Consider the following 110,662-nt stretch of genomic DNA (forward strand, 5'->3'; position numbering starts at 1 on the left):
TCCAGCGTGCAGGTGCTCAGCTACGGCGGTGCCCCGATCGCCCCCGAGCTGGTGCACCGGCTGCGGGCGGCGTTCCCCGGTGCCCGGCTGGGCAACGGGTTCGGGCTGAGCGAGACCAGCGCGCTGGCGACCTTCCTGCCCGAGGCCTGGACCGACGCGCACGCCGACTCGGTGGGCTTCCCCGCGCCGGTGGTCGACGTCGCGCTGGACCGCCCGGACCCCGACACCGGGGTGGGTGAGCTGCTGGTCCGCGGACCGAACGTGGCGGTCGGCTACTGGGGTGACGCCGCCCGGACGGCGGAGACGTTCCGGGACGGCTGGCTGCACACCGGGGACCTGGCCACGCTGACCGGCGGCCTGGTCCGCATCGTCGACCGGGCCAAGGACATGATCAACCGGGGCGGGGAGAACGTGTACTCGGTCGAGGTGGAGAACGTGCTGGCCGAGCACCCCGACGTGCTGGAGGTGGCCGTCGTCGGCGTGCCGGACCCGGTGATGGGGGAGAAGGTCGGGGCCGTGGTGCTGCCCCGACCGGGGGCCACCGCCCTGGTGCCCGAGCTGGTCGCGTTCGCCCAGGAGCGGCTGGCGGACTTCAAGGTGCCCCAGTTCATCCGGGTGCTGGACGGTCCGCTGCCCCGCAACGCCGGCGGCAAGGTGCTCAAGGGCCCGCTGCGCACGGCGACCGACTGGGAGCCCGTCCCGCGCTGAGCGCAGAGGCGGGCCCGCCCGGACCGCTGAGCTGCGTGCGGTCCGGGCGGTCGGGCGTCAGCTGGCGGGGCGGCCCTTGGCCCAGCGGAGGAACGCGGCGGTGTCCGCGGTGCTCTCCAGGCCGACCAGCGAGCGGAGCAGGTCGTTGCTCCAGACGGCGACGCGGCCCACGGTGAACGCGGACTTGTCGACCGGCGGCAGGTCGAGGCCGAAGACCTCCTTGGTCAGCTCCTTCTTGCCGTCGGCGGCCGCGGAGTAGCGCAGCAGCGGCAGGAACCGGTCGGGCTGGACCACGGTGAGGACCTTGGCCAGCATCGGCTCCTTGAAGGAGGCGAAGCCGATGCCCTTCTTGCCCTCGACGAGCTGGGTGAAGCGGTCCTCGAGGGTCAGGCTCTCGGTGCCGTAGAGCAGGTGGTTGATCGAGGCGCGCACGCCCTGGGCCGCGGTGTGGTCGCCGGCGGTCTTCCAGGCGCGGGTGAACCCGGAGGTGTTGCCGCAGTTGGCGACGGTCGGCGAGGTGACGAAGTGCAGCAGCACCTCGGGGGAGGCGTCGCGCAGGTTCTCGGCGGCGAACTGCTCCCGGTAGCGGGTGGCGAAGCCCTCGGCGTCGGGGTCGGGCTCGCGCTCGACGGTGAGGAACTCGGCCTCGAGGGCGGCGATGCGCTCCCGGACGTCGGGGCGCACGTCGGCGGCCTGCGGGAACTCCGCGGCCAGCGTCTCGGCGGTGCGGGCGTGCGGGCGGGCCGGGTCGCGACGGGCCTCGCCACGCAGCCACTCGTGACCACAGGCGGCGCAGTGGATGAGGAGGCGGCTGTCTGGCTGCGGGGTGCCGGTGATGTCCTCGGAGGAGCATTCCGGGCAGGTGATCAGGGCCAAGGAGGAGCCTTCACGGTCGTTCGAACACGGGCTGGCTCGATGTACACCCCAGGTTAGTCCGATGACTCTGCGCAGTCGGCAAGGTCTGGTGTGCAGGAACCCGAATGGGAGGTGCAGTCGTGCAGCTGGGTGAGGTGCGGGCGGTCACGGTGTTCGTGGAGGACCTGGGTGCGGCGCGGGAGTTCTACGCCTCGGTGTTCGGTGGCCGGGTGGTCGCCGAGGACGAGGTGTCGACGGCGTTCGAGGCCGGCCCGGGGGTGGTGGTGAACCTGCTGCAGGTCGACCAGGCGGCGGAACTGGTGACGCCGGGGGAGGCGGCGGCACCCGGTGGGAGCCGGGTGCTGCTCACGGTGGCGGTCGCCGACGTCGACGCCGAGTGTGCGCGGCTGGCCGAGCTCGGGGTGCCGTTGCGCAACGGCCCGCAGGACCGCCCGTGGGGCATCCGGACCGCTGCCTTCGCCGACCCGGCCGGTCACGTCTGGGAGCTGGCGGGCCCGCTGCGGACCGGGTGAGGCAGGGCACCCACCAGGTGCGCGCTGGTCGCCGTCGGACGTCACACGGCGGGCGTGACCTCAGACCAGCAGGGGTGCGGTGTGGATCTCGCTGCCGTCGGGGCGGTGGGTGCGCCACCGTCGTCCCGGTGGCGCGCTGTCGTCGCGGGTGACCCGGTAGCCGTGGTGGACCTCGGTGTGGTGCCGTTCGCAGAGCAGGGCGGAGTTCTCCAGTGAGGTGTCGCCTTGGTCGAGGGCCCACTCGAGCAGGTGGTGGACGTCGCACCAGTGGGTGGGGGCGTCGCAGCCGGCGAACACGCAGTGCCCGTCGCGCTGTTCGACGGCGCGGCGGATGTGTGGGGGTGCGACCCGGTGACTGCGGCCGACGTCGAGGGGGACGCCGTCGGGGCCCATCACGATGCGGGTGACGGCGGAGTCGCAGGCGATCCACCGTGCCCGGGCGGCGGACACGGTGGCCCCGAACCCGGTGGTGGCGGTGGCGGGACCGGTGGCCGGGTCGAGGAGGTCCTCGATGTCGACGGTGACCACGACGTGCGGCTCGACGGTGCGCAGGAAGGGCAGGTCGCCCTGGGCCATCTGGTTGTCGCACAGTTGCGCGAGCGCGTCGGCCTGCTGCTGCCCGCGGGTGCGCAGGTCGCCCTGGGGGCGGGAGGCCTGGACGAGGGACTCCAGTGCCGCCTGCACCTTCTCCCCGCCGACCGCGTCGAGGTCGAAGCGGCCGGTGATCGATCCGTCGGTGTGCCGGCTGATCGACAGCCGCCGGGTCTCGGTCGGGTCCGGTTCGGGCCCGTCGGGGTCCAGTGCGGCGGCGAACGCGCCGACGGCGGTGGCCAGCTGCGCGTGCGGCAGCGTCGCGGCGACCTCGGTCCACGCCTGGTCGAAGGGGTCGAGGTCGACGTCCTGCTCCAGCGCGCGGGCGACGTCGGTGGGCCCGAGGGCGTTGGCGACGACCCCGACCTGCGCTGCGGTGACCGCGCCGTCGGCGAACGCCGTCTCCAGGTGGGGGAGGTGTTCCAGTGCGCGTCCGACGCGGACGACGCCGGCGGTTGCTGCGGCGGACCAGTGGGCGTGCCCGCGCAGCCAGGAGGCCATGGTCGTCAGCCCGTCGTGCTCGGCCGACCCGACCACGTCGGCGTGCCGCACGGTGCGGGTCAGCTCGGCCTGCAGCCGGTTGATCGAGACCACCAGCTCACGGCAGCGGTCCAGCACCGCGCCGTCGGTGAGGGCGTGCAGGTCGTCACCGGCGAGGGCGTCGAGCGCCGATCGGATCTCGCTCACCACACCGCCCAGGTCGTTCGATCACGTGTTCGAAGTCCACCGCACCTCGAGCCCTGGTCGGAGGTGAATCCTCAGGTCAGAGACCCCTTCTCGGACGGAAGTGTCACCTCGACCGGGTCGCCGCACGGCCCGGACCGATCCACGGACGGCGGGACCCCCACCCAGGGGAGTCGGTGTGATGACGACGCACTCCCGGCCAGGAATGCGTCCTCAGCACACGTGATCATCACCGTCCCTGACGAGTCAGGGGGACGGGTCACCCTGCGAGGGGGAGGGCGAGGGCCCAACGGCCCGACGCCTCCCGGCTGCCGTGCCTCGACCACCAGCTCCCTCGGCAGGCCGCTCACCGCCCCGGCTCCTACGGTCGACCCGTGACGACGACGATCCTGCTGGCCGGCGCGAGCGGTGACCTGGGGCAGCGCGTGGCCCGGGAGCTGCTGGCGCGCGGCGCCGAGGTCCGGGCGCTGACCCGTACCGACTCCACCTCCACCCCGCCGCCCGGGACGACGGTGGTGCGGGCCGACTACGCCGACGCTGCGGCATTGCAGGAGGCGTGCACGGGCGTCGACGTCGTGGTGTCCACGCTGGCGGGGCTCCGCGACGTGGTCGTGGACGCGCAGACCCAGCTGCTGGACGCGGCCGTCGCTGCCGGCGTCCCCCGGTTCGTGCCGAGCGACTACGCGGCGGACTTCCGTCGGCTGCCGGCCGGCACCAACCGCAACCTGGAGCTGCGGCGGGAGTTCGCGGCGCGGGTGGACGCGGCGCCGGTGCGGGCGACGTCGGTGCTCAACGGCGCGTTCGCCGACATGCTCACCGGTCAGGCGCCGCTGGTGCTCTTCGACCGCGGCCGGGTGCTGTTCTGGGGCAGCGCGGACCAGCCGCTGGACTTCACCACCAAGGACGACGTCGCCGCGTTCACCGCCGACGCCGCCCTGGACGACGACGCCCCGCGCTGGCTGCAGGTCGCCGGGGAGACCGTCACCGCCCGGTCGCTGGCCGAGACGATGACCGGGTTGACCGGCCGCACCTTCAGGCCGACGTTCGCCGGTCCCGTGCCGCTGCTGCGCCTGATGGCCCGGGTCGGGCGCACCCTCGGCGACGAGGACGCGCTGTACCCGGCGTGGCAGGGGATGCAGTACTTCGACTCGATGTTCAGCGGCGACGGCACCCTGCTGGGCGACGACCGGGACCGGTACGGACGCCGGCCGTGGACCGGCGTCCGGGAGGTGCTGGCGGCGCGCTAGACGTCGCCGGGCACCCGGACGGCGTCCTCGGACTGGGGGGCCACGGCGAGCTGGGCGACCGCGGACAGCACCGCGTACCCGGCGCTGACCCCGGCGGCCCGGCGGAAGCGGCCCGACCACAGCAGGCCGGCCGGCGCCATGCTCGCGGCGTGCAGCCCGTCCAGGACGGCGCCGAACTGCACGGCCTGACGGGTGGGCCGGGCCACGATGAGCGCGTGCTGCACGACCGATCGGGCGCCCAGCACCCGCACGATCCAGCTGGCCGGTGCGCTGCGGCCGGGGGAGAAGGTGTCGACCACCCAGGACGGCGCCAGCGCCATGGTCAGCCCACCGGCACCCAGAACGACGGAGACGGCGCGGGTGCGGGCGTGCCGCTGGGAGCGGCTGGGCAGGCCGCTGCGGACCGGGCTGATCGAGGTCATGCCGGTCCCGCTACCCCGCGGTGGGGAGGTGGAACCGGTCTCAGCGGGCCCGGACCAGCAGCGGCTGGGACACCTCACCGAGGACGCCGCGCCGGTCGGAGAGCACCCCGGTGCACAGCCCGAGCCCGTTGTCGCCGATCCGGGTGCGGCAGGACAGGTGCACCCACTCGCCCTGCGCCTCCCGGGTGAGGTGCGCGGTCACCCCGGGCGGGATGGACAGCCAGGAGTCGATGGGCAGCTCGGCGGAGATCCCGTTGGCGGCGTCGGCGGCGATGAGCACCCTGTCGGTGCCGGTGAGCTCGACGCCCTCGACCAGCGGCACCCGCACCCGGGTCCAGACGTCGGCCGCACCGGTCTCGTGCGCGGAGCCCGCGGTGTACCGCCAGTCCAGCGCCTGCCCGTAGCCCCAGTCGCCCAGCTGTGGCAGCACCTGCGACCCCTCCTCCGGCACCGGGGGCGGGGCCACCTCGGGGGTCACGACCGGTGGCGTGGGGCCCGGTGCGAGCGACCACACGCGGGCGACGGCGACCGTCCGGCCGTCCACGGTCATCACCGCCTCGGTGAGGTCGATCCGCCGGCCCGGGCGCACCGGGGACACCTCGACGGTCAGCTCCCGGCGCGGGATGGCGCCGTAGAAGTCGACGCTGACCCGCGCCGTCTGCTGCCCGCCGGCCGCCTCCGCCGCCAGGTGCGCGAGCAGCGCGGAGGGCGGGCCGCCGTGCTGGGCCTCGCCGTCCCACGGGCTCTCGGTGGCCTTGGTGGGGGTGTAGCGGCCCTCGCCCAGCGGCAGGTAGAACGCGTCCATCCCCGGATCATGCACCGGGCCCGCGGGTCACCCCACGGTCAGGCAGCGCAGCCGCGCGTCGTTGCCGTCGGGGTCCACCAGCTGGGCGACGGCGCCCAGGTGCGGCTCCAGGGCGGCGATCTCGTGCTGCGGGGCGACGACGAGCAGCTGCAGGCCCACCCGGTGGCCGAGCTCCAGCGCCGCCCGGGTGACCTCGCGGCTCCACCGGTCCAGCACCAGCAGGCGCAGCCCGTCGTCCCCGCGGGTGGCCAGCTGGGCGGCGACCAGCACGGTCGCGGCCACGGTCTCCTCGCGGCGACGCCGGTCCCCGGGCTTCGTCGAGGCGACCACGCCGGTGCCGTCGGCGCGCCACAGCTCGGCGACGTCGACGACGGACCAGGTGCGGACGTCGGTGACCCGCGCGGCCCACCCGGCGTCCCCGGTCAGCCGGGCCACCAGGGCGGTGACCCGCGCGACGAGGTCGTCGTCGGGGCGGCTGCCCAGGGTGTCGGCGACGGCGCGCAGCTCGGCGCGGAACGCGGCGACCTCGACCGACGTGCTCGCCCGCACGGTGAGGTGCAGGTGCCGGCCGGGCTCGACGTCGAGGCCGTAGAGCACCTCGTCGACGGCGCGGACCCGGGTGTGCACCTGGTCGGCCCGGCGGTCCAGCTCGGCCAGCAGGGAGGCCGCGTCCCGGATGACGCGCTCGGTGAGCTGCTCGTCGGCGGCGGCAGCCAGTGCGGGCAGCTCCTCGCGGCGCAGTCGGTCCCGCAGCGCCCGGACGTCGGCGACCGCGGCCACCGACGCCGTCACGCCGGGCAGGGCGGTGGGCCAGGCGTGCAGGAAGGCGGTCATCCCGGTGACGACCTGCTGCGCGGTCCGGGCGTGCGCGTCGTTGCGGCGGGTGTGCTCACCGGTGAGCTGGGCGCGCAGCTGCCGCTCGCGCTCGTCCATGTCGTCGGTGTCCACGGGCGGGCTGAAGGCGACCCCGGCCCGGCGGTCCAGTCGCTGCGGGGCGGTCTGGGCGGCGCCGAGCAGGGCCGCGGCGTGGTCCAGGACGGCGTCCAGCGCGGACCCGTCGTCGGTGCCCAGCCGGGTGCGGACGACGCCCAGCGTGCGGAAGGCCTCGTCCCGGGCGCCGGCGGCGGTGCCGCGCCGCTGCAGGGCGTCGGCCTGCGCGGCCTCCAGCTTGGCGACGTCCATCCGCAGGTCGGCCAGCGTCTCCTCGATCCGGGCCAGCGCGAGCGGCGCACGGCCGGCGTCGGCGATCCGGGCCTTGGTCTCGGCGATGGCCTCGACCGAGGAGCGCCAGTCGACGTCGCGCCAGTCGGCGAACAGCTCGACCCGGGCCAGGTCCCGGTCGCGGACGACGGCGGCGGTGTGCGCGGCCGCCCACTCGTCCCGCTCGGCGACGGCGGTGTCGTGCCGGGCGCGGACCAGTTCGGCGCGCACCTCGAGCGTGGCGGCGCGGGCCAGGGAGGACCAGCCGAGCACGGCGTCGGGGTCGCGGGGGAGCGCGGGGCGGCGGCCGCCGGCGTCCTTGACGCGGCCGTCGCGGGCGACCGCCTGCGGGCTGCGGAGGAACTCGGTGTCGGTGTGCGCGCGCAGGTGCGGGGCCCGGCGGACGACCTCGCCCTCCAGCCAGGCGCCCGCGGGGCAGTCGGCCACCTGCACGACCGCGGCCAGCGTGCGGGCCGCGGGCAGCGGCGCCGTCGTCGGCAGCGGGTCGGGCAGCACGTGGTGGGGGAGCTCGAGGTCGGCCACCGCGGCGACGGCGGCGGCGTGCTCGGCGGGGACCAGCAGGCTGCCGGGCAGGTCGCCGAGGACGGCGGTGGCGGCCGGCAGCCAGGCCGGGTCGGTCACCGTCAGCAGCTCGCCGGCGAAGGGCAGCTCGACGCCCAGTCGTGCGGTGAGCCGGTCGCGCATCGCGGCCAGCGCCGGCGGCACGGTCTCCGAGCCCGCCCGGACGACGGCGGTCTCGCCCTCCAGGACGGCCAGCTGGCCGGCCAGCCCGGCGATCTCGGCGTCCAGTTCGCGGACCCGCCCGGAGGTGTCGACGGCGCGCCGGCGGACCCGGGTGGACTCCTGGGCCACCTCCTCGCGGCGGGTGCGGAAGGCGTGCTCGTCGGTGACCCGGTCCAGGCCGGCGGTGGTCAGCAGCCGGTCCAGCACGTCGGCCCGGCCGCGGCGCTCGCGGCGCTGGGTGGCCAGGTCCCGCAGTCGGGTCTCCAGCCGGGTGAGCTGGTCCCCGCCCTTGCCGGCCCGCTCGACGGTGGCGTCGGCGACCCGGTCGCGGGCCTCGTCCAGGCGTTCCTGCACGTCGACGAGCTCGCGGTCGGTCGCTGCGACCTCGGCGCGCAGCCGGGTCGCCCGGGTGGCGAGCAGGCGCTCCCGCCACCGGTCGGCCCAGTCGGGGAGCGCCAGCAGCTCGTCGTCGACGGAGGCCAGCTGCTCGGTGAGGGTGACCAGCCGGTCGGCGTCGTCGAGCACGGGGTCCAGCGCGGCGAGCTGGCCGCGGACGGCGGTGAGCGTCGCCGTCGTGCGGGTCAGGTCCTCGACGGAGCCGGCGAGCCGGTCGACCCAGCGGCCGACGTCGGCGGCGCCGAGCACCTGCTCCCGGACGACGGAGGCCAGGTCCCCGGCCGGGGTCGCGGCGGCGAGCAGCCGGGCGCCGTCGGCGTCCAGGCCGAGGCGGGCGCGGGAGACCCGGGCGTACTCGGCCGGGTCGGTGCAGACGACGACGTCCTCCCGGGCCGCCAGCCGGCGGGCGAGGGTCAGCGGGTCCCCGCCGAAGCCGGACAGGTCGCCGGCGATCGACAGGTCGCCGTCGGCGACGAAGGAGAACTGCTGGGGGGCGTCGTCGGCGCCGGCCCGCAGCCACAGCACCCGCCCCACGGTGACGTCGCCGAACACCGCGAGCACCGCGGACCACGTGGTGCCCGGGCGGAGCGCGACGGGCCGGGCGCTGCCGGTGGTCTCGTCCCGCTCGGTGCGCCAGTGCCCGCGGACCAGGGGGCGGAGGTCCGCCGCAGCGCCGTCGGTGGGCAGCAGGGTGCGCAGCGCGTCGACGACGGCGGTGCTGCCCGTGCCCAGGTCACCGGTGAGCAGGGTGTGCGCGCCCCCGGTGGGCAGCTGCCAGACGCGGCGGTCGAAGGGACCCCAGTTGAGCAGCTCGAGGCGGTGCAGCCGGGTGCCGGGTGCGGTCATCGGGCGTTCTCCCTGGTCGGGGTGGTGCGCAGCTGGGGGGTGGTCGGTGCGGTGCCGGCGCGGCGGTAGCGCACCCGGGGCACGGTGGCGGTGCGGTCGCGGCCGGCGGGGTCGGTCCACGTGACGTCGTCGGTGGCGTCGTCGACGACCACCTCGACGGCGTCGTCGGCCAGGGTCAGCCAGCCGACGAGCTCGGCCAGGCCGCCCTCGAGCGGCTGCTCGGCGAGGGCCTCGGCCAGCGGCTGCTCGCGCCGGCGGCGCAGCGCCTGGCGGACGACGGCGGTGAGCGGTCGGGCGGCCGGACCGGGGAGCTCGGGGACGACGCCGACCTCGAGGTCGCTGTCGACCCCGTCGCCGGTGAGCCCCTCGGGGACGATGGGCGCGGTCTCGCCGGCCACCGCGGTGGCCGCCGCCGGGGGGTCGGCGGCGGCGAGCCAGGCGTGGTGCGCGTCGGGCAGGCCCACCCGTGCCAGGACCGCGCCGACGGCATCCCGGCGGGCGGGGGAGAGCAGCGCGTCCGCGACCGCGCGGGACCCGGTGCCCTGCAGGTCGGCCAGCAGCCCCGCCACGGTGGCGACGACGAGCCGGCGCAGGTCCTCGGCGTCCGCGGCGGGCAGCGGGGCGATCCGGCCGGCCCGGACCCGGGCGATCTCGGCGTCCAGCTCGACCCGGCGGGCCAGCAGGTCGGCCAGCAGCACGCTGGGCTCGCTCTCCTGGGCCTGCGCCAGGGAACGGGCCAGCGCGACGGTGGCGTCGAGGCGGGCCACGGTCACCGGGCGGGGGTCGTGCGGGGCGGACACGGCGCGAGGCTAGGTCCGGTTCCGGCCGGATCCGGCTCGGCGCTCCGGGGTGGGACAGCTGAGACGTGAGGGGTGACGTGAGGGCGCCCGGCCACGTCGGCAGCCCGCGGACGGGCTCAGGTCACCGACACCAGGCTGGCGAACACCACGACGTTGTCCAGGTAGTCGCCGCTGTCCTCGTCGAAGGCGCCGCCGCAGGTGATCAGCCGGAGCCCGGCGGTGCCGATGTCGCCGTAGACGTCGTCGGTGGGGAACTCGTCCTTGGGGTGCTCCTCGACCCGGTCGACGAGGAAGGTCAGCTGCGTCCCGTCGTCCCGGTCGACGACGACCTCGTCGCCGGGGACCAGTTCGCGCAGTCCGTAGAACGCGCCGGGCTCACCGGCCCAGTCGACGTGCCCGGCGAGCACCGCCGGGCCCAGCTCGCCCGGCGTGGGGCCGCCGTCGAACCAGCCGACCGGGTAGGCGCCGCGGGGCACCTCCATGGACCCGTCCCGCTCGAGACCGAGCTCGATCACCGACGAGGCGATGCCCAGGGCCGGGATCTGCACCCGGCTGGGGGTGCTGGGCCCGGTCTGCAGGACGACGGGTGCCGTGACCGCCTGCTCGGCGGGAGTCGGGGCCGGCGCTGCCACCGGGAGGGCCGGTGCCGCGGCCGGCGCGGCGACGGCGGCCGGGACCTCGAGCCGGGCGGGTGCCGGGTCCTGCGGGAGGACGACGACCGCGGCCACCCCGGCAGCAGCCAGTGCGACCGAGGTGCCGGCCCAGACCCGGGACGCGACGGTGGCGCGCCGCCGTCGGCCGTACCGGGTGACGTGCGGCCGGTCCGCGGTGGGGAACGCGGTGGGGAGCATGCCGACGGGGGTCGGCAGGGGCGGGGGGTAGGACCCCCGGATGCGCACGGGACCGACCGCCCGGACCTCGATCGGGTCCGGGCGGTCGGTCTCGGGTGCGCGGTGCTGCACGGAGCGGTGCGGCGGTGTGGTGGTGCCGGCCGGTCAGGCGGTGGCGCGGGCGCTGCGCCGGGAGGCGACAGCCGCCCCGCCGGCGCCGACGACCGCGAGGCCGCCGAGGACGTAGGGCAGCACGGACGCCGCGTCGGAGGAGCCGTCGCCGGCAGCGACGCCACCGGTCGGACGGTTGGGGACCTGGGCCACGACAGCCGCCTGCCCCTCGTCCGAGGTGGCCGAACCGGCGGCGTAGGCGAAGTTCTCGCAGGCGATGCCGTCGTCGTCCCGGTCCAGGCCGTTGGGGTCCGTCGGGTTGGCGACCAGGTTGGCCTGGGCCTCGGCCTGGGTCGCGAAGTCGTCGCAGTTCAGGTCGGCGGCCGACGCGGTGCCGGTCACGCCGAGGGACAGAGCGGCCGTGGCCAGGACGCCGAGGGCGAGGGAACGAGTGCGCATGGGGTGTCTCCCGTGGGGTGGTGGGCGTTCCCCTGGAGCTTGACCGGACGGTCTCGGTTCGACTGGCGTGTCGCGCAGGCGAGTTCCGACACCTGTGGGTCCCCGGTTCGTCAGGTGTGGCCCACGTCTCCCTGGCCCCCGCCCGACGCCCGGGGTCAGGCCGTGGTCAGGCCGTGGTCGGGCCGGGTCACCGTGTCGACCCGCACCGGCAGCTGGTCGGCGGGCACCGGGCGGCCGAAGAGCCAGCCCTGTCCGCGGTCGGCGCCCAGTGCGGCGAGCCGGGCGCACTGCTCGGCGCTCTCGATGCCCTCGGCCAGCACGGTGATGCCCAGGGCGTCGGCCAGCCCGACAACGCCGGTGAGCAGCGCGGTGGGGGAGTCGACGCCGGTGACCGAGCGGTCCAGCTTGAGCACGCTGACCGGGTAGCGCTGCAGGTAGGCCAACGAGGTGTAGCCGGTGCCGAAGTCGTCCAGGCTGACCTGCACGCCGCTGTCGGCCAGTGCGCGCAGGGCGGCGACGCCGGCCTCGGTGGGCAGCTGGTCGTGCTCGGTGATCTCCAGGTGCAGCCGGTCCGCGGTGAGCCCGGTCGAGGCGAGGGCGGCGCGCACCCGGGCCTCCAGGTCGGGGTCGACCATGCTGGATCGGCCCAGGTTGACGCTGACCGACCACGGCAGGCCCTGCTGCGCCCAGCCGGCGGCCACCGTGCAGGCCTGCTGCAGCACCCAGGTGTCCACCGCGGAGCCGCGCCCCTGGACCTCGGCCAGTGGCAGGAAGTCGTCGGGCCCGATGAGGCCCCGGGTGGGGTGTGCCCAGCGGACCAGTGCCTCGCAGCCCAGCACCCGGCGGTCGCGCAGGGAGACCAGCGGCTGGAAGAGCAGGGTCAGCTCCCCGGCGCCGCGCTCCCCGCACACCAGGGCGCGCAGGTCCTCGGCCAGCGCCAGCCGGCCCAGGACGGCCTCGCGCTGCTCCGGGGCGAAGCGCGTCGTCGTCCCCCGGGCGGTGGCCTTGCTCGTGTACAGCGCGATGTCGGCGTCGGCCAGTGCGTGCGGCAGGGCGCTGGTGGTGGTGAGGTCCACCCAGCCCGAGCTGGCCCGGACGACGAAGAGCTGCTGGTGGGCACCGGTGTCCAGCACGAAGGACTGCAGGAAGGCCCGCTCGAGGAGGTCGGGCACGTCGGGTGCGCCGGGGTGCAGCAGGACGACGAACTCGTCGCCGCCTGAGCGGGCGACCGTCCCGGTGTCGCCGACGGCCTCGGCCAGCCGGTCGCCGACCCGGACCAGGAGCTGGTCGCCGGTCTCGTGGCCCCAGGTGTCGTTCACGTTCTTGAAGTCGTCGAGGTCCAGGGCGACCAGCCGGCCGATCGGTCCGCCGGTGTGCGCGGCGCCCAGCACCAGCGCGTCGAAGGCCTCCTGCAGGGCGCGCCGGTTGGCCAGCGAGGTGAGCGGGTCGCGGCGGGCGCGCTCCTCGCTGGTGCGCAGCGCCTGGGCGCCGCGGGCGACGGTCAGCGCGGCGACGACGGCGCCGGTGACCAGGTAGACCGACGTGGGCAGCCGCCCGGCCGGGTCGAAGGTGGCCAGCACGCAGGGCACCAGGAGCAGGGGCACCAGGCCCAGCACCCGGCCGGACTCCGAGCGCATCCGGCGCAGCCGGCCGGGGACGAACGCCTGCCGCATGCTCGGGTGCACCGACGCTGCGACGAAGAGCGTGGTGGCCAGCGCCCACAGGCTGTTGAGCGGGTGCGGCAGCGCGACGATGTGCGTGCCGGTGTTGGCCACGACGGCGTCGTACACGCAGGCCAGGACGCCGGCACCGACGAAGAGCTTCATGCTCAGGCCCAGCTCGGCGCGGGAGGCCACGAAGCGCAGCAGCAGGCAGGCCAGCACGACGTCGACCGGGGACCACCAGGCGCTGGGTGGTGCGTCGACGGCGGTGGCGGTCCGGACGGCCTGGGCGACCGCCAGGGCGAGCACGACGAGGACGACGAGCTGGTCGACCCGGCGTCCCCAGGTGGTGCGGGCCCACTCGCGGCGCTGCCTGCCCGGTCCGCGCCGGTGCAGGTCGAACAGCGTCGCCACGACCGCGACGGCGACGAGGGTCCCGACGAACTGGGCGTCGAGGGCCAGCTCGGTCGTGGTGGCCGCGAAGGAGACGGCCCAGGCGACCAGCATGGCCGTGAGCAGGAACCAGGGCAGTCGGCGGGCGGGCCGGTACAGCCACAGCCCCAGCACCGGGGCGAGCGCGGCGAGGACGCACGCGGTCACCATCGCGGGCGGGCGGGTGGCCGGGAGCAGGGTCAGCAGGGTCATCGCCGCGGAGACGAGGACGACCGCGATCGGCAGCACGACCCGGACGCCACGCGGCACGGCCGCGGGGTCGTTCCGGGTCTCGGTCACGGGGGAGACGTCGGCACCGGGGGTGCGGGCCTTGACCCGGGAGGGGCACCGGTCCACCGATGGGGGTGGTCGGTCCGGTCACGTCCGCCGTCCCCCGACCGGGTGGCCCGGCGCTGCTGCGTGGGTGACGCTGCGCCATCGAGGCCGGTCAGCGGCGTGCGGTGACCGTGGACAGGTGCTCCGGGTGTCCTCCCGGCGGACCGGAGGCCCCTGTGAGCACGGTGCTCGACCCGACCCGGGTCGACGGGCCGGTCAGGGGCAGGTCTCCTCGCGCTCGACCACGCCCAGGTCGATGGCGCCCTCGACGTCCCCGGTCACCTGCTGGCCGGCCGGCACGTTCTGGTCGCAGACCACCCAGTCGGAGTCCACGACCTGGTTGCGGGAGCCGAGCAGGTCGTGGGACACGCTGAGGAAGACGCCGTACGTCTGCACCGTGTCCTGGGCCGTCTGGAGGTCCAGACCCACGAGGTCGGGCATGGCGGAGTCGACGACCGGTGCAGCTGCAGCCGTGGTGACCGGCGCCGGCTCGGGCGTGGGGGCGGGGGCGGGCGCGGGTGTCGTGGGCGCCACGGTCGACGTCGGTGCGACGGCCGCGGCCGAGGTGACGGGCGCCGACGGCAGCCCCGTGTGCCCCTCCCGTGTTCCTGGGCACTAGTGGCGGGCCCCGACGCGACCCCGTCACGTGCGTCGGATAGACAGTGACCATGACCGATGCGTTCACCCTCACCGACGCCGGCTGGCTCTCCCGCGAGGAGATGGACTCCGCCCGTGAACGGCTGCCGATCCTGTACGTGGACGCGGTCCCCGTGCGGGTCGACGACCACGGCGTGGTGACGGCGGTCGGGCTGCTGCTGCGGGCCGGTGAGGACGGCCAGATCAAGCGGGCCCTCGTCTCGGGTCGCGTGCTGTACCACGAGCGCGTGCGGACGGCGCTGATCCGGCACCTGGAGAAGGACCTCGGTCCGCTGGCCCTGCCGCGGGTGCCCCCGGCGCCGCAGCCCTTCACGATCGCCGAGTACTTCCCGACCCCGGGGGTCACGCCCTTCCACGACCCGCGCCAGCACGCCGTCTCGCTGGCCTACGTCGTCCCGGTCGAGGGCGACTGCGCGCCGCAGCAGGACGCGCTGGAGCTGACCTGGTTCAGCCCCGAGGAGGTCCGGGAGCCCGGCGTCCTCGCGGAGCTCGCCAACGGGCAGAGCCACCTCGTGCTGCAGGCCCTGGCCCACCTCGGCGTCTGAGGCCTGTCGTTGCTCCGGCAACGACAGAGCCTGTGCGTGGCCGCGCCTGAGGGTCGGCGCCCCCCGGGAGTTGCTACAGCAACGTTAAGCTCCTGTCGATGACCCAGGAAGCGCCGCCGGACCGGTAGCGCTGCTGCAGCAACGACAGGGAGCTCAGATGGCCGCACCGAGACGGCGGGAGAAGACCTCGACCGGGGGGCTGGCCGACGCCGGCGCGCTGGTCCGGGACCGGCGGCTGCAGCTCGGGCTCACCCAGCTCGACCTGGCCGAGCTCGCCGGCGTCGGGGTCTCCTCGGTCCGCGGCCTGGAGGCCGGCCGGGAGTCGGTCACCCTGGTGATCGCGCTCGCCGTCCTCGAGGCGCTGGGGCTGGGGCTGGGCGTCGGCCCGCGCCCCTCGCTGCGGTCGGCCCGCGACGTGCTGCTGCTGGAACCCCGGTGAGCGACCTCCGGGAGGTGCTGGTCGCCGACGTGCACAAGGCCGGGCGGCTGGCCGGCACGCTCACCCGCGACGGGGACGACGTCGTCTTCGCCCACGACGCGGGCTACCTCGCCGACCCCGACGCGCCCCCGGTCGCCAGCACCCTGCCGCTCACCCCGGAGCCCGTGCGGGCCGGCGCCGGCTCGGCGCCGGCCTTCTTCGCCGGCCTGCTCCCCGAGGGCGCCCGGCTGCAGGCGATCACCCGCGGCGCGCACACCTCCGCCGACGACCACCTCACCCTGCTGCTGCTCGTCGGCGCCGACACCATCGGCGACGTCCAGGTGACCGAGCACGGCCGACCGCCGGTCGAGGCGGCCCCGCTGCTGGACACCGGCGCCCCCGACGTCGACTTCACCGACCTCTTCGCCCGGGCCACCTCGACCGACCCGGCCCGGGTCGACCGGGTGGCGCTGCCCGGCGTCCAGGTCAAGGTCTCGGCCGCCGTCGTCTCCACCCCGCTGGGCACCGACGTCGGCCCGGCGATCCTGAAGCTGGACCCCGAGGGCTGGCCGCGGCTGGTGGCCAACGAGCACTTCTTCCTCTCCCTGGCCGGCTCCTGCGGGCTGCCGACCCCGGGGCACCGGCTGCTGACCGACCGGCACGGCCGGCAGGGGCTGCTGGTGGAGCGCTTCGACCGGGTCGTCGTCCCCGGCGGACCGCCCCGGCGGCTGCCGCAGGAGGACGCCTGCCAGGTGCTCGGCCGCTACCCGGCCGCCAAGTACCGGGTGTCGTTGCAGGAGGCGGCCCTCGCCCTGGCCGACGCCGTGGAGCGCGGCGGGGGGTCCCGGCCGCTGGCGCTGAGGCGGGTGCTGGAGACGGCGGCGCTGTCCTACGTGGTCGGCAACGGCGACCTGCACGGCAAGAACCTCTCGGTCCGGCAGGCCCCCGACGGGCTGTGGGAGGTCACCCCGGTCTACGACCTGCTGTGCACCCAGCCCTACGCCGGCTGGGCCGACCCGATGGCGGTCCCGCTGTACGGCCGGGCGAACCGGCTCGGCCGGCGGTGGTGGCTGGACGCGGCGCAGCGCTGGGGGCTCCCCGAGCGGGCCGTCGCCCGGTCGCTTGACCGGATCGCCGCTGCTGTCCTGCCCTGGGCCGACCGGGTCGGGGAGATCGGCTTCGACGACGCCACCTCCGACCGGCTGGCCGCCCTGCTCCGGGAGCGGGCGGGCGAGCTGACCGGCTGAACCACCCCGCTCAGGCGGGGACGGCGACCACGTCGGTGGCGGGGGCGTCGTCGGTGACGGGGACGTCGTCGGTGACGGGACCGTCGTCGGTGAGGACGACGCTCTCGCGCAGCAGCCGGGCCTCGGAGACCGGCCGGCCGAACAGCCAGCCCTGCCCGCAGTCGACGCCGAGCGCGGCCAGGTGGGCGCACTGCTCGTCGGTCTCCACGCCCTCGGCGAGCACGGTGATGCCCAGGGCGTCGGCGAGCGCGACGACACCGGACAGCAGGGCGGGGGAGCGGTCGTCCCCGGTGACGGAGCGGTCCAGCTTGAGGACGCTGACCGGGTAGCGCTGCAGGTAGGCCAGCGAGGTGTAGCCCACGCCGAAGTCGTCCAGGTGCACCCCGACGCCGTCGGCGGCCAGGTCGTGCAGCGCCTGGACCCCGGCCCCGACGGGGAGCGCGTCGTGCTCGGTGATCTCCAGGTGCAGCCGGTCGGCGGGCAGGCCGGTGTCGCGCAGCGTCGTCCGGACCCGGGCGGCGAGGCCGGCGTCGACCATGCTGGAGCGGCCCAGGTTGACGCTGACCGACCAGGGCAGGCCCTGGCCGAACCAGCGGGCGGCGGCGGCGCAGGCGGTGCGCAGCACCCAGGCGTCGACGGCGGCGCCGTCGCCGCGGCGCTCGGCCAGCGGCAGGAACGTGTCGGGGTAGACCAGCCCGCGGGTGGGGTGCGCCCAGCGGACCAGCGCCTCGACGCCGACGAGCTCGCGGCCGGGCAGGGACACCTGCGGCTGGTACTCCAGGACGAGCCGTCCGGCGTCCGGGGAGCCCTGCAGCATCCGGCCCAGGTCGGCGGCCAGGCCCAGCTCGCCGAGGACCTGCTCGCGCAGGGCGGGGGAGAAGCGGGTCGCGGTGCCGCGGGCGTCGGCCTTGCTGGCGTACAGCGCGACGTCGGCGTCGGCGAGGGTGAGCGGCAGCCGGTCGCCGGGGCGCAGGTCGAGCCAGCCGGCGCTGGCCCGCACGGTCTGCAGCTGGTCGGACAACCGGGTGCCCAGCCGGACCGGCTCGGCGAACGCGGTCGCCACGACGTCGTCGACCGCGGGTGCGCCCGGGCCGAGCAGCAGCACGAACTCGTCGCCGCCGGAGCGGGCGACCAGGCCGGCGTCGCCGACGGCGTCGACCAGTCGCTGGCCGACGGCCACCAACAGCCGGTCGCCGACCTCGTGGCCCAGCGTGTCGTTGACGCCCTTGAAGTCGTCGAGGTCCAGCAGGACCAGGCGGCCGACCGCGTCGGCGGGTGCCGGGCGCAGCAGCTGCGCGTCGAAGGCGGCCTGCAGTCCCCGGCGGTTGGCGAGGCCGGTGAGCGGGTCGCGGTCGGCCCGCCGGTCGCTGTCGGCCACCGACTGGGCGCCGCGGGCGATGCCCAGGGCGCCGATGACGGCGCCCACGGCGAGGTACCAGGCGGTCGGCAGCTCGGAGCTGCTGGACAGCAGCCACAGCAGCGGTGGGACCAGCACCAGCGGCAGCAGGCCGGCGAGCCGGGCGGACTCCGAGCGGCGTCGCGGCGGACGGGTGACGTCGAAGGTGGCGACCATGCTGGGGTGCAGGGCGGCACCGACCAGGGCGCACATGCCCAGGACCCACAGCACGCCCAGCGGGTGCCCCGGACCCACCACGCGGACCCCGGTGTCGGCGACCAGGCAGTCGTACACGGCGAGGACACCGCCGCCGGTGATCAGCAGGGCCGGCCCCGGACGCCAGGCCCGGGAGGCGATGAGGCGCAGCACGACGCAGGCCAGCACCACGTCGAAGGGGGCGCCGGCCGCGGCCAGTGGGAGGTCCGCGGAGGTCACCGAGGCGACCACCTGGACGCCGGCCAGCACCATCACGACCAGCACCAGGACCTGGTCGGTGCGTCGTCCCCAGCGCTGGGCGGCGGTGGACCCGCCGTCGGGCTCGGGCTGGCCGTTCGCGACGTCGGAGGGTCGGCGGAAGAGGACGGTGACCAGCGCCAGGCCGACGCCGATGCCGCTGACGGACAGGCCGGTGGCCCAGCCCGCGGAGCCGGCGGTGTGGGCGAACTGGGCGGCGGTCAGGAGGCCGGTCATCGCCGCCACCCCGACCCACGGCCAGCGCTGTTCGGGGCGGTGCCGGGTCAGGCCGACGAGCGGGGCGAGCGAGGCGAGCACGGAGACCACCAGGACGGCCGCCACCCGGGTGTCCGGGACGGCGGCCAGCGGCAGCGCGACGACGGCGAGGGCCACGGGCAGGAGCCAGCGGACGCCGTCGCCGGCGCGGTGCCGGAGGGTGGTCGGGAGGTGCACGGGTGCATCTTCGGCAGCTGGGTCGGTGCAGGTGAAGGGGGCTTACAGCTGTCACCCCAGCACGGGTGAGCAGGCCGGGTCAGTCGGCGACGGCGGACGGGGCCTCGGGGAGCCGGTAGGCGTCGGCGGGCGGTCGCCCGAAGGAGCCCAGTGCTCCGCCGACGAGACCGCCCACGCGTTGCGCGGGCCGGCTGGCGGCCAGCCGGAGGGCGGCCCACAGGAGCGCGCGGCCCCGGTCCGTCCGCGGGTTGGCGAGGCCGGGGGTGCCCGGAGGCAGGGACTGCGCCTTCGCGACGAAGGGCCGCATCCGCTGCTCGAAGTCGGCCAGGCCGGCCCGGTGGTCGGGGGTGGCGGCCAGGGACGCGGCGAGCGTGTAGGCGCCGGACAGGGCCAGCGTGGTGCCGATGCCGCTGACCGGGGTGGCGCACCAGGCGGCGTCCCCGACCAGCGCGATGCGCCCGGCCGACCAGGAGGGCAGGTGCATCTGGGCCAGGTCCTCGAAGTAGAACGGTGCGCCGTCGGCGAGGGCGTCCAGGATGCGCGGGGCGCCCCACGGCACGTCCTGGAAGGCCCGTCGCAGCACGGTGGCCTGGCCGGCGCTGTCCAGTTCGTCCAGCCCGCGGGTGTCGGTCATCAGGTTGACCGCGGCGCGGATGGTGCCGACGTCGTCCGGGCGCAGCGAGACCCCGCGGCCGCGGCCGGCCACGTACCAGCGCCACCAGTCGGTGTCGTCGTCCTGGCGCGGGATGGTCAGGTAGGCGATGACCATGCCCAGGTGCTGCTTGCGGGCCTCGGGGAAGGCGAGTGCACGGGTGCGGGAGTTGACGCCCTCTGCCAGCACGACGAGGTCGAAGCGCTCCTGGGCGCCGGAGGCGAAGGTGACGTCGACCCCGTTGGCGTCCTGGTCCAGGCCGCGGACCTGGTCGCCGAAGCGGTACTCGACGTCGTGCTCGGTGGCGTCGAACAGCAGCTGGCCCAGCCGGCCGCGGAGGATCTCCAGCTCTGCGGTGGGGCCGGACGTGTCGTCGGTGCCGGCCGGGAACGCGGCGATGTCCCGGCCCCGGTCGTCGACGAATGCGGTGCCCTGCTCACCCGTGGTCGCGGCCAGGGCGGCGTCCTCGAGGCCCATCCGGCGCAGCACCTCGCGGGCGGCGCCGCGGACGTCGACGTTCTGGCCCTCCTCGCGGAGGCCGTCGGTGCGCTCGACGACGGTCACGGCGTAGCCGGCGCGGGCCAGCCAGAAGGCGAGGGTGGGGCCGGCGACGCTGGCGCCGGAGACGAGCACGGTCGGGGGCATGCCGACAGTCAACGGGCTCACAGCTCACAGTGCCGGTCGCGGAGCCCGATACGGTCCTGGTGTGGTCGTCGCCCAGGTCCTCGACGTCTCTGGCTGGGGGACGGTGCAGCTGGAGGCGAGAGGCAGCGGGTCCAACCAGTGGCGGCTCGACCCGGACGGAGCCCTCTGGCTGTACAAGGCCACGCGCGTGGCGTCGCACACCGGAGAGCTCCAGGGTGAGGACTGGGCGGAGAAGCTCGTCGAATCACTGGCTCGCGCGCTCGGCCTGCCAACGGCGCAGATCGAGTTGGCCACGAGAGCCGAGGCAGGCGAGGTCGAGCCCGGAGTCGTCTCGCGTGACCTCAAGCTGCCCGACACGGATTTTCAGAACGGTGCCAACCTGCTGGCTGACGTGCCTGACTACCGCTACCGCGACAGCCTGAACCGTCCGCCGAAGAACCACGTGGGCCATTCGGTCGTGAAGGTCGTCGAGCAGCTGGGGCGCCACGGGGTCGGGCCGCCCCCTAGCTCGCTGGTTCGGAGCTGTCTGCGGTGGACGTGTTCGCCGGCTGCCTCGTTCTCGATGCCTGGGTAGGGAACTTGGACCGGCACGAGGAGAACTGGGCTGTGCTCCGAGCCCTCGACGGGACGATGACACTGGCGCCCACCTACGACCACGGTGCTGCGCTGGGCTCGTCCCTCACCGAAGAGCGAAGGTCGAGGCTCGCCGAGGACAGGGCAGGGCTCGAGAGCTTCGCTGAGCGCGGATTCGGCCGGAAGTTCGAGGACGGAGCCAAGGTGCCGCTGACCACTTTCGCTGCTCAGGCGCTTGACCTTGCGGCCCCACGAGCACGCGACCGCTGGCTCGGCCGTCTGGAGACCGTCGGTCGTGACGCAGTCCACGGTCTGATCGCCGACGTCCCGCGAATGTCAGACCCTGCTCGTACGTTCTGCGAGAACCTCGTGGAGATCAACCGAGAGAGGATCCTCCGTGTCTGTCGATGACCTGACTGTCCCGTTGCAGTCGCACGGGCTCGCACAGCGCCGACTCCTCGTGACGGAGCAGGACAGCGAGCACTTCTACCGCCCCGTCGGTTTCCTCAGCGTGACCCCCGGTGCGGAAACCGACCGGTACACCTTCGAGTACCTCCGATCGGCCGTGCGGCGGGAGGGCTTTCGTCCTTTCCTCGGCTTTGCGGACGTCGGCCGGGTGTACCGGTCCGACGGGCTGTTCCCGCTCTTCGCCGAGCGGATCATGGACCCGCGGCGACCCGAGCATCCTGTGTTCCTGGCTGCCCTGGACCTGTCCGGGGAGGTGACCCCTCTCGAGGTGCTCGCCCGTTCCGGAGGTCAGCGGACAGGCGACGGCATCATGTTGCTGCCCGTGCCTGAGGTGCAGCCCGATGGCGCCACCCACTGCTTCTTCCTCGTACACGGGGTGCGCCACGTCGAAGGTGCGGACGAGCGCGTCGGTCGCTTGTCCGCGGGTACGGCGCTGGCTCTCCAGCCCCAACCCGACAACCGGTGGAACCCGCACGCCCAGTTGGTGGTGGAGGGTGAGGGACAGCCGCTGGGCTACGTCCCTGACGCGCTGCTCGAGTACGTGATGTCGGTGGACGGCGCCCGGCTCACTGTCGCCCGGGTCAACGGTCCTGAGGTCGGCAGTCGGCTGCGACTGCTCGTCCGGCTGGACGGGTCGGTGGATCCGCAGCGGCCGCCCTTTTCCGGGCCCCTGTGGGACACCGTCACCGAGTTCGCCTGAGTCAGTCGGTCAGATCGGCGCAGTCCTGCTCGTCGGGCAGCAGCGGCCGGAAGGTGACCGCCCACTGCTGCCCGCCGCTGGTCCAGGGGGTGAGGCCGTCGGCGTCCCGGGCGGCGGTGGTGACGGCGGTGGCCTGCTCCCCGGTGGCGAGGACGCACGCGACGCCGGGGCCGACGGTCTCCCCGGGCAGGTCGGGGCCGGGCCACTCGACGGGGGAGCGGTCGGGCAGGGTCGCGTCTCCGGGTGCGTAGGGCGAGGCGATCGCGGCCACCGCGGTGGGCTCGTAGGCGGCGGTCCCGCCGTCCAGGACGGTGAGCCGCTCGACCAGGTCGGTCAGGGCGTCCCGGGCCGACTGCTGCTCGGCGGTGTAGCCGCCGTCGGTGAAGTCCAGGGCGTACACGTCGCGGACGTGCGTCTCGCCGTCGGTGACCAGGGTGAACCGGGTGGTCGCGGCGTCGGCGAGGGGCGGCTCGCCCAGGTCGCCGGTCTCGGCCACCCCAGCGGCGAGCGCGGCGTCGACCAGCTCCTGCACCCCGCCGTCGGGCAGGTCGGCGACCTGCACGTTGGGCCAGGCCGGGCCCGGGTAGATCGCCGGGACCGGCCCCTCGGTGACCACCCGGCCGTCGCTGTAGACGCTCACCAGGGGCAGCCGGCTGACCGTGGTCTCCGGCGTCACGTAGCCGCCGGTGTAGGCGACCCGCAGGACCAGCGCACCGGGCTCGGCCGGCAGGGCGGTGCCGCCGTCGCCGTCGTCACCGGCAGGGGAGCCGCAGGCGGTGAGGAGCAGGCCGAGGCCGAGGACGGCCGCCAGGGAGCGCATGCGGTGATGACGTGCGGGGCCGGTGCTGGGTTCCGCCGGGTTGGATGGCGGCATGGACTCCGTGGTCGACGCCCTGCGCTCGCTGCCCGTGCTGTTGGACCAGGCCCGGACGGACGTGCCGGCGGTGCCCGGCCTGTACGCCTGGTGGGGCCGGTTCGGGGCGCTGCCCGGCATCTCCGGCCCGCGGCACCCGACGGCTCCGGTGCAGCTGCTCTACGTCGGGATCGCGCCGAACGGTCCGGCGTCCTCGGCGACGGTGCGCACGCGCGTGGTGGACGACCACATCCGCGGGACGACGGGTTCGTCGACGCTGCGCCGGTCGCTCGCGGCGCTGCTCAGCGAGCAGCAGGGCTGGCACAGCCGGTGGACGTCGCGGCCGGTGCTGGTCAACCGGGACGAGCTCGCGCTGTCGGAGTGGATGGCGTCGACGCTGCAGGTGACCTGGGCCGAGCACGCGGAGCCGTGGACGGTGGAGGCCGCCGTCATCGGCGAGCTGGAGCCGCCGCTGAACCTGGCGGACAACTCCGGTCACCCGTTGCACGGGTTCGTCTCCGACGCCCGGCGGCGGTGGCGGGAGGCGGCGCGGTCAGCCGGCCGCTGACCCGCTCACGGCAACACCCAGGGGAGCACCCGGCTGTCCACGACCACCGCGCCCCCCACAGCACAGGCGAACGAGCCCGCCGCCACGGCACCCGCGCACGGTGCCGCAGGGACCGGCTCGCCGTCCTCATGCGGTGAACAGGTAGACGTGCTCCTGGTTGGTCGTGACGTCGCTGCACTCGCCGGACACCAGCAGCGTCGTCCCGTTGCTGTTCAGCCAGGGCGCTCCGCTGGAGCCCTGGTCGCAGAACGGGGTGCGCGGGGTGGTGACGCCGGTGGCGAGGTCGACGGCGACGACGGTCTCGCCGAGGTCGATGTCGGTGAGCCCGGTCAGGTAGGCCCAGGTGCCGGAGGCGTCGACGGCGAGGCCGCGGACGATGCCGGAGTCCTCGCTGAAGGTGGCCACGAACTCGGTCTCGGTGGCCCCGGCGGGCAGCCGCAGCAGCTGGACGCCGTCCGCGGTCTGGGTGAGGTGGAGGGTGCCGGCGTCGTCCAGGGCGAGGAAGGTCGTGTACTCGTTCTCCGGCGCCGGGTAGCCGACGGCGGGACCGAGCGGGACGAGGCCCGCGTCCAGGCGCAGCACGGCGGGGTCCCGGTCGGCGAAGGCGACGGCCACCGCGACGCTGCCGTCGGCGCCGATGTCGGCGGCCTCGACCCGCAGCTGGGCCTCCCCGGGGACGACGCCGACCGGGTCGACCAGCGGGATCTCGACGACCTGCTGGGCGGCGCCGGTGGTGGTGTCGACGACGATGACCTGGAGCTGGCCCTCGTTGACCGGGAAGCCCTGGCTGCTGTCGACCGGGACGTCGGTGAGCAGCAGCTTCGAGGCGTCCGGGGTGAAGGCGACGCCGACCCCGGCGAGCGCGGACCCGGCGGAGAAGACGTCGACGACGTCGGGCAGGTCCAGCGGGAACGCCTGCTCGGTGCCGTCGAGGGCGATCCGGACGACGGCCGGTGCACCCACCTCGCCCGAGCCGGCGAGCAGCACGACGGTGTCGTCGGGCGCCACGGCCATGGCGTCGACCTGGCCGAACTCGCCGAGCGAGGCGATCGGGGTGCTGGTGGCCAGGTGGGTGCCGCGGGTGAGGCCGGCCTGACCGGCGAACTCCGTGGTGCTGACCACGACGGGCCGGCCGGCGCTGTCCAGGGCGGTGAGCTCCACCCGCCCGCCGCCGCCGGTGTCGGCGACGCCCAGGTCGACGTCCTCGGCGAGGGTGACGAGAGCGCCCGCGGGGACGGCGCTGCCGGGGACGGTCGCGCTGCAGCCGGCCAGTGCGAGGACGGCGGCGAGTGCGGCAGCGCACCCTGGCCAGGACGGTGGACGCCGGCGCTCGGACACGCCCCGATCATGCCGTGACCCGGCTGGGGCGGGCCGGAGCGCCCTCGGGCGACTGGTGAGAGCTGGTGCTCGAGTTCCGCCGGGTCAGCCGGCCAGCTGGGTGACCGGGATGCCGGCGAGCGCCTGCAGGGTCAGCAGCACGACCAGCCCCGCGTAGCCGATCGCGGCGACGGCGACGACCCGGAGGCGCAGGCCGGCGTCCCGCAGCGCCGGCACCCGCCGGGACAGCGCCTCCAGCGCCAGGACCAGCAGCGGCAGGGCCTGCAGGGCGTGCATGCCGACGAAGTGCGGGACGCGCAGGTCGCCGCCGGTGGTGGACCAGCCGAGCAGGGGGAGGCCGGCCCCGCCGTCCGGGACGCCGACGGCGTGGGCGCCGGCGATCCCGGCGAAGTCGTCGAGCTGGTCGGGGGTGGGGGAGGTCATCAGGAAGGCGACGGCCATGCCGGCCAGGCCGATGACGAGGCCGGCACGGATGGCCAGCAGCCGGGCGGCGTCGGCGTCGGCGGATCGCCAGAGCAGGGCGGCGAGGGCGAGGGTGACGAGCCAGACGGCGGCGATCGAGAACCCCATGAGCGCCCAGAGGCCACCCGCCAGGGGACTGGACACGTTGAAGTGGCTGGTCGTGCCGGCGGCGACGGCGCCGACGATGACGACCATCTCCAGCACGAGTCCGACGACGACCACCCAGGCGGCGGCCCGGCCCAGGCGCTGCCGGCGCTCGGGGAGCTTGTCGACGAGCCAGGCGATGGTGACGGCGTAGACCGCGATGGAGATCGAGAACTTGAGCGGCTTGAGCCAGCCGTTGGTGCCGGTGATCTCGACCGGGGCGACGACTGCGAGCAGGCCGGTGACCAGGGCGGTGCCGACCATGACGGCCGCCAGGACCATCAGCGGCCGGTTGAGCCTTGTGCGGGTGGGACGGTCGAGGACGGTGGTCACGCGGGGCTCCCGGGGGTGGGTCCGAAACGGCTGACGGACTCGCTCTCCTGGGCCATGCGGCGCAGTCCGGCGAGCAGGGCGTCCCCGAGCACGGTGCCGACGACGACGGTCTGTGCCGCCGTCACCGGGCCCGCGTCGAGGTTCTTCGTGACGCAGTCCAGGTCGGCCTCGGCGACCACCTCGACGGCGCGGGCGTAGCCGGGCAGCGTGGCGGCCAGGTCCTCCCGGCCCAGGGCGCGGTACCGGTCCAGCACCGCGGCGGCCGCGGCGACCCCGGGGTTGCCGGGAGAGACCGACCAGCCGCGCTCTCGGGCGATGTCGGTGACCTGCTGCACCGACTCCTCCGACGGCGGCGAGGCTTGCCGGGGGAGCGAGGCCTGCGCGATGCCCAGGGTGTTCCCGAACGGGTGGCCCGGGTCGTCGGCGGCAGTGAGCACGTCCTTGGCCGCCGCCACGCTGAGCCCGCCCACCTCGATGAGGCTGCGGATCAGGTGCAGCCGGGTGAGGTGGTCCTCGGTGTACTCGGTCTGGTTGTAGCCCGTGCGCTCGCCGGGAGGGAGTAGGCCCTCGCTGACGTACCACTTGACGGACGTCGCGGTGACGCCGCTGCGGGCGGCGAGCTCGGCGATGCGCATGTCGACAGCATCGCTGTCGATAGTGAGGCTGTCAACATGCTCGGGGCGTTTCGGCGAGCCTCGGGCTACCAGCGTGATTGCGACGCTCACGGCGACCGCGGGCAAGACGAGCGCGGCCGCCCGCCGATGCGGGCGCAGAGGGCTACGTCGGTGCGGCAGAGCGGGCGGTCCACGACCGAGCAGTCGCCGCACTCGGTGTTGATGCCGGCGGTCGAGCAAGAGCTGTTGCCGGAGACCCAGGAGCACGGGATGGGCGTGGGGACGGCAGTCAGCACCCCTCGATGATCACGTCGTCAGCACCGGTGGACGGGAGCACGACGGACCGGGGTCGACTGGTGGAGGTCGTCAGTCAGAGGCCTGGCACGTCACTGGTGCCGGGGCTGGTGCCCGGTGGCGGGTGCTGGGTGCCTTGAGGCTTCCCCGTCACGCGGTTCAGGCCACCTTCGCAACGGCGAAGACGTCGGCGGGCAAGGCGTGCCGGAGCTCCCACAGGATGCGCATCGGACGTTCACCGCTGTGCGACCGGTAGTCCATGGGCCCGGCGTAGAGGTAGGGCGCGGTCCCGAGCGCTCCCTCCTTGGACTCGCGGAGGAACAGGTGGACCGAGGACCCCTCGTCACGGTGGTGCCGGTACCGGCGACCGGTGGGGGAGTCGGCCCGGGTGGCGTTCTGCGACTCCCACTGGAACAGCGTCGGGGAGATCGCCGCGTCCGCGTACATCGTGGTGGGGGAGAAGTGCGCCTCGGTCTTCACCAACGTGACGAAGAACAAGTCGGCGCCGGCCTCGCGTGCGAAGTGGACTCCGGACCCGAACGTGCCCCTCAGCGATCGGACACCGAACGCGGTCAGGGCTTCGGTGCGGCTGTACCGGGCGTGGACGTGCAGGGGTTCGACCGTGGACGCGGCCGGCGTCACGCGGTGGATGCGCTCGAAGAGGACATCGGCGACCTCGCGCAGCTCGTCGACCCGCTCGTGCTGGGCGACCAAGCGTGCCAGCGCCCTCTCGAGATCGCTGAACGGTTCGGTCGAGCCCCAGAGCGTGGCGTTGAGCATCGCGCACAGGCGACGGTCCCGGTCGTCCACCAGGGCGGGGGTCCTGTCCATGACCCGTCGAAGGTGATCCAGACGCTCCGGGTCGTCGACGTGCAGGAGCCGGCCGATCGCCCGGCCGAGCGCGCTGTCGTCGTCCTCGGGTTCCGACGGCGGGACCACGTGACCGGCGGCCCGCCGAAGCGCGAGCCACCCGCGGTCCTGACCTCGGTAGAGGTCCTCCAGCTCCACGCCGGTCTCGGCCAGGAAGGCGAGCAGGGTCGAACCCGGCAGTCCGCGGGCCTCGGCCACCAACCCGGGCCAACGGACGTCGAGGGCTTGCCGGACGTTGGCCAGGACGACCTCGGTGGACACCCGGTCGAGCTCGACGTGGCATCCGGCCGGCAGGGTGGGGAAGCCGTCCCCGATCTCGCGGACGAGCCGCCGCCGCGTGACGCCGGTGAGTGCGCGGTAGCGCAGGTCGAAGCGGAAGTCGCGGTGCTGGGCACCGATGAAGTCCAGGACCGTGAGGCACGCCTTGCCCTCGGCCAGGCGGAGCCCGCGGCCCAGCTGCTGGAGGAAGACCGTGGCGCTCTCGGTGGGCGGAGGAACAGCACGGTGTCCACGGTGGGAAGGTCGATGCCCTCGTTGAACAGGTCGACGGTGAACAGCACCTGCACCGTGCCATCGCGAAGTGCCGCCAGGGCAGCGGACCGATCGGTGCTGCTGGTGGTCGCAGTGACGGCACGGCTGGTGATGCCGGCGGCGGTGAAGCGCGCCGCCATGAACTCGGCGTGCTGCTGGCTCACGCAGAAGCCCAGGGCCCGCATGCGCTGCGGGTTCTCGATCTTGTCCTGCACGGCACGCAGCACGAGGGCGACCCGGGCGTCGTTGCCGGTGTAGACGCCGTCCAGCTCGGCGATGTCGTAGCCACGGCCCCGACGGAAGGTGAGCCCGTCGAGGGCGACGCCGTCGTGGGTGCCGAAGTACTGGAACGGTGCGAGCAGGCCGCGGTCCAGTGCTTCCCACAGTCGGAGCTCGACCGCGCGGTGGCCGCCGAACCAGCTGCCGACGTCCGCGCCGTCGGTTCGCTCGGGGGTGGCCGTCAGCCCTACGAGGACCTTGGGCTGCAGGTGGTCGAGCAGTCGTCGGTAGGTCGCAGCTTCGGCGTGGTGGAACTCGTCGACGACCACGACGTCGAAGTGGTGCGCGTCGAGCTCGGCGAGGTCGACCTGGGCGAGGGACTGCACCGAGGCGAAGACGTGCCGCCACTGTTGGGGCCGTGCGCCGTCAACGAGCAGCTCGCCGAACGAGCCGTCGCGCAGGGTGTGCCGGAAGGTGGCCAGGCTCTGGTGCAGCAACTCCTTGCGGTGCGCCACGAACAGCAGGGTGTTGACGCCGTGGTCTCGCCGCAGGTTCCTGTAGTCCAGAGCCGAGACGACGGTCTTGCCCGTGCCGGTCGCCATGACCACGAGGTTGCGCCAGCGGTCGTGCACCACCCTCTCCGCGGCCAGTGCCTCGAGGATCTCCTGCTGGTACCCGTAGGGCCGGACGTCGAGCGAGGTCAGCTCGATGGGGAGGTCGCCGCTGCGCTCGCGGCTCAGTGCGGTACGGAGTCGATCTCCGTCGGCAGCCCGGTCGTAGGGCTCGAAGGACGGGTCGGCCCAGTAGCTGTCGAACGTCGCGGCGAACGTGTCGAGCAGGTGACCCTGCTCGGCAGACGACAGCCGGACGTTCCACTCCAGGCCGTCGGTGAGCGCCGGAGCCGACAGGTTCGAGGATCCGACGTAGCCCGTGGACAGCCCGCTGTCCCGGCGGAACAACCAGGCCTTCGCGTGCAGCCGGGTGCTTCGCGTCTCGTAGGAGACCCGGACGTCGGCGCCCAGCTCGACCAACCGGTCGATGGCTCGAGGGTCGGTGGCGCCCATGTACGTGGTGGTGAGCACCCGCAGCGGCACCCCACGGCCCCGCAGGTCCTCGAGCCCGGTCTCGAGCACGCGCAGGCCGGCCCACTTGATGAAGGCGCAGAGCAGGTCGACCCGGTCGGCCGACAGCAGCTCCCGGTTGACCTCTCTGCCGATCTTGGGCTGACCGTGGCCGTTGACCAGCAGGGCGCTCGTGGCCAGCGGGGTCGCCGGCCGAAGTGGAGGCACCGGGCGGCCAGGGGTCCCGCTGGGGCGTGAGACGGCCAGCAGGAGTCTGGCCGGATCCAGGACGACCTCGTCGTCCTCCAAGGCGACGGCCAGCCGGTTGGCGAGGGCGACCTGGTGCCTCAGCTTCTCGGCGGGGTCCTTGCCGTCGACCGCGCGGAGAGCTCGGCGAGCCAGGTCTCCGAGGTGGCGGGCGAGGATGTCGGCGGCCTCCACCGCGTCCACCTGGCCGAGGTCGAGGAGGTCGTCGTCCAGGTGCCGCAGGCGCTCGTGCAGACCGGTGGTGATCAGGTGCTCGTACAGGCCAGCGACCGGCTCGTCCCCCATCGGCCGAACCTAGCCCGCCCCGGGAGCTGACGTGCAGATCACCGGACCAGGGACTCCAGCAAGCTCTGCGTCTCGTCGTCGGTCGAGTAGAGGTACACACCGCGCAGCCCGCGGGTGAGCAGCACCTTGTAGACGTTGCGGACCAGGAGGTCGAAGTCCCCGTCGCCGACCCTCGTGGTGTTCTTGAAGTCCGGGTCCCGGTTGGCGCTGCGGACGGCGACCCACCGGTCGGTCCGCCACACGAGGTCCGGGCCCATCAGCACGCCGTTCCACTCGTACTCGAAGCCCTGCGCGGTGTAGACGCAGCCGACCTGCCCGAATCCGCGGTCGTCACTCGCCCAGAGGGCAGCGGGCGGGGCGCCGCCGACGGCGCGGTCCCCCTTCAGGTTCCACGGACGCGACCAGTCGCCGATGTGGACGTCGGGCACCAGCTCGCCGTGCTCCGTCGGGTCGCTCCACGGCCAGCAGTACCCAGCCGCCATCCGCGCGTTCTGGTGCTCGGCGAGGCGTTCCGCGAGCAGTGTCTCCATCCGAGACGGGGTCGGAGCGGTGCGCACCTCGAACCGCTCGTCGCCGACCCACGGCACGGGGCCGCCCGGGCTCAGGCCCAGGAGGCGTTCGACCCAGTCGATGTACGCGCTGCTCCCACCACTGCGGTACTGGGTCGACAGGTCGATCCGGTGGACGTCGAGACCCTTGTCGCGGGCGTGCTTCTCGATGTCGTCGACGGTGCCCATCTCACCGGGGCGGACGACCTGGTGCTGGTCCAGGAGGAAGACCGGTACCCGTGCTGCGTCGATCAGTTCGTCGACCTGCGGCCGCGCTCGTTCTCGCACGGCCTTGCTGGTGTATCGGTCGACTGAGGTCTCGCGGATGCGGTGCGCTTCATCGGCGATGAGGACGTCCAACCCGTTCTTGTCTGCCGACATGAACTGGTTGAAGTAGACGAAGAGCTTGGCCACTGCGGGGGCCCGGTGACCTGCGACCTTCCGCAGCGTCTGCGTGAAGGACCGCGAACCGGTCGCATGCACCGCGCGGATGCCCCGGCGCCCCAGCTCGCCGAGCAAGGACAGGGCGATGACGCTCTTCCCGCTGCCGGGCCCGCCCGAGACGATGACGACGCTCTTGTGGTCTCCGCTCCGGGCCTTCTCGACCTCGTGGAGCACCAGGTCGTACGCGACCCGCTGCTCGTCGAGGAGGACGAACTGCTCGCGGGTGCGGATCTCCTCGGCTGCGACGGCCAGCAGCTGCTTGCTGGGGGAGTGCGAGGAGCGGAGCAGGCGGTCGGCGTGGACCGAGGCGTTCGTGGGTGTCAGGCGAGCCTGCAGGAACTCGATGAAGTCGCCCCGGTCGCGGCCGGTGAACAGGCGGCCCAACTCGTCCTGCGGGTAGGCGAGCAACGCGTCCACTCCGTCGTCCATGGCGTTGTGCAGGTAGGCCGCGCCGGCGAGGACGTCTGGGCTGCCGTGCAGGCAGTCCACGAAGTCCTGGAGGTACTCGCAGTAGGCGCGCACCTGGGCGACCGGGTGCAGCACGGGCCGTCGGCCGTAGCTCGACTGCAGCACCAGCTCCGGTTCGTCCTCGAAGAGCTCGGCCCGGGACCACTGCTTGAGCTCGACGACGACGTAGGACGGTCCTCCGCGCCGGGGGTGCTCCCCGACGAGCACGACGTCGATGCGCTTGCTGGACAACGGCAGTTGGTACTCCAGCAGCACCTCGACCCCACCCAGCCCGGCCTGCTGCAGGTCGGCGGACAGCGCCGTGAGGCTCGCCTCCCACGACCGGACCTCGGCGGCCGAGGCGGCCCGGCTCATCGTCACCCGCATCTGGCCGGCCAACGTGGACCCGACGCGGTCCGCAGCCGCCAGGGTCTGCAGACCGTCGCCTGAGGTGCGGAGCAGAACCACGGTCGTCCCCCGAGCAGCACGAAGTCATCGTGCGGATGGGGGGCGTGTCCTGCGTTCGGAAGCCAGTCGTACCGCGTCGAGGAACCATATCCACCCGGGCGTGCGGGTGTTCTGCGGCGGGAGAGGCTGCTGGGACCGCGCCGCTGCCTCGGTGGGCGAGTCGGGAACCACGCGGTACCGATCCGATCGCAGACTGCGGGCATGACGTGGAATGGCCCCGGGGGCGACGGCGGATCGATCGACACAGCGGGTGGGTCGTCCGGCCCTGCCAAGACGGTGGTCGTGTCGGGCGGGCTCGCCGCACTGGTCGTGCTGATCGGATTCGCCAGCGGCGGGGTCAGCGGAGGCCTGAGCGCCGTCGGCCTCGTCGTGCTGGCCGTTGGGGCATGGGCCTTGCTCCGGGGTCGACTGCACGGCTTGGGCATCGCCAGCCGTCGCGCCGCCGCGGGGGTCGCAGCTGCTGGCTTCGTGGTGACCGGCATCGGTGGTTCGCTGGCTCCCGCTGCAGACGCCGAGCCCCTCCCGGAGCAGGTCGCGGCGGTCACGACGACCGCTCCTGCGCCGGCCACTTCGAGTCCTTCGACCACGCGCCCCGTGCAAGCGGTCACGACCACCTCGGCGGCGCCGACCACCCCGGCCCTGCCGCCCGCCCCGGTCATGTCGATGACCTGCCCCGGCGCAGGCTCGGGTGCTTCGCCGGTCTACGGCCAGCAGATCTCGGCGACTGGCCCGTACGAGGTGACGATCGACTACGGCGACGGTGACGTGTACACGAACGACGACCAGAACCTGGCCGCGGTCTTCTCCCACCGGTACCTGAGCGCCGGGACCTTCGTCGTCCAGGCGGTGCTCACGGACGTCGCTGGGCAGACTGCGTCGGCGAGCTGCTCCTACACCTGGGCTGCGCCCGTGCCCGTGCCCGCGCGCGTGCCCGCGGCCGTCCCCGCGCCCGCTCCTGTCCTCGGTTCGAGCGGGGGGTCGGGCAGCGGCGCCAGCTCTGGTGGCGGCGCCGAGCCGTACTACCAGAACTGCGATGCAGTCCGGGCGGCTGGCGCGGCGCCGATTTCCCCGGGCGACCCGGGCTTCCAGCCGAAGTTCGACCGGGACGACGATGGGGTGGGCTGCGAGTAGTCAGCTGCCGGCCAGCGTCGAGGTCAGCTCAGTGAGGGTCCTGTGCGGTCCACCGGTGCTCCCCCAACCCGGACAGTCGGCCGTGCAGGACCACCGCCACCGCTCCGGGGATGCGCTCGTCGGCGAACACGGCACCTGTCAGCGCACCCGCGATGGGGGCCACCGTGTCGGTGTCACCACCCAGGTGGACGACCCGCCGCAGCACCTGCGGGAAGGACGTCCCGCCGCGCAGGCGCCCAGACAGCTCGACTCAGCCTCCACTCCACGTGAGCTTCCGCGCTCGCGCAGAGCTGGAGCCGACCCGCAGGCCCAGTCCGCCGCGGTTCTCGTCTCCGCTGTCTGCTCTCGGATCGGTGTCCGACGCTGACGCTCTCGCGCCTCGATAACCTGCACACCTTGCGAGACGGGGTGATGGTCCCCGGACTCCGGGGCCACGACGACAGGAGCCGCACCGGTGCGACGGCACGGCTTGACGCGCTGGGTGCTCGTCCTCAGCGCCCTGCTGCTCGTGCTGATCGTCGCCGCGTCGACCGCCGTCTTCGCCACCGAGGACCAGGTGCAGGCGACCCAAGCCCGGCAGGACGAGCTGAGCCGTGCCGACCGGATCGAGGCGCGGCTGCTCACCGGCTACGTCGACGAGGAGACCGGGCTGCGGGGCTACCTGCTCACCGGGGCGCCGGACTTCCTCACGCCCTACCGGGAGGCGGCGGACGCCGTCCCCGCGCTGACGGACGACCTGCGGGTGTCCTGGGCGGAGGTCGGCGGACCGGCTGAGCTCGTCGACCGGCTGGACGAGGCGCACGCGGCCTGGGTGGCGTACGCCCAGTCGCAGATCGACGCCGTGGCCGCGGGGCGAGGCGAGGACGCCTCGTCGGTCGTGGGCACCAAGCGCGGCAAGCAGCTCTTCGACACGATCCGGGTCCGCGAGCAGGCGGTCGCCGACTGGCTGACCACTGCCCGGGACGCGACCGCGGACCGGCTCGGGGAGCTGCAGGACCGCCTCACGATGCTGCTCTCCGCCACGCTCACCACGCTGCTGCTCGTCACCGTCGTCGGGTGCGTGGTGCTGTGGCGGGCCCTCGCCCGGCCGCTGTCCCGGCTCGCGGAGGCCACCCGGGCCGTCGCCGCGGGCGACCTGGGCGCCACCCTGCCGGTCACCGGCGCCCAGGAGATGCGCAGCCTGGCCGCCGACGTCACCGCCATGCGTGACCGGCTCGCCGCCGACCTGCACAGCAGCCGCCGCGCCCTGGAGGCCCTGGAGCAGACCGGGCCTGCGGTCTCCGCGCTGCGCGAGGCACTGGAGCCCGCCGAGGACGACGTCCCCGGGATGACGGTCGCCGGGCGCCTGGACCCGGCCGAGGGCGTCCTCGCCGGCGACTGGTTCGACACCGTCGCACTGTCCCCGACCCGGCTGGCCCTCGTGGTCGGCGACGTCGCGGGGCACGGGCCGGCCAGCGCCGTCTTCGCCCTCCGGCTCAAGCACACCCTGCTGGCCGCGCTGCGCGCCGGCCTGAGCCCCGGCGACGCGCTCACCGCTGTCTGCACCGACCTCGCCGAGGTGCCCGTCGGCCGCTTCGCCACCGTGTTCGTCGCCGTCCTCGACGCCGCCGAGCGCACGCTCGCCCACGCCAACGCGGGCCACCCCTCCGGTCTGCTCCTCCGGACCACCGGCGGCGCGCCGACCCACCTCGAGCTGGGGACGACGGGGCCGCTGCTGTCCTCGGCCATGCTCGGCCGCCGCTGGCGCACCGAGACGGTGGGCACCGACCCCGGCGACCTGCTGCTGGTCTTCACCGACGGGGTCACCGAGTCCCGCGGCCCCGCGGGGGAGGAGTTCGGCACCGAGGGCGTCCTGGCGACGGCCGCCGACCACCCCGGCGCCGAGCCGGAGCGACTGGTGGCCGCCCTCGCCGCGGCCAGCATGCGGTTCGGCGGCAGCGCGCCGCGGCGGGACGACCACACCGTCGTCTGCGTCCGCGTCGACGAGCCGGACCGTTAGTGGGCGCCGCCTGCCAGCTCGGCTGCCAACCCGGTGAGGTCGCCGACGTCCCAGCGGTGGTCGCCGAACCCGGGCACCCGGCCGTGCAGCACGGCCACCCACCGCGCCGGGATGCCGTCCACCCCGAACACGGCGCCGGCCATACCGCCGGCGACCGCGGCCACCGTGTCGGTGTCGCCACCCAGGTCGATCACGCGCCGCAGCACCTCGGGGAACGACGACGCCCCGCGCAGCGCCCAGACCGCCTGGCCCAGCGTCGGCCACACCGCGCCGTTCGTCTCGGTGGCGTCCGCCGGCGTCCAGTCCGCGGTCAGCACGGTCGCCCACCGGTCCCGGTGCTCGGGCGCCACCTCGTCGAGCGCACCGTCGACGGCCCCGAGCGGGTCACCGCCGTCGAGTGCGACCCGCACCAGCTCGTGGAAGACCGCGCAGCCCTCGCCGGCGGACGGGTCGCCGTGCGTCAGGGCCGAGATCCGGCGGGCTGCGTCCATCGTCGCGGCTCTGCCCTGGGGCGCGAAGAAGACCGCGGCCGGCGTCGTCCGCATCAGCGAGCCGTTGCCCGCGGCGTGCCCGGACCGGGCGAAGTGCTCGGCGGCGGCGACGTCCCACGGGCGCCCCGAGCCCAGGACCGCGCGGGTCTGGTTGCCGATGTCCGGTGGGTCGCCCGCAGCCCACCGGGCGAACCGGCCGAACAGGTCGGCCTCGTCCAGCCCGCCGGACTCGACCAGCGACTGCCCGACCAGCAGCGCCATCTGGGTGTCGTCGGTGAACTCACCCGGCGCCCACCCCAGCGCGCCGCCACCGCACATCTCGTCCTGCGGCCCGTCGGCGTCCACCGGGAAACGGGCCGAGTAGCGCCCGGGTGGGCCGAACTCGAACGGTGCGCCGAGTGCATCACCCACGGCCGAGCCGAGGACGGCGCCGGCGGCTCGATCAGGACGGTCCAGGGCCGTGTCGCCTCCCGGGCAGGGGGCGGCGCCGATGCACCGCCGGTCGGCCCCATCCAACCGGGCGGGCGGCACTACCGCGCCCCGGCCAGCACCTCCCGCAACCGCACCGCGAACGCCTCCGCCACCCCGGACCTCGGGCACGATCGCTGCCTGGGGCATCTCGCCGGCTCGGGCGTCACCCCATGAGGGCGGGTGCAAGGCCGCCCACTGGGCGTCGCGGTGAGACCACGCTGCAGTCGTGGGTCGACTGGAGTTCGACCAGACCAGGTCTGGAATGCCGACACCCCGGTGTGAGGGAGAACGGACGCCTCGTTCAGTCGCTGGGGCGTGAGAACGTGGCTCTTGTGGCGTCCGGCTGGGGCAAAACCGCGAGATCGGGGACTGGCACGATGGGCTTGGACTTCACCGCAATCGACTTCCAGACCGCGAATTCATTTCGGGGATCACCCTGTTCGGTGGGTCTGGTCAGGGTGCGGGACGGCGTGGCTGTCGACGAGCGCGATTGGCTGATCCACCCACCGGCTGTCGTCGCGCACTTCGATCCCTGGCACGTGGAGATCCACGGCATCACGGCAGCAGCTGTGGCTGGCGCCCCCCACTGGGGGGAGGTACTGCCCAGCATCATGGAGTTCATCGGTGGTGATGTCGTCGTGAGTCACAACGCAGCGTTCGACATCGGCGTGATCCGTTCCGCCTGCGCAGCAGACGGACTCCGTTGGCCGGCGATGCGATATCTGTGCTCACTCGTGTTGGCGCGTCAGGCCCTGCCCTCCCCGTCGTACCGACTCCCTTACGTGATCGAGGCCCTGGGCCTGTCGATGGGCAGGCACCACGACGCCCTGGCTGATGCCGTCGCCGTCGTCGACATCGTCCGGGCCTTGGCTGATCGGTACGACGCTGGGGACGTCGACGCGTTGGCTCGAGCCATTGGTGTCCGGGTCGGGCGGATGAGCGAGGGACGGCACGAGGGCAGCCTGGCGTCGTCAGCCCGTGGACTCGTGCAGGGTCAGCGTGCCGAAGACGCCGATCCGGAGGGCTACCTGTTCGGCCGAGTCGTCGTCATCACCGGCACGTTGTCGTCCATGACCCGACAGATGGCGTGGGACGAGTGCGCGAAAGTCGGTGCCGTGGCCGAGAAGGGCACCACGAAACGGACCAACGTCCTGGTCGTCGGGGACATCGACCCGACGGTGCTGCGGCCCGGGTCTGCGTTGACCGGTAAGGCGAGAAGGGCCTTCGAGCTCCAGGAGGGCGGTCAGAAGATCGAGGTGATGACCGAGGACGACTTCGTCCGTTGCTTGGACGGTCAGTCGATCGACCTTGCGTGACCCGGTGGACCCTTGACGGCTGAGTCCAGGTGCGGCGTCGGCGACGCGTAGAACGGAGGCACTCACCCGGGCGGGCGGCACTACCGCGCCCCGGCCAGCACCTCCCGCAACCGCACCGCGAACGCCTCCGCCACCCCGCCGACCTCGGGGCCGCCGTACCCGCCGTGGTGTCCGGGGAAGACCGCCGGCTCCGTGCCGAGCGCGCGGGCCAGGGCCCGGCCGCAGCGGTGCGCCAGCTCGCCGCCGGACGTCGTCCCCACGCCGACGACGAGGCGGTCGGTGCCGCGGAGGGTGCCCAGGTCGGGCCGGTACAGGCAGATCGGCTCCAGCGCGTTGAGCACCAGCCGCTCGGTGACCCGGACATCGCTGCCGGGGGAGCCGGGCAGCGGGCGCTCCCGCCGCGGGGAGGTGAAGCCGGTGAACGCGGCGAAGGCGTCGAGGCCGGCGTCCAGGCCGTGCGAGCGGTGCGCCTCGACCACGCCGTGCACCTGCCGGGCGGCCTGCGGACCGTCGTCGAGCCACCACACCAGCGGCGGCTCGTAGGCCACCGTCGTGCCGACCAGCTCCGGGTGGGTGAGCGCGAGGGACAGCGCGGTCACCGCGCCGCCGCTGGCGCCGAACACGTCGGCCGGGCCGTCGGTGACCGTGCGCAGGACGCGGGCCAGGTCGTCGGCGAGCAGCTCGGGGTCGGCGCCCTCGTCGGGGTCCTCCAGCGAGCTGCGGCCGGTGCCGCGCGGGTCGTGCAGCACCACCGTGTGGTCGTCGGCCAGCCGCTGCGCCAGCGCGCGGAAGCCGTCGGCGCCGATCGACTGGCCCACCAGCGCGACCACCGGACCCGAGCCCAGCACCTCGTAGGTCACTCGGGCGCCGGGCACGCGCAGGTCGTGGACGGTCGAGCCGCGGGTCTTCTCGTCGTCCATCCCCCCGTCCTACCGGCCCAGGGGGTCGGAGTCCAGGGCCGACGGCGTGTGGCGTCCGTTCGGGTTCCGGGCCCCGCGCATGCGCCAGGATCAGGCGGTGCGCTTCTCCCGCCGCTCCCGCCCGCAGCCCCAGCTCGCGCCGTTGCCGCCCGCGGGGCCGCTGGAGCTGATCGGGCTCGCGGTCCCGCCCGGCCGTCCCGTCGTCGCCGACTTCGGCCGCGGGCCCACCCCGACCGCGTTGTGGGCCACCGACGAGGACGTCCCGCACATCCGGGGGCTCTGGCCGCGGTTCGCCGCCGCGCACGCCACCACCGGGCTCTGGCCGCTGGTGCTCACCGGCAACCCCGGGCAGCCCGAACGGCCCTGGGCGATCGGCGAGCTGGACCCGGTGCCCGTCTCGGCCGTGGACGCCGTCGACCCCGCAGCCCTGCTGGCCCGGGCCTGGCAGGAGCAGTTCACCGCCGGCGACCCGCAGCTGGCGCCCTTCCAGACCGGCTTCCCCGGCCTGCAGCCGGCGCCGCCGGAGGGGCCGCGGGTGCTGTCCACGCCCACCGTCCTCGGCGAGGGCGCCCGGCTCGGGCTGGTCAGCTGCTCCCGCCCGGCCGACGCGGTCGCCCTCGCCGGCTGGGTGGGCGCGATCAACGCCCGCAGCGCCGCCGAGGTCTCCGCGGTGCTGCGCAGCTGGGAGGACCGCTACGGCGCCGTCGTCGCCGGGCTGTCCTCCGACGTCCTCACCGTGCTCGTGCCCACCCCGCCGACCGGCGCGGCCGCCGAGCGGGCCGCCGCCGAGATCGTGGCGCTGTGCCCCGACGCGCTGTGGCAGTCCGGGTTGGACAGCGTCCGCGCGGTCGCCGAGCAGCTCGCCGTCCGGCCGCAGTGGGACCTCTGGTTCGACTGACCGGGTCACACCCTGGGGTGAGCCCGGCTCAACCCGGACCACCCTGGCGCCGACACCGACGCCATGGACCCACGCGCGTACCCCGCCCCGCACCGGGTGGTGCTCTGGGGAATCGTCGCGCCGCTGCTCGTGGGCGCCACCGTGCCCGAGCTCGGCGGCGTCGCGCTGCTGTGGCTCGTCATCGGCATGGCCACCTTCGTGGTGTCCGGCCTCAGCCGGGCGGTGCGCGCCGCTGACCCGGGTGACGACGTCGTCCCGGCTGTGGTCCCCGACCGCGGTCCCCGCCGTCGGACGCACACGCTGGAGGACCCGAACGTCGCTGCGGCCCGCGCCGGCAGCTGGGGCTGAGGCACTGGCGCGCCGTCGGTCCGTGAGTGCGCGCCGAGGCGCCGCTGGGGCTGCGGTACGCGGCCCGGGCGCGCACCGGTGACCGCTGCTCGCGGTCAGGCGGGTGACGGCGCGGATGGGCTCGGCTGCAGGTCGGCGGGCCGGGCGTCTGGCGCTGCGGGCCCCGAGGTCTCAGGGTGTGCCCATGGGCAAGCTCATCGCCGTCGTCGTCCTGGTCGTCGTGCTGGCCATCGTCTTCCGCGCCTGGCAGCAACGGCAGAAGGCCACCCCACCGGCGCGCCGGGGCTCCGGAGCCGCTGACGCCGGCACCGGCGGTGCGGTCGGCTACACGGGGTACAGCGACCCCGTCCCCGACCGGGGCCACGGCGGGCACGGCGGACACCACGGGCACGACGGCGGGTACGACGGCGGTGCCGGCAGCGACGGCGGTACCGGCAGTGACGGCGGCGGAGGAGGCGGCTCCGACGGCGGTGGCGGAGGCGGTGGCGGCGGCTCCGACTGATCAGCCGCCCGGCGCGACCAGCTTCGCCAACCGGGCTCGCAGCGCCGCCGAGCGGTGCGCGTTGCCGTGCAGCTCCACGTACCGCTGGCCGAACCCGGCCAGCAGGGCGTCGTCGAGCCGGCGGACCGCACCCGGCGGGTACTTGTAGCCCATCCGGGCCGCGATCGAGGAGTCGTCCTCCGCGGCGCGCAGCACGTCACCCAGCTCCACCAGCGAGGTGACGCCCAGCTCCAGCAGCAGCCCGGATATCCAGTCGTAGTGGTCCGGGCGTGACCAGTCGGCGTCGGCGTACTGCCCGGCCAGGAAGGCGGCCAGCTCGCGCGGGGCGATCCGCGGGTCGTCGGGGTCGACGTCGTCGTCCTCGGCGGCGGGCACCGGGGCACGCAGCCGCTCGCGGATCGCGGTGAACTCCTGGTCGGCCAGCTCCAGCAGCCCGGCGGCCAGGGTGAACCGACGGTCGAACTCCGAGGCGTGCTCGGCGGGCACCGTGCCCTTGTAGCGGATGTCGTGCTCGAACTCGGCCCACGCGTGCTGCAGCACCGTGCGCACCTGGACCTGCACGCGGCGGTCGCGCAGCGCCGGCCACTCCTCGGCGCGCGCCGGGTCCACCGCGATCTGGAGGTGCCGGCTGGCGTAGCCGAACCGGCCCTCCCGCGCCGTCTGCGAGCCCAGGTCGCGGTCGTCGAGGACCACCACCTGGTCGCCCAGCAGCTCCGCGACCACCACGACGTCGGACTGCACGTAGGTGATCACCCGGACGCCGATGGCGTCGCCGATCTCGGCCAGCGGGTCGGAGTACAGCCGCACCCCGTCGACTTCGCGCACCGCCTTCTCCGCGAACGAGGCGACCGTCTTGGCCCGGCCGGTCACCGACAGGTAGTTGATGCCGGCCTCGTCGAGCAGGCTGCTCACCAGGGCCAGCGCCGCCTCGGCCGCCGTCACGGTCTCGGGCCAGGAGTCCGCGTAGGCCTGGATCGCCTGCTGCACCGGGTCCAGCACGGGTGCCGGGGCCTTCGCCAGCGGCGTGAGGTCCGAGGGGAGCGTGGGGGTCACGATCGCCCCCGTCGTCGCGTCCCCGTAGGTGGTGACGTCGTCCGGACGGCGGACCGCGATCCACCCCACGTAGGCGCAGACGACCGCGTCGACCTGGTCCTCCACCACCCGCAGCTGCGACTTCTTGGTCGCGGCCACCACCTGCGCGCGCAGGTCGGCGAACAGCGGCCCCAGGGTCAGCTCGGCGACCGCGGACAGGTGGTCCATCAGCACCAGCAGCTCGGCCTGCAGCTGCGGGAACTCCCGACCCGGCTTGTTCTTGTACTTCAGGGTCTTGCCCAGCCGGAACAGCGCGACGGTGGCCGCGTGCGGGTAGACCTCGATGCCGCGCCGCTCCCGGCCCGAGCGGGGGTCCAGGTCCAGCCGCAGCCGCTTGCCCAGCCGGCCGCCGCGGGTGTCGCCGTCGGTGAACTCCGGCTTGCCCTGGTTCGTCGGGTGCGCCCCGGCCTGGAACTTCGCGAAGTCCAGGTTCAGCGCCTTCTCCGCGCCCCGGTTGCCGGTCGCGTTGGTCACCAGCAGCGGGGCGTCGATCGCCACGATGCAGGGGCCGGCGGTGAACGGGGCGAGGGCGGCCTCGATCTGCTCGTCGGTGCGGACGGCGGAGACGTGCACCAGCGCCCCGGCGTCGTCGAGCACCGCCAGGCCGGTCGGTGACTTGAGTCCCCAGGCGAGGTCGATCCCGATGTGCTGCACGGGGGACAGCCTGCCTTGCCCGTCCGACAGACCCGTCCCGCCGCACAGCAGCACTCTGCATGTGGCGCTGCTGGATGCAGGCGTGAGCGTGTCGATGACCATCCGCGACGTGCCCGACGAGACCCGCGACGAGCTGGCCGCCCGTGCTGCTCGCGCGGGTCAGTCGCTGCAGGAGTACGTCCGAGCCCAGTCGACGGCCTTGGCCCAGCGCCCGACCCCGGAGGACTTCTGGTCCCGCGTCCAGGACCGGGTCGAGTCGACCGGGTCGCGGTTGTCCGCCAGCGACGTCCTCGATGCCCGGGACGCCGACCGCCGGTGACGGTCGTCGTCGATCCGTCGGTGGTGGTCGCGGCCCTCGTGGACGACGGGAACGACGGGCGGTGGGCCCGTGCGGGACTCCTGGACCAGCAGCTGACGGCCCCGGCGCACCTCGTCGTCGAGGTGTCCGCCGTCCTGCGCCGGGCCGTGCTCTCCCAGCGCATCAGCCCGGAGGTGGGGGCTCTCGCGCACCGCGACCTGGTCCGGTCGCCGCTCACCACGTTCCCGTTCGAGCCGTTGGCCGCGCGGGTCTGGCAGCTGCACCCCTCGGTCACCTCCTACGACGCGGCGTTCGTCGCCCTCGCCGAGGCGCTGGATGCCCCGCTGTGGACCTTGGACCACCGACTGACCCGTGCGAGCGGCCCGCGCTGCGTGTTCCGGGCCCCACCGACGGCGGGCCAGGCACACTGAGTCCTCTGCACCACGAGGACGGGGACACGTGAGCGAGCCGGACGAGACCGCACCGATCCACCGGGTGTCGCCGTCGGGACGCGTGCCGCAGTGGGTGCTCGACGAGGCCGCCGGCCGCGAACCGGTCGGCGTCACCGGGCGGGACTGGTTCGTGGAGGAGCTGCCGCCCCCGCCGCGCAAGCGCCGCCGGGGCCGGGTCGTCCTCGGTCTGGTCACGCTGGCCGCCGTCGTCGCCGGGGTCGTGTACCTGCCCGAGCTGGCCGACCGCAGTCCCGAGATCCCGCAGGCCGCCGCCGAGGTGCCGGCCGTCGTCGCGGCGCCCAGCGGGTTCCCGACCCCCGGCGTCGGCGCCTCCGACCAGCCGCTGGGCTCTCCGCCGCCGGCCCCCGAGGACCCCGGCGCGTTCGGGTTCATCGAGCTGCAGGCCGACAGCAGCAGCCCGGTCGCCTACGACCCGTGCCGCCCGGTCGACGTCGTCCTCAGCCTGGACGGCGCGCCGGAGGGCGCGGAGGCCATGGTCACCGACGCCCTGGCCCGGCTGTCGGAGGTCACCGGCCTGCAGTTCGACTACGAGGGCACCACCGCCGAGGTGCCCGTCGAGGGCCGCGGCGTCTTCCAGCCCGACGTCTACGGCGACCGGTGGGCACCGGTGCTCATCGGCTGGCGCACCCCGGACCAGCAGCCCGCCCTCGCCGGTCAGGTCGCGGGTCTCGGCGGCAGCGCGTGGGCCTCGCCGTCGGTCGACGGGACGAAGGTCTACGTCAGCGGCAACGTCACCCTGGACGGGCCCGAGTTCGCCGACCTGGTGACCTCCGAGCGCGGCTCGGGGGTCGCCCGGTCGATCCTGCTGCACGAGCTGGGCCACGTCGTCGGGCTGCAGCACGTCTGGGACACCGACCAGCTGATGTACGCCACCACCGACGGGTCGGTCCTCGACTTCGCCGACGGCGACCTGGCCGGGCTGGCCCGGCTCGGCGCGGGGGAATGCGTCCCCGACCTCTGAGCCTGGGTCACTGCAGGCAGAACTCGTTGCCCTCCGGGTCGCGCAGCACCACCCAGTAGCCCCCGGGCTCCGCGCCCGGGCCGACGAGCTCCGCGCCCAGCTCGACCAGCTCCGCGGCCCGCGCGTCGACCCGGCGCTGCCGTTCCTCCAGCGGGACGCCGCGGCCACCGCCGACGGTGACGTCCAGGTGCACCCGGTTCTTCGCCGCCTTGCCCTCGGGGACCTTCTGGAACAGCAGGCGTGCGCCGACGCCGTCCGGGTCCACGACCGACCAGGCCGAGTCCCACTGGGACTCCGGCACGCCCACCGAGGTCAGGAACGCCGGCCACGACTCGTGCCCGTCGGGCGGGGGCTGGTCGACGTAGCCCAGCACCGCACCCCAGAAGCGGCCCAGCCGCAACGGGTCCTCGGCGTCGAAGGTCACCTGGAAGGCGTTGGCCATCTCTCGTCCTCTCTGGTCACGGACCGGTCAGCACGACGCGGTTGCCGTCGGGGTCGCTCAGCTGCAGCAGTCGGGACGACGTCGCCCGGGTCGGTCCGCCGTGCTCGACGCCCGCCGCGGTGAGCGCCTCGGCGAGGGCGTCCAGGTCGTCGACGGCCAGCGTCACGCCGGAGCGGCCGGCCCGGTCGGGCTCGGCGAACACCTGCACGCCACCGGAGTCCAGGTGCCACTCGAGCAGGCCCGCCATCGGGCGGGCGTCGGGGGCGCGGCCGAAGAGCGCGGCGTACCAGTCCTCGGCGCGGGCCAGGTCGGTGACGACGAGGCTGGCCAGGGCGTGCGTGACGGTCATCGGGGCCTCCTGCGGGGTGGGCGTTGCGGGTAGGACTGCCGTGTGCGGCCGGACTCATCGGCGGACCCGCGACCCGGCCCAGCCGATCCCGGCCAGCACCACCAGCTGCAGCAGGTAACCCAGTGCCGCGAGCGGCAGCACCTGAGACACCACGATGCCCACGATCCCCGCGACCGGTGCCCAGCGCGGTGTGGTCCGGGACAGCAACACCCCGACCAGCCCGACGAGGCCGCCGACGCCGATGGCGACCTGTGAACCGACGATCGCCGGGGCCAGCAGGTCCAGCCGGCCGTTGAGCGTGCTCACCCACGCCCGTCCCTCGGCCTCGCCGAACAGGGTGGGGTCGACGGCGTGCGCGAAGGGCAGCGCCTCTGCCGTGATCGCCAGGGAGAAGACAGTCCCGCCGAGGCCGACCAGCAGTGCGCCGGCCAGCGTCAGAGCGGACCCGTGGCCACGGCCGAGCAGCACCAGGAAGACCGCCGTCGCCACGAACGACACCAGGTAGCCCGGCCCGCCCAGGTACAGGTTCAGCGGCCAGTAGGCGCCGTCCATCGCGATCAGGTCGTCGTAGCGCAGTGAGCCGTCGAAGGGCGGTTCGGTCAGCGTGAACACCAGTCGCGCCACCAGGGAGAGCACGAGCAGGCCGAAGAGGACCAGCAGCGCGGCCGGGGGACGACGGTGGTCGGTGGTCGGGGGAGTCAGGACGCTCGCGGACACGGGGGCCTCCAGGGGCACGTCGGGACGGGGTGTCCACCGTCGCCAGCGCCGCCTCCCGACGCATCGGCCTCAGCACCTATTCCGCGAACGCCCTGCTCAGCGTCCCGTGGACAACCAGATGCGCGCGGCCTGCACCCGCCGGTTGCCGGCGCCGTCCGGGCGCAGGTCGAGCTTGGTGAACACCGAGCGCAGGTGCGCGTCGACGGTCCGCTCGGAGATCACCAGGGTCGCGGCGATGCCCGCGTTGCTCGCACCCTCGGCGAGCAGCCCGAGCACCTCGCTCTCCCGCGGGGTCAGCCCGGGCACCTGGACCGGCCCCGCATCCGGCTCGTCCGCGGGCTGGGCCGCCGGTTCCGGCAGCCGGGTGAGGGCACCGGCGAGCCGGTCCGCGACGGCCCACGCGACGCCTGCGCACACCAGCGTCACGACGGCGACGACGAGCGCGGTCGCCGTCGGACCCAGGGCGACCGCCGGTGCCGCGAGCAGCGTGCCGACCCCGAGCACCACCAGCACGGCCGACCCCAGCCCGGTCGCCCGGACCACCAGCAGCAGGGTGCGGGCCGGCACGTCGGGACGGCGGGCGAGCACCGCGCACCCGCAGGCGAACGTGCAGCCGCCGGCCAGCGCGACGAGGAAGGCGACCGACCCGAGCTCCGGGTCGATCGCGCCCGGGTCCCGGGCCACGGCGAGCAGCAGGCAGAACACCACGGTCAGCGGCGCCGCCGACGCCCCGGCCGCCGCCACCCCGAACGCAGCCCGGGACGGCCCCGTCGACGACCTGGCGGCCCGGCCCAGCCGCACCGGGAGCAGCAGCAGGGCCGCCAGGCCGGCCACCGTCAGCGCATCCCCGACCGGGGCCAGCGCGCTGCGCCACGCCTCGGGCGCCACCGTCGGCAGCCCGGCGAACGGGTCGCCGGCCGAGGTCAGCAGCACGGCGGCCAGCACCGCCGCGGCCAGCACACCGGTCAGCAGCCGGGCGTCCCACGCAGCACCGGCGCGACGGCGCACCGCAGCGGCCACGGTCAGCTGCGCGGCGCCCAGCGGCGGGATCCATGCGGCGTTCCAGACGGCGACGGCGAACGCACCGCCACCGGAGCGCGCTGCGAGCACCGCCCACACCGAGGCAGCCAGGTAGAGCACCAGCCAGCCGGCCAACCCCGCGGCCGCCCGAGAGCCGACCGAGGCAGCGGCCACCGCGGCAGCGCCCAGCGCGAGCACCCCGACCGGGGCGGTAGCGAACCCACCGTCGCCGGCCGCGTGCAGCGCCGTCGCCGACGCCACCCCGACGACGGCGGCCCCGGCCACCACCGGCCGGACCCCGAGGCGGCGGACCGCGCCCACGGCCGTCGTCACGGCTGGACCCCGGCAGCGAGCACGCCCCGAGCCTGCTCGGCCCGCCGGCCGGCGGCAAGGGCCTGGTGGTGGACGCGGTCCGGTGCGTGTCGTGGCCGCACCCGGTCCGTCCGGCGACGCAGGATCGGACATCCCCGTCCGCCCACCCCGGGAGTCCCATGCCGTCCCGCGGCCTGCTCGCCACCGCCGCCGCCCTCGTCGCGCTGACCACCGGCGGTTGTGCCGTCCTGGACCAGCCCGCCGCCGCGCAGGACACGACGGCGGCGCCCGACGCCTCGGCCGCCGTCCCGTCCGCCGCCGTCCCGCCGGTCACTGTCGACGCCGCGCCCGGCAGCGCGCTCGCCGCGCTGGCGACCATCCCGGTGAAGGGCCGCGCGCCGCAGACCGGCTACGACCGCGACCGGTTCGGGGCCGGCTGGGTCGACACCGACCGCAACGGCTGCGACACCCGCAACGACGTGCTGGCCCGCGACCTGGTGGAGGAGACGTTCAAGCCCGGCACCCGGGACTGCGTCGTGCTCACCGGGACCCTGGCCGACCCCTACTCCGGCACCACGATCACCTTCACCCGCGGGGAGGGCACCAGCGAGCTGGTGCAGATCGACCACGTCGTCGCGCTGTCCAACGGCTGGCAGACCGGCGCGCAGGGCTGGGACGACGACACCCGCGCCGCGTTCGCCAACGACCCGCTCAACCTGCTCGCCGTCGACGGCCCGCTCAACCAGCAGAAGGGCGACGGCGACGCCGCCACCTGGCTGCCCCCGGACCGCGGCTACCGCTGCGACTACGTGGCCCGCCAGGTCGCGGTCAAGGCCGGGTACGGGCTCTGGACCACACAGGCCGAGCACGACGCGATGGCCCGGGTCCTGGGTGAGTGCCCCGACCAGCCGCTGCCCGGCTCGTCGACGGTCCCTGTCGACACCGGTGCTCCGGCTCCGGCTCCGGCTCCGAGTCCGGCTCCGGCGGGGGAGTACGCCGACTGCGCCGCCGTCCGGGCGGCCGGTGCGGCACCCCTGCGGGTCGGTGAGCCGGGCTACCGCACCGACATGGACGGCGACGGCGACGGCCTCGCCTGCGAGTGACCGGGAGGTGTCCGGCAGGTGGCGATGAGACGCCCGTTACTCTCGTCGGCCCACGGGAGACCACCGACTGAGGAGCAGGGATGGCGAAGACCGCGACCAAGAAGTCCGGCAAGAAGGCCGAGTCGAAGCTGAAGTCCAAGGCCAAGGAGGCCAAGGTGAAGCTGAAGGCGAAGAAGGCCAAGGCCAAGGCGAAGTCGAAGGCCAAGAAGAAGTAGTCGCCTCCGGCCCCGCCCGCAGCTGCGGGCGGGGCCGCGCTCGTCTCAGCCGGCCAGTGAGCGGAGCACGGCCTGTGCGGTCGCCGGCGGCAGGTCCATCGGGGCGTCGTCGCTGAGGCTGGGGACGACGTCCGCCGGCCCGGGGACGTGGCAGGCCAGGAACCAGGTCGCCGCGGCCGAGGCCTCGGTGGTCGAGAGGTCGTGCGGGGTCTCCCAGCGGTCCACCGACGGCGGGAAGTGCACCGCCACCTCCGGCGGGACGGTGATGCCGTTGACGCTCACGCCCCAGCCCGAGAACGACTTCCGCGTCGCCCGCATGTGCATGACCCCCACGTGCGGGGCGTTGCGCGCCGGCGGGGTGAGGAACAGCCACGCCTCGGCCCCGTGCGTCTCGCAGACCGTCATCGCGTCGCGCAGTCGGGCCTGGAACGGTGCCCAGGCCGCCGGCACCGGGGGCAGGTCGAGTGCGGCGCGGGGTGTGCGGCTGAAGAGGCCCATGCCCCCACGCTAGGGAGCGGGTTCCACCGGCGGCCGGTCCGGGGGCAGGCCCTGGGCTGCGCGCACCCGGGCCCGCGTGGTCAGCAGCAGCTCGGCCTCGCCGTCGACCACGTCGAAGTCCGTGGACAGCTCCAGGCGGGCCAGCCCGATCGCCGTCCAGCGCGCCGCCTGGTCCAGGTCGCCGGCGGTCTCGAAGACCCCGGCCATCGCCGAGCAGGTCGCGATCGGCGGCTTCGCCCGGCGCAGCTCGTCGGCCACCTCGCGGGCCTCCGCGGTCCGCTCGGAGGCCAGCAGCACCGCCGCCATGGAGCAGCGCGCGTCCGGCACGGTCGGGCCGGCCTCCAGCGCGCGCCGGAAGACGGCGAGTGCGGCGTCGGTGTCCCCGGCCAGGTCCAGGTGCCACCCGGCGTCGACGAGCAGCTCCGCGGGGGTGACCTCGTCGTCCGGGTGCGGGTCGGCGGCCCAGCCCAGCACGGTCTCGGCGAGCGCCCGGTGGCCCTCGGGGGAGTGGTGACCGCCGGCGGCCTCGACGTCGTCCTGGCTCAGTGGTCCACGCACACGCCGACAGTAGGCGGGGTGACCCTCGTCCCCTCCCGGCCAGGGGTCACCCGTTCTGTCACACGCGCGTGGCACGCTCCTCGCCGTGTCAGCCCGCGCACCGCACCCCAAACCCCGCCCGCTGGCCCCGCCGGGACCGCAGGACGCGGTCGAGCCGCGCAGCGCCGAGCACGCCCGGCTCGCCGAGTCCACCGACATGAACGCGCCGTGGCGCATGTGGGGCCCCTACCTGGCCGGCCGCCAGTGGGGCACCGTCCGCGAGGACTACTCCGAGGACGGCGACGCCTGGGCCGGCTTCCCCTTCGACCACGCCGTCGCCCGCGCCTACCGCTGGGGCGAGGACGGGCTGGGCGGGTTCTGCGACCGCTACGGGTTCCTCAACTTCTCCGTCGCGATGTGGAACGGCAAGGACCCGATCCTCAAGGAGCGGCTGTTCGGCCTGACCAACGACGAGGGCAACCACGGCGAGGACGCCAAGGAGCACTGGTGGGCCGTCGACGGCACCCCCACACACTCCTGGGTGCAGTGGCTCTACCGCTACCCGCAGGCCGAGTACCCCTACGCCAAGCTGCGCGAGGAGAACGAGAAGCGGTCCCGGATGGAGCGCGAGTACGAGCTGTCCGACACCGGCGTGCTCGACGAGGACCGCTTCTTCGACGTCCAGGTCACCTACGCCAAGGCAGCCCCGGACGACGTCTGCATCACCGTCACCGCCACCAACCACGGCCCGGACCCGGCGCCGCTGCACCTGCTGCCGCAGGTCTGGTTCCGCAACACCTGGTCCTGGGGCGGGGACAAGCGCCAGGGCCACCTGACCCAGCTGCTCGCGCCCACCCTGACGGCGTCCGGGCTGGAGGCCGTGGAGGCCGAGCACGGCTTCCTGGGCAGGTACGTCCTGGCAGCCGAGGGTTCCCCGAAGGTGCTGTGCTGCGACAACGAGACCGACTCGGTGCGGCTGTTCGGCGACCGGCGCAACGCCAGCAAGTACCCCAAGGACGGCATCAACCGCCGCGTCGTGCACGGCGACAAGTCCGCGATCAACCCCAGCGACTCGGGCACCAAGGCCGCGTTCTGGTACCAGTGGGACGCCGTCGCCCCCGGCGAGACGGTCACCGTCAAGCTGCGGCTGACCACCGAGGAGCCCGTCGACGGAATGTTCGACGGCGGCTTCGACGAGGTGATGACCTCCCGGCGCACCGAGGCCGACGACTTCTACCGCTCGGTCATCCACCCGGGGCTGTCCGCCGACGACACCCACGTCGCGCGCCGCGCCTACGCCGGGCTGCTGTGGACCAAGCAGCTGTACCGCTTCGACGTCTCCCAGTGGCTCGACGGCGACCCCGACGTCCCCGCGCCCGCCGGCCGGGCCGCCAAGGGGCGCCGCAACACGACCTGGCGGCACCTGGCCCTCGCCGACGTCATCTCGATGCCCGACGAGTGGGAGTACCCGTGGTTCGCCGCCTGGGACACCGCCTTCCACACCATCCCGCTGGCGCACGTCGACCCCGACTTCGCCAAGGAACAGCTCGTGCTGATGTGCCGTGAGTGGGCCATGCACCCCAACGGCCAGCTGCCGGCCTACGAGTGGGCCTTCGGCGACGTCAACCCGCCGGTGCACGCCTGGGCCGCCTGGCACGTCTACCGGATCGACGGCTACCGGGACCGCGAGTTCCTGGTCCGGGTGTTCACCAAGCTGCTGCTGAACTTCTCCTGGTGGGTCAACCGCAAGGACGCCGACGGCTCCAACGTCTTCGAGGGCGGCTTCCTCGGGATGGACAACATCGCGCTGTTCGACCGGTCCGCGCCACTGCCGCCGGGGTACCGGCTGGAGCAGTCCGACGCGACCAGCTGGATGGCGTTCTACTGCCAGCAGATGTTCAAGATCGCGCTGGAGCTGTCCCGCTACGACAAGGCGTGGGACGGCACCGCCACCAAGTTCCTCGAGCACTTCCTGTCCATCGCCGAGGCGATGAACGCGTTCGGCTCGCACGAGGTGTCGCTGTGGGACGAGGAGGACGGCTTCTTCTACGACGTCCTGGTCGCCCCCGACGGCACACCGCAGCCGATGCGGGTGCGTTCGATGGTCGGGCTGCTGCCGATCCTCGGGGTGACCGAGGTGCCGCACTGGATCACCCAGGAGGTCCCCGACGTCACCGAGCGGTTGCGCTGGCTGCAGCGCCGCCGTCCCGAGCTGGTGGCGCCGCTGCGCAGCCGGTCGGCGCCCGAGGGCCGCAAGATGATCCTGTCGCTGGTCGACCGGGACCGCCTCGAGCGGATCCTCACCCGGATGTTCGACACCGAGGAGTTCCTCTCGCCCTTCGGCATCCGGTCGCTGTCCAAGTCCACCGGTGAGGTCATCGCCCGGGTCGGTGGCCGGGACGCGCGCATCGAGTACGAGCCGGGGGAGTCCCGCACCGCGCTGTTCGGCGGCAACTCCAACTGGCGCGGCCCGGTCTGGTTCCCGGTGAACGTGCTGCTGGCGGACAAGCTGCGCACCCTGGGCCGGCACTACGGCGACTCGTTCACCATCGAGCTGCCCACCGGGTCGGGGAACCGCTGCACCCTCGTCGACGCCGCCGACCTCATCGACAACGGGCTCACCGCGCTCTTCCGCCCCGTCGACGGCAAGCGCCCCGCCGACGGTGACCGCATCGAGTCCTCGGACTCCCCGCTGTGGTCCCAGCACCCCACGTTCAGCGAGTTCTTCGACGGCGACACCGGCGAGGGCCTGGGCGCCACCCACCAGACCGGCTGGACCGCGCTGGTGGCACACCTGCTCAACCCGCGGCTGCCCCCGGACCCGCGCTGGTCCTGAGGCATCCTCCCGCCGTCCAGGCCGACTGCCGCGCTGCAGCGTGACAACGCGCCTGGACGGCGGGACCCTGCCCTCGTCGTCGCCCGGCGGGAAGCAGCCGGGCACCCCGGGGGTTGCCGGGGACGTGCCCACGTCTGACGCGCCCCTGGCCAAGCTCGGCTTCCTCACCATCGGCACCTTCGACGGTGCCGACCCGGCGCCGGGGATGGAGGCGCTGCTGACCCAGATCCAGCTGGGCGAGGAGCTCGGGTTCGACAGCGCGTGGCTGCGGCACCGGCACCTGCAGTACGGCGTCTCCAGCCCGGTGGCGATCATGGCCGCGGCGTCGCAGCGGACGTCGCGGATCGAGCTGGGCACCGCCGTCACCCCGCTGGCGTGGGAGAACCCGCTGCGGCTGGCCGAGGACCTCGCCACCGTCGACCTGCTGTCCGGTGGCCGGATCAACCCCGGCATCAGCGTGAGCCAGCCGATGCGCTGGGACGACGTCAAGGACGCGCTCTACCCCGACACCGCCGACGTCGAGGACTTCACCCACGGCCGGGTCAGCCGCTTCCTGGACATGGTGGGCGGTGAGTCGGTGACGACGGAGGCCACCCAGGGCATCGAGGTGTTCTCCGGCCAGATCCAGCCGCACTCGCCCGGGCTGCGGGACCGGGTCTGGTACGGCGCGGGCAGCTTCCGGTCGGCGGCATGGGCGGCCGAGCAGAGGCTGAACCTGTTGACCTCCAGCGTCCTCACCGGCGCGACCGACGCCGACTTCGCCGGGGTCCAGGGCGCGCAGATCGCCGCCTACCGGGAGGCCTTCCCCGAGGGTCGGGTGTCCCAGGGGCTCGTCGTCATCCCGACCGACTCGGCCACCCCGGCGCAGCGGGAGAAGTACGAGGCCTACGCCGCTGCCCGGCTGCCCCGCACCCGGGAGCCGCAGGGCCCGGGCAAGCTGCTCTTCGCCCCCGACATCGTGGGCACCAGCGAGCAGATCGCCGAGCAGCTGCACGCCCACGCCGGCTTCCAGCAGGTCACCGAGGTGGCCTTCGCGCTGCCGTTCAGCTTCGAGCACGAGGACTACGTGCAGATCCTCACCGACATGGCCGGCCGGCTGGGCCCGGCGCTGGGCTGGTCGCCCACAGCCTGACTAGAGCAGCGACCGCAGCACCGCGGCGAAGGCCACCGGGTCGCCGCCCTGGTCGGGGTGGAAGCCGCCGTGCCCGCCGGGGAACACCTCCAGCGGCACGCCCAGCTCGGCGGCCACCGCCCGGGAGGTCCGGCCGGTCAGGGCCTCCCCGGACCACGCGCCGACCCCGATCCGCACCCGCTCGGTGGGCAGCGCCGCCGCGTCGACGCGGTGGGTGGGCACCGTCTCGATGCCCAGCACCATCCGGGTCATCGACCGCTGGTCGGCCTCCGACGGCGGGGCGGGCGGGGCGGCGTCGGGGGACGGCGCGGGCGGGGTGAAGCCGGCGACCACCATGAACGCACCCATCGCCGGGATGAGCCCCTGCTCCCGGTAGGTCGCCGCGACCCCGGCCAGCTGCTCGCGGACGGCGGCCGCGTCGGGCAGGTACCCGGTCAGCGGGGGCTCGTGCGCGACCACCGTCCGCACCCGCCCGGGGTGCCGGGAGGCCAGCACCAGCGCGGTGATCCCGCCGCCGCTGGAGCCGAAGACGTCGACCGGCTCGGACGTCACGGCCGCGATCACCCGGGACAGGTCGTCGGCCAGCACCTCGGGGTCCGGTGCCTGGGTGGGGTCGGCCATGGTGCTCTCCCCGGTGCCGCGCGGGTCGTGCAGCACGACCGTCCGGTCGGGGAACTGTGCGGCGAGGGCGTCGAACCCGCCGGAGGGCATCGGGTGGCCGATCATCACCAGCACGGGACCGGTGCCCCGCACCTCGTAGCTCAACGTCGCGCCGGGTGCGTCCAGGGTCTGCGTCATGCCCGGGAGACTGCCCGACCGGCCCGGACTCATCGGGCAGCATGGGCGCGTGCCGCCACGTCTGAGCTCCGGGGTCCTGCTGTACCGCCGCGCACCGGAGCTGCAGGTGCTGCTCGGGCACATGGGCGGCCCGTTCTGGGCGAGGAAGGACGAGCACGCCTGGTCGATCCCCAAGGGCGAGCACACCGCCGACGAGGACGCCGAGACCGCCGCCCGCCGCGAGTTCGCCGAGGAGACCGGCTCACCCGCACCGGCGGACCTGCTGCCGCTGGGTGTGGTGAAGGGGTCCAAGACGCTGACCGTCTTCGCCGCCGAGGGCGACCTGGACGCCGACGCCGTCCTCAGCAACACCTTCTCCCTGGAGTGGCCGCCGCGCTCGGGCCGGGTGCAGGAGTTCCCCGAGATCGACCGGGCCGCCTGGCTGGACCTGGACACCGCCCGCACCAAGCTCGTGAAGGGCCAGCTGGCCTTCCTGGACCGGCTGGTCGACGCCGTCGGGGGCTGACGCCGAGGTCGACCGCGTGCCATGGTGTGTGTGAACCTCGACAACAGACACCCACGACAACGAGGTCCCTGTGTCCCGTCGCCCGCCCGTCCTGCTCGCCGCCGTCGCCGCCGTGGTGCTGTCCACCGCCGGCCCCGCCGCGGCCGAGGAGCCCGCCAACCCGGCCACCGTCGTGCCCGCGCCGCTCGCCGCCGCCGACCCGTTCTACGACCCGCCGGCCGCCACCGGGGCCCCCGGCACCGTGCTGCGCACCCGCCCGGCCGCCGTCCCGCTGGCCGGGGTGCTGCCGTTCCGGGCGACGACGGTGCTCTACACCTCGACGACCGTCGACGGCACGCCGCAGGTCGTCTCCGGCACCGTGTTCACCCCCACACTGGCCCCGTCGTCGACCGCGGGCACCCTGCTCACCCTGGCCCCGGGCACCCAGGGACTGGGTCCGCAGTGCGCGCCCAGCCGGCAGTTCGTCGCCGGCACCGAGTACGAGGCGGCGCCCGTCGCGGCCGCCCTCGCCCGGGGGTTCAGCGTCGCCGTCACCGACTACGACGGGTACCTGACCGGCGGCTCGCCGACGTACACGACCGGTCCGGCCATGGCGCACGCCGTCCTCGACCTGGCCCGCGCCGCGTCCGCCGTCCCCGGCGCCCGGACGACGGACAGCTCCCCGGTGCTGCTGCAGGGCTACTCCCAGGGCGGTGGTGGTGCCGCGTGGGCGGCGTCCCTGGCGGCCGAGTACGCCCCGGACCTCGCGCTGCGCGGGGTCGCCGTCGGCGGGGTGCCGGCCGACCTGCAGTCGGTCTCCGAGGGCCTGGACGGCGGCCCGAACGCCTACTTCGGGCTGCTGGGCATCGTCGGGCTCGACGCCGCGTACCCCGACGCCGTCCGGCTGGACGAGCGGCTCGACCCCCGGGGCCGGCAGGTGGTGGCCGGGCTGCGCAGCGAGTGCGTCGGCGGTCCGACCATGCTCGCCACCGCCGGCACCTCGCTGTCGGACTACACGACCGACGGCAGCGGGGTGGCCGAGCTGCTGCAGGAGCCGGCCATCGCCGCGGTGCTGGCCGAGAACCGGCTCGCCGACCGGCCGGCGCCGACCGTGCCGACCTACCAGTCGCACGCCGCCTTCGACCAGGTCGTCGCGCTCGGGCAGGCCCAGCAGCTGCACGACACCTGGTGCGCCGCCGGGGTGACCACCCGGCTGGACCTGCTGCCCGCCGAGCACGTCACCGGCGGGGTGCAGAGCGTCGTCCCGTTCGGGCTGTGGCTGTCCGCGGTGGCCGCCGGGCGTCCGGTGACCGCTGCCTGCTGAGGCTCAGAGGTAGCCGCCCTGCTCCGGGGGCCCGGTGGAGCCGGAGCGGCGGTCCTCGCGCAGCGCGTACAGCTCGGCCAGGGTGGTCGGTCGGGTCGGGGTGGGCCCCGCACCGCCCAGCCAGGCGTCCGCCTCGGCGGGGGACAGCGGGGCGAAGTCGACCTGGTTCAGGCACCGGCCGGGCCGGGTGATCGCCGGGTGCAGGCTGCCCAGGTCCTCGTTGGTCGTCAGCAGCACCACGACCTTCAGGCCGTGGCCGAGGATCCCGTCGCACAGGTTGAGCAGCCGCCCCAGCGACGCCCCGGACCGCTGCTTCGCGTCGGCCCGCAGGTACTCGTCGCAGTCCTCGGCGACGACCAGTCGCCAGGGGGCCTGCCGGTCGTCGTCGTCGACGTCGTCCACCCCGGCCACCTGCAGCAGGTAGGCCGTCTCGGCGAAGAGCTTCTCCGGGTCGGTCACGTAGTGCGGCTCGCACCACGACGACCACTGCTGCGCCAGCGCGCGGACGGCGGTCGTCTTGCCGGTCCCGGGTGCCCCGTGCCAGAGCACGAGCCGGCCGGCCCGGTCGTCCACGTCCGGGGCGGTCATCAGCGGGGCCAACGCGGTGGCCGTCGGGGCCGCGTAGTTGCCGGCCACCGTGGGCCAGGAGGGCGCCAGCACCTGCCGGGTCGACATGTCGGCGTAGTCACCGCGGTAGGACCACAGCCGCATCCGCACCCACCCGTCGGGCTGGCGGGCCGCCTCCCGGGCGGACCCCAGCACCTGGCGCAGGCAGGCCTCGGTGGTGGCCACGTCCTCCCCGACGACGTCGACGTCGAGCACCTCCCGGTAGGACGAGAGGCGGACCAGCAGCCCGGGCAGCTCCACCACCAGGGCGTGCGACCCCGCGGACCGCTGGTCCAGCACGGTCAGTGCGCCCGAGGGCGCCAGCGCGGCCAGGTCCGGGACCGCGCCGGTGGTCGAGCCGCTGCGCTGGACGGTCAGCAGCCCGTCCGTCAGCGCCCGGGCCACCAGCGCCTCGCCCACGTCCGCCGGCCGGCTGACGACGACGTCCAGGGCACCGGGTCGTGTCCTCCGGCCCGTCTGGATGCCCGTCGTCGTCCCGATCGCTTCCCCGTCCACCCGGTCAGTCTCGGGCAGGGGGCAACCGGGTTCTGCCGGGTCCAGACTGACCGGCATGGGCGACGGGCTGACGGTGCTGGTGTTCGGGGCGAGCGGGATGGTCGGGCAGGGCGTGCTGCGCGAGTGCCTGCGTGACGACCGGGTGGCCGCGGTCCGGGTCGTCGTCCGGACCGCGCTGGACGTCGCGCACCCGAAGCTGACCCAGGTCGTCGTCGGGGACCTGGCGACGCCGGGGGAGCACCTGGCCGGGGTGGACGCCACGTTCGACTCGGTCGGCGTCTCCTCCACCGGGATGCGCGAGGCCGAGTACCGGCGGCTGACCCACGACCTCACCGTGGGCGTCGCCCGGGCGGTCGCCGACGCCTCGCCGGGGTCGGCGTTCGTCTACGTCTCCGGCGCGGGCACCGACCGGCACGGCCGGCTGATGTGGGCCCGGGTCAAGGGCGAGACCGAGGACGCCGTCGCCGCGCTGCCGCTGCGTGCCTGGTCGTTCCGGCCCGGCCTCATCCAGCCGCTGCACGGCATCCGCACCAAGACCCGGCTCTACGGCGCGCTGTACGCGGTCCTGCGGCCGCTGTTCCCGGTGCTCACCCGGGTGGTCCCCGGCCAGGTCACCAGCACCGAGGCGGTCGGGCGGGCGTTCCTCGCCGCGGTCACCGGTGGCGGGGCCCCGGGCGTGGTGACGACCGCGGGCATCAACGACCTCGCCGGTGAGTCCGCGGGCCCGCGCCGGTCCTGACCCCGTGGACCTCACCGCACTGACCCGCCTGTTGGACCGGCACGTGGCGCAGGGCCGCTACCCGGGCGCGGTGGCCGCCGTCCGGCACGCCGGCCGGACCCACGTGCACGCCGTCGGCACGCACGAGGTCGGCGGCGGGCGCCCGATGGCCCCGCGGACGCCGTTCCGGATCGCCTCGCTGACCAAGCCGTTCGGCGGGGTGCTGGCCCTCGGCCTGGTCGCCGACGGCACCGTGGCGCTCCACGACGACGTCACCCGGTGGCTGCCCGAGCTCGCCGACCTGCACGTGCTGGTGGTCCCGGACGCCGACCTGGGCACCCGGGTGCCGGCCCGCGCCCCGGTGACGGTGGCCGACCTGCTGCAGATGACGGCCGGGTCGGGGCTGCGGATGGACGCCTCGCCGCTGGCGCACGCGATGTGGGAGCGGGGCGTCAGCCCGGGTCCGCTGCCACCGGCGCTCGAGCCGGGGGAGTGGCTGGCCCGGCTGGGGGCACTGCCGCTGACCGACCAGCCCGGCGAGGGCTGGCGCTACCACACGGGCAGCGACGTGCTGGGCGTGCTGCTGGCCCGGGCGACCGGCCGCGACCTGGGCGCACTGCTCGCCGAGCGCGTCACCGGACCGCTCGGGCTCACCGACACCGCCTTCTGGACGACGGATCCGCTGCCCACCGCGTACGCCCCCGGCGAGCACGGCCTCGACGTCCTCGACCCCCCGGACGGCGTCTTCACCCGACCGCCGGTGTTCCCCTCCCTGGGTGGCGGGCTGGTGTCCACCGCCGGTGACGTGCTGGGGCTGCTCACCGCGATCGCCGACGACCGGCTGCCCGGTGTCGCCGCCGCCGACGTGCTGGCCGACCGGCTCACCCCCGGTCAGCGGGCCGCAGCCCAGGCCTTCCTGGGTCCCGGCCGCACGTGGGCGGCCGGGAACCTGGAGCTGACCCTGGAGGTCACCGACCCGTGGACGACGCCGGGCCGGTTCGGCTGGACCGGTGGCACCGGCACCACCGGCTACGTGGACCCTTCACTGGACCTGGCCGCGGTGCTGCTGACCCAGCGGCTGATGACCGGCCCGCACGACGGCCCGGAGGAGTTCTGGCTGGCGGTCCGCGAAGCGGTCAGCTGACCCCGGGCAGCCCCGCGCGGCGGCGGCGCAGATCGGCCTGCTCGGCGGCGTTCGCCGTCCGCTCCAGCGCGGCGTCGTAGGCGGCGCAGGCCTCGTCGTCCCGGCCCAGCCGGCGCAGCAGGTCCGCCCGGACGGCGTGCAGCACCGGCGAGCGGTCCAGGTCCAGCCGGTCGACCAGGGCCAGCCCGACCGACGGGCCGTCCAGCTCGGCGATCGCAACCGCCCGGTTGAGCTCGACCACCGCCGACGGCGCCGCCACCCGCAGCTGGTCGTACAGCGCCACCACCTGCGACCAGTCGGTGGCCGCCCAGGTGGGTGCGTCCGCGTGCACCGCCGCGATCGCCGCCTGCAGCTGGTACGGGCCCGGCCGGCCCCACCGCAGGCAGTCCCGCACCAGCGCCTGGCCCTCCTCGACCAGCGGCCGGGACCACGAACGGCGGTCCTGCCGGTCCAGCGGCACCGGCGCGCCGTCAGCCACCCGGGCGGGCCGGCGGGACGCGGTGAGCAGCAGCAGGGCGAGCAGGCCGGTGGCCTCGGGGTCGGCGGGGCGCAGCTCGAGCAGCAACCGGGCCAGCCGGACCGCCTCCTCCAGCAGGTCGTCCCGGCTGACCTCGGCACCCGCGGCGGGGGAGTGCGCCTCCGTGCCCACCGCGTGGACGATGGCCAGCACCGATGCCCAGCGGTCCGGCAGGTCGGCCTCGGCCGGCACCCGCCAGGGGATGCGGGCCGTCCGGATCTTGTGCTTGGCGCGGGTGATGCGGGCCGCCACCGTCGCCTCGGGCACCAGCGCGGCCCGGGCGATCTCGGCGGTGGTCAGCCCGGCGACCAGCCGCAGGGTCAGCGCGACCCGCGCGGCCGGGGCCAGCGCCGGGTGGCAGCAGGTGAAGAGCAGCCGCAGCTGGTCGTCGCGCACCACGCCCTCCTCCACCGGTTCCGGCTCGTGCTGCAGGCGGGCGACCTCCGCCAGCTTCGCCGCGCCGACCGCCTCCCGGCGCAGCCGGTCGACCGCGCGGTTGCGCGCGGTCGTCACCACCCAGCCGCCCGGGTTCGGCGGCACCCCGCGCTGCGGCCAGGTGGCGACGGCGACCGTGAACGCCTCGGCGACCGCGTCCTCGGCCCGGTCCAGGTCGCCCAGCACCCGGGTCAGCCCGGCGACGGCCCGGCCGTGCTCGGCGCGGAACACCCGCTCCACCTCGGCCAGCGGGTCGGGCGTCACCACGCGAAGGGCCGGACCTCGATCGGCAGCCCGATCGCGGCCACCGTGCGGCCGGCCCAGTCCAGGGCGGCGTCCAGGTCGGCGACGTCGATGACGGTGAGGCCGCCCAGGTACTCCTTGCCCTCGGCGAACGGGCCGTCCACGGTCAGCAGCCCGCCGTCGTCGGCGGGGCGGAGCACGGTCGCCGTCGAGGGCGCCTCCAGCCCACCGGAGAACACCCACACCCCGGCCTCCCGCATGTCCGACTGGAGTGCGGCGACCCGGGCCATGATCGGCTCGAGCTGCTCGGGGGTGGGCACCGGGTGCTCCCCGGTGCCGGAGCCGGGGGTGACGACGCTGAGCAGGTACTGGGCCATGACTGTCTCCTGGGTGGGTCGGGCTGGGTGGGCCGGCGCGGTGCCGGTCCCACCCTCTCCACGAACGGCCCCGCCGTCGATCGACAGGTCCGCCCCGCGATCTCCCGGCGTCGTGCGCAACCGGGTGGTTGGCTACCCGCGTGGCGGATGCGTTGTCCCGGGTGCTGTCGGCGCTGGCCGACCCGATCCGGCGGGACCTGGTCGGGCGGCTGCGGCACGGGGACGCGACTGTCACGGAGCTGGCCGGGCACTACGACGTCACGCCGCAGGCGGTCTCCAAGCACCTGCGGGTGCTCGAGGACGCCGGGCTGGTCAGCCGCCGGGCCGAGGCGCAGCGGCGGCCGGTGCACCTGGAGGCCGACGTCCTGGAGCTGGTCGCCGTCTGGCTGGAGCACCACCGCGGCCGCTGACTCAGGGGCGGCCGGCGTGCGGGACGTCGACCGTGGTGGTCAGCAGCACGGCCTCCCGGACCGGCCGGCGGGCGTGCTCCAGGAAGTCCGGGGCGCAGCACAGCAGCAGGGTCCGGCCGTCGTCCCCACCCAGGGCGCAGGCGAAGACGCCGAGCCCCTCGGGTGCCACGACCTGGTCGACGACCTCGCCGCCGGGGGCGATGCGCACGGCGCGCCCGCCCACCGCGTCGGCTGCCCAGACGTGCCCCTCGGCGTCCCCGGTGCAGCCGTCGGGGGCGACCACCAGCTGTCCGAGCACCTCGTCCAGGGTGCCGCCGGTGGGTTCCGGGCCGAACTCCGCCCACACCCGGCGGTCGGACAGCGAGCCGTCGGCGGCCAGGTCGAAGGCGGTGTACCGGTTGCCGAGGGTCTCCCCGACCAGCAGCGTGCCGCCGTCGGCGGTGATCACCATGCCGTTGGGGAACAGCAGGTCCTCGGCGACGACGGTGACCGTGCCGTCGGGGTCGACCCGCTTCAGCGACGCCGGGGCGGGCGCACCGCCGGCCATCAGGTCGAAGCCGAAGTCGCCGACGAAGACGTGCCCGGCGGCGTCGACGACCAGGTCGTTGAGCAGCCCGCCGCAGAACGGCGCGAGCGCTGCGTAGGTGGCCAGCTCGCTGCCGTCCCAGCGCAGCAGCCGCTGGTCGGTCATCGACACCAGCACCAGCGACCCGTCGGGCAGCCGGCCCGAGCCCGAGGGCTGGGTGGGCACCTCCAGCACCACCGTCTCCTCGCCGGCGGGGGAGACCTGCAGGACCTGGCCGCGGTAGAAGTCCGAGACCCACCAGTGGCCCTGGTGCCAGCGCGGGCCCTCGAAGAACGAACCACCGGTCAGCAGCGTCGTCAGCGTCATGGCCGGACCCTAGGGTGACGCCGGTCACGACGGCGGTGGCAGGGTGCCGGGCATGACGTCCCCGCGCGCCTCGCAGACCTGGCAGACCGACGTGCTCGCCGCCGTGGACGCCGGCGCCGCCGGCTCCCGCGGGGCGGTCGACATGACCGACCCGGCGTTCCTGGCCGCCGCCCGGGCCCGCGGACCGGTGCCGGCCGACGACGAGGGCGTCGCGATCACCGAGACGACGGTCCCCGCCCCGGACGGGCACGCGGTCCCGGTCCGGGTCTACCGGCCGACGACGCCGGCCGCGGGTGCCCCGGCCTACGTGCTCTTCCACGGCGGCGGCTGGTCCTTCGGCTCGCTGGACACCGAGCACGCCCGCTGCCTGGAGCTGACCCGGCGCTGCGGCGCGGTCGGGGTGAGCGTGGACTTCCGGCTCGCGCCCGACGTGCCCGCCGAGACGATGCTCGCCGACTGCTGGGCCGCCGTCCGCTGGACCGCCGCCCGGGAGGACGTCGACGCCCGCCGGGTCGTCGTCACCGGCACCAGCGCCGGGGGAGCGTTGGCGCTGTCGATGGCCCAGGTCGCCCGCGACGACGGCGCGGTCGTCCCGGCGCTGCAGCTCGCGCTGTACCCGAACACCGACGACCGCGACCACCCGTCGCGCCTCGCCCCGGACTTCCCCGTCATCACCGGCGGGCAGGTCCGGCAGGTCGTCGCGAACGTCCGGCAGGGCCGCACCGACGACCCGGCGTACGTGTTCCCGAACCGCACCGAGGACCTCGCCGGCCTGTGCCCGGCGTTCCTGGTGGTCGCCGGCAACGACCCGCTGCGGGACGAGGCGCTGGCCTACGCGACGCGGCTGGTCGACGCCGACGTCCCCGTCGAGCTGCACCTGGTGCCCGGGGTCCCGCACGCCTTCGACGTCCTCGCGCCGGGATCGGCGGCCACCCGGGTCGTCTACGACCTGATGTGCGCGGCGTTCGACCGGGCCGTGGGCGCGGTGGCCCCGTGACCCGGGTGCGGCTGGCCTACGGACGGAACGGCCTGCACGTCGAGGTGCCCGACGACGCCGTCGTGGTCACCCCGCGACACCCGCGGGCCGCCGCCGACGCGGTCGCCGAGCTGCGCAGGGCGCTGCGCGACCCGGTCGCCGGCCCGCCGCTGCGCGAGCGGGTCCGGCCGGGGCAGACGGTGGCGATCTCGGTCTGCGACGTCACCCGGCCCCAGCCGCGGCAGCTGATGGTGCCCGCGGTGCTCGACGAGCTGGCCGGTCTCGTCGACGACGCCGACGTCACCGTGCTGGTGGCCACCGGCACCCACCGGGCCTCCACACCGGCCGAGCTGGAGGGGATGTTCGGTCGGGAGCTGCTGGACCGGGTCCGGGTCGTCGACCACGACGCCCGCGCCACCGGCACGCACACCGACGTCGGCACGCACGGCGCCGGTGTCCCGGTCACGCTGATGACCACCTGGGTGCAGGCCGACGTGCGGATCACCACCGGCTTCGTCGAGCCGCACTTCTTCGCCGGGTTCTCCGGCGGGCCCACGATGGTCGCCCCCGGCCTGGCCGGCCTGGACACCGTGCTGGTGCTGCACGACGCCGCCCGGATCGGGGACCCCCGCGCCACCTGGGGTGTGGTCGAGGGCAACCCGGTGCACGACGACGTCCGGGCGATCGCCGCGGCCACCGGCACCACCTTCGCCCTGGACGTCGTCCTCGACGCCGACCAGCAGGTGGTGGCCGCGTTCGGCGGCGACCTGCTCGCCATGCACGCCGCTGCCGTGCAGCGCTGCCGGGAGGTGGCGATGGTGGCCGTCGACGCGCCGTTCGACGTCGTCGTCACCACCGGGTCGGGGTTCCCGCTGGACCAGAACCTGTACCAGTCGGTGAAGGGCATGTCCGCGGCCGCGCAGGTCTGCCGCCCCGGGGGCCTGGTCGTCGTCGCGGCCGAGTGCTCCGACGGGTTCCCCGACCACGGCGGCTACCGCGACGTGCTGACCTCCGCGGCGAGCCCGCAGGCGCTGCTGGACCTCATCGTCGCCCGGCCCGAGACGGTGCCCGACCAGTGGCAGGTCCAGGTGCAGGCCCGGATCCAGGCCGCGCACCGGGTGACCGTGTACACCGACGGGCTCACCGCCCAGGAGCTCGCGGAGGCCCACCTGACCCGGACGACCGACATCGCCGGGACCATCGCCGCCGAGTCGGCCCGGCTGGGTCGTCCGGCCACGGTCTGCGTGCTGCCCGAGGGGCCGCAGACGATCCCGTACGTGCGCTGAGAGTGGTTGGCGTGTGCACCTCGTCCGCACCGGGCATACAGCTCTCTCCGACCCGACACGACCGAGGAGGCCTCCCGTGGGGATGCTCAGTGGACTGCTCAAGGGAGCCGCGGCGCAGAAGGTCATCGCCGCGGCCCGCAAGCCCGAGAACCAGGCCAAGGCAAAGCAGATGATCGCCGACGCCCGGGCCAAGAAGGGCCGCAAGGCCTGACCCACCCCGCTCCGCACGCACGGCCGCCGTCCCCCCGGGGACGGCGGCCGTCGTCGTCCTGCGGGAGGGTGGGGGCATGAGCATCACGCCACGAGAACTCGAGGACGAGGTCACCCTGGTCACCGCGGCCAACCGGATCGACTTCCTGTCGCGCCGGGACGCCGGTGTCGTCGAGGCCACCACCCCGGCCGACGCCGACGACTTCCTGGCCGACCTGCGCAACACCGGCACCACGCTGGACCGGCACGAGGCGCTGGAGCTGCTGGCCCTGGGCGAGGTCGTGTTCCGCAAGGCCCACGACAGCCGGCACCTGGGCATGCACGCCGCGCTGCGCGAGGGGGCCGGCTGGGCCGACGTCGCCACTGCCCTGGACGGCGACGCCGGGCAGGCCTGGGACGCCCACCAGCAGTGGATCGCCGACCAGGTCGCGCTGCACCGCAGCACGGGCACCGACGGCCTGGACGACGGCGCCGCCGAGACCGCCCGCCGGCTCGCCGGCCCCCGGCCGTGACCACCCCGGACACCCTGGACAGCTGGGCCGAGGGCGAGCAGCTGCTGGCCACCGCGCTGGGCCGGCTGACCGACCCGGAGTTCGCCGACCCCTCGCTGCTGCCGGGCTGGTCGCGGCACCAGCTGCTGGCCCACGTCGCCCGCAACGCCGACGCCCTGGTCAACCTGCTGACCTGGGCGCGCACCGGTGACCGGACGCCGATGTACGCCTCGCCCGCGGACCGGGCCGCGGGCATCGAGTCGGCGACGGCGCTGTCCCCGGCCGCGCTGCGGGCGGAGGTGCTGGGTTCGGTGGTCCGGTTCGTGACCGCCGTCCAGGAGCTGCCCGCCGACGCCTGGGAGCACGAGGTGGCCACCTTCTCCGGGCGCACCGTGCCGGCCTCCGAGGTGGTCTGGATGCGCTGCCGCGAGGTGTACGTGCACGCCGTCGACCTGGCTGCCGGGGTGGGCTTCGAGGACCTGCCCGACGACGTCCTCGCGGCGCTGCTGGACGACGTCCTGGCCATGTGGGCGCACCGCGGCGAGCAGCCCGACCTCACGCTGCGGGCCGGCGAGGCGAGCTGGGGGAGCGGCTCGACCGTCGTCACCGGGTCGCTGCCGGACCTGGTGGCCTGGGTGACCGGGCGCTCGGACGGCGCCGGGCTCACCGGTGGGCTGCCGAGGGTCCCCGCCTGGTTGTGAGTCCGGCTTGCCCCGGCCCTGCGCGCACCGCAGGGTCGGGCGCATGCGACACGACTCGGGCCTGGTCGTCGAGACCCGCGACCACCTGCGGCTGCTCACCCTGGACCGGCCGGAGCGGCGCAACGCGCTGTCCTCGGCGTTGCAGGCCGACCTGGTCGAGGAGCTGCTGACCGCAGGCACCGACGGCACCCGGGCCGTGGTGCTGGCCGGCAACGGCCCGGCGTTCTGCGCCGGGTTCGACCTCAAGGAGATCCGCGCCGCCGACGAGCGCGGGGAGCCCTTCCGCCCGCCGATGTCCCGGCCCGGCCGCTCGCTGTTCGAGGTGGTCACCGAGGTGCCGGTGCCGATCGTCGCCGCGGTCACCGGGGCCGCGGTGGCCGGCGGGTTCGAGCTGGCGCTGGCCTGCGACCTGCGGGTGGCCGCCCCCGGCGTCCCGATGGGGCTGCCGGAGGCGAAGATCGGGATGGGCGCCAACTTCGGCTCGGTGGTCCTGCCCAAGCGGATCCCGATGGGGATCGCGCTGGAGATGCTCTACACCGGTGCCCACGTCGACGCCGAGGACCTCGCCCGCTGGGGCCTGGTCAACCGGCTCGTCCCGCGCGAGGAGGTGCTGGACACCGCCATCGCGCTGGCCACCACCATCGCCGGCAACGCGCCACTCTCGGTGCGCCGGATGAAGGAGACCGCGGTCAAGGGCCTGGAACTGCCGCTGTGGCAGGCCCTGCGGCTGGACGTCGGCCCCAACCCCTACCTCTCCGAGGACCGCAAGGAGGGCATCGCGGCGCAGCTGGACAGGCGCCCGCCGACCTGGACCGGCCGCTGAGCGGGAATGCGGATGGTCCCGGGACGTTCGACCTGACAGGAGCCGCGAGGCTCCGTGTTCCGACCAGAGAGGCCCGCCCCGTGTCCTTCCCGCTCTCCGTCCTCGACCTCGCCCCCGTCGCCCCGGGCGAGACCGTCACCGACAGCATCGCCCACAGCGTCGCCCTGGCGCAGGCCGCGGAGGAGCACGGCTACACCCGGGTCTGGTACGCCGAGCACCACAACATGGCCGCCATCGCGAGCTCGGCGACCAGCGTGCTGATCAGCCACGTCGGCGCGCACACGAAGGCGATCCGGCTCGGCGCGGGCGGCGTGATGCTGCCCAACCACTCGCCGCTGGTGATCGCCGAGCAGTTCGGCACCCTCGACGCGATGTACCCCGGCCGGATCGACCTGGGCCTGGGCCGCGCGCCCGGCTCGGACCAGAACACGATGTACGCGATGCGCACCGACCCGCGCTCCAGCGAGCGCTTCCCGCAGGACGTGCTGGAGCTGCAGGCCTACTTCGCCGGCGAGACTCGCGTCCCGGGCGTGGACGCCACCCCCGGCAAGGGCCGCCGCGTCCCGCTCTACATCCTGGGTTCCTCCACCTTCGGCGCCCAGCTCGCCGCCGCCCTGGGCCTGCCCTACGCGCACGCCTCGCACTTCGCCCCGCAGGCGCTGCAGGCCGCCGTGGAGATCTACCGCCGCGACTTCCAGCCCTCGCTGCAGCTGGACGCCCCGCACGTCATCGCCGGCGCGAACGTCATCGCCGCCGACACCGCCGAGGACGCCCGGGAGCAGTTCGAGGTCGTCCGCCGGGCCCGCGCGACCCTGCTGTTCGGCCGCGGCAAGACCTTCACCGACGAGGAGGCCCAGCTGCTGCTGGACTCCGGCGCCGGCGCCCAGATCGACTCGATGATGACCCACTCCGCCGTCGGCACCCCGGCCGAGGTGCGTGAGCAGCTGGTCGACTTCCGCCGGTTCGCCGACGCCGACGAGGTCATCGTCGGCCACGCCTCCGGCACGGTGGAGCAGCGGCTGCGCTCGGTGCAGCTGCTGGCCGAGGCGATGGAGACCGTCGCCGCCTAGTCAGGCGGTCATCTGCTCCCGCGGCCGGCTCGTCACCACTCGGCGAGCTGGCTGCAGGTCGGGCACAGGTGCGCGATCTCCTCGGGCTCCGGTGGCCACGCCACGTCGTCGTCGTGGGTGACGTAGGCGCCGCAGAGGGAGTTCCGGCGGCCGCCGGCGGAGCTGCCGATGGTGGCGTGCGCCGGGCCGATCAGGGTCGGGCGCGAGCCGGCACCGACGAGGGAGCCGACCATCATCTCGGCGCGCGCCGTCCGGTAGCGGAAACCCATGCGCCACAGGGTGACCGCTCATCGTGCCCCGGCCGGGCAGGCGGCGCCGTGTCCCAGACCCGGACGCCCCACCCGCCCCAGCCGTCACACGGTGGCGAGTGGGGCCGGCGCGGTCTGCCGGAACCAGGCCACCGTGCGGGCCAGCCCGTCGGCGAAGGACACCTGCGGCTCCCAGCCCAGCGCGGTGCGGATCGCGGTGATGTCCGGGCAGCGCACGGTGGGGTCGTCGACCGGGCGCCCGATGGACTCGACCGGCACGTCGACCCGGGCCGCGGCGGCCACCGCGCGCGCGATGTCCAGCACCGAGCGCTCCTCCGGGAAGCCCACGTTGAACGGCCCCGGCAGGTCCGAGCCGGCCACGGCGAGGACGCCGCGCACGGTGTCGTCGACGTAGCAGACCGACCGGGTCTGCGAGCCGTCCCCGGCGACCGTCATCGGCTGCCCGCTGAGCGCCTGGGCGATGAAGGTCGGGATCGCCCGGCCGTCCTCGCGGCGCATCCGCGGGCCGTAGGTGTTGAAGATCCGCACGATCGCGGTGTCCACGCCGTGCGCGGCCCGGTAGGCGGTGGTGATCGCCTCGCCGAAGCGCTTGGCCTCGTCGTAGACCCCGCGCGGGCCGACCGGGTTCACGTGCCCCCAGTAGCTCTCGGGTTGCGGGTGCACCTGCGGGTCGCCGTAGGTCTCCGACGTCGAGGCCAGCACCATCCGGGCGCCCGTCCGGCGGGCCGCCTCCAGCGCGTGCCAGGTGCCGACGCTGCCCACCCGCAGGGTCTCCACGGGCAGCCGCAGGTAGTCCGCGGGGGACGCCGGGGAGGCGAAGTGCAGCACCAGGTCGACGTCGTCGGCGGTGGTGAAGGGCTCGCTGACGTCGTGGTGCACGAAGCTGAACCGCGGGTCGTCGCGCAGGTGGTCGACGTTGCTGCCGTCACTAGTGCACAGGTCGTCCATGCAGGTCACGCGGGCGCCGTCGGCGAGCAGCTGCTCGCACAGGTGGGAGCCGAGGAAGCCGGCGCCGCCGGTGACCAGGGCGTGCCGGGTGGGTCGTGCGCGCATCGGGGGGACCTCTCCGCCGACGACGGGGCCCGGATCTGGGGCCGTCGGCGACGGTAACCCCCTGCTGTGGCGCGGGCGACCCGGAGCCGACGTGCGGGGGTGGTGACGCCCGTGTTCTGATCATGGCGCGAGCCGAGCCAGAGCGCGCTGACGACCGGGGCCCACCCAGGTGGGGCCCCGTGACGCCTGCGAGGTGACGCGTGCGCGTGCTCGGCATCAACGCCCTGTTCCACGACCCGGCGGCAGCCCTCGTCGTCGACGGCACGATCGTGGCCGCCGCCGAGGAGGAGCGCTTCAGCCGGCGCAAGCACGGCAAGCGCCCGGTCCCGTTCTCCGCCTGGGAGACCCCCGACCTGGCTGCGGCCTGGTGCCTGCGGCAGGCCGGCGTCCGCGCGGAGGACCTGGACGCGATCGCCTACTCCTACGACCCGGCGCTGCACCTGGGCCCGGAGGAGGCCGGGGTGCACGACCCCTTCGACCACCTGCGGCTGACCTACGCGCAGCAGGCGCCGGGCTTCCTCGCCGAAGGGGTGCCCGGGCTGGACCCGGACAAGGTCCGCTTCGTCCCGCACCACGTCGCGCACGCGGCCTCGGCCGCGCTGGCCGCACCGTGGGGCGGCAGCTGCGCGGTGCTGGTGCTCGACGGCCGCGGCGAGCGGCACAGCCACCTGGCCGGCGTCTACCGGGACGGCGTGCTGGAGGTGCTGGCCTCCCAGCAGCTGCCGCACTCCCTGGGCCTGCTCTACGAGGACGTCACCGCGCACCTGGGCTTCCTGCGCAGCTCCGACGAGTTCAAGGTGATGGCGCTGGCCTCCTACGGGAAGCCCCGGCACGCCGAGGCGCTGCGCTCCCTGGTGCACGCCACCGGGGACGGCGGCTTCGTCACCGCCGGCGTCGACTTCGGCGCGCTGGCCAAGCCCCGGCACCCCGACGAGGAGTGGACCGCCGAGCACGCCGACCTCGCCGCCAGCGTCCAGCTGGTCACCGAGGAGGTGCTGCTGGACCTGGCCCGCTGGCTGCGGGAGACCACGGGGGAGACCCGGCTGGCGATGGCCGGCGGGGTGGCGCTGAACTGCGTGGCCAACAGCCGGCTGGCCGCGGGGTCCGGGTTCGCCGAGCTGTGGGTGCAGCCCGCCGCCGGGGACGCCGGCACCGCGCTGGGCGGTGCGCTGGAGCTGTCCTGGCGGGGCGGGGAGCCGACGGCGCCATTCACGGGGGCGGACCTGGGCAGCGGCTGGTCCGACGCCGAGATCGAGGCCGTCCTGCAGACCGCGCGGGTGGCCTACCGGCGCAGCGACGACGTCGCTGAGGAGGTCGCCCAGTGCCTGGCCGACGACGGCGTGGTGGCCTGGTACCAGGGCCACAGCGAGTTCGGCCCGCGCGCGCTGGGCCACCGGTCGCTGCTCGCGCACCCCGGGCGCGCGGAGAACCTGGAGCGGCTCAACGACGTCAAGGGCCGTGAGCAGTTCCGCCCGGTCGCCCCGATGGTGCGTCTGGACCGGGCCCGCGAGGTGTTCTCCCGCGGCCCGGTGCCCAGCCCGTACATGCTCTTCGTGCACGACGTCGCCGCGCAGTGGCGGGACCGCATCCCGGCCGTCGTGCACGTCGACGGCACCGCGCGCATCCAGTCCGTCGACCCGGCCACCGAGCCGCTGGTCGCGGCGATGCTGACCGGCTTCGAGCGGCGCACCGGGCTGCCGATCGTGGTCAACACCAGCCTGAACACCGCGGGCCGGCCGATGGTCGACAGCCCACGCGACGCCCTGGAGTGCTTCGGCTCCGGGCCGGTGGACCTGCTGGCGATCGGGCCGTTCGTGGTCCACCGGCGGTGGGCGCACGAGGGGCTGGCCCGGGAGTGAACGCGCCCCGGTACGCCGTCGTCGTGCCCTCGCTGGGGCGTCCGTCCCTGCGGGTGCTGCTCGACGCGCTGGCCGCAGCGACAGGCCCGCGCCCGGAGTGGCTGGTCGTCGTCGACGACCGGGCCACGCCGGGGGAGACCCCGGTGGTCGACGTGCGCGACCTGCCCGACGACATCGCCGGGCACGTGCTGGTGCTGCACGGCGGCGGACGCGGGCCGGCCGCGGCCCGGAACACCGGCTGGCGGGCCGTCCCCGCCGACGTCGACTGGATCGCCTTCCTCGACGACGACGTGCTGGTCGGCCCGGACTGGTGCGCCGCGCTCGCCGCCGACCTCGCCGCCGCCGACCGGCACGGGCTGGCCGCCAGCCAGGCCGAGATCGACGTGCCGCTGCCGGCCGACCGCCGCCCCACCGACTGGGAGCGCGGCACCGCGGGCCTGTCCGGCGCCTGGTGGATCACCGCGGACATGGCCTACCGGCGGGACGCGCTGGTCGCCGTCGACGGGTTCGACGAGCGGTTCCCGCGCGCCTTCCGGGAGGACGCCGACCTGGCCCTGCGGGTGCAGGACACCGGCCGCCGGCTGGTCGTGGGCCGCCGGCACACCACCCACCCGGTCCGCCCGACCGGCCGCTGGACCAGCCTGCGCCAGCAGCGCGGCAACGCCGACGACGTGCTGATGGCCCGGGTGCACGGGCGGCTGTGGGCCGACCGGGCCGGTGCGACCACCGGCCGGCGTCCCCGGCACCTGGCGATCACCGCCGCCGGGCTGCTCGCGCTGACCACGCGCAGCCGGGTCGCTGCCGCGGTCTGGGCGGCGGGCACCGCCGAGTTCGCCTGGGCCCGCATCGCACCCGGCCCCCGGGACCGCGCCGAGGTGACCACGATGCTGGCCACCAGCCTCGCCATCCCGCCGGCCGCGACCTGGTGGTGGCTGCGCGCGCTGCTGCGCCGCACCCCGCCCCGGCCGGTCGCGGAGGCCGCCGAGGCCAAGGCGCTGCTGGTGGACCGGGACGGCACCCTGGTCGTCGACGTCCCCTACAACGGCGACCCCGACCGGGTGCAGCCGCTGCCCGGCGCGGTCGAGGCGGTGCACGCCGCACGGGCCGCCGGGCTCCCCGTCGGGGTGGTCACCAACCAGTCCGGGGTGGCCCGCGGCGCGTTCGACGAAGTCCAGCTGGCCGCCGTCCACGCCCGTGTCGACGAGCTGTTCGGGGCCTTCGACGCGTGGTCGGTGTGCCCGCACGGGCCCGAGGACGGCTGTGCCTGCCGCAAGCCCGCGCCCGGGTCGGTCCGGGCCGCTGCGGCGACGCTCGGGGTCGAGCCGCAGGACTGCGTGCTGGTCGGCGACATCGGCGCCGACGTGCAGGCCGCCCGGGCGGCCGGGGCCCGCTCGGTGCTGGTGCCCACCGCGGTCACCCGCACCGCCGAGGTCGCCGCCGCACCGGTCGTCGCCCGGGACCTGCAGACCGCCGTCGCCACGGTGCTCGGCGGCCGGTCGTGACCCGCGCCCTGGTGGTGCGGCTGGACAGCCTGGGCGACGTCGTCGTCTGCGGGCCGGCGGTCCGCGCGGTCGCCGCGTCCGCCGACCACGTCACCGTGCTGGCCGGCCCCCGCGGTGCCGCCGCCGCGGCGCTGCTGCCCGGGGTCGACGAGGTGCGGGTCTTCGACGCGCCCTGGATCGCCGCCGACGCCGGGCCGGTCGACCCGGTGCTGGTGGCCCGGCTGGTCGGGGACCTGCGCGGCCGGTTCGACACCGCGCTGGTGCTCACCTCCTTCCACCAGAGCGCCCTGCCCACGGCGCTGCTGCTGCGCCTGGCCGGGGTGCCGCGGGTCGCCGCGGTGAGCACCGACTACCCGGGCAGCCTGCTCGACGTCCGGCTGCCCGAGCCGGGGGAGGACCCCGAGCCGGTCCGGATGACGGCGATCGCGCGGGGTGCCGGCTTCCACCTCCCCCCGGGGGACGACGGTGCCCTCCGGCTGGTCGAGGACCTCCCGGCCGTCGCCGGCCTGCCCGCCCACCCCGTCGTCGTGGACCCCGGCGCCGACGCCGAGGCCCGCGCCTACCCGCGCTGGGCCGAGGTCGTCGCGCTGCTCACCGACCAGGGCCACGACGTCGTCGTCACCGGCGGGCCGGACGAGCGGGAGCTGACCGCCGCTGCCGCCGGGGGCCGGGCGCTGGACCTCGGGGGCCGGTTGTCGGTCGCCGAGCTGGCCGGCGTGCTGCGCGAGGCCGACGTCCTGGCCGTGGGCAACACCGGGCCCGCCCACCTGGCGGCCGCCGTCGGCACCCCCGTGGTGAGCCTGTTCTCCCCGGTCGTGCCGCTGACCCGATGGGCGCCGCACACCCCGCACCGGGTGATGCTGGGCGACCAGTCCGCGCCCTGCGCCGGCAGCCGGGCGCGGGCCTGCCCGGTGCCGGGCCACCCGTGCCTGGCCGACGTCGCGCCGACCACCGTGGTCGCCGCGGTCGCGCAGCTGGTGGGGGTGGCGGCGTGAACGTCCTGGTCTGGCACGTGCACGGTTCCTGGCTGACCGCCCTCGTCCAGGGCCCGCACCGCTACCTGGTGCCGGTCGTCCCGGACCGCTCCGGCGACGGGCTGGGCCGGGCCCGCACCTGGGACTGGCCGTCCTCCGTCGTCGAGGTGACCCCGGAGGAACTGCGCGACACCCCCGTGGACGTCGTGGTCCTGCAGCGCTCCCGCGACCTGGAGCTGCTGCGGGCCTGGACCGGCTGGGAGCCCGGCATCGACGTCCCCGCCGTCTACGTCGAGCACGACACCCCGCCGGCCCCGGCGGACAGCCGGCACCTGCTGGCCGACCGCACCGACGTCCCGCTGGTGCACGTCACGCACTTCAACCGGGTCGCCTGGGACGCCGGCCGCGCACCGGTGCACGTCGTCGAGCACGGCGTGGTCGACCCCGGTCACCGGTGGACCGGGGAGCTTGCCCGCGCCGCCGTCGTCACCAACGACCCGGTGACCCGCGGGCGGACCGTCGGCACGGACCTGATCGCGCCGTTCGCGCCGCTCGGGGTGGACGTGTTCGGCATGCGGGTCACCGGGCTGTCCGACGCGCTGGGCGTGCCGGTCGGGGAGTTCGAGGACCTCCCGCAGGACGTGATGCACGACGAGCTCGCCCGACGCCGGGTCTACCTGCACCTCACGCGGTGGACCTCGCTCGGGCTGTCCCTGGTGGAGGCGATGACGATGGGGGTCCCCGTGGTGGTGCTGGCCGCGACCGAGGCGCCGACGGTGGTGCCTGCGGGCGCCGGGGTGGTGGCCGCCGACGTGGACGCCCTGGTCGAGGGCGCCCGCCGGCTGCTGGCCGACCCGGACGCCGCCCGGGCCGCCGGCGAGGTGGCCCGCGCCGCGGCCCTGGAGCGGTTCGGGCTCGAGCGCTTCCTCACCGACCTGGACGCCGTGCTCGAGGGGGTGGCCCGGTGAGGATCGCGATGCTGTCGGAGCACGCCAGCCCGCTGGCCACCCTGGGCGGGGTCGACGCGGGCGGGCAGAACGTGCACGTCGCCATGCTGGCCCGTGCGCTGGCCGCCCGCGGCCACACCGTCACCGTCTACACCCGCCGCGACGCCCCCGACCTGCCGGTCAGCGTCGACTTCGCCCCCGGGGTCGTCGTCACCCACCTGGACGCCGGGCCGGCCGCGCCGGTGCCCAAGGACGACCTGTGGCCGCACGTCCGCGAGCTCGGCGCCGCACTGCGGGTGGAGCTGCTGGCCGACCCGCCGGACGTGCTGCACGCGCACTTCTGGATGAGCGGGCGGGCCGCGGTCGACGCCGTCCGCGGGCTGGGCATCCCGGTCGTGCAGACCTTCCACGCCCTCGGCTCGGTCAAGCGCCGCTGGCAGGGCGCCGCCGACACCAGCCCGGCCCCGCGGGTGCGGGTGGAGACCGCGGTCGCCCGCACCGCCGCCGGGGTCGTCGCCACCTGCGCCGACGAGGTGCGCGAGCTCGCCGAGCTGGGCGTGGACCCGGCCGGGGTCGCCGTCGTCCCCAGCGGGGTGGACACCACCGCCTTCACCCCCGAGGGCCCGCGCGCCCCGCGCACGGACGCCCCGCGGCTGCTGGTGATCGGCCGGCTGGTGCCGCGCAAGGGGGTCGGTGACGTGCTGGCCGCGCTGGCCGACGTCCCGGACGCCGAGCTGGTCGTGCTGGGCGGGCCCGACGCCGCCGAGCTGGTGGCCGACCCGGCCGCCGCGGAGCTGCTCGCCGAGGCCTCGGCCCGCGGCGTGCTGGACCGGGTGCGGCTGGCCGGGCGGGCCGACCGGGAGGAGGTCGCCGGCTGGATCCGGTCGGCCGACCTGGTGGTCTGCGCGCCCTGGTACGAGCCGTTCGGGATCGTGCCGTTGGAGGCGATGGCCTGCGGCGTGCCCGTCGTCGGCACCGCGGTCGGCGGGCTCACCGACACCGTCGTCGACGGCGTCACCGGCCTGCTCGTGCCCCCGCGCGAACCCGGGCAGCTGGCCGCCGCGATCCAGGCACTGCTCGCCGACCCCGACCGCCGCGCCGCGATGGGCGCCGCCGGGCGGGAGCGCGTCGTCACCACCTACGACTGGCAGGAGGTCGCCTCGATGACCGAGTCCGCGTACCGCCGCTTCACCCGGGCCGCCCGCCGTCCCGGCATCGCCGCGGCCCGGGCGGTGGCCCGGTGACCCGGCCGCCGACCCCCGTGGGGGCCGAGCACGTCGAGCACCTGACCGCCGCGCTGGCCGCCGTCGGCCCGGCCGTGGACACCGCGACCCGGTGGGGGCGCGAGCTGGCCGGGTTGCTGACCGGCGGCGCCCGGCTCTTCGCCGCCGGCAACGGCGGGAGCGCCGCGCAGGCCGCGCACCTGACCGCCGAGCTGGTCGGCCGCTACCGGGACGACCGGCGGCCCTTCTCCGCGGTCGCGCTGCACGCCGAGGTGTCCGCGCTGACCGCGATCACCAACGACTACGGCCTGGAGGAGGGCTTCGCCCGCCAGCTGGAGGCGCACGCCCGGCCCGGTGACGTCGCGGTGCTGATGTCCACCTCCGGCGGCAGCCCCAACGTGGTGCGCGCCGCCCAGCGCGCCCGGGAGTGCGGCGTCACCTGCTGGGCGATGACCGGGCGCGGCCCCAACCCGCTCACCGAGGTCGCCGACGAGTCGCTGACCGTCGAGTCGCCGTTCACCGCCACCGTGCAGGAGCTGCACCTGGTGCTGCTGCACGTGCTGTGCGCCAGCCTGGACGCCGAGCTCGACGCCCGGCTGATGGCGGGGACGTCGTGAGGACGCTGGTGGTCGTCGGCGACAGCCTGCTCGACGTCGACACCGTCGGCCGGGCGGCGAAGCTGTCGCCCGACGGCCCGGTGCCCGTCGTGCAGACCCAGTCCGAGGAGACTCGGGCCGGGGGAGCGGGCCTCACCGCCGCACTGGCCGCCGCCGACGGCGGCCGGGTCGTGCTGGTCACCCCGCTCGCCGACGACGCCGACGCCGCCACGCTGCGCGCGGTCCTCCCCGACGCCGTCGAGCTGGTGGCCGTGCCGTGGGCCGGGTCCACCCCGGTCAAGCACCGGATCCGGGCCGGCGGGCAGACCGTCGCCCGGGTCGACCGCGGCGGTGCGACCGGCGCCGTCGGTCCGCTGCCGCCCGCGGTGGCCGCGGCCCTCGCCGGGGCGGACGCCGTCGTGGTCGCCGACTACGGCTACGGGACGACCGCCGACCCCGCGCTGCGCGAGCTGCTGACCGCGACCGCCCGCCGCCGTCCGGTCGTGTGGGACCCGCACCCCCGCGGTGCGGCCCCGGTGCCCGGCTGCCGGCTGGTCACCCCCAACGCACCCGAGGCGCTGGGCGCCGACCCGGGCCCCCGCCCGGACGTCGCCGCGGTCGCCGACCGGGCGTTGGAGCTGCGCCGGGAGTGGGCCGCCGGCACCGTCGTCGTCACCCTCGGGCCGGCCGGGGCGCTGGCCACCGTCGGTGAGGACGGCGTGCTCGCGGTGCCCGCGCCACCGGTCGTCGCCGGGGACACCTGCGGCGCCGGGGACCGGTTCGCCTCCGCCGCCGGCTGGGCGCTGGCCGCCGGGTCGCTGCCCACCGAGGCCGTCGCGGTCGCGGTCGCCGCCGCGTCGGCCTACGTCGCCGCCCCGGCCCCGGCCCCGGCGCCCGCCGGGAGCGGGGTGCTGGTGGCCAGCGGCGGCTGCTTCGACCTGCTGCACGCCGGCCACGTCGCGACCCTGGAGGCCGCCCGGGCGCTGGGCGACCGGCTGGTCGTCTGCGTGAACTCCGACGCCTCGGTCGCCCGGCTCAAGGGCCCGGGCCGGCCGCTGCAGCCGCAGGCCGACCGGGTCCGCATCCTGCGGGCACTGGCCTGCGTCGACGACGTCGTGGTGTTCGACGAGGACACCCCCGAGCAGGTGCTGCGCACCCTGCGCCCGCAGCTGTGGGTCAAGGGCGGCGACTACTCCGGGGTCGCCGTCCCGGAGGCCGCGGTGCTCGCCGGGTGGGGCGGGCGGGTCGTCACCGTGCCGTTCCTGGCCGGCCGCTCCACCACCCGGCTGGCCGAGCTGGCGGTCGCCCGCGCATGACCACCGCTGTCGTCCTCCGTGCCATCGGGCTCGGGGACATGCTCACCGGGCTGCCCGCGATGGCCCTGCTCCGCCAGGCCCTGCCCGGCTGGCGGCTGGTCGCCGCCGCGCCCGGGGCGTACGCCGACGTGCTCACCGGCGCCGGGCTGGTGGACGACGTCGTCCCGACCGCCGGGTTGTCCGACGTGTCCGGCCTGCCGTGGCGACCCGACCTCGCCGTCGACCTGCACGGCAACGGCCCGGCGTCCCGGGCGCCGCTGGAGGCCCTGGACCCGCGCCGGCTGATCGGGTTCGTCCGGCCCGGGGAGCCCGCCGCCCCGGACCGCTCCGTCTGGGACGACGACGAGCACGAGGTCGCCCGCTGGGGCCGACTGCTGGCCGAGCAGCTGCCCGGCGTCGGCCCCCCGCCACCGGTCTGGACCCTGCTGCCGCCGCCGGAGCCGGTGCTGCCCGGTGCCACCGTCGTGCACCCCGGTGCGGCCTCCGGCTCGCGCCGTTGGCCGGCGCAGCGGTGGTCGGCCGTGGCCCGGGCGCTGGTCGCCGACGGGCACCGGGTGGTGGTCACCGGGACGCCGGGGGAGCAGGCGCTGGTCGACGCGGTGGCCGCCCCGTCGGGTGCCGAGACCGCCACCGACCTCGGCGTGGACCGGCTGTTCGGGCTGGTCGCAGCCGCCCGCCTGGTGCTGTCCGGGGACACCGGCACCGCGCACGTGGCCTCGGCGTTCGGGACGCCGTCCGTGGTGCTCTCCGGGCCGGTCTCCCCGGCGCGCTGGGGCCCGCCGGCCCGCCGTCGGCACCGGGTGCTCTGGCCGTCCGCCGACCCCGGGTACCGCGGCGACCCGCACGGCGGCGACGTCGACCCGGTGCTGCTGCGCACCACCGTCGACCAGGTGCTGGCCTGCGCGCGGGAGGTGTCGGCGTGACCGCGCTGGCCGACCGGCTCACCGTCGTGCTGCTCACCCACGACTGCGCGGCCTGGCTGCCGCACACCCTGGACCGGCTCGCCGAGCTCGACCTGCCGGTGGTCACGGTGGACAACGCCTCCACCGACGGCACCCGTGAGCTGCTCGCCGAGCGCCCGTTCGTGCAGCTGCGCGCACTGTCGACGAACACCGGCGCGGCCGGCCGCAACGAGGGCGTCCGGGCGGCGCCGACGCCCTACGTGGTGTTCTGCGACGACGACGGCTGGTGTGAGCGGGCCGGCCTCGAGCGCGCCGTCGCCCTGCTGGACGCCCACCCCCGGCTGGCCCTGGTCAACGCCCGGATCGTGGTGGGCGAGGAGTGCGCACCGGACCCGATCTCCGCGGAGATGGCGGACAGCCCGCTCCCGGAGACCGAGGGCGTGCCCGGCACCGTGCTCCACAGCTTCATGGGCGGCGCCTCCGTCGTCCGGGTCGAGGCCTACGAGCAGGTCGGCGGCTACGCCCCGGCGTTCTTCATCGGCGGTGAGGAGGAGACCCTCGCGCACCCGCTGCTGCGGGAGGGCTGGCTGATGCGGTACGTCGACGACGTCGTCATGCACCACCACCCCAGCCAGGCCAACTTCGGCCGGATCCGGCACTTCGGCATCCGCAACACGCTGTGGAACGGCTGGCTGCACCGGCCCTGGCGCAGTGCGCTGCGCTGGACCGGCTTCGTGCTGCGGTCCTCCCCGCGGGACGCCGAGCTGGTCCGCGGGGTCGGGCTCGCACTGCGCGGCGTGCCGTGGGTGCTGGCCCGCCGCCGGCCGCTGCCCGACGACGTCGACGCCGGGCTGCGCACCCTGGAGGAGCGCCGCTTCGCCGCCTGGGACGCCGCCCGGCTCGCCGGCCTGCCGCCGGGGAGCGCGCCCAAGTACCCGGTGGCGACCGCGTGACCCGGGTGCTGGTCGCCGGGTGGTTCAGCTTCACCGAGGTCATCGCCACCGTCGGCGACGAGCGCGCCGCGCAGGTGGTCGGCGGCTGGTTGTCCAGCGCCGGCATCGACCACGACCTGGCCTACGCCGACTACCTGCACCGCGGCGTCGACCTGGCGCAGGTGGACCCGGCCCGGTACAGCCACCTGGTGTGGGTCTGCGGGCCGGTGATGGCCAACGGGCTGCTGGACGGTCTGCTCGACCGGTTCGCCCACGCCTGCCGGTACGCCGTCGGGGTGTCGGTGGTCGAGCCCGCCGCGGCCGCCAGGTTCGACGCCGTCTGGTCGCGGGACGGCCAGGACGCCGCACCCCGCCCGGACCTGGCGATCCACCCGGTCCAGGAGGGCCCGGCCGTGGTGGCGACCGTCTTCGCCCCGGTGCAGCCCGAGTACGGCGACCGCGGCCGGCACCTGGAGGTCCAGCGGACGGTGGAGGAGTGGGTCGCCGACCGCGGACTGGGGTCCTTCGACGTCGCCACCGACCTGCTGACGCCCGCCGGCCTGCCGCGGCGGGTGGACCAGGTGCAGGCCACCCTGGGACGGGCCGACGTGGTGGTCAGCTCCCGGCTGCACGGCCTGGTGCTCGGGCTGGGCCGGGGCCGGCCGGTGATCGCGCTGGACCCGGTGCTGGGCGGGGCGAAGGTCACCGCCCAGGCGCGCGCGCTGGGCTGGTCGGTGCTGCTGGGTGCCGACGAGGTCGACGCCGCCGCCCTGGACGCGGCGCTGGACCGCTGCCTGTGGCCGGGCAGCCCGGTGCTGCCGGACTGGAGCGGGGTGGCCCGGGCGCTGGCCGGCCAGCGGGAGGAGCTGGTGGCCCGGCTCACGTGAGCCATCACACCGCTAGCAGCGTGCTTGCTCTGGCGAGCAGTGGGCACCAGAGGTGCAGGCCCCACTGTCGAGACCCCCGGAGGTCACCATGGCCGACACCACCGTCCTCACCGCCCAGCTCCGCGCCCTGCTGCTCCTGACCCAGACCGAGGAGCAGGTCGCCCGCACCCGCGTCGCCCAGGCCCGCACCGAGGCCGTCCGCCGCGAGCTGACCCAGAACGCCGACAACGCCGCGTCCCGCATCGAGGCGATCACCGCCCAGCTGCGCGAGCTCGGCGGCGTCCCCGACGTCGTCACCCCGGCGCTGGGCCGCCTCGGCGCCATCGTCAAGGCCACCGTCGAGCAGGCCGGCCCGCTCGACGAGGCGCTGCTGGGCGACCTCGCCCTGGAGCACCAGCTGCTCGACCGCGCCACCTACCTCAAGGTGCTGGCCCAGACCGCCGAGCTGCCCCGCGTCGTCCGGCTGGCCGAGCGCCTGGTCACCGCGCACACCGCCACCGTCGAGTGGCTGACCGTCGTGCTGGCCGAGACCGCCCTCGGCGGCCCCGCCGCGCTCAAGGCCACCCCGCTGCAGCGCGTCACCGGCGGTGCCACCCGGCTGGCCTCGATGCCGGCCCGCTACGTCGCCGACTCGGTGAACAAGGTCATCGACTCGACCAGCCAGGCCACCGACGCCGTCCAGGCCAAGGTCGACGCCGCCGCCGCGCGGGCCACCACCTTCGCCGGCGCCGTCCGCGAGTCCCTGGCCGTGGGCCGCGACGCCTCCCTGCAGAAGGGCGAGAAGGTCGCCCGCCGCGAGGGCGAGCGCGAGGTCGCCGAGACCATCCACGAGACCCGCACCGAGCTGGGCGCCCTGGACGCCGCCGAGCTGCCGATCGCCGGCTACGACGCCCTCACCGGCGCCGACGCGGTCAAGGCCGTCAAGGAGCTGACCTCGGCCGGCGACATCGAGGCCGTCATCCGCTTCGAGGAGACCCACAAGGACCGCACCTCGGTCGTCTCCGCCGCGCAGACCCGGCTGGCCGCGCTGGCCAAGGAGGCCGTCGGCATCAGCTGACGCCGCCCGCACACGACGAACGCCCTCCCCGTCATCGACGGGGAGGGCGTCCGGCGTTCAGTCGCCCTTGACGTTCACGACCTGGCGCAGCGTGTGCCGGACCTCCACGAGGTCGGCGGCGTCGGCCATCACCTGGTCGATCGGCTTGTAGGCGTCGGGGTGCTCGTCGAGGAACGCGTCCGAGTGACCCCAGGCGACCCCGGCCATCCGGGTGTCCAGGTCGGCGCGGTCGAAGAGCTTGCGCGCCGCGGACCGCGAGTGGCTGCGGCCCGCGCCGTGCGGCGAGGAGTGCAGCGAGGGCACGTTGCCCTTGCCGACCACCACGTAGGACGCCGCCCCCATCGACCCGGGGATCAACCCGAGCTCACCGGCCCGGGCGGAGATGGCGCCCTTGCGGGACAGCCACACCTCCCGGCCGAAGTGGGTCTCCCGGGCGGTGTAGTTGTGGTGGCAACCCACCTCCTCCTCCCGGACGACGTCGACCGACAGGAAGCGCCCGAGCTGGTCCAGCACCCGGTCCATCATCTCCTCGCGGTTGAGGAAGGCGAAGCGCTGCGCCCAGAACAGCGCCTCCAGGTAGGCGTCGAACTCCGGCTCGCCCTCCACCAGGTAGGCGAGGTCCCGGTCGGGCAGCGGGATGAAGCGCGTGCGGCACTGCTCCTGGGCCACCGCGATGTGCCGGCCGGCGAGCTTGTTGCCGACCCCGCGGGAACCCGAGTGCAGGAACGCCCACACCCGGTCCTGCTCGTCCAGGGACACCTCGATGAAGTGGTTCCCCGAGCCGAGCGAGCCCAGCTGCAGCGGCCAGTGCCGGGCGACCGCGTCGGCCTGCTCGACCCCGGCCATCGCCCGCAGCTCCTCGACCCGCGGCGCGGCGCTCTCCCGCACGGACTTGTTCTGCCGCCCGGCCGACAGCGGCACGGAGCGGCTGATCTGCTCGTGCAGGACCACGAGGTCGCGCCCGGCCAGGTCGGCGGCGGTGAACTGCGTGCGGACGGCGGCCATGCCGCATCCGATGTCCACCCCCACAGCGGCGGGGATGATCGCGCCGTCGGTCGGCAGCACCGAGCCGACGGTCGCGCCCCGGCCCAGGTGGGCGTCGGGCATCAGGGCCACGTGCGGGTACACGAACGGCATGGTCGCGGTGCGCTCGGCCTGCTCCCGGGTGCTGTCCTCCAGGATGGACGCCCAGTTCACCAGGCGTGCGTTGATCTTCTCCATCGTCCTTCCACTCCTCAGGGGCTGTTGCGGGCCGGCGCCGGCCGAGGAGTGAGTGAACGCGAGAAGGGCAGGCAGCGCCTCCCCTTTTCAGGCGGGGCGCTCGCCCCGCAGCTCGTCGTCGTCGAAGGCATCGCGGTGCTGGTCCCAGGCGGTGGCCGGGTCGACACCCAGGGCCAGCCCGATGTCAGCCCAGTCGGCGCCCGCACGGCGGGCGGCGAGGACGGCGGCCGAGTCGTGCTCGTGCGCCTTGCGCGAGATCGCCTCGCCGAGGGCCAGCAGCTCGAGGGCCTCCTCGGAGTCCAGCGAGGTGTCCTGGGCGTGCACGTCGGCCCAGACGGCGGGCGGCGCGGCGTCGTCCTCGTCGGGCAGGACGGCGACGACGTTGCGGGAGGTGGCCTCGGCGTCCTTGCGCGTGAGGTACGACAGCCGGTTGGCGGCGGCGCTCAGGGACAGCTCGTCGTCGAGGACCTCGGGGGTGATGGTCACCGTCCCAGGGTCCGCGTGATCACCACAGGTCGCTCGTGGTGTCCAGCAGTTTCAGGCCATCGGGTGTCGCCACACCGTTCCAGCGTGGCCGCGCGTGGCCACCTGCTCACCCAGGCGGAGGAGTCGAGGAGCGTTCGAGGTGTAGAACGGCCCGCCGGAGCCGATGACCTCACCGTGAGCTGGGTGACGCGACGAGCGCCGGGACAGCTGGCGGCCGCCCTGGCCGACGGCGAGTCCGTCGTCGCCGTGTCCGACTGCGTCCCGCTCAGCGAGTCCCTCGAGGGACCGCCCGACCAGGCCGTGCGCACCGCGGTGCTCACCGACCGCTCGCTGTACTGCAGCGTCGGGGACGCCGACGTCGTCCCGCTGCCCTTCACCCGGATGCGCGAGCTGAGCCGGCGGGGGATCGCCCTGCTGTTCTTCCGCATCGACGACAGCCACGCGACCTGGGAGCTGCGGGACCCCCGCTTCGCCGCCCGCGCCGAGAAGCGCTTCGCCGCCCACGGCCTGGCCGCGCACCGCAGCTGGGTCGGCACCACCCGCGAACCCGGCCGCGAACCCGCCGCGTTCCGCCACCAGGCCCACCTGGACCTGCTGCACCGGCTCTCCGCCGGGGCGGACCTCGCCGACGCGGTGCTCGAGCAGCGCACCGTGGTCGACCAGCTGGTCTTCGACACCACCGGCGACCGGGCCGCCTCCCGCGCGGCGATCAGCCGGCTGGCCAAGGTGCACCGTCAGCTGCACGCCGACCTGCTGGTGCTCGCCGAGGCCGCGCCCAGCCTCGCGCTGGCCCAGCACGCCATGGTGCTGCTGGCCCAGCCCTCCCCGTGGGAAGGCCCCCAGCTCGCCGAGCCCGACGAGGGCCCCAGCGCCGCCGAGCTCGCCGGCCTGCTGCCCGACGCGCCGCCGGTGTGGGTGCCCGCCGAGCGAGCCCCCGCCTGACCCCGCGGCCTGCGGTTCAGCCGACGAGGGTGACGACGTCCTCGGCGCAGCCGTAGGCCAGCGTCACCCCGGCGCCGCCGTGGCCGTAGCAGTGCACGACCGGCCGCGCCGCGGCATCGACCCGTTCCACCCGTACCGCGGGGCGGGCCGGTCGCAGACCCACCTGGTGGGCCAGCACGCGCGCCCCGGCCAGCGCGGGCACCAGTGCGACCGCCCGGGCCCGCACCGCCTCCGCCGTCACCGGGCGGACGTCGCGGTCCTCGTCGCCCTCGTCGGCGCTGCCGCCGAGCACGATCGTCTGCAACCGGGGGACGACGTAGGTCAGCGGGTCGGACTGGTCCAGCAGCCACCGGGTCAGCCCCACCTGCTCGACGACGACGACCTGCCCCCGGACGGCCTGCACGCTGGGGTCACCGGCCAGCTCGCGGGCGCCGAGGCCCGCGCAGTCCACGACGACGTCCCCGGACAACTCGTCCAGCGACCCCACCCGCTGACCGGCCACACGCACCCCGCGGGCGGCCAGGGTCTCCTCCAGCCAGGCCAGGTGCACGCCGGTGTCGACGACGGGGACGGTGAGGGTCCAGCCGTCGGCGTACCCCTCGGGCAGCTCGGCCGCCGGCACCCGGTCCAGGGAGGGGACGGCGTCGCGCCACCACGGGTCGGGGGAGACCTCGCGCAGCAGCTCGGTGCCGGTGCGCATCCGCACCCCGGCCGGGCCCTCGACCAGGCCGGCCAGGGCCGCGTAACCCAGGGCGGCCCACCGGGTCACCGCCCGCTCGGGGTGCGCGCGGTAGGGGTACCAGAGCGCGGCGGCCACGCTGGACGTCGTCGCCGAACCCCGGGCGGCGGCCACGACCGACACCCGGTGCCCGGCCTCGGACAGCCGCAGCGCGCACGCCAGGCCGACGATCCCGGCACCCACCACGGTCACGCGCACGGCGCGATCATGCCGTGCGCGCAGCCTCCGCGGTCAGGAGACGACGACGCCCTTCCAGAACGCGACCCGGTCGGCGATCTCGGCGGCGGCCGCCTTGGGGGAGCGGTAGGTCCAGGCAGCGTCGGCGTTGGTCTGCCCGTCGGCCTGCACCGAGAAGTAGCTGGCCTCGCCCTTCCACGGGCAGCTGCTGGTCGCCGCGGACTCGACGAGCGCCCCGGGGGTCACCGAGGACAGCGGGAAGTAGGCGTTGCCCTCGACGGTGACGATGTCGTCGGACTCGGCGATGAGGGAACCGTTCCAGGTGGCAGTGGTCATGCCACCAGTGTCCGCCGCTACCAGCGCAGCGGCTGCACGGCGCGGGAGTCCGCCGTCCGGCAGGCCCGGCAGTGGCCCCAGGTCAGCAGGTGCACCGGGGAGGCCTGACCGCCGCACTCGGGGCAGGACTCGGCCTCGTCGTTGGCCTCCTGGGCCAGCCGCACCTCGGTGGCCCGCGTCTGGTGGATGGTCTCGTCGCCCGCGCAGGGGCAGCCGAGGTGGTCGTCAACGCAGCGTCCAGGCCGTGCGGCCATGGGGTGCCTCCAGGTGTCCCGGACGACGCTACCGATCCTGCGGCAGCGGGTCGACCCGCCGCAGGAACGAACGCATCGACAGGTGGTGGGACAGCGGCTCCCGGTGCTCGTCGCACGCGGTCCAGGTCTTCTCCCGGTCCGGGGTGTGGATCTTCGGGTTGTTCCAGACCAGCGTGTGCCTCGCCGGTGCCCGGCAGCCCTTCGCGGAGCAGACGACGACGTCGGGTGCGGTCACCGGGCCGACACCTCGGGGACGGGCAGCGGGTGGGAGGCCATGGCCCTGATGGTGCGCCTACCCGCCCCGACCGCCTCGGCATGGGATCCCCCGCACACCGCTGGAGCCCTCGGCCGTATGCGGGGGATCCCCTGCCTCAGCGGGGTGCGGTTGGGTGTCGCGGGGCGCTGACCTGCACGGGAGCGGTGGCGCCGGCCTCCGGGTGGGGCATGATCACCGGGTGGTCGAGGTGGCGCTGTGGGGGACGTGGGCGCTGGGCGTGCTGCTGGTCGTCGCCGCGCACACGGCGGACGTGGCTCGCCCCTCCGCCTGGCAGGGCTCCCGGCTCTTCCTCGGCGTGCTGCTCCTGGCCGGTGCGCCGGGTCAGCTCGATCTCACGGATGACGCCCAGCTCACCGTGATGACCGGAGGCATCGCGCTGGCGGCCGTCGCGATCACGGCGGTCCGGCGACCCCCGCATCGGCCTTCGATGTCGTCGTTCGAGGGTGCCCGCCGGTGAAGCGGGGGGCGGCCTCGGCGGACGACGTCGCAGCGGCTCCTGGTCGGCTGCGCACCGGGCGACGCTGCGGTGTCCTCGCAGTCGGCGTCCACCTGGTCGCCCTGGGCTGGGTGGCGTGGTCGTCCACCGGGCTGGTCGTGTCCGTACTGCTGGCCGCCGGGACGCTGCTGGGACTCGTCTCCCTGGTCTTCCTCCGACGGTCGTGGCAGGCACTCCCGGGGGAGGCCGGGGCGCGCGGCGACCGGTGGGCGCGGGTCACCGGGGTGGCGTGGGGCGCAGCGGTGGCGCTGAACGTCGTCGTCGTGGGGAACGGGGCACCGGCCTGGGTGCCGGTGCTGCAGGCCGGGCTCGTCGCCGTGGCAGCGGTGGCGTTCGTGGGAGTGCTGGTGGCTGCCCGGCCGTCCCGCGGACGCCGCCCGGCAGGGAGCAAGGACGCCGGTCCGGTCAGCTCGACATCACCCACAGAGCCGCCGTCACCACGGCACTGACGACCGCGCCGGCCGCCAGGAGGGCGGCGTCCCGCGGGCGGTCCCAACGAGCGGCGAGGACCACCGCCACGAGGGCAGGCCGACGCTGGCGGCACCCGACAGCAGTACGCGGGTGTGCCCGGGCGACGTCGGTGCTCGTGGCCGCCTGCCCCGAGGGCGCCCAGGGGGAGGTCACCGCCCAACCCCACAGCACCAGTGCCAGGGTCAGCCACGCCACGGTGAGGGCAGCGAGCCACCGGTCCTTCGCCATCGCACGGTTCGGGTGGTCACCGGGGCCCGTCACCGTGCCACCTCCGGCCGCCCGGGCATGGGATCCCTTGCGCATCGCAGGAGCGCCCAGCCGTATGCGGGGGATCCCATGCCACGGCGGGTGCCGGGGTCAGCGGGCGGGGGCGGCCACGGCCTGGCCCGCGCCGAACCAGGACGTCGGCGCCCCGGTCTCGACGACGCGCTTGCCGAGGGGGAAGAGCCCGACGAGGGCGAGCTTGAAGCTGGCGATGCCGAACGGGATGCCGATGACCGTCAGGCAGAACCCGATGCCGGCGAGGACGTGGATGAGGGCCAGCCACCAGCCGGCGACGAGGAACCACACCAGGTTGCCCAGGGCCGAGGCCAGGCCCGCACGGGGGTCGCGGACCGTGGTGCGGCCGAAGGGCCAGACGACGAAGGACGCCAGTCTGAACGAGGCGATGCCGAAGGGGATCGTCACGATGAAGACGCAGGCGATCACCCCCGCCAGCAGGTAGGCCAGGGCCAGCACCCAGCCCTGGAAGACCAGCCACACCAGGTTCAGCACGAGTCGCAGTCCGTCCACACCAGGACCACGAGCGGTGCGGCGGTGGTGTTCCCCGTGTCCGTGCCCCCACGGAGGGTGAGGCTGTGCGTACCCGGTGCGCCGACTGGGCGCGTGGTTGGGCATGATCAAGCGGATCATTCCCGTGTCGCAATGGAGGAACCCCGTGACCACGCCCCAGGACCCGAACTCCTCGCAGGGATGGGGCCAGCAGCAGCCGGGCCCCGGTGGCCAGCCCCCGCAGGGCCAGCAGCCCCAGGGCCAGCCGTGGGGTGCTCCCCAGCAGCCCGGCCAGTTCGGCGCCCCGCAGGGCCAGCCGGGTCAGCCGGGCCAGCCGTGGGACGGCCAGCAGCAGGGCCAGCAGCCGGGGCAGCCGTGGGCCGGAGCCGGCGCGTCGGGTCAGGTCGAGGAGCCGAAGAAGTCGGGTTGGAAGAAGCGTCTGCCCGCCGTCATCGGCGCCGTCGTCGCCGTCACGGTCTTCGCGCTCGTGCGCAACGGCCTCTTCGCCTCCGACCCGGAGGCCGGTGACTGCACCAACGGCAGCCTGACCTCCCTGGAGGTCGTGGACTGCGACGACTCCGAGGCCACCTACCGGATCGCCGGGGTCCTCGAGGACGTCAGCGGTGACGAGCTGCGCGCCGACGACTCGCTCTGCCTGACGGAGTGGCCGAACTCGGTCGCCTACGCGGTCGACGCGGACAGCCAGAGCGAAGAGGGCACCGGATACTGCTTGGAGTCCATCTCCTGACCCCGTCGCACGCCCCGACCTCGGAGGACGCATGACCACCCCCGACCAGCCCGAGGGCACGCCCCCGTCGGGCCAGCCCCAGGGACCCCAGCCCGGTCAGGGCTGGGGGCAGCCCCCGCAGTCGGGTCAGCCCGGCAGCGGCCAGCCAGGCCAGCCCGGTCAGCCCTGGGGGCAGCCCGGGCAGCCACCCCAGCAGCCGTGGGGACAGCCCGGACCGCAGGGGCAGCAGCCGTGGGGTCAGCAGGGCGCACCCCAGCAGCCGTGGGGCCAGCAGGGGCAGCCCGGACCGGGACAGCCGTGGGGACAGCAGGGCCAGCCCTGGGGGCAGCAGGGCCAACCCGGACCCGGTCAGCCCTGGTCGGGGCAGCAGGCCTTCCACCAGCTGGACCCGCAGAAGGCCGGTGCCCGCAAGTGGCTGCCGATCGTCGGGGGTCTGGTCGGGCTGCTGGTGGTGGTCAGCCTGCTCGTCAACGGCGTCGGGGGTGACCCGGAGCCCGGTGACTGCGTGCAGAACACCGCCGCCGACATCGAGGTCGTGGACTGCGACAGCGACGACGCCGACTACCGGGTCGTGGGTGAGGACGAGGAGCGCGACGACCTCACCCAGTCCGAGTTCATGAGCAACGACGACACCTGCTCCCAGTTCGACGGGGTCGTCTACCAGGTCTGGATCGGCGCCCTCGACGACGACGACGCCGCGGGCGACATCTACTGCCTGGGCCCCGTCTGACCCACCGGTCCCGCACCACCACCGACCCGTCCGGCAGCTGCCGGGCGGGTCGGTGGCGTCCCGGGGGAGGGCCGGGTCAGTTCTCCGCGACGGTGATCGCGGCGTTGACCAGCGCCAGGTGCGACAGCGCCTGCGGCAGGTTGCCCAGGAACGCGCCGGTGTCCGGGTCGACCATCTCGGCCAGCAGCCCGACGTCGTTGGGCACGTCCTGCAACCGGTCCATCAGCGCCACCGCCTCGTCCCGCCGTCCGCACAGGGTCAGCGCGGACACCATCCAGTACGAGCAGGCCAGGAAGACGCCCTCCTCGACGTCGACGCCGCTGTAGCGGTAGAGGTGCGGGCCGCAACCCAGCTCGGCGCGCAGCGCGTCCAGGGTGGAGCTCATCCGCTCGCCGCGGTCGAAGCCGCTGATGGCGTGCAGCAGGATCGAGGCGTCGAGCATCCCGCTGCCGGGGTACCAGAGGTAGGCCCCCTTCTCGGCGTCCCAGGCGTTGTCCTGCACCCACGCGCGGATCCGGCCGGCCTCGGCGCGCCAGCGCGACGGGTCGCCGGGGATCTGCCCGGCCTCGGCCAGCTCGACGGCCTTGGTGAGCGCCTGCCAGCAGCCCAGCTTGGACGTCGTGTAGTGCTGCGGGTCGTGCAGCTCCCACATGCCGGCGTCCTTCTGCCGCCACCGGTCGCAGGCGGTGTCGGCGATGGCGGCGAGCATCCGGCCGGTGTCGGCGTCCAGCACGTTCCCGTGCTCGACGTACAGCGCGACGATGGAGAACAGGTCCCCGTACACACCCAGCTGCAGCTGGTGGGACGCACCGTTGCCCTCCTGGACCGGTGCGTTGCCGCGCCAGCCGGGGACGTCGGGTTCGTCCACGCCGTCGGGGACGTCGCCGCCCAGGGTGTAGCAGACGTGCGGCTCGGGGCCGTGCCGGCGGATGGTCGACAGCAGCCAGCCGATGGCGCCGTGCGTCTCCTCGCGCAGCCCGAAGCGGAACAGGGCGGTGAGGGCGTAGGCGGAGTCGCGCACCCAGGCGTACCGGTAGTCCCAGTTCTTGCCGCCGGCCAGGGACTCCGGCAGCGAGGTGGTGGCCGCGGCGACCATCGATCCGCTGGGGGAGTGGATGAGCAGCTTGAGCATCAACGCGCTGCGGCGCACGGCCTCGTCCCAGGGCCCGTCCCAGGAGAACGCGCGGTGCCAGGCCTGCCAGTTCGCCACGGTGCGGTCGATGCCCGCGTCGACGTCCTCGGCAGCGGCCAGGAAGAGCGGCTCGCGTTCGGTGGCGACCAGGCCCAGCAGGTGCCGTGAGCCCGGCGTGGTCGTGTACGCCACGTCGATGCGCTGGTCGGCGACCCGGACCTCGTCGGCGCCGCTGGTGCGCACGGCCATGGTCAGGCCGTCGACCCGCAGCACCGGGCCGTGCGCGGTGTCCTGCACCCAGGGGGAGAAGCGGTTCAGGCCGGTCCCCGGCCGGACGGCGGCCTGCAGGGTGACCGTGCCGGTCAGCCCCTCGATGCGCCGGCCCAGCTCGGCCCAGGGCAGCCGGCCGGCGACGCCGGTGTTGAGGGAGTCGGTGACCCGCACGCTGCCGGTCGCGGTGTGGAACGTCGTCGCCAGCACGTTGGTGTGGTCGACGTAGGCCCGCTGCACGGTGAAGTCGGTGGTGGGCCGCAGTTCGATGCACCCGCCGTTCTCGGCGTCCAGCAGGGCGCCGAAGGCGAGGGTGCGGTCCATCTCGGGCAGCGGCAGCCAGTCGATGGAGCCGTCGCGGGCGATGAGGGCGATGGTGCGGCCGTCGCCGATGGCTGCGTAGGTGCGCAGGTCGGCGTAGCCGGCGTCGTCCCGTTCGGTGACGGCCGTGGTCTCGGCCGTGCCCCAGCGCAGGCGGGACGTGCCTGCGCCGGGGTCCGTCGTCGTCGTCACGGGGTCGGCATGCCGCCGTTCACGTTCAGGGTCTCCCCGATCGTGTAACCCGACTCGGCCGACGCCAGGTAGACGTAGGCGCCGGCGAGCTCGGCGGGCTGCCCGGCGCGACCCAGCGGGGTCTCCTTGCCGAACTCGGGCAGGTTCTCCGGGGGCTGCCCGCCGGAGGCCTGCAGCGGGGTCCAGAACGGGCCGGGGGCCACGGTGTTGACGCGGATGCCCCGGGGCGCGAGCTGCTGGGCCAGCGCCTTGCTGATCGTGTTGATCGCGGCCTTTGTGGTCGCGTAGTCGACCAGCCCGGGGGCGGGGGAGTAGGCCTGGATCGAGCTGGTGGTGATGATCGTGGAGCCGGCGGGCAGGTGCGGCACGGCCTCCTGGACGACCCAGAACACCGAGTAGACGTTGGTCTTGAACGTCGCGTCGAACTGCTCGCTGGTCAGGTCGGCCAGGTCGTCGACCCAGGTCTGCTTGCCGGCGACGAGCACCAGCGCGTCGAGCCCGCCGAGGGCGTCGACGGCGGTGCGCACCAGGGCGCGCGCCTCGGACTCCACGGACAGGTCGGCGGGGGCCAGCACGGCCTTCCGGCCGGCCTCCTCGACGAGCTTCGCGACGTCCTCGGCGTCGGACTGCTCCGCGGGCAGGTAGTTCAGGACGACGTCGGCGCCCTCGCGGGCGTAGGCGATGGCGGCGGCCCGGCCGATGCCGGAGTCGGCGCCGGTGATCAGGGCCTTGCGGCCCTCGAGGCGGCCGGACCCGCGGTAGGTCTTCTCCCCGTGGTCGGCGCGGACGTCGAGCTCGGTCTCCAGGCCGGGGGCGTCGATGCCCTTCTCCGGGTAGCCGTCGGTGCGGTACTGGTCGACGGGGTTGGTGAAGGTGTACTGGTCGGACACGGGTGTCTGCCTCCGGTGCTGAGCGGGTGGGGCGGGCCGCTGGTGGCTGAACGACCAAGCGCTGCTTGCCCAGGTGGGGAGGGGCTCAACCGGTGTCGCCGCACACCCCGGCCTACCGTCGGGGCAGTCGTCGTCACCGATCCAGAGAGGCCCCGATGAGCACCCTGCCCGCAGGACCCCCGGCACCGCGTCCCCCGGCGGCGGGCCCGTCGCGGTTCCTGGTCCCGGTCGCGCTGGCCGTCATCGTGGCGTCGGTGGTCGGGCTGTTCCTGATCAGCGACTCGCCCGCCGCCGGGGTCGACGACTGCATCGCCCAGGCCGGGGACGGCGGGATCGAGGTGGTGGGCTGCGACGAGCCGGCCGCGGCCTACCGGGTGGTCGGGGTCCTGGAGGACACCCGCGGCGCGCAGTCCCAGCCGGCCTGCGCGGCCGCCTACCCGCAGACGACGGCCAGCTACTTCGACGGCGAGGCCACCACGCTGCCGGGCCGGGTGCTCTGCCTGATCGCCGCCTGATCGGACCCGCCTGATCCGACGCGTCTGATCCGAGCCGCCACGGCCCCGGCCGTGGCAGGGTCGCGGGCATGGACTCCGGACCCGACTCGGTCGTCATCTGCTCCCCGCTGCGCACCCCGGTCGGCCGGTTCGGCGGCGTCTTCGCCGGGCTGACCGCGACGTCGCTGGCGGCCACCGTGCTGCGCGAGCTCGTGGCCCGCACCGGGCTGGGGGAGGGCGAGGTCGACGACGTCGTCCTGGGGCAGTGCTACCCCAACGGCGAAGCCCCGGCGATCGGCCGGGTCGCCGCGCTGGACGCGGGCCTGGGGGTCGACGTGCCCGGGCTGCAGGTGGACCGGCGCTGCGGCTCGGGTCTGCAGGCGGTGCTGTACGCCTGCATGCAGGTCGCCTCGGGTGCCGGCCGGGTCGTCGTCGCCGGCGGGGTCGAGTCGATGAGCCAGGTCGAGCACTACGCGCTGGGCCTGCGCACCGGGGTGCGCGGCGACGGCACGATGCTGCACGACCGGCTGGCCCGGGCCCGGGAGACCGCCGGCGGGGTCCACCACCCGGTGCCCGGCGGCATGCTGGAGACGGCGGAGAACGTGCGGCGTGAGCACGACATCGACCGGCTCGCGCAGGACGCCTGGGCGCTGCGCTCGCAGCAGGCCGCCAGCGCGGCGGTGCGGGAGGGCCGGTTCGCCGACGAGATCGTCGGCGTCGAGGTGCCGGGCACCCGGAAGGTCCCGGCCCGCACCGTCACCGAGGACGAGCACCCCCGCCCGGACACCACGATGGCCGACCTCGCGGCGCTCCGGCCGGTCATGGGCCGGGTCGACCCGGGCGCGACCGTCACCGCGGGCAACGCCTCCGGGCAGAACGACGGCGCCGCGATGTGCGTCGTCACCACCCGGGCCGAGGCCGACCGCCGCGGCTGGGAGCCGTTCCTGGCGCTGCGCGGCTGGGCGGTCGCCGGGGTGCCGCCGGAGACGATGGGCATCGGCCCGGTGCCCGCGGTGGCGAAGGTCCTGGAGCGCACCGGCCTGACGCTGGCCGACATGGACCTGATCGAGCTCAACGAGGCCTTCGCCAGCCAGGTGCTGGCCTGTCTGGGCGCCTGGGGCCTGGAGGGCGGCGACCGGGACCGGGTCAACGTCAACGGCTCGGGCATCTCGCTGGGTCACCCGGTCGGTGCCACGGGCGCCCGGATCCTGGCCACGATGGCGCACGAGCTCAAGCGCCGGGAGGCCCGCTTCGGCCTGGAGACGATGTGCATCGGCGGCGGCCAGGGTCTGGCCGCGGTGTTCGAGCGGGTGGTCTGACCGCGGGTCTCAGCGCGACGGCGGGGCGGTGGAGCCGCGCTCGCGGAGCACGGGGGCGATGAGGTCCTCGGTGGCCTCGGGCTCGTCGTCGTCGCCGGCGCCCAGTTGGGTCAGCAGCAGGTCGGCGGCGCGGCCGGCCAGCACGTCGGCGCGGTTGTCGACCACGGTCAGCGGCGGGGACCAGAAACCCCAGAACGGCTCGTCCTCGGTGAGCACCACCGACAACCGGCCCGGGACGTCGACGCCGAGCTCGCCCAGCACCGGCAGCACCCCGAAGGACGCCTCGTGGTTGGTGACGACGAGACCGGTCGGCGGGTCGGCCAGCTGCAGCATGCGCCGGGTGGAGTCCACCCCGAAGGTCGTGTGGAAGGCGCCGCGGCAGACCAGGTCGTCGTCGACCGGCAGGTCGGCGTCGGCCATCGCGCCGGCGAAGCCCTCGTGGTGGAGCCGGCCGGAGGTGACGTCCGGGGGACCCTCGATGGCCGCGATCCGGGTGTGCCCCAGGGCGATGAGGTGCTCGGTCGCCAGCCGCGCGGCCGTGGCGTAGTCGCTCATGACCGAGGGGGCCCGGGCGCCGGGGACCTCGCGGTTCATCGTGACCACGGCGCAGCCGGCGCCGACGAGGGCGTTGACCAGTTCGCCGTTGGCCCCGGACCCGGCGACGACGACGCCGTCGAGCCGGTGGGTGCGGACGGTGTGCAGGAAGGCGGCCTCGCGGACCGGGTCGCCGCCGGTGGTGCAGATGAGCACCTGCTGGCCGTTCTCGGCGGCCCAGGCCTGCAGCGTCTCGGCGATGACGTGGAAGGTCGCGTTGCGCAGGTTGTTGACCACCAGCCCGACGAGGCCCGAGCGGCGGGTGCGTAGGGCGCTGGCCATCCGGTTGGGGTGGTACCCCAGCTCGACCGCCGAGGCGGCGACCCGGCGCCGGGTGTCGGGCAGGACGGAGGGGTGGCCGGACAGCGCGCGGCTGGCGGTGCTGGTGCTGACACCGGCGTGCGCCGCCACGGCGTTGAGGGTGACGGGCACGGGTCCTTCTTACCGGTCCCCGTGATCTCCCAAACCCCCGGTGGATACGGAACGCCCTGGTCATGGTCCGGATCCGAGGGTCGGACCGTCGTACCCCCGGTCCACCATCCCCGGGTCGGAGCACCCGTCGAGGAGGAGGCACCGTGTCCGAACCGGACCCGCAGCGACCCGTCGTGGACCTGTCCCGCGCGCCGGCCGCGTCCTCGGCCGCCGTCCGGGACCGGTTCCGCCGCCAGGGACGCCGGGACACCGCACCCGAGCTCGCCGTGCGCCGCCGGCTGCACGCCCGCGGGGTCCGGTACCGGGTCGACGTCCGACCCGGCCGGGGCACCCGGGCCCGTGGGGACCTGGTGTGGAAGGGCCGCCGGCTGGTGGTCTTCCTCGACGGCTGCTTCTGGCACGCCTGCCCGACGTGCGGCCACCTGCCGCGGGCCAACGCCGGGTGGTGGGCGGCGAAGCTGGCGGCGAACTCCGCGCGGGACGCCCGCACCGACGCGGTGCTCCGCGCCGAGGGCTGGCGCGTGCTCCGGTTCTGGGAGCACGAGGACCCCGAGCAGGTGGCCGATGCGATCTGCGCGGCACTCGGTCGTGGGTGAGGCGACCGGCGGCCGGGGGAGAGACCTCCCGGCCGCCGGGCACCGGACCCCCCACAGAGGCCCACCGTGCTCGCGGTGGAGAACGGCTGCCCGGGGTTCGCCCCCGGGCCGGTGATCGGTTCACCTCCGGCGGGGGGCTGCCCAGGACCAGTTGGTTAGGCTAGCCTCAGTTGGACGCCCCCGTTGTCCGCGAGCCCCCACAGCCCCCAGCCGAGGAGCGGCCATGAGCACCGCCACCGAGACAGCTGTCGCCGAGACCGCCGCCGCAGCCCCGATGAGCTACCGGTTCTTCACCGCCTCCGTGGTGCGCACCGAACGGCTCTCGCCGAGCTTCCTGCGGATCACGCTGACCGGTCCGGACATGGCCGGTTTCGGGTTCGCCGGGGACGACCAGCGGTTCAAGCTGATCCTGGCCAACGGCGGGGCGTCGGTGGCTGACCTCCTCGCCTCGGCCGGCCCGGACTGGTACGCCCGCTACTGCGCGATGCCCGAGGACAGCCGGCCGTACCTGCGCACCTACACCGCGCGGGCCTTCCGTCCCGAGGTTGCCGAGCTCGACGTGGACGTCGTGCTGCACGGCATCGCCGAGGACGGCACCCCCGACCCGCACGCCGGCCCGGCCGCCACCTGGGCCGCGACCGCCGTCCCCGGCTCGGAGGTCGTGCTGCTGGGCCCCGACCGGCCGGGCACCGGCCGGATGTGGGGTGTGGAGTGGGCGCCGCCGGTCGAGGCGGACACCCTCTTCCTGGCCGGTGACGAGACCGCGGTGCCGGCCATCGCCGGGATCATCGAGAACCTGACCGGCGGGCAGCGCGTCGTCGCCGTCCTCGAGGTGCCGGGGGCCGCGGACTTCCTGTCGCTGCGGCTGCCGCCGGGCGTGGACGTGCGCTGGCTGGCCCGCGGCAGCCGCGCCCGCGGGGAGCTGATGGAGCCCGCGGTGCACAAGGCGCTGACCGAGCTGGGCATCGCCCGGCCGGCGTCCGGCGCCGAGGTGGAGGACGTCGAGGACGAGATGGTCTGGGAGGTCCCGGAGGCCGGCGCGCACACCCGCTGCTACGCCTGGCTGGCCGGTGAGGCCGGGGTGGTCAAGGCGCTGCGCCGCCGCCTGGTCCGCGACCTGGGCGTCGACCGGGACTCGGTCGCGTTCATGGGCTACTGGAAGGTCGGTGCGCGCGGCTGACCGTGCTGCTGATCGACACCGCCAACGTGCTGGGCTCCCGGCCCGACGGCTGGTGGCGGGACCGCGCCGGGGCCACCGCGCGGTTGCTGGACCGGGTGGCGGGCGTCGACTGGCCCGCCGTGGCGACGCCGTCCGGGTCACCGGTCGACGCGGTCGTGGCGGTGGTCGAGGGCCGGGCACGGGACGTGCCCGAGCCGGCCGGCGTCCGCCTGGTCCGGGCGCCCGGCAGCGGGGACGACGCGATCGTCGCCACCGCCGCCGGAGAGTCCGACGTCCTGCTGGTCACCGCCGACCGGGGGTTGCGGGCCCGGCTGCCCGGGGCCGAGACGGTCGGCCCCGGGTGGCTGTGGGCGGTGCTGGACTAGACCGCGGTCAGCGTGACCCGCCGCGGCGCCGGGCGGCGTCCGGGCAGGGTGGCGACGAGGGCCAGGGCGAGCGCGACGCCGTCCTCGAGGAGGCCGGCCTGCCAGTCGGGCACCCGGTTGCCCGCCCAGCGGCGGAAGCCCAGCCCGCCCCACGACCCGGCGGCGGCACCGGCCAGTCCGGCGAGCATCGGGACGGCGGCGTTGGCGTCGGCGCGGGCGGACAGCGCCCCGGCACCCGCGGCGGCCGAAGCCAGCCGGACCGGCAGGCCGGAGGCGCTGGTGCGCTCGGGCACGCCGGGCTGCTTGTCGCCGTAGAGCTCGGCGCCGATGGCCGCCAGCGCCCCGACCTTGCGGACGGCGCCCGCGGCCGGGTTGGTCAGCGCGGGTGCCGACAGGCCCAGCGAGCTGCGGCACCCGGTGGCGACGCCTAGCAGCGCGGAGCGCAGCGTCAGCCCGGCGGAGGCCTTGAGCTTCGGCTTGTCCGAGGGGGAGGGGATGGCCTCGACGACGGCGTGCACGGCGGCGCCGTAGGCCAGGTGCGGGAGGGCGTCGGAGACCCAGTCGGTGCCCGACCAGTCGCGCGGGTCGCTGACGCCCAGGGCCGTCGTCGTCCCGTCGGTGAGGGCCATCGCGGCGGCGCCCACGGCGACCGCGCCGACCGGGGCGGGCAGCCGGACGCCGGCGGTGCGGGCCAGGCTGGCGAGCACGCCCACCGCGACGCCGTTGCCGATGCCCGACAGTGCGCCCAGCGCGGTGCGCCGGTTGTCCTTCTCGCCGCGCTTGCCCGGGACCTTGCGCCCGGCCGCGTCGGCGAGGGCGTCGATGGTCTCCTCCGGGGTGCTGCTGGCGTCGCGGCCGCGGAGGGCCATGTCGAGGTAGGTGACGGCGTTGAGGACGGTGGTGCCGGCCGCGCCCGCGGCCAACCCCCGTGTGAAGGACCCGGTCATGGTCCGACCCTGCGGTCGCCGGGGCCGCTCGGCAACCCGGTGGGCGCCGTCACGTGCGGACGATCACGGGCCGGATGAGGGCGTTTCGGGGGCGCCTGCCAGGTCCGGCTGGCACGGTGGAGTCAGCGCCCGAGGTCGTGTGCCGCCCCCGCCACCCGCGCCCCTCCTTCTTCTCTGTCGAGGTACCCCCGTGTCTGCTCCCTCCTTCCTGCGTGCCCGCGAACCGGTCGCCGGGCTCGTCCGCACGGCCGCCGGCCGCGCGCCACTGCCCTCCCTGGGCCGGCTGCGCACCGCCGTCTGCGCGCTGTTCGCCCTGGACGGCTTCGTCTTCGGCTCCTGGGCCGCCCGGGTGCCCGGGGTCAGCGCGCAGGTCGGCGCCGACCACACCGCTCTGGGCATCGCGCTGCTGTGCCTGTCGGTCGGCGCGCTGGCCTGCATGCAGCTCACCGGTGCGCTCGCCGCCCGGCTGGGCGCCGGCCTGGTGGCGTCGCTGGCGGCGATCGCGTTGTGCGTGGGCGCGGTGCTGCCCGGCCTGGCGACGTCGGTCGCCGGGCTCTGCGCCGCGCTGCTGGCGTTCGGTGCGGTGACCGGGATGGTCAACGTCGCGGCCAACAGCGTCGGCGTGCAGGTGGAGGCCCGCGCGGGCCGGCCGCTGCTGTCGGGCATGCACGCCGCGTTCAGCTTCGGCGGGCTGGGCGGTGCCCTCCTCGGCGGGGCGGCCGCCTCCTTCCTCGACGTGCTGCCGCACTTCGTCGTCGTCGCGGGGCTGGGGCTGCTGGTCACCGCCTGGGTGGTCCCGGTCCTGGTGGGTGCGGACGCCGACCCCGCCGTCGCCCGGCAGCCCGTCGTCCGCCGGGCCGCGGCTGCCTCCCGGCCCACCGCGGCACTGGTCGTGCTCGGCGCGATCGCCGGGGCCACCGCCTACGGCGAGGGCGCGCTGACCGACTGGGGTGCCCTGCACCTGCGCGAGGACCTCGCCGCCTCTCCGGTGCTCGGAGCCGCCGGGTACGCCGGGTTCGCGCTGACCATGGCGCTGGGCCGCCTGGCCGGCGGCACGCTGGTCGCGCGGATCGGTGAGCGCCGGCTGCTGGTGGGCGGCTCGCTGCTGGCCGCCGTCGGTGCGTTGGTCGTGGTGACGACGTCCTCGGTGCCGGTCGCGCTGGCCGGCTTCGGCGTCGTCGGGCTGGGTCTGGCCAACGTGTTCCCGCTGGCGATCGCCCGCGCCGGAGCCCTCGGCGGCGCCTCGGGGATCGCGCTGTCCACGACCGTCGGCTACACCGGGCTGCTCGGCGGGCCGCCGGTCATCGGGTTCCTGGCCTCGCACGCCGGGCTGCCGGTCGCGCTGGGCACGGTCGCGCTGCTGGCCCTGGTCGCCGCGGTCCTGGTGCTCTGCCTGGACGGCGCCCGGGTGCGGCTGCCCGCGCTCCCGGCGCTGCCCGCCCTGCCGGTGCTGGACCTGGCCCCGGTGCACCGCGCCGCGGGGGACCTGCGGCTGCTCGCGGTCAGCTGACCCCGTCGAGAGTGCGGTCCGGGGGCAGCCGGCCGCCGCGGACTGCCCCGGGATCAGGTTCTCGCCGCGCGGGAGGCCTCGCAGACGGGCCCGCGCAGGCGGACCGCCGGCCCGATCGGTTGCCACCGGAAGTTCATCGCCGCCGCAGGTCGTCACTGCCGCTGGGTGCCCTCGGCGCTTGACCGCCGGCCCGTGGAGGAGGGCCCTGACGTGCCGCGGACTGGCGTCCGAGGAGGCATGATCCCGGCGTGCGCGAGGACGAGCTGCAGCGGTGGACCGAGGTCCTCGCGGCGGTGGCCGAGCGGATCGTCAGCGGGCGTGGCGTCACCGAACCGTGGCGGGTGGTCGTCGACCACGACGAGCTCTGGGCCGAGTTCGCCGGCGTCCGCCTGCGCACGGCCGACCTGCAGGGCCCCGACGAGCTGTTCGAGGAGCTGGACGGGTGGGTGGCGTTCGAGCGTCCCGGGTGGTCCCGGTCGCGTGCTCGACCGAGACCGTAGGGCGATGGCGGAGTGGCGCGAGCAGCTGCCGGCTCTCCGCCGGTTCTGGGAGCCCGTCGTGCAGCGAGTGGCGGCCGACGTGGCTGCCACCACGGCCCTCCGCTTCGCCTGGACCATCGCGGTGCAGGAGACCGAGATGGTCCCGTCGGCCATGCCGGGCCTGCCTCTCACCTCCGGGGATGCGCCGCGGCCGGTGCGTGCGGCGTCCTTCCCGCAGCTGATGCTGCAGCTGCCCCACCAGTCCTGGGTGCTGCCGGTCATGGACGACGCCGACGACGCTGTCAGCCACCTCGCCGACCAGGTGCAGGAGTACGTCATCGAGGAGGTGCACGGGGCCTGGCCGCGGTGCCCCGGGCACCACCACCCGCGAGCGTTGGGGTTCGACGGTCGTCCGGTGTGGCGTTGTCCGGACGGTGCACCCGGGGTCGCCGACCTGGGACGGCTCAACGCCGACTGACCCGGCGGTTCCTCGTCAACCGGCTCCGGGCCCCGGGTAGAACCCGTTGGAGACGCCGAGCCGCGCCTGGGCGACCTGGTCGGCGGTGGGCAGCCGGTGCACGCTGTTGCGCAGCGCCTCCAGGGTCGCCGCCCGGTTGGCGTGGAAGACGGCGTCCGCGTCGCCGGCGGCGGGGTTGACCCACACGGCGGCGATGACGACGTCGTCGTCGCACTGCTCGGGGGCGAGCACCCCCTCGGCCACGGCGTCCGCGACCCCGGCGGCGACGCCGGCCTGCGCAGCACCCCAGGTCAGCCGCTGGTGGGTCTCGCTCTGCGGCGCGGACTTGGTGACGAAGAGGGTGAACGGCTTGACCGCCGTCCCGGGCCGCAGGCAGACGACGAACGGCGCGTGCCCCTGCGACGGGGTGGCCAGCGCCGTCGCCCAGGCGGTGCCGACCGGGCCCGTCCGCGGGCCGAGCACGGTGTTGACGTGCGCGGCGTCGACGCCCTCGCCCTGGAAGCTCTCACCGATCAGCACGCGCGACCTCCGGGTCCGGTGACCCGGCCGGGTCGGCGGTCAGGATGCCAGCCGGTGGGGCCTCGTCCGCGATGACGCATGCGGCGCCACCGATGATCGGGAGCTCGTCAAGCCGCCACTCCTCAGCGCGCCAGTCGTTCCTGGATGCCGGTGCTGGCCTCGACGTCGTGCGGCAGATGGGTGATCTCCGTCGCCGTCAGGGCCACCCCCAGCTGTTGCGCGGTGCCGGCCACGGCAGCCCAGTGCATCGCAGCCTCGTCCTCGTGGGAGCGGCCCTCGGGCGGTTCGTCAGGTCCCACGACAGTCCGCGCGGTCTCCGCCATCGTCTCCACGGTCTCGTGCGACCAGATCCCGGTGGGACCTGCGCTGCACCACCCCCGGTCGTCGAGCAGGACGATCCGCGACCCGTCCGCGAGCTCCAGGTGCAGCGTCGCGGTGATGGCCATCTGCCGGTCGGTGTCCTGGCCGGCCTCGGCCGAGTCGTCGATCGCGATCGTGGTGACGAGTCGCTGGGCTGCGTCCATGACGACCAGCCTCGCGCACACCAGGTGCTCCGGCTCAGTCCTCGACGACCCAGACGGCGGTGTCCGCGGGCAGCGCGAGAGTCCCGGCGGTCGCCTTCACGTGCGTGGACGACGCCAGCAGGACTGTGCCGGGGTTGGGTGTCAGCACGGTCTCGGTGCCCATGTTGAGCAGGCAGACGACGGTCTCGTCGTCCCCGGTGCTGCGGACGACGAGGACGTCGCCGGCGGTGCTGACGGTGGCCTGCCCGGAGCCGAGGGCGGGGTGCGCGGCGCGCAGGGCCAGGGCCCGGCGGTAGAGGGTGAGGGTGGAGCTGCCGTCGCGGGCCTGCCGGGAGACGGCGTGCTGCGCCCAGTCGGCGGGGATCGGCAGCCACGGCTGGGCGGCGCCCTCGGGGGAGAAGCCGACGCCCTCGGTGTCGTTCCACGGCATCGGCACGCGGCAGCCGTCGCGGCCGGCGCGGGCGCCGCCGCTGCGGTGGAAGATCGGGTCGAGCTTGGCCTCGTCGGGCACGACGGCCTGTGGCAGGGCCAGCTCGTCGCCGGCGTACAGGTAGGGCGAGCCGGGCAGCGACAGCATCAGCAGCGCCGCGGCCCGGGCGCGGGCGGTGCCGAGCGCGCCGCCGCCGAACCGGCTGACCTGACGGTCCTTGTCGTGGTTGCCGAGCACCCAGGAGACCGGGGCGCCGACGGTGGCGAAGGCGTCCAGGGCGGTCTGCACGCCGTCGGCGAAGGCGGCGGTGTCCCAGCCGGACTTGATCAGCCGGAAGGAGAAGGACTGGTGCAGCTCGTCGGGGCGGGAGTACAGCGCGACCTGGTCGAGGTCGGCCAGGCAGACCTCGCCGACCAGCATGCTGCCGGGGTACTCGTCGCAGATCGCGCGCCAGCGGCGCCACACGTCGTGCACCTCGGGCTGGTTCCAGGTCATGGCCTGCTCGGGGCCGTGCCCGAAGAGGGTGGGGGAGTAGGCGCCGGGGTTGTCCCGCAGGCCGGCGTCTTTGATCAGGCCGTAGGCGACGTCGACCCGGAAGCCGGAGACGCCGCGGTCCAGCCAGAACCGCAGGGTGGTGTCGAAGTCGTCGGCGACGGCGGGGTCGCGCCAGTTGAGGTCGGGCTGCTCGGGGGCGAACAGGTGCAGGTACCAGCGGCCGTCGGGGGTGCGTGACCAGGCCGGACCGCCGAAGAGGGACTGCCAGTTGTTCGGCGGCTCCTCCGAGGGCGGCGCGAAGTGGTACCTGGACGCCTCGGGGGCGTCGGGGTCGGCCAGTGCGGCCTGGAACCAGGCGTGCTGGTCGGAGGTGTGGTTGGGGACGACGTCCAGGACCACGCGCAGGCCCAGTTGCCGGGCGTCGGCGATGACCGCCTCGAGGTCGGCGAGGTCGCCGTAGTCGGGGTCGACGGCCCGGTAGTCGCTGATGTCGTAGCCGCCGTCGGCGCCGCCGGAGGGGTAGTGCGGGTTGATCCACAGCGCGTCCACGCCGAGCCAGGACAGGTAGGGCAGCCGGGACCGCAGGCCGGCCAGGTCACCGATGCCGTCGCCGTCGGAGTCGGCGAAGGAGCGCAGGTAGACCTGGTAGACGACGGCGGAGCGCCACCACTCCAGCTCGGACGCGGGCGCTGTGGGGGACGGCAGCGCTGCCAGCCGGGGTGCCATGACTCCGTCATCGGCAGCCCGGGGCGACAACCTGTGGCCCAGCTCACCAGAAGGGTGAGACGGATTCTGGCGGATCTCGCCAGCGCTGGACGGCGCCTACATTCGCGGCATGGCTCTCGGGCGCAGGCCACTGGACGAACTCCGCGAGACCGTCGGCCGCCTGGGCGAGCAGCTCCCGCGGCCCGGCGGACGGGGTGTGGACGAGTTCGTGGGCGACCTCTTCGGCGGCCGGACGCCGCCGGGGCGGCCCCTGGAGGTCGTCCAGGCCGAGCTCGACGGGCTCGTCGGCCTCGCCGCGGTGAAGGAGCAGGTGCAGGCGCTCGTGGCGTTCCTGCAGGTGCAGGCCCGCCGCAAGGAGCACGGTCTGCCGGAGGCGGCGACGTCCCAACACCTGGTGTTCCTCGGGAACCCGGGCACGGGGAAGACGACGGTCGCCCGGCTGCTGGCCGAGATGTACCGGGCGGTCGGGCTGCTGCAGAAGGGCCACCTGGTGGAGGTGGACCGGGCCGCGCTGGTCGGCCAGCACGTCGGCGCGACGGCGATCAAGACCGACCGGGTGGTGCGCAGCGCCCTGGACGGCGTGCTGTTCATCGACGAGGCCTACTCGCTGGCCCCCGAGGGCGACGGGGGGCAGGACTTCGGGCCCGAGGCGATCGAGGTGCTGCTCAAGCGCATGGAGGACCACCGGCACCGGCTGGTGGTCATCGTGGCCGGCTACCCCCGGCTCATGGAGTCGTTCCTGCTGTCCAACCCGGGTCTGCGCTCGCGCTTCGCCCGCGAGGTCCGGTTCCCCGACTACTCCACGGCCGAGCTCGAGGCGATCTTCGTGAGCATCGTGGCCCAGCAGGAGTACGTCCTGGAGGCCGGCGCGCTGGACACCCTCCGCCGCACCCTGGCGGGCGTCCAGGCCGGTGAGGACACCGGCAACGCGCGCTTCGCCCGCACCCTGTTCGAGCAGGCGCTGAACCGCCAGGCGCTGCGGCTGGCCCGCGACGAGAGCCGGGACATGGGGTCGCTGGACCGGTCCGACGTCACCACCCTGACCGCCGAGGACGTCGCCGAGGCCTCCCGCTCGCTGGGCGGTGAGCCGGGGACGGCGCCCGAGCTGTCGCGCTGGCAGCGCTGGCTCTCTTGATCGTCCGATCCGACCTGTGACGCGGTTCGCCCCAGGGTGCGGCACATGGGCGCGGGAGAGGTCGAGCGACTCAAGGGCAGCACGTCGAGGTCGTGGACAGCGCCGTCCGTTGGGCCGCACTGGTCGGGCGAGTCCTGGTTGGCGTCGCCAGAATCGCCGGCAGGCGTGGCGGGTACCTGAGGCGTCCTTCCGCTATGAGAGCCGAGGTGCGGGCCTGTCCGTGATGTCCATCGGGCTGCTAGTCGCAGGCTCAGCGAGTTGGACGTCGGGCTGGGGCGGCTCGCCTCCAGGCGCTGCCGCGGCCGCGCGGCGAACGGTCAAGTCGCGATGTGCGATGTCATCACCGACCGCTTGCACGAGGAACCCGGCAGATGCCACCACTAGCTGCACCAGCAAGAGCATGCCAAGAAGGGTCCTCAGACCATCCGTGTCCCGGAACAGACCCAGGACCTCTCCCAGGACAGCCACAGAGACAACGAGGTTCACGACGCCGGGAAACACCGACAAGACGAGGATCCAGGCGCTCGTCCCCACTGATCCGCCTTCTAGCTTCTTTCGAAAGGCGAAGAGGCCAGCCGCCAGAAGGACTGGCGACAGTGTGGCAATGACAGCGTAGAAGTCGGCATGTTCCATGCGGAGACCATCGACGTCGGGACCGCAGGCTCAACTGCTTTACAACAGCGTGTAGCCATATCGAGCGAGGTGCTGGCTCCCTTCGGCGGAGCGATCGCCGCGGTCCCGGTTGAGACGACCAGCGTCTGGCTCTTGGCCCGCAGGGAGTTGAAGCAACACGACTGTTCAGGCCGCTCAGCTGGGCGCGTACCCCAGGCGCGAGCCCTTCATCGTGTTGCGGCAGCCTGGGTCGGTGACCGACGACCGTGACCCCTTCGTCCGGGTGCGCGGGGCCCGGGAGCACAACCTGCGCGACGTGGACGTCGCCGTCCCGCGGGACTCGCTGGTCGTGTTCACCGGGGTGTCGGGGTCGGGGAAGTCCTCGCTGGCGTTCGGCACGATCTACGCGGAGGCGCAGCGCCGGTACTTCGAGTCGGTGGCGCCCTACGCGCGGCGGCTGATCCAGCAGGTGGGTGCCCCGGCGGTCGAGGAGATCACCGGCCTACCGCCGGCGGTGGCGCTGCAGCAGAGCCGAGGGACGCCGAGCAGCCGCTCGACGGTGGGCACGGTGACGACGCTGTCGAACTCGCTGCGGATGCTGCTGTCCCGGGCGGGCACCTACCCGGCCGGTGCCGGGCGGCTGGACTCCGACGCGTTCTCCCCGAACACCGCGGCCGGTGCGTGCCCGGAGTGCTCGGGGCTGGGCTCGGTGCACGAGGTCACCGAGCAGACGCTGGTGCCCGATCCGTCGCTGAGCATCCGGGACGGCGCGGTCGCGGCCTGGCCCGGTGCCTGGCACGGCAAGAACCTGCGCGACATCCTCACCGAGCTGGGCCACGACATCGACCGGCCGTGGCGGGACATCCCCGCGCAGGAGCGGGACTGGATCCTGTTCACCGACGAGCAGCCCGAGGTCACCGTGCACCCGGTGCGCGGGCCGGGTCAGATCCAGCGCGACTACGTCGGCCGCTACCAGGGCGCCCGGGCCTACGTGATGCACACGCTGGCGGCGACGAAGAGCCCGACGCTGCGCCGCCGGGTGATGCAGTACGTGACGACGCGGCCGTGCCCGGTGTGCGGTGGCGGCCGGCTGCGGCCGGACTCCCTCGCCGTCACCGTGGCGGGGCGGAGCATCGCCGAGCTGACCGCGCTGCCGATGACCGAGCTGACCCCGGTGCTGGAGTCGGCGGAGCTGCATGAGGTGGGGCAGGGCATCGTCGCGGACCTGGTGGCCCGGATGGCGGTGCTGATCGACCTGGGCCTGGGCTACCTGGCGCTGGACCGGACGACGCCCACGCTGTCGCCGGGGGAGCTGCAGCGGCTGCGGATCGCCACCCAGCTGCGCTCGGGGCTGTTCGGCGTGGTCTACGTGCTGGACGAGCCGTCGGCGGGTCTGCACCCGGCGGACACCGAGCAGCTGCTCACCGTGCTGGACCAGCTGACCGCGGCGGGCAACTCGCTCTTCGTCATCGAGCACGACATGGCGATAGCCCGCCGGGCGGACTGGATCGTCGACGTCGGCCCCGCGGCCGGGGTGCACGGCGGGCGGGTGCTCTACAGCGGCCCGGTCGCCGGCCTGGCCGACGTGGCGGAGTCGGTGACGCGACCGTTCCTGGTAGACCGGCCGCAGGTCTCCCGGGTCCGGCGCTCGTCCTCGGGCGAGCTGGTGCTGAGGGGGATCACCCGGCACAACCTGCGCGAGGTCGAGCTGGTGCTGCCGCTGGGCGTGCTCACCGCGGTGACCGGGGTATCCGGGTCGGGGAAGTCGACGCTGGTGAGCCAGGTGCTCGCCGACGTGGTGGCCCAGCACCTCGGCACCCCGTCGGACGACGAGGAGCACGAGGTGCTCGACATCGGGGGTGTCGAGGCGCGAGGGCTGGAGCAGATCGACCGGCTGGTGCGGGTGGACCAGAAGCCGATCGGCCGGACGCCGAGGTCGAACCTGGCGACCTACACCGGACTGTTCGACGTCGTCCGCAAGCTGTTCGCGGGCACCGCCGAGGCCCGGGCGCGGGGCTGGTCAGCGGGCCGGTTCTCCTTCAACGTCGTCGAGGGCCGCTGCCCGACGTGCCAGGGGGAGGGCGCGGTGACCGTCGAGCTGCTGTTCCTCCCCGGCACCTACGCGCCCTGCCCGACGTGCGGGGGAGCCCGGTACAACGCCGAGACGCTCGAGGTCACGCTGGAGGGCCAGACCATCGCCGAGGTGCTCGACCTGACCGTCGAGGCCGCGCAGGGGTTCTTCGCCGATGTGCCCGCGGCCGCCCGCAGCCTGGCCGCGCTGGCCGAGGTGGGGCTGGGCTACCTCCGGCTGGGCCAGTCGGCGACCGAGCTGTCCGGTGGGGAGGCGCAGCGGGTGAAGCTGGCGAGTGAGCTGCAGCGCGCCCGGCGCGGGCACACGCTCTACCTGCTGGACGAGCCGACGTCGGGGCTGCACCCGGCTGACGTCGAGGTGCTGATGCGGCAGCTGCAGTCGCTCGTGGTGGCCGGCAACACGGTGGTGCTGGTCGAGCACGACATGGACGTCGTCGCCCAGGCGGACTGGGTGGTGGACATGGGGCCGGGTGGTGGCGACGCCGGCGGCCGCGTCGTCGCCCGCGGGGCACCGGACCAGGTGGCCGCTGCGGGGAGCCCGACCGCCCGGTTCCTCACTCCGCGTCTGCCGACATCGGGCTGACCGACCAGTCCACCGATGAGTTCCCCGGCCCGTACGGGTCTCACCGTCATCGACGCCTGCTGACCGATGGAGGAGACCGTGGACGACGTCTGGCCGCTGGTGCACGCCGAGCGTGCCGCGCTGATCGCCGACCTCGCCGAGGTCGACCCGGCACGGTGGGACGAGCCTTCCCTCTGCGAGGGCTGGACGGTGCACGACGTCGTCGCCCATCTGATCGACTCGGCCCGGACGACCCGGCTCGGGTTCGTGGGCGGTCTCGTCCGATCGCGCTTCGACTTCGACCGGCTCAACGCCCGCGGCGTGCAGCGCGAGCGCGGCGCCACGCCGCAGCAGACGCTCGACCGGTTGCGCCAGGTCGCGTCACGGCGGTCGACCCCGCCGGCTCCGTTGGACAGTCGGCTGGTGGAGGAGGTCGTCCACGGGGAGGACATCCGGCAACCCCTCGGCCTCTCCCGCACCCATCCGTCAGAGGTCCTCACCCGGGCCCTCCTCCTGCAGGCCCGCACCCCGGCCTCGCTCGGCGGCGCGAAGGACCTGGTGGCGGCCGTCCGCCTGCGCGCGACGGATGCCGACGTAGCGGTGGGCGGCGGGCCGGAGGTGCAGGGCCCGGTGTTGACGCTGCTGCTGGTGGCCTGCGCGCGGCGGGTCTCGCTGGACGACCTGCGCGGACCCGGGGTCAGCGTGCTCGCAGCCGCGAGTCGATCCGTCACTGGGTCAGCCGGTCGTCCCCAGGCAGCTGCGGAAGGTCTGGACCATCAGCGGGACGTCCTCGGCTGAGGCCAGTTCCCGTACGGAGTGCATGGCCAGCTGCGGAGCGCCCACGTCCACCGTCGACAGCCCCAGCCGCGTGGCCGTCAGGGGTCCGATCGTGGAGCCGCAGGGCAGGTCGGCGCGGGTGACGAAGTGCTGCACCGGCACCCCGGCCGCCTCGCACCGCTCGGTGAACCACCCACCCGACACCGCATCCGTCGCGTAGGCCTGGTTCGCGTTCAGCTTGAGCACCGGCCCACCACCCAGCACCGGCTGGTGCGAGGGCTCGTGCCGCTCCGAGCGGGTCGGGTGCACCGCGTGCGCCATGTCCGCACTGACCAACTTGGACGCCGCGATGGTCCGGGCGAACGCCTGCGGCTCCGGTCCGGCCAGCCGGCCGATCACGTCCTCCAGGAACGAGCCGCGCGCACCGGACGCCGAGCCGGAGCCGACCTCCTCGTGGTCGTTGCAGACCAGCACCTGGGTGTGACGCGTTTCCGCGGAAACGCCCAGCAGCGCCAGCAGCCCCGAGTGGCAGCAGGCCAGGTCGTCCAGCCGGGGCGCGGCGATCCACGAGCCGTCTGCCCCGGCGCGGGCCGCGGGCTGGGTGTCGGCGAGCACCAGGTCGTGGCCGACGACGTCCCCGGCCGAGACGCCGGCGGCAGCCGACAGGGCCTCCAGCAGGCCGGGCTCGGTGCCCAGGTCGGCGCCCCAGACCGGCTGCAGGTGGCGCTGCGGGTCGAGGGTCAGGCCCTCCCGCACCGAGCGGTCCAGGTGGATCGCCAGCGAGGGCAGCCGCAGCGGTGCGCCGGGGAGCGTGACCAGCGTCGTCGTCCCACCGCGCAGCGCCAGCCGGCCGGCGACGGTGAGGTCGCGGTCCAGCCAGGTGTGCCACAGGCCGCCGCCGTAGGGCTCCACGCCGACCAGTCGGTAGCCGGCCTGCCGCACGTCCCACCGCGGGCGCACCTTGAACGTGGGGGAGTCGGTGTGCGCGCCGATGATCCGCAGCCCGGCCTCCGCCGTGGGCTCGGTGCCCACCCGCACGGCCACCACGCTCGCCCCGCGCACGGTGAACACCGCTTCCCCGGGCGACAGCTCCCACAGGTCGGTCTCGGCCAGCTCCCGGAACCCGCCCGCGGTCAGCCGGCGGGCGATCTCGGCGGCCGCGTGGCCGGGGGAGGGCGAGGCGTCGACGAACGCGCGGAGGTCGTCACCGAGGGAGAGGTCCACGTCACCAGTCTCGCGCACCCCGTACCGTTCCCCGCCGCGCCCTGCACGATCACCTGGAGTCCCCGCATGACCGGTTCCACCCTGGGCGTCGAGGAGGAGTTCCACCTCGTCGACCCCACCACCGGCGCGCTGGCCGCCAGTTCCGCCGTCGCCGACGCCGCCGTCCGCGGCGAGGCCGGCCCGCACGTCCAGCCCGAGATCTCCACGACCCAGCTGGAGACGGCGACCGGCGTCTGCCGCACCCTCGACGAGGTCCGCGCCGCCCTGGTCGCCACCCGCCTGGAGGCCGTCGCCGCCGCGCAGACCGACGGGCTCACCGTCCTCGCCGCCAGCACCCACCCCACGGCCGCCGTCAGCGACCTCGTCCTCACCGACGCCCCCCGCTACCGCGCGATGGTCCAGCGCTGGGCCGGCCTCGCGATCGGCCAAGACATCTGCGGCACCCACGTGCACGTCGGCGTCGACTCCCTCGACGTCGCCGTCGGCGTCATGGACCGGGCCCGCCCGTATCTCCCGCTGCTGCTGGCGATGACCGGCAGCTCGCCGTTCCACACCGGCGCCGACACCGGCCACGAGTCCTGGCGCACCGTCTGGTGGTCCCGCTGGCCGGTGTCCGGCCCGCCCGAGCCGATGGGGGACGCCGACGGCTACCGCGCCGTCATCGCCTCCCTCGTCGGCACCGGCATGGTCCCCGACGGCTCGCAGGTCTACTGGGACCTGCGTCCCTCCACCCACGTGCCCACCGTCGAGTTCCGGATGGGCGACGTCTGCACCGACCCCGACGACGCCGTCCTGCACGCCGCGCTGTGCCGCTCCCTGGTCAGCACCCTGGCCGGCCGGCTGGACACCCCGGCACCGGTCGTCCGGCCCGAGCTGCTGCGCGCGGGACGCTGGCACGCCGCCCGGCACGGCCTCGGCGGTCAGCTCGTCGACCCGCTCACCGGCACCCGCGTGCACGCCGCGGACGCCGTCCGGGCACTGCTCGCCGAGCTGCGCGAGGACCTGGACAGCCGCGGCGAGCTGGCCGAGGTCACCGCGCTGGCCGAGCAGCTCCTCGCCCGCGGGACGTCGGCCGCCCGCCAGCGGCGGGTCCTCGCCGAGGACGGCGACCCCGGCGCCGTCGTCCGGGACCTGCTGCGGGTGGGGCGCACCGCCGTCTGAGGCGGGCCCGGCTACTCCTCCCCGTACGCCTCGATCCGTGGGTCGTCCGGCGGCACCTGGCGCAGCGAGCCCAGCATGGCCTCCACCGAAGCCAGGTCGCCGGGGACGAATCGGCTGATGGCCGTGACGCCGGGTTCGACGTCCACCGCGAGGGTGATGTACCCAGGGGAGCCCGGAGGCCCGCCCTCGGCCTCGCTGCCGCGGACCGGGCTGACCACAGCCGGCCGTCCGTCCAGCTCGGTCAGCCGGTCGTCGACCCAGGCGGACGCGGCCGTGGGCACGTGCGGCTCGGGGTTGCTGTGGACGTCGAACCCACGACCCCCGAGCCCGCCGTCAGCGCCGACGGTCCAGCTGGTCCCACCGGTCGGGAGCACGTACGGGTCGCCGGTGCGGAGGTGGATCAGCGACCAGGCGGAATCGACCGCCTGCCAGGTGACGTCCGGTCCATCGACCGTGACACCGTCCAGTTGGCGGCGCGCCTCCTCCAGTCCGAGACCGACGACCTCAGCGGTCCACTGCCGACCGCTGGAGTCGGTCCACAACCACCGGTGGATCTCGGCGTCGATCGGGCCGGCAGGGTCGACGGCGTAGTCGAAACGGCGGGCCGACGCGCCGAAGACGGTGTCGGGGACCGAGTCCCGATCGACCACCGGTGCGTTCACGTAGGCCTCCACCGGACCTCGGATCGCGAGCCGACCGGTCACCACGCCAGTGGAGTCGAGCTGCAGCGCCACCAAGGACGGGACGTCGCAGTTCTGTGACCTCTCGTGCCGGACGAAGATCTCGCTGTACTCCCAACCGGGTGGCAGCTCGTCCGGCAGCAGGCGGACCTCAGCCTGCGCCGGGTCGACGGCGGTGGCGAAGCCGTTCGCGCAGGCGAACTCGCCGTTCTGCGCGACCGCGACCGCCAGGGACAGGCCGGGTGGCGCGGTGCCGTCCTCGTCCTGGCCCACGACGTCCACCACGATGGGGACCGCCGTCAGCACGGCCGCCGCAGCCGCGACCAGGGCCAGTCGGGTGCGGGGGCGCAGCCGTCGCGCCCCGGACCGGGAAGCGGCTGTGCGTCCGGCGTCGACCCGGGCCCGTGCCCGGGTCAGGAGTGCGCTCAGCTCGGCGGTGTCCAGGTCGGCGGGTGCGTGCTGGGCCAGCCGGTCGATGAGGGGGTCGGTCACGGGGTGCCTCCACGGTGCGGGGCCGGGGTCCGGTCGAAGTCGATCTCGCCTGCCACGTCGACGAGCTGGGTGAAGCGGCGGCGGGCCCGGTGCAGTCGCACCCGCAGTGCCCCGCGGGAGCAACCCAGGGCCTCCGCCGCCTCCTCGGGGGTGAGGCCGTTCCAGGCGAGCAGCGTGAGCAGCTCGCGGTCGGCATCGGACAGGGCGCGCAACGCGGCGAAGGTGGCGCTGTCGGTGTCCAGCAGCGGCCAGACGTCGTCTGCGACGTCGCCACCATGGGCGCCGTCGGCCAACGCGAGCAGCCGCTCGGACAGCGCGCCCTGACGCCGACGGGTCCGGCGGGCGTTGGCCGCCACACCGCGCGCCACCCCCAACAGCCACGGGAGCCCGAAGTCGGGCACCTCCTCCAGCCGCCGCCACGCGACGGTGAAGGTGTCGGCCACGACGTCCTCGACGTCGTCGGGCAGGACACGGGACCGGGCGTAGCGGACGACGGCTGCCGCGTGGTCGGCCCACAGGCG

The 110,662-nt window shown here is 75.0% G+C and carries 117 protein-coding genes (2 of these 117 only partly in view); 63 read left to right on the top strand and 54 right to left on the bottom strand.

The annotated features are described in order from the left end of the window. Positions 1-708, top strand: partial view of a class I adenylate-forming enzyme family protein gene (locus AC0IVP_RS00265; protein ID WP_471753721.1) — the end only. 819 nt of this gene lie to the left of the window's left edge; 708 of the gene's 1,527 nt are visible here — the last part of the coding sequence; its start codon lies off the left edge, out of view; the stop codon is at positions 706-708. Between the two features lie 57 nt (positions 709-765). Here the strand turns inward: AC0IVP_RS00265 and AC0IVP_RS00270 are convergent, their stop codons facing one another. Continuing rightward, a complete protein-coding gene (locus AC0IVP_RS00270; RefSeq protein ID WP_056292096.1) occupies positions 766-1,584 on the bottom strand; it encodes a hypothetical protein in 819 nt (272 codons plus the stop codon). 119 nt (positions 1,585-1,703) lie between these two features. On the opposite strand from AC0IVP_RS00270, the gene AC0IVP_RS00275 reads away from it, so the two are divergent. Next, entirely contained in the window at positions 1,704-2,096 is a 393-nt protein-coding gene (locus AC0IVP_RS00275) for a VOC family protein (protein WP_471753723.1), read from the top strand. Between the two features lie 60 nt (positions 2,097-2,156). Here the strand turns inward: AC0IVP_RS00275 and AC0IVP_RS00280 are convergent, their stop codons facing one another. Next, on the bottom strand, positions 2,157-3,374 hold the full coding sequence (locus AC0IVP_RS00280) for an HNH endonuclease (RefSeq protein WP_471753725.1): 1,218 nt from the start codon (positions 3,372-3,374) through the stop codon (positions 2,157-2,159). 371 nt (positions 3,375-3,745) lie between these two features. On the opposite strand from AC0IVP_RS00280, the gene AC0IVP_RS00285 reads away from it, so the two are divergent. Further along, positions 3,746-4,618, top strand: coding sequence for an NmrA family NAD(P)-binding protein (locus AC0IVP_RS00285; RefSeq protein WP_471753727.1), 873 nt, complete (start codon positions 3,746-3,748; stop codon positions 4,616-4,618). On the opposite strand, the gene AC0IVP_RS00290 is transcribed toward AC0IVP_RS00285, so the two are convergent. The 8 genes from AC0IVP_RS00290 to AC0IVP_RS00325 form a co-directional block, all read right to left on the bottom strand. After that, positions 4,615-5,040 (bottom strand): hypothetical protein, encoded by a 426-nt coding sequence (locus tag AC0IVP_RS00290; RefSeq protein ID WP_056294995.1) that lies wholly within the window; start codon positions 5,038-5,040, stop codon positions 4,615-4,617. The two genes, AC0IVP_RS00285 and AC0IVP_RS00290, sit on opposite strands and share 4 nt — an antisense overlap. A gap of 40 nt (positions 5,041-5,080) precedes the next feature. Further along, positions 5,081-5,845: a thioesterase family protein gene (locus AC0IVP_RS00295; RefSeq protein ID WP_200938854.1), complete on the bottom strand. Its 765-nt coding sequence runs from the start codon at positions 5,843-5,845 to the stop codon at positions 5,081-5,083. A 27-nt stretch (positions 5,846-5,872) separates the two neighbouring features. Continuing rightward, positions 5,873-9,031 carry an ATP-binding protein gene (locus AC0IVP_RS00300; RefSeq protein ID WP_471753729.1) on the bottom strand — a complete coding sequence of 1,053 codons (3,159 nt, stop codon included), beginning with the start codon at positions 9,029-9,031 and terminating at the stop codon, positions 5,873-5,875. Beyond that, positions 9,028-9,831 (bottom strand): DUF3375 family protein, encoded by an 804-nt coding sequence (locus AC0IVP_RS00305; RefSeq protein WP_471753731.1) that lies wholly within the window; start codon positions 9,829-9,831, stop codon positions 9,028-9,030. The genes AC0IVP_RS00300 and AC0IVP_RS00305 overlap by 4 nt, the downstream gene beginning before the upstream one ends. Positions 9,832-9,947: 116 nt before the next feature. Then, positions 9,948-10,682: a class F sortase gene (locus AC0IVP_RS00310; protein ID WP_471753733.1), complete on the bottom strand. Its 735-nt coding sequence runs from the start codon at positions 10,680-10,682 to the stop codon at positions 9,948-9,950. A gap of 144 nt (positions 10,683-10,826) precedes the next feature. After that, positions 10,827-11,231, bottom strand: coding sequence for an excalibur calcium-binding domain-containing protein (locus AC0IVP_RS00315; protein WP_056294982.1), 405 nt, complete (start codon positions 11,229-11,231; stop codon positions 10,827-10,829). A gap of 155 nt (positions 11,232-11,386) precedes the next feature. Continuing rightward, entirely contained in the window at positions 11,387-13,624 is a 2,238-nt protein-coding gene (locus AC0IVP_RS00320) for a putative bifunctional diguanylate cyclase/phosphodiesterase (RefSeq protein ID WP_471753735.1), read from the bottom strand. 252 nt (positions 13,625-13,876) lie between these two features. Next, positions 13,877-14,101 (bottom strand): hypothetical protein, encoded by a 225-nt coding sequence (locus AC0IVP_RS00325; RefSeq protein ID WP_471753737.1) that lies wholly within the window; start codon positions 14,099-14,101, stop codon positions 13,877-13,879. A gap of 227 nt (positions 14,102-14,328) precedes the next feature. Between AC0IVP_RS00325 and AC0IVP_RS00330 the strand changes: the two genes are divergently transcribed. The 3 genes from AC0IVP_RS00330 to AC0IVP_RS00340 all read left to right on the top strand — a co-directional run bounded on the left by AC0IVP_RS00330 (position 14,329) and on the right by AC0IVP_RS00340 (position 16,527). Next, positions 14,329-14,862, top strand: a complete 534-nt coding sequence (locus tag AC0IVP_RS00330) for an NUDIX hydrolase family protein (protein ID WP_056294997.1) — start codon at positions 14,329-14,331, stop codon at positions 14,860-14,862. Positions 14,863-15,019: 157 nt separating this feature from the next. Next, positions 15,020-15,301: a helix-turn-helix domain-containing protein gene (locus tag AC0IVP_RS00335; protein ID WP_056294973.1), complete on the top strand. Its 282-nt coding sequence runs from the start codon at positions 15,020-15,022 to the stop codon at positions 15,299-15,301. Then, positions 15,298-16,527, top strand: a complete 1,230-nt coding sequence (locus AC0IVP_RS00340; RefSeq protein ID WP_471753739.1) for a type II toxin-antitoxin system HipA family toxin — start codon at positions 15,298-15,300, stop codon at positions 16,525-16,527. The genes AC0IVP_RS00335 and AC0IVP_RS00340 overlap by 4 nt, the downstream gene beginning before the upstream one ends. Positions 16,528-16,537: 10 nt before the next feature. Here AC0IVP_RS00340 and AC0IVP_RS00345 read toward each other — a convergent pair whose 3' ends face one another. Then, positions 16,538-18,829, bottom strand: coding sequence for a putative bifunctional diguanylate cyclase/phosphodiesterase (locus tag AC0IVP_RS00345; protein ID WP_471753741.1), 2,292 nt, complete (start codon positions 18,827-18,829; stop codon positions 16,538-16,540). Positions 18,830-18,908: 79 nt separating this feature from the next. Beyond that, positions 18,909-20,126 (bottom strand): FAD-dependent monooxygenase, encoded by a 1,218-nt coding sequence (locus AC0IVP_RS00350; RefSeq protein ID WP_056294964.1) that lies wholly within the window; start codon positions 20,124-20,126, stop codon positions 18,909-18,911. A 61-nt stretch (positions 20,127-20,187) separates the two neighbouring features. Between AC0IVP_RS00350 and AC0IVP_RS00355 the strand changes: the two genes are divergently transcribed. The 3 genes from AC0IVP_RS00355 to AC0IVP_RS00365 are packed head-to-tail and all read left to right on the top strand — an operon-like array spanning position 20,188 to position 21,867. Further along, the gene (locus tag AC0IVP_RS00355) at positions 20,188-20,700 is read left to right on the top strand and encodes a hypothetical protein (RefSeq protein WP_471753743.1); all 513 of its coding nucleotides are present in this window, start codon (positions 20,188-20,190) and stop codon (positions 20,698-20,700) included. Next, complete coding sequence (locus tag AC0IVP_RS00360; RefSeq protein ID WP_471753745.1) at positions 20,658-21,110, top strand: HipA domain-containing protein; 453 nt, start codon at positions 20,658-20,660, stop codon at positions 21,108-21,110. The genes AC0IVP_RS00355 and AC0IVP_RS00360 overlap by 43 nt, the downstream gene beginning before the upstream one ends. Continuing rightward, a complete protein-coding gene (locus AC0IVP_RS00365) occupies positions 21,097-21,867 on the top strand; it encodes an HIRAN domain-containing protein (protein ID WP_056294955.1) in 771 nt (256 codons plus the stop codon). Before AC0IVP_RS00360 ends, AC0IVP_RS00365 begins: the two co-directional genes overlap by 14 nt. Position 21,868: 1 nt before the next feature. Here the strand turns inward: AC0IVP_RS00365 and AC0IVP_RS00370 are convergent, their stop codons facing one another. Then, positions 21,869-22,687, bottom strand: a complete 819-nt coding sequence (locus AC0IVP_RS00370) for a hypothetical protein (RefSeq protein WP_471753747.1) — start codon at positions 22,685-22,687, stop codon at positions 21,869-21,871. 52 nt (positions 22,688-22,739) lie between these two features. Here AC0IVP_RS00370 and AC0IVP_RS00375 point away from each other — a divergent pair, with 52 nt between their 5' ends. Then, complete coding sequence (locus AC0IVP_RS00375) at positions 22,740-23,288, top strand: GIY-YIG nuclease family protein (protein WP_471753749.1); 549 nt, start codon at positions 22,740-22,742, stop codon at positions 23,286-23,288. 126 nt (positions 23,289-23,414) lie between these two features. Here AC0IVP_RS00375 and AC0IVP_RS00380 read toward each other — a convergent pair whose 3' ends face one another. The 6 genes from AC0IVP_RS00380 to AC0IVP_RS00405 all read right to left on the bottom strand — a co-directional run bounded on the left by AC0IVP_RS00380 (position 23,415) and on the right by AC0IVP_RS00405 (position 31,613). After that, positions 23,415-24,626 carry a hypothetical protein gene (locus AC0IVP_RS00380; RefSeq protein WP_471753751.1) on the bottom strand — a complete coding sequence of 404 codons (1,212 nt, stop codon included), beginning with the start codon at positions 24,624-24,626 and terminating at the stop codon, positions 23,415-23,417. A gap of 84 nt (positions 24,627-24,710) precedes the next feature. Then, complete coding sequence (locus AC0IVP_RS00385) at positions 24,711-25,565, bottom strand: hypothetical protein (protein ID WP_471753753.1); 855 nt, start codon at positions 25,563-25,565, stop codon at positions 24,711-24,713. Next, positions 25,562-26,200, bottom strand: coding sequence for a MerR family transcriptional regulator (locus AC0IVP_RS00390; RefSeq protein WP_471753755.1), 639 nt, complete (start codon positions 26,198-26,200; stop codon positions 25,562-25,564). Before AC0IVP_RS00390 ends, AC0IVP_RS00385 begins: the two co-directional genes overlap by 4 nt. Positions 26,201-26,632: 432 nt before the next feature. Further along, complete coding sequence (locus AC0IVP_RS00395; RefSeq protein WP_471753757.1) at positions 26,633-27,187, bottom strand: DUF3427 domain-containing protein; 555 nt, start codon at positions 27,185-27,187, stop codon at positions 26,633-26,635. Further along, on the bottom strand, positions 27,112-29,706 hold the full coding sequence (locus AC0IVP_RS00400; protein ID WP_471753759.1) for a DEAD/DEAH box helicase family protein: 2,595 nt from the start codon (positions 29,704-29,706) through the stop codon (positions 27,112-27,114). Before AC0IVP_RS00400 ends, AC0IVP_RS00395 begins: the two co-directional genes overlap by 76 nt. Positions 29,707-29,744: 38 nt before the next feature. Next, a complete protein-coding gene (locus AC0IVP_RS00405; RefSeq protein WP_471753761.1) occupies positions 29,745-31,613 on the bottom strand; it encodes a DNA/RNA helicase domain-containing protein in 1,869 nt (622 codons plus the stop codon). A 201-nt stretch (positions 31,614-31,814) separates the two neighbouring features. Here AC0IVP_RS00405 and AC0IVP_RS00410 point away from each other — a divergent pair, with 201 nt between their 5' ends. Next, positions 31,815-32,744 carry an excalibur calcium-binding domain-containing protein gene (locus AC0IVP_RS00410; RefSeq protein WP_471753763.1) on the top strand — a complete coding sequence of 310 codons (930 nt, stop codon included), beginning with the start codon at positions 31,815-31,817 and terminating at the stop codon, positions 32,742-32,744. A gap of 28 nt (positions 32,745-32,772) precedes the next feature. On the opposite strand, the gene AC0IVP_RS00415 is transcribed toward AC0IVP_RS00410, so the two are convergent. Further along, the gene (locus AC0IVP_RS00415) at positions 32,773-32,988 is read right to left on the bottom strand and encodes an ADP-ribosylglycohydrolase family protein (RefSeq protein ID WP_471753927.1); all 216 of its coding nucleotides are present in this window, start codon (positions 32,986-32,988) and stop codon (positions 32,773-32,775) included. A 210-nt stretch (positions 32,989-33,198) separates the two neighbouring features. Between AC0IVP_RS00415 and AC0IVP_RS00420 the strand changes: the two genes are divergently transcribed. After that, positions 33,199-34,743, top strand: a complete 1,545-nt coding sequence (locus AC0IVP_RS00420) for a PP2C family protein-serine/threonine phosphatase (protein WP_471753765.1) — start codon at positions 33,199-33,201, stop codon at positions 34,741-34,743. Here the strand turns inward: AC0IVP_RS00420 and AC0IVP_RS00425 are convergent. After that, complete coding sequence (locus AC0IVP_RS00425; RefSeq protein ID WP_471753767.1) at positions 34,740-35,645, bottom strand: ADP-ribosylglycohydrolase family protein; 906 nt, start codon at positions 35,643-35,645, stop codon at positions 34,740-34,742. The genes AC0IVP_RS00420 and AC0IVP_RS00425 overlap by 4 nt on opposite strands. A gap of 437 nt (positions 35,646-36,082) precedes the next feature. Between AC0IVP_RS00425 and AC0IVP_RS00430 the strand changes: the two genes are divergently transcribed. Further along, positions 36,083-37,021, top strand: coding sequence for an exonuclease domain-containing protein (locus tag AC0IVP_RS00430; protein WP_471753769.1), 939 nt, complete (start codon positions 36,083-36,085; stop codon positions 37,019-37,021). A gap of 80 nt (positions 37,022-37,101) precedes the next feature. Here AC0IVP_RS00430 and AC0IVP_RS00435 read toward each other — a convergent pair whose 3' ends face one another. Next, complete coding sequence (locus tag AC0IVP_RS00435; RefSeq protein ID WP_471753771.1) at positions 37,102-37,941, bottom strand: alpha/beta fold hydrolase; 840 nt, start codon at positions 37,939-37,941, stop codon at positions 37,102-37,104. Positions 37,942-38,038: 97 nt separating this feature from the next. On the opposite strand from AC0IVP_RS00435, the gene AC0IVP_RS00440 reads away from it, so the two are divergent. The 3 genes from AC0IVP_RS00440 (at position 38,039) to AC0IVP_RS00450 (ending at position 39,689) form a co-directional block, all read left to right on the top strand. Next, on the top strand, positions 38,039-38,839 hold the full coding sequence (locus AC0IVP_RS00440) for a DUF4253 domain-containing protein (RefSeq protein WP_471753773.1): 801 nt from the start codon (positions 38,039-38,041) through the stop codon (positions 38,837-38,839). Positions 38,840-38,902: 63 nt separating this feature from the next. Then, positions 38,903-39,187: a hypothetical protein gene (locus tag AC0IVP_RS00445; protein WP_471753775.1), complete on the top strand. Its 285-nt coding sequence runs from the start codon at positions 38,903-38,905 to the stop codon at positions 39,185-39,187. Between the two features lie 184 nt (positions 39,188-39,371). After that, on the top strand, positions 39,372-39,689 hold the full coding sequence (locus AC0IVP_RS00450) for a hypothetical protein (protein WP_471753777.1): 318 nt from the start codon (positions 39,372-39,374) through the stop codon (positions 39,687-39,689). On the opposite strand, the gene AC0IVP_RS00455 is transcribed toward AC0IVP_RS00450, so the two are convergent. Then, positions 39,690-41,435, bottom strand: a complete 1,746-nt coding sequence (locus AC0IVP_RS00455) for a DUF429 domain-containing protein (RefSeq protein WP_056291970.1) — start codon at positions 41,433-41,435, stop codon at positions 39,690-39,692. 82 nt (positions 41,436-41,517) lie between these two features. Between AC0IVP_RS00455 and AC0IVP_RS00460 the strand changes: the two genes are divergently transcribed. The 3 genes from AC0IVP_RS00460 to AC0IVP_RS00470 are packed head-to-tail and all read left to right on the top strand — an operon-like array spanning position 41,518 to position 43,167. After that, entirely contained in the window at positions 41,518-41,754 is a 237-nt protein-coding gene (locus AC0IVP_RS00460; protein ID WP_471753779.1) for a FitA-like ribbon-helix-helix domain-containing protein, read from the top strand. After that, positions 41,751-42,164, top strand: coding sequence for a type II toxin-antitoxin system VapC family toxin (locus tag AC0IVP_RS00465; protein WP_471753781.1), 414 nt, complete (start codon positions 41,751-41,753; stop codon positions 42,162-42,164). The genes AC0IVP_RS00460 and AC0IVP_RS00465 overlap by 4 nt, the downstream gene beginning before the upstream one ends. Before the next feature lie 28 nt (positions 42,165-42,192). Next, positions 42,193-43,167, top strand: coding sequence for a matrixin family metalloprotease (locus AC0IVP_RS00470; RefSeq protein WP_471753783.1), 975 nt, complete (start codon positions 42,193-42,195; stop codon positions 43,165-43,167). A gap of 7 nt (positions 43,168-43,174) precedes the next feature. On the opposite strand, the gene AC0IVP_RS00475 is transcribed toward AC0IVP_RS00470, so the two are convergent. The 4 genes from AC0IVP_RS00475 to AC0IVP_RS00490 all read right to left on the bottom strand — a co-directional run bounded on the left by AC0IVP_RS00475 (position 43,175) and on the right by AC0IVP_RS00490 (position 46,028). Continuing rightward, a complete protein-coding gene (locus AC0IVP_RS00475; protein WP_056291965.1) occupies positions 43,175-43,609 on the bottom strand; it encodes a VOC family protein in 435 nt (144 codons plus the stop codon). A 16-nt stretch (positions 43,610-43,625) separates the two neighbouring features. After that, positions 43,626-43,958, bottom strand: coding sequence for a VOC family protein (locus AC0IVP_RS00480; protein ID WP_471753785.1), 333 nt, complete (start codon positions 43,956-43,958; stop codon positions 43,626-43,628). 54 nt (positions 43,959-44,012) lie between these two features. Continuing rightward, positions 44,013-44,675, bottom strand: a complete 663-nt coding sequence (locus AC0IVP_RS00485; RefSeq protein WP_471753787.1) for a hypothetical protein — start codon at positions 44,673-44,675, stop codon at positions 44,013-44,015. 96 nt (positions 44,676-44,771) lie between these two features. Then, entirely contained in the window at positions 44,772-46,028 is a 1,257-nt protein-coding gene (locus AC0IVP_RS00490) for a helix-turn-helix transcriptional regulator (protein WP_471753789.1), read from the bottom strand. Positions 46,029-46,186: 158 nt separating this feature from the next. Here AC0IVP_RS00490 and AC0IVP_RS00495 point away from each other — a divergent pair, with 158 nt between their 5' ends. After that, entirely contained in the window at positions 46,187-47,110 is a 924-nt protein-coding gene (locus AC0IVP_RS00495) for a GmrSD restriction endonuclease domain-containing protein (protein ID WP_471753791.1), read from the top strand. 80 nt (positions 47,111-47,190) lie between these two features. Next, the gene (locus tag AC0IVP_RS00500) at positions 47,191-47,325 is read left to right on the top strand and encodes a hypothetical protein (protein WP_255352968.1); all 135 of its coding nucleotides are present in this window, start codon (positions 47,191-47,193) and stop codon (positions 47,323-47,325) included. Positions 47,326-47,370: 45 nt separating this feature from the next. On the opposite strand, the gene AC0IVP_RS00505 is transcribed toward AC0IVP_RS00500, so the two are convergent. Together AC0IVP_RS00505 and AC0IVP_RS00510 are read right to left on the bottom strand one after the other, a co-directional pair. Continuing rightward, entirely contained in the window at positions 47,371-47,823 is a 453-nt protein-coding gene (locus AC0IVP_RS00505; protein ID WP_471753793.1) for a hypothetical protein, read from the bottom strand. Positions 47,824-47,832: 9 nt separating this feature from the next. After that, complete coding sequence (locus AC0IVP_RS00510) at positions 47,833-48,381, bottom strand: tetratricopeptide repeat protein (protein WP_471753795.1); 549 nt, start codon at positions 48,379-48,381, stop codon at positions 47,833-47,835. A gap of 85 nt (positions 48,382-48,466) precedes the next feature. On the opposite strand from AC0IVP_RS00510, the gene AC0IVP_RS00515 reads away from it, so the two are divergent. After that, positions 48,467-51,196 carry an MGH1-like glycoside hydrolase domain-containing protein gene (locus tag AC0IVP_RS00515; protein WP_200938773.1) on the top strand — a complete coding sequence of 910 codons (2,730 nt, stop codon included), beginning with the start codon at positions 48,467-48,469 and terminating at the stop codon, positions 51,194-51,196. A 124-nt stretch (positions 51,197-51,320) separates the two neighbouring features. Next, a complete protein-coding gene (locus AC0IVP_RS00520; RefSeq protein ID WP_471753797.1) occupies positions 51,321-52,328 on the top strand; it encodes an LLM class flavin-dependent oxidoreductase in 1,008 nt (335 codons plus the stop codon). Here AC0IVP_RS00520 and AC0IVP_RS00525 read toward each other — a convergent pair whose 3' ends face one another. Continuing rightward, positions 52,329-53,126, bottom strand: a complete 798-nt coding sequence (locus tag AC0IVP_RS00525; RefSeq protein WP_471753799.1) for an alpha/beta fold hydrolase — start codon at positions 53,124-53,126, stop codon at positions 52,329-52,331. Between the two features lie 49 nt (positions 53,127-53,175). Here AC0IVP_RS00525 and AC0IVP_RS00530 point away from each other — a divergent pair, with 49 nt between their 5' ends. Continuing rightward, the gene (locus tag AC0IVP_RS00530) at positions 53,176-53,631 is read left to right on the top strand and encodes an NUDIX hydrolase (RefSeq protein WP_162245539.1); all 456 of its coding nucleotides are present in this window, start codon (positions 53,176-53,178) and stop codon (positions 53,629-53,631) included. 70 nt (positions 53,632-53,701) lie between these two features. Then, positions 53,702-54,934, top strand: coding sequence for a lipase family protein (locus tag AC0IVP_RS00535; RefSeq protein WP_471753801.1), 1,233 nt, complete (start codon positions 53,702-53,704; stop codon positions 54,932-54,934). Positions 54,935-54,937: 3 nt separating this feature from the next. On the opposite strand, the gene AC0IVP_RS00540 is transcribed toward AC0IVP_RS00535, so the two are convergent. Further along, positions 54,938-56,056 carry a DUF5925 domain-containing protein gene (locus tag AC0IVP_RS00540; protein ID WP_471753803.1) on the bottom strand — a complete coding sequence of 373 codons (1,119 nt, stop codon included), beginning with the start codon at positions 56,054-56,056 and terminating at the stop codon, positions 54,938-54,940. 55 nt (positions 56,057-56,111) lie between these two features. On the opposite strand from AC0IVP_RS00540, the gene AC0IVP_RS00545 reads away from it, so the two are divergent. Then, the gene (locus AC0IVP_RS00545; RefSeq protein WP_471753805.1) at positions 56,112-56,795 is read left to right on the top strand and encodes a Rossmann-fold NAD(P)-binding domain-containing protein; all 684 of its coding nucleotides are present in this window, start codon (positions 56,112-56,114) and stop codon (positions 56,793-56,795) included. A gap of 4 nt (positions 56,796-56,799) precedes the next feature. After that, entirely contained in the window at positions 56,800-57,918 is a 1,119-nt protein-coding gene (locus AC0IVP_RS00550; RefSeq protein WP_471753807.1) for a serine hydrolase domain-containing protein, read from the top strand. On the opposite strand, the gene AC0IVP_RS00555 is transcribed toward AC0IVP_RS00550, so the two are convergent. Together AC0IVP_RS00555 and AC0IVP_RS00560 are read right to left on the bottom strand one after the other, a co-directional pair. Further along, positions 57,911-59,137, bottom strand: a complete 1,227-nt coding sequence (locus AC0IVP_RS00555; protein WP_471753809.1) for an RNA polymerase sigma factor — start codon at positions 59,135-59,137, stop codon at positions 57,911-57,913. The genes AC0IVP_RS00550 and AC0IVP_RS00555 overlap by 8 nt on opposite strands. Next, positions 59,131-59,490, bottom strand: coding sequence for a YciI family protein (locus AC0IVP_RS00560; RefSeq protein ID WP_056291933.1), 360 nt, complete (start codon positions 59,488-59,490; stop codon positions 59,131-59,133). The genes AC0IVP_RS00555 and AC0IVP_RS00560 overlap by 7 nt, the downstream gene beginning before the upstream one ends. Positions 59,491-59,630: 140 nt before the next feature. Between AC0IVP_RS00560 and AC0IVP_RS00565 the strand changes: the two genes are divergently transcribed. Next, complete coding sequence (locus AC0IVP_RS00565) at positions 59,631-59,900, top strand: ArsR/SmtB family transcription factor (protein WP_471753811.1); 270 nt, start codon at positions 59,631-59,633, stop codon at positions 59,898-59,900. Position 59,901: 1 nt separating this feature from the next. Here the strand turns inward: AC0IVP_RS00565 and AC0IVP_RS00570 are convergent, their stop codons facing one another. Then, positions 59,902-60,792 (bottom strand): SMP-30/gluconolactonase/LRE family protein, encoded by an 891-nt coding sequence (locus tag AC0IVP_RS00570; RefSeq protein WP_471753813.1) that lies wholly within the window; start codon positions 60,790-60,792, stop codon positions 59,902-59,904. Positions 60,793-60,844: 52 nt separating this feature from the next. On the opposite strand from AC0IVP_RS00570, the gene AC0IVP_RS00575 reads away from it, so the two are divergent. From AC0IVP_RS00575 to AC0IVP_RS00605, 7 genes are all read left to right on the top strand, one after another. Further along, a complete protein-coding gene (locus AC0IVP_RS00575) occupies positions 60,845-61,789 on the top strand; it encodes an alpha/beta hydrolase (protein WP_471753815.1) in 945 nt (314 codons plus the stop codon). Then, positions 61,786-63,054: a nickel-dependent lactate racemase gene (larA, locus tag AC0IVP_RS00580; protein ID WP_471753817.1), complete on the top strand. Its 1,269-nt coding sequence runs from the start codon at positions 61,786-61,788 to the stop codon at positions 63,052-63,054. The genes AC0IVP_RS00575 and larA overlap by 4 nt, the downstream gene beginning before the upstream one ends. A gap of 76 nt (positions 63,055-63,130) precedes the next feature. Further along, the gene (locus AC0IVP_RS00585; protein ID WP_255352970.1) at positions 63,131-63,265 is read left to right on the top strand and encodes a hypothetical protein; all 135 of its coding nucleotides are present in this window, start codon (positions 63,131-63,133) and stop codon (positions 63,263-63,265) included. A 76-nt stretch (positions 63,266-63,341) separates the two neighbouring features. Continuing rightward, positions 63,342-63,776: a hypothetical protein gene (locus tag AC0IVP_RS00590; RefSeq protein WP_056291929.1), complete on the top strand. Its 435-nt coding sequence runs from the start codon at positions 63,342-63,344 to the stop codon at positions 63,774-63,776. Then, positions 63,773-64,456 (top strand): maleylpyruvate isomerase family mycothiol-dependent enzyme, encoded by a 684-nt coding sequence (locus tag AC0IVP_RS00595; protein ID WP_471753819.1) that lies wholly within the window; start codon positions 63,773-63,775, stop codon positions 64,454-64,456. Before AC0IVP_RS00590 ends, AC0IVP_RS00595 begins: the two co-directional genes overlap by 4 nt. 43 nt (positions 64,457-64,499) lie before the next feature. Beyond that, positions 64,500-65,279, top strand: a complete 780-nt coding sequence (locus AC0IVP_RS00600; RefSeq protein ID WP_471753821.1) for an enoyl-CoA hydratase/isomerase family protein — start codon at positions 64,500-64,502, stop codon at positions 65,277-65,279. Positions 65,280-65,359: 80 nt separating this feature from the next. Then, complete coding sequence (locus tag AC0IVP_RS00605) at positions 65,360-66,349, top strand: LLM class flavin-dependent oxidoreductase (RefSeq protein WP_471753823.1); 990 nt, start codon at positions 65,360-65,362, stop codon at positions 66,347-66,349. A gap of 32 nt (positions 66,350-66,381) precedes the next feature. On the opposite strand, the gene AC0IVP_RS00610 is transcribed toward AC0IVP_RS00605, so the two are convergent. After that, positions 66,382-66,618 carry a hypothetical protein gene (locus AC0IVP_RS00610; protein ID WP_056292540.1) on the bottom strand — a complete coding sequence of 79 codons (237 nt, stop codon included), beginning with the start codon at positions 66,616-66,618 and terminating at the stop codon, positions 66,382-66,384. Positions 66,619-66,702: 84 nt separating this feature from the next. Beyond that, complete coding sequence (locus tag AC0IVP_RS00615; protein WP_471753825.1) at positions 66,703-67,671, bottom strand: NAD-dependent epimerase/dehydratase family protein; 969 nt, start codon at positions 67,669-67,671, stop codon at positions 66,703-66,705. 200 nt (positions 67,672-67,871) lie between these two features. Between AC0IVP_RS00615 and AC0IVP_RS00620 the strand changes: the two genes are divergently transcribed. From AC0IVP_RS00620 to AC0IVP_RS00670, 11 genes are all read left to right on the top strand, one after another. After that, complete coding sequence (locus tag AC0IVP_RS00620; protein ID WP_471753827.1) at positions 67,872-69,530, top strand: carbamoyltransferase family protein; 1,659 nt, start codon at positions 67,872-67,874, stop codon at positions 69,528-69,530. After that, positions 69,527-71,032 (top strand): HAD-IIIA family hydrolase, encoded by a 1,506-nt coding sequence (locus tag AC0IVP_RS00625; protein ID WP_471753829.1) that lies wholly within the window; start codon positions 69,527-69,529, stop codon positions 71,030-71,032. The genes AC0IVP_RS00620 and AC0IVP_RS00625 overlap by 4 nt, the downstream gene beginning before the upstream one ends. Then, positions 71,029-72,027 (top strand): glycosyltransferase family 9 protein, encoded by a 999-nt coding sequence (locus AC0IVP_RS00630; protein WP_471753831.1) that lies wholly within the window; start codon positions 71,029-71,031, stop codon positions 72,025-72,027. The genes AC0IVP_RS00625 and AC0IVP_RS00630 overlap by 4 nt, the downstream gene beginning before the upstream one ends. Continuing rightward, positions 72,024-72,974 (top strand): glycosyltransferase, encoded by a 951-nt coding sequence (locus tag AC0IVP_RS00635; RefSeq protein WP_471753833.1) that lies wholly within the window; start codon positions 72,024-72,026, stop codon positions 72,972-72,974. Before AC0IVP_RS00630 ends, AC0IVP_RS00635 begins: the two co-directional genes overlap by 4 nt. Further along, complete coding sequence (locus AC0IVP_RS00640) at positions 72,971-74,197, top strand: glycosyltransferase (protein WP_235564643.1); 1,227 nt, start codon at positions 72,971-72,973, stop codon at positions 74,195-74,197. The genes AC0IVP_RS00635 and AC0IVP_RS00640 overlap by 4 nt, the downstream gene beginning before the upstream one ends. Continuing rightward, positions 74,194-74,793 carry a D-sedoheptulose-7-phosphate isomerase gene (locus AC0IVP_RS00645; RefSeq protein WP_471753835.1) on the top strand — a complete coding sequence of 200 codons (600 nt, stop codon included), beginning with the start codon at positions 74,194-74,196 and terminating at the stop codon, positions 74,791-74,793. The genes AC0IVP_RS00640 and AC0IVP_RS00645 overlap by 4 nt, the downstream gene beginning before the upstream one ends. Further along, entirely contained in the window at positions 74,790-76,088 is a 1,299-nt protein-coding gene (locus tag AC0IVP_RS00650) for a PfkB family carbohydrate kinase (protein ID WP_471753837.1), read from the top strand. The genes AC0IVP_RS00645 and AC0IVP_RS00650 overlap by 4 nt, the downstream gene beginning before the upstream one ends. Further along, the gene (locus tag AC0IVP_RS00655; RefSeq protein ID WP_471753839.1) at positions 76,085-77,011 is read left to right on the top strand and encodes a glycosyltransferase family 9 protein; all 927 of its coding nucleotides are present in this window, start codon (positions 76,085-76,087) and stop codon (positions 77,009-77,011) included. The genes AC0IVP_RS00650 and AC0IVP_RS00655 overlap by 4 nt, the downstream gene beginning before the upstream one ends. Next, a complete protein-coding gene (locus AC0IVP_RS00660) occupies positions 77,008-77,943 on the top strand; it encodes a glycosyltransferase family 2 protein (RefSeq protein WP_471753841.1) in 936 nt (311 codons plus the stop codon). Before AC0IVP_RS00655 ends, AC0IVP_RS00660 begins: the two co-directional genes overlap by 4 nt. Then, positions 77,940-78,809: a polysaccharide pyruvyl transferase family protein gene (locus tag AC0IVP_RS00665; RefSeq protein WP_471753843.1), complete on the top strand. Its 870-nt coding sequence runs from the start codon at positions 77,940-77,942 to the stop codon at positions 78,807-78,809. The genes AC0IVP_RS00660 and AC0IVP_RS00665 overlap by 4 nt, the downstream gene beginning before the upstream one ends. Positions 78,810-78,897: 88 nt before the next feature. Next, a complete protein-coding gene (locus AC0IVP_RS00670) occupies positions 78,898-79,866 on the top strand; it encodes a ferritin-like domain-containing protein (protein ID WP_471753845.1) in 969 nt (322 codons plus the stop codon). 57 nt (positions 79,867-79,923) lie between these two features. Here the strand turns inward: AC0IVP_RS00670 and AC0IVP_RS00675 are convergent, their stop codons facing one another. Continuing rightward, entirely contained in the window at positions 79,924-81,087 is a 1,164-nt protein-coding gene (locus AC0IVP_RS00675; RefSeq protein WP_471753847.1) for an RtcB family protein, read from the bottom strand. An 87-nt stretch (positions 81,088-81,174) separates the two neighbouring features. Further along, positions 81,175-81,573 (bottom strand): hypothetical protein, encoded by a 399-nt coding sequence (locus tag AC0IVP_RS00680; protein WP_056292508.1) that lies wholly within the window; start codon positions 81,571-81,573, stop codon positions 81,175-81,177. 183 nt (positions 81,574-81,756) lie between these two features. On the opposite strand from AC0IVP_RS00680, the gene AC0IVP_RS00685 reads away from it, so the two are divergent. Continuing rightward, positions 81,757-82,515, top strand: a complete 759-nt coding sequence (locus AC0IVP_RS00685) for a hypothetical protein (protein ID WP_157519197.1) — start codon at positions 81,757-81,759, stop codon at positions 82,513-82,515. A 16-nt stretch (positions 82,516-82,531) separates the two neighbouring features. Here the strand turns inward: AC0IVP_RS00685 and AC0IVP_RS00690 are convergent, their stop codons facing one another. From AC0IVP_RS00690 to AC0IVP_RS00705, 4 genes are read right to left on the bottom strand one after another with little or no spacing between them, the layout of a single operon-like run. Beyond that, positions 82,532-83,452 (bottom strand): FAD-dependent oxidoreductase, encoded by a 921-nt coding sequence (locus AC0IVP_RS00690; RefSeq protein WP_471753849.1) that lies wholly within the window; start codon positions 83,450-83,452, stop codon positions 82,532-82,534. A gap of 33 nt (positions 83,453-83,485) precedes the next feature. After that, positions 83,486-83,767 (bottom strand): DUF427 domain-containing protein, encoded by a 282-nt coding sequence (locus tag AC0IVP_RS00695; RefSeq protein ID WP_056292477.1) that lies wholly within the window; start codon positions 83,765-83,767, stop codon positions 83,486-83,488. A 17-nt stretch (positions 83,768-83,784) separates the two neighbouring features. Beyond that, complete coding sequence (locus tag AC0IVP_RS00700; RefSeq protein ID WP_056292474.1) at positions 83,785-84,021, bottom strand: hypothetical protein; 237 nt, start codon at positions 84,019-84,021, stop codon at positions 83,785-83,787. 28 nt (positions 84,022-84,049) lie between these two features. Beyond that, a complete protein-coding gene (locus AC0IVP_RS00705; RefSeq protein WP_471753851.1) occupies positions 84,050-84,256 on the bottom strand; it encodes a hypothetical protein in 207 nt (68 codons plus the stop codon). Between the two features lie 220 nt (positions 84,257-84,476). On the opposite strand from AC0IVP_RS00705, the gene AC0IVP_RS00710 reads away from it, so the two are divergent. Further along, positions 84,477-84,755 carry a hypothetical protein gene (locus tag AC0IVP_RS00710; protein WP_471753853.1) on the top strand — a complete coding sequence of 93 codons (279 nt, stop codon included), beginning with the start codon at positions 84,477-84,479 and terminating at the stop codon, positions 84,753-84,755. Further along, positions 84,752-85,243, top strand: a complete 492-nt coding sequence (locus AC0IVP_RS00715) for a hypothetical protein (protein ID WP_471753855.1) — start codon at positions 84,752-84,754, stop codon at positions 85,241-85,243. The genes AC0IVP_RS00710 and AC0IVP_RS00715 overlap by 4 nt, the downstream gene beginning before the upstream one ends. 379 nt (positions 85,244-85,622) lie before the next feature. Here the strand turns inward: AC0IVP_RS00715 and AC0IVP_RS00720 are convergent, their stop codons facing one another. Further along, positions 85,623-86,057 (bottom strand): YccF domain-containing protein, encoded by a 435-nt coding sequence (locus tag AC0IVP_RS00720; RefSeq protein WP_235564641.1) that lies wholly within the window; start codon positions 86,055-86,057, stop codon positions 85,623-85,625. A gap of 145 nt (positions 86,058-86,202) precedes the next feature. Between AC0IVP_RS00720 and AC0IVP_RS00725 the strand changes: the two genes are divergently transcribed. Together AC0IVP_RS00725 and AC0IVP_RS00730 are read left to right on the top strand one after the other, a co-directional pair. Then, positions 86,203-86,784: an LppU/SCO3897 family protein gene (locus AC0IVP_RS00725; RefSeq protein ID WP_471753857.1), complete on the top strand. Its 582-nt coding sequence runs from the start codon at positions 86,203-86,205 to the stop codon at positions 86,782-86,784. 31 nt (positions 86,785-86,815) lie between these two features. Continuing rightward, positions 86,816-87,514 carry an LppU/SCO3897 family protein gene (locus AC0IVP_RS00730; protein ID WP_471753859.1) on the top strand — a complete coding sequence of 233 codons (699 nt, stop codon included), beginning with the start codon at positions 86,816-86,818 and terminating at the stop codon, positions 87,512-87,514. Positions 87,515-87,590: 76 nt separating this feature from the next. On the opposite strand, the gene AC0IVP_RS00735 is transcribed toward AC0IVP_RS00730, so the two are convergent. Together AC0IVP_RS00735 and AC0IVP_RS00740 are read right to left on the bottom strand one after the other, a co-directional pair. Then, a complete protein-coding gene (locus AC0IVP_RS00735) occupies positions 87,591-89,429 on the bottom strand; it encodes a glycoside hydrolase family 15 protein (protein ID WP_471753861.1) in 1,839 nt (612 codons plus the stop codon). Continuing rightward, entirely contained in the window at positions 89,426-90,319 is an 894-nt protein-coding gene (locus tag AC0IVP_RS00740; protein ID WP_471753863.1) for an SDR family oxidoreductase, read from the bottom strand. Before AC0IVP_RS00740 ends, AC0IVP_RS00735 begins: the two co-directional genes overlap by 4 nt. Before the next feature lie 155 nt (positions 90,320-90,474). Here AC0IVP_RS00740 and AC0IVP_RS00745 point away from each other — a divergent pair, with 155 nt between their 5' ends. Together AC0IVP_RS00745 and AC0IVP_RS00750 are read left to right on the top strand one after the other, a co-directional pair. Further along, positions 90,475-90,834: an LppU/SCO3897 family protein gene (locus tag AC0IVP_RS00745; RefSeq protein ID WP_056292455.1), complete on the top strand. Its 360-nt coding sequence runs from the start codon at positions 90,475-90,477 to the stop codon at positions 90,832-90,834. Positions 90,835-90,902: 68 nt separating this feature from the next. Beyond that, positions 90,903-92,132, top strand: coding sequence for an acetyl-CoA C-acetyltransferase (locus tag AC0IVP_RS00750; RefSeq protein ID WP_471753865.1), 1,230 nt, complete (start codon positions 90,903-90,905; stop codon positions 92,130-92,132). A 9-nt stretch (positions 92,133-92,141) separates the two neighbouring features. On the opposite strand, the gene AC0IVP_RS00755 is transcribed toward AC0IVP_RS00750, so the two are convergent. Further along, on the bottom strand, positions 92,142-93,158 hold the full coding sequence (locus AC0IVP_RS00755; RefSeq protein WP_471753867.1) for a LacI family DNA-binding transcriptional regulator: 1,017 nt from the start codon (positions 93,156-93,158) through the stop codon (positions 92,142-92,144). Between the two features lie 143 nt (positions 93,159-93,301). Between AC0IVP_RS00755 and AC0IVP_RS00760 the strand changes: the two genes are divergently transcribed. From AC0IVP_RS00760 to AC0IVP_RS00770, 3 genes are all read left to right on the top strand, one after another. Further along, the gene (locus tag AC0IVP_RS00760) at positions 93,302-93,754 is read left to right on the top strand and encodes a very short patch repair endonuclease (protein ID WP_471753869.1); all 453 of its coding nucleotides are present in this window, start codon (positions 93,302-93,304) and stop codon (positions 93,752-93,754) included. A gap of 223 nt (positions 93,755-93,977) precedes the next feature. Beyond that, entirely contained in the window at positions 93,978-94,934 is a 957-nt protein-coding gene (locus AC0IVP_RS00765; RefSeq protein WP_471753871.1) for a siderophore-interacting protein, read from the top strand. Positions 94,935-94,936: 2 nt separating this feature from the next. Further along, on the top strand, positions 94,937-95,299 hold the full coding sequence (locus AC0IVP_RS00770; protein ID WP_235564638.1) for a hypothetical protein: 363 nt from the start codon (positions 94,937-94,939) through the stop codon (positions 95,297-95,299). Here the strand turns inward: AC0IVP_RS00770 and AC0IVP_RS00775 are convergent. Then, on the bottom strand, positions 95,296-96,246 hold the full coding sequence (locus AC0IVP_RS00775) for a hypothetical protein (RefSeq protein ID WP_471753873.1): 951 nt from the start codon (positions 96,244-96,246) through the stop codon (positions 95,296-95,298). The two genes, AC0IVP_RS00770 and AC0IVP_RS00775, sit on opposite strands and share 4 nt — an antisense overlap. A 190-nt stretch (positions 96,247-96,436) precedes the next feature. Here AC0IVP_RS00775 and AC0IVP_RS00780 point away from each other — a divergent pair, with 190 nt between their 5' ends. The 3 genes from AC0IVP_RS00780 to AC0IVP_RS00790 all read left to right on the top strand — a co-directional run bounded on the left by AC0IVP_RS00780 (position 96,437) and on the right by AC0IVP_RS00790 (position 98,713). Then, positions 96,437-97,756 (top strand): MFS transporter, encoded by a 1,320-nt coding sequence (locus AC0IVP_RS00780; protein ID WP_471753875.1) that lies wholly within the window; start codon positions 96,437-96,439, stop codon positions 97,754-97,756. Positions 97,757-98,004: 248 nt separating this feature from the next. Beyond that, a complete protein-coding gene (locus tag AC0IVP_RS00785; protein WP_471753877.1) occupies positions 98,005-98,256 on the top strand; it encodes a hypothetical protein in 252 nt (83 codons plus the stop codon). 4 nt (positions 98,257-98,260) lie between these two features. Next, the gene (locus AC0IVP_RS00790; protein WP_471753879.1) at positions 98,261-98,713 is read left to right on the top strand and encodes a hypothetical protein; all 453 of its coding nucleotides are present in this window, start codon (positions 98,261-98,263) and stop codon (positions 98,711-98,713) included. Positions 98,714-98,728: 15 nt separating this feature from the next. Here AC0IVP_RS00790 and fae read toward each other — a convergent pair whose 3' ends face one another. The 3 genes from fae to AC0IVP_RS00805 all read right to left on the bottom strand — a co-directional run bounded on the left by fae (position 98,729) and on the right by AC0IVP_RS00805 (position 101,407). Next, complete coding sequence (gene fae / locus AC0IVP_RS00795) at positions 98,729-99,232, bottom strand: formaldehyde-activating enzyme (protein ID WP_471753881.1); 504 nt, start codon at positions 99,230-99,232, stop codon at positions 98,729-98,731. 122 nt (positions 99,233-99,354) lie between these two features. Beyond that, on the bottom strand, positions 99,355-99,756 hold the full coding sequence (locus AC0IVP_RS00800; protein WP_471753883.1) for a hypothetical protein: 402 nt from the start codon (positions 99,754-99,756) through the stop codon (positions 99,355-99,357). Between the two features lie 34 nt (positions 99,757-99,790). Continuing rightward, entirely contained in the window at positions 99,791-101,407 is a 1,617-nt protein-coding gene (locus AC0IVP_RS00805) for a glycoside hydrolase family 13 protein (RefSeq protein WP_471753885.1), read from the bottom strand. Positions 101,408-101,516: 109 nt separating this feature from the next. On the opposite strand from AC0IVP_RS00805, the gene AC0IVP_RS00810 reads away from it, so the two are divergent. After that, positions 101,517-102,542 carry an AAA family ATPase gene (locus AC0IVP_RS00810; protein ID WP_471753887.1) on the top strand — a complete coding sequence of 342 codons (1,026 nt, stop codon included), beginning with the start codon at positions 101,517-101,519 and terminating at the stop codon, positions 102,540-102,542. A 192-nt stretch (positions 102,543-102,734) separates the two neighbouring features. Here the strand turns inward: AC0IVP_RS00810 and AC0IVP_RS00815 are convergent, their stop codons facing one another. Continuing rightward, a complete protein-coding gene (locus AC0IVP_RS00815; RefSeq protein WP_471753889.1) occupies positions 102,735-103,175 on the bottom strand; it encodes a hypothetical protein in 441 nt (146 codons plus the stop codon). Positions 103,176-103,407: 232 nt separating this feature from the next. On the opposite strand from AC0IVP_RS00815, the gene uvrA reads away from it, so the two are divergent. After that, complete coding sequence (gene uvrA / locus AC0IVP_RS00820) at positions 103,408-105,828, top strand: excinuclease ABC subunit UvrA (protein WP_471753891.1); 2,421 nt, start codon at positions 103,408-103,410, stop codon at positions 105,826-105,828. A gap of 66 nt (positions 105,829-105,894) precedes the next feature. Then, positions 105,895-106,605 carry a maleylpyruvate isomerase family mycothiol-dependent enzyme gene (locus AC0IVP_RS00825; protein ID WP_471753893.1) on the top strand — a complete coding sequence of 237 codons (711 nt, stop codon included), beginning with the start codon at positions 105,895-105,897 and terminating at the stop codon, positions 106,603-106,605. Here AC0IVP_RS00825 and AC0IVP_RS00830 read toward each other — a convergent pair. Continuing rightward, complete coding sequence (locus AC0IVP_RS00830) at positions 106,543-107,808, bottom strand: M18 family aminopeptidase (RefSeq protein ID WP_471753895.1); 1,266 nt, start codon at positions 107,806-107,808, stop codon at positions 106,543-106,545. The two genes, AC0IVP_RS00825 and AC0IVP_RS00830, sit on opposite strands and share 63 nt — an antisense overlap. A 66-nt stretch (positions 107,809-107,874) precedes the next feature. On the opposite strand from AC0IVP_RS00830, the gene AC0IVP_RS00835 reads away from it, so the two are divergent. Further along, positions 107,875-108,969, top strand: coding sequence for a carboxylate-amine ligase (locus AC0IVP_RS00835; RefSeq protein WP_471753897.1), 1,095 nt, complete (start codon positions 107,875-107,877; stop codon positions 108,967-108,969). A gap of 11 nt (positions 108,970-108,980) precedes the next feature. On the opposite strand, the gene AC0IVP_RS00840 is transcribed toward AC0IVP_RS00835, so the two are convergent. Beyond that, positions 108,981-110,141, bottom strand: coding sequence for a hypothetical protein (locus AC0IVP_RS00840; RefSeq protein WP_471753899.1), 1,161 nt, complete (start codon positions 110,139-110,141; stop codon positions 108,981-108,983). Further along, on the bottom strand, positions 110,138-110,662 hold the 3' portion of the coding sequence (locus AC0IVP_RS00845) for an RNA polymerase sigma factor (protein ID WP_471753901.1). The gene runs 30 nt beyond the window's last position; the window shows 525 of its 555 coding nt (coding positions 31-555); its start codon lies beyond the right edge, outside the window; its stop codon occupies positions 110,138-110,140. The genes AC0IVP_RS00840 and AC0IVP_RS00845 overlap by 4 nt, the downstream gene beginning before the upstream one ends.

Source organism: Klenkia sp. AC732, assembly GCF_979256525.1.

Coding starts and splice junctions, on each gene's coding strand:
- AC0IVP_RS00655 (WP_471753839.1), top strand. CDS start 76,085: ATGACCACCGCTGTCGTCCTCCGTGCCATCGGGCTCGGGGACATGCTC.
- AC0IVP_RS00370 (WP_471753747.1), bottom strand. CDS start 22,687: ATGCGCTCCCTGGCGGCCGTCCTCGGCCTCGGCCTGCTCCTCACCGCC.
- AC0IVP_RS00435 (WP_471753771.1), bottom strand. CDS start 37,941: ATGGACGACGAGAAGACCCGCGGCTCGACCGTCCACGACCTGCGCGTG.
- AC0IVP_RS00610 (WP_056292540.1), bottom strand. CDS start 66,618: ATGGGTTTCCGCTACCGGACGGCGCGCGCCGAGATGATGGTCGGCTCC.
- AC0IVP_RS00475 (WP_056291965.1), bottom strand. CDS start 43,609: ATGGCCAACGCCTTCCAGGTGACCTTCGACGCCGAGGACCCGTTGCGG.
- AC0IVP_RS00575 (WP_471753815.1), top strand. CDS start 60,845: ATGACGTCCCCGCGCGCCTCGCAGACCTGGCAGACCGACGTGCTCGCC.
- AC0IVP_RS00835 (WP_471753897.1), top strand. CDS start 107,875: ATGACCGGTTCCACCCTGGGCGTCGAGGAGGAGTTCCACCTCGTCGAC.
- AC0IVP_RS00290 (WP_056294995.1), bottom strand. CDS start 5,040: ATGACCTCGATCAGCCCGGTCCGCAGCGGCCTGCCCAGCCGCTCCCAG.
- AC0IVP_RS00375 (WP_471753749.1), top strand. CDS start 22,740: ATGGACTCCGTGGTCGACGCCCTGCGCTCGCTGCCCGTGCTGTTGGAC.
- AC0IVP_RS00800 (WP_471753883.1), bottom strand. CDS start 99,756: ATGGACGCAGCCCAGCGACTCGTCACCACGATCGCGATCGACGACTCG.
- AC0IVP_RS00750 (WP_471753865.1), top strand. CDS start 90,903: ATGGACTCCGGACCCGACTCGGTCGTCATCTGCTCCCCGCTGCGCACC.
- AC0IVP_RS00810 (WP_471753887.1), top strand. CDS start 101,517: ATGGCTCTCGGGCGCAGGCCACTGGACGAACTCCGCGAGACCGTCGGC.
- AC0IVP_RS00505 (WP_471753793.1), bottom strand. CDS start 47,823: ATGGGCCTCTTCAGCCGCACACCCCGCGCCGCACTCGACCTGCCCCCG.
- AC0IVP_RS00300 (WP_471753729.1), bottom strand. CDS start 9,031: ATGACCGCACCCGGCACCCGGCTGCACCGCCTCGAGCTGCTCAACTGG.
- AC0IVP_RS00670 (WP_471753845.1), top strand. CDS start 78,898: ATGGCCGACACCACCGTCCTCACCGCCCAGCTCCGCGCCCTGCTGCTC.
- AC0IVP_RS00480 (WP_471753785.1), bottom strand. CDS start 43,958: ATGACCGTCACGCACGCCCTGGCCAGCCTCGTCGTCACCGACCTGGCC.
- AC0IVP_RS00310 (WP_471753733.1), bottom strand. CDS start 10,682: ATGCTCCCCACCGCGTTCCCCACCGCGGACCGGCCGCACGTCACCCGG.
- AC0IVP_RS00700 (WP_056292474.1), bottom strand. CDS start 84,021: ATGGCCGCACGGCCTGGACGCTGCGTTGACGACCACCTCGGCTGCCCC.
- AC0IVP_RS00325 (WP_471753737.1), bottom strand. CDS start 14,101: ATGCCCGACCTCGTGGGTCTGGACCTCCAGACGGCCCAGGACACGGTG.
- AC0IVP_RS00445 (WP_471753775.1), top strand. CDS start 38,903: ATGGACCCACGCGCGTACCCCGCCCCGCACCGGGTGGTGCTCTGGGGA.
- AC0IVP_RS00590 (WP_056291929.1), top strand. CDS start 63,342: ATGAGCATCACGCCACGAGAACTCGAGGACGAGGTCACCCTGGTCACC.
- AC0IVP_RS00560 (WP_056291933.1), bottom strand. CDS start 59,490: ATGGCCCAGTACCTGCTCAGCGTCGTCACCCCCGGCTCCGGCACCGGG.
- AC0IVP_RS00545 (WP_471753805.1), top strand. CDS start 56,112: ATGGGCGACGGGCTGACGGTGCTGGTGTTCGGGGCGAGCGGGATGGTC.
- AC0IVP_RS00805 (WP_471753885.1), bottom strand. CDS start 101,407: ATGGCACCCCGGCTGGCAGCGCTGCCGTCCCCCACAGCGCCCGCGTCC.
- AC0IVP_RS00335 (WP_056294973.1), top strand. CDS start 15,020: ATGGCCGCACCGAGACGGCGGGAGAAGACCTCGACCGGGGGGCTGGCC.
- AC0IVP_RS00695 (WP_056292477.1), bottom strand. CDS start 83,767: ATGACCACTGCCACCTGGAACGGTTCCCTCATCGCCGAGTCCGACGAC.
- AC0IVP_RS00790 (WP_471753879.1), top strand. CDS start 98,261: ATGGCGGAGTGGCGCGAGCAGCTGCCGGCTCTCCGCCGGTTCTGGGAG.
- AC0IVP_RS00615 (WP_471753825.1), bottom strand. CDS start 67,671: ATGCGCGCACGACCCACCCGGCACGCCCTGGTCACCGGCGGCGCCGGC.
- AC0IVP_RS00815 (WP_471753889.1), bottom strand. CDS start 103,175: ATGGAACATGCCGACTTCTACGCTGTCATTGCCACACTGTCGCCAGTC.
- AC0IVP_RS00450 (WP_471753777.1), top strand. CDS start 39,372: ATGGGCAAGCTCATCGCCGTCGTCGTCCTGGTCGTCGTGCTGGCCATC.
- AC0IVP_RS00500 (WP_255352968.1), top strand. CDS start 47,191: ATGGCGAAGACCGCGACCAAGAAGTCCGGCAAGAAGGCCGAGTCGAAG.
- AC0IVP_RS00730 (WP_471753859.1), top strand. CDS start 86,816: ATGACCACCCCCGACCAGCCCGAGGGCACGCCCCCGTCGGGCCAGCCC.
- AC0IVP_RS00295 (WP_200938854.1), bottom strand. CDS start 5,845: ATGGACGCGTTCTACCTGCCGCTGGGCGAGGGCCGCTACACCCCCACC.
- AC0IVP_RS00765 (WP_471753871.1), top strand. CDS start 93,978: ATGAGCACCGCCACCGAGACAGCTGTCGCCGAGACCGCCGCCGCAGCC.
- AC0IVP_RS00570 (WP_471753813.1), bottom strand. CDS start 60,792: ATGACGCTGACGACGCTGCTGACCGGTGGTTCGTTCTTCGAGGGCCCG.
- AC0IVP_RS00525 (WP_471753799.1), bottom strand. CDS start 53,126: ATGACGCAGACCCTGGACGCACCCGGCGCGACGTTGAGCTACGAGGTG.
- AC0IVP_RS00410 (WP_471753763.1), top strand. CDS start 31,815: ATGACGTGGAATGGCCCCGGGGGCGACGGCGGATCGATCGACACAGCG.
- AC0IVP_RS00825 (WP_471753893.1), top strand. CDS start 105,895: ATGGAGGAGACCGTGGACGACGTCTGGCCGCTGGTGCACGCCGAGCGT.
- AC0IVP_RS00430 (WP_471753769.1), top strand. CDS start 36,083: ATGGGCTTGGACTTCACCGCAATCGACTTCCAGACCGCGAATTCATTT.
- AC0IVP_RS00390 (WP_471753755.1), bottom strand. CDS start 26,200: ATGCGCATCGCCGAGCTCGCCGCCCGCAGCGGCGTCACCGCGACGTCC.
- AC0IVP_RS00675 (WP_471753847.1), bottom strand. CDS start 81,087: ATGGAGAAGATCAACGCACGCCTGGTGAACTGGGCGTCCATCCTGGAG.
- AC0IVP_RS00745 (WP_056292455.1), top strand. CDS start 90,475: ATGAGCACCCTGCCCGCAGGACCCCCGGCACCGCGTCCCCCGGCGGCG.
- AC0IVP_RS00350 (WP_056294964.1), bottom strand. CDS start 20,126: ATGCCCCCGACCGTGCTCGTCTCCGGCGCCAGCGTCGCCGGCCCCACC.
- AC0IVP_RS00330 (WP_056294997.1), top strand. CDS start 14,329: ATGACCGATGCGTTCACCCTCACCGACGCCGGCTGGCTCTCCCGCGAG.
- AC0IVP_RS00495 (WP_471753791.1), top strand. CDS start 46,187: ATGCCGTCCCGCGGCCTGCTCGCCACCGCCGCCGCCCTCGTCGCGCTG.
- AC0IVP_RS00315 (WP_056294982.1), bottom strand. CDS start 11,231: ATGCGCACTCGTTCCCTCGCCCTCGGCGTCCTGGCCACGGCCGCTCTG.
- AC0IVP_RS00775 (WP_471753873.1), bottom strand. CDS start 96,246: ATGACCGGGTCCTTCACACGGGGGTTGGCCGCGGGCGCGGCCGGCACC.
- AC0IVP_RS00400 (WP_471753759.1), bottom strand. CDS start 29,706: ATGGGGGACGAGCCGGTCGCTGGCCTGTACGAGCACCTGATCACCACC.
- AC0IVP_RS00600 (WP_471753821.1), top strand. CDS start 64,500: ATGCGACACGACTCGGGCCTGGTCGTCGAGACCCGCGACCACCTGCGG.